Consider the following 82,845-nt stretch of genomic DNA (forward strand, 5'->3'; position numbering starts at 1 on the left):
GTGTGGGCACCGCCGCCATCCAACTTGCCCAATTGCTAGGAGCCCACGTTATTGCCACTGCCAGCTCTGAATCAAAAATCACCCATTTACAGGATTTAGGCGTTGACCATGCCCTCAACCACCGCACGCAAAATGTCGTTACAGAGGTACAACGTATTACAGAAAATAAAGGTATACAGGTAGCTCTAGACGGCGGCGGACAGGTCACCTTGCCCCAATGCTTAACAGCTGTTGCCAATGAAGGTCGCATTATCTCCTATGGATATACAACAGGTGTGGAAGCAACGCTGCCGCTGGTCAAACTCATCGGTCGTAATGTACAGCTATTTGGCATTGCCCTCTGGTATAACCAGCATTATCGAACCACCTTAACCACCCTGCGTGATTTGGTGGTTCCCGCTATTGTTAACGGTCAAGTACAGCCTGCCATCACTGTAGTTCAGGGCCTGGAGTGTGTGCCACAAATATTATTACAAATGGAACAGAATCATCTTATGGGAAAAGTTGTTATCGTTCCATAATTTTAGGCTGTTTAGTAAAATTAGGAGCTAGTCAAATGTCTGCAATCAAAGAAGGAATGCCCGTTCTCACTCGCCATGAAGGCCAATGGACCGGAACTTACACAGTGGTTGATAATGATGGCAAAATTCTCGATCAACACCAATGTCTGATTACCTGCGAGTTTCCAGACGACCAGCCCCATCCTTATTTTCAAACCAATCGCTACACCTGGGCCGACGGCAAAGTAGAAGAATATCAGTTCCCTGGTATGTATCGAGATAACAAGCTCTGGTTTGACACCGAACGCATCGAAGGCAAAGCCTGGGACGCAGACGATTCCATTGTAATCCTTTGGTTTGCCTACAAAGGAATCCCAGATGCCTTTGTCTACGAAATGATCCACCTGAGTAAGTGCAACAACCATCGCGCCCGCACCTGGCACTGGTTTAAAAATGGAGAAATCTATCAACGAACACTAATCAAAGAAGCACGAATTCAGTAAGAAAAGAAGATTTACACGTGTTTGATTCCTGGAGACACCCCATGCAACCCATCAAACGAGCCTTTCTAGATACCGCCGATGGCCAAATTCACTATCGCATCGGCGGCGAAGGCGAACCACTTCTACTACTCCACATGAACCCCCGAAGCAGCGACGAATACCGAGAACTGATGCCAATTTTGGGGCAACACTATCAGGTAATTGCCATGGACGCCATGGGCTTTGGCGATTCCGATAAACCCCCCAGAATGTACACGATTTACGACTATGCCAAAACCGTAATGGCATTACTGGACGAATTAGACATTCAAGAAACCAACATTCTCGGCAACCATACCGGTGCCTTTATCGCCGGAGAAGTCACCGCCGCCCACCCTGAGCGGGTCAACAAACTGATCTTAGGTAATGTCCCTGGCTTTGGAGAACAGGGCAAAGCCAGACTCATGGAACTATTTGAACAGGGCTTTAAGATCCAAGACGATGGCTCCCATCTCATGCAACGATGGCAGGCCCGTTCCCGTTATATCGGCACGTCTGAGCTCAACCATCGCTGGGTATTGGACGACCTCAAATGTTTTGGTCACCCCCTGTACGCTGTTTGGGCAGTTGCACAATATTGTCTAGAAGCTGAGGAAAGATTAAAACAGGTCAAATGCCCCACCCTGATCTTCTGGGGCTTAGACGATGTCAAAGAATTCGAAAGACTGGGTCTCTCCAAACCAGAAGACAGATTTTTTGTTAGCCAGGTAATCCCCCATGGTAAGGTGATCGACATTCCCGAGGGAACTATCTGCATGATGAATCAGATGGCCGAAGAGATTGCGAATATGGTACTTGATTTTTTGAAAGGTGCAGTCTAATGAGGGGTGATAGAGTGATGGGGTGATGGAACACTCCCCTACTCCATCACCAATCTTCCCTCACCGCCAACAACTAACTCCCCAACACCGCCGTACACTTAATCTCAACAATCAGCCCTGGTGTAGATAGGGCCACAATCCCCATACCAGTCCATGTAGGGAAGTTCTTTGTGAAATAACGATCTTTTACCTGAATAAACAACAACAAGTGAGGAATTTTTAAATCCTGTGGATTCTCTATCGGAGTATCAACAACATGATACGTAATCATCTCCACCACATCATCAAACGTGGCTCCTGCTGATGATAGAACCTTTTCCACATTCTTAAATGCCTGGTCAAATTGAGCTTCTGTGCCCTCCACCACCTGCATATTTTCATCTCTTCCCACTTGCCCTGAAATATATAAGGTATCTCCCACTTTTATCCCAGGACAATAGCGATATTTTTCATACAAAATTTCCATTCCTTCAGGAATTATAATCTCGCGCTTAGTACCCATAGCAAAATCCTCACAGCGGTCTCTAGTGGCTGAATTGTAATGATTGAATTGATTATAAACGGTGCCCTGGGAAACAATTTAATCCGAGTATCATCCTATGCCTGAAGAAGAATTTGTTCTCCAAGGAAGCCTGACTACCCAGGTTAGACAGATGACCCCAGGCTGTGTTTTTGGCAGCCAGCCTTTATACCCCATGCTCCCGCTTATACAGAAACAAGATACTTTGCCCTAGTACATGGCGGTAATCCCCACATTTCCTATCGTCCGTGGATACCGCCCTTTCATAGCCACTATCCTTGGGAATGGAATCAGAAAGAAAAGACTGCCTACCCAACCAATTGACTGGCATCTTAGTACATTAAAAATCATGAAAATTAATGTGCTAGATGAGTTATGGGAGGTCATAGCCAATGAATCAAAGCTAGTATCTGAACAATTTTGTTGCCCAGTTGGGCGTCAAGGTATGGGGAGCTAGGATTGCTATGGATGATCGTAAACGCGAGCGACTGGTTTTAGTAATTGACGATCAGCCAGAGCATTTACAAATTATTGAACAGGTCCTCACCAATGGCACTGTTCCTTGTCACATCGTTTCTATCGCTGACAGCCATCGGGCCATCGATTTTCTGCGGCATAAAGGAGATTATCCTCAGGTGCCGCGCCCTGATTTAATTTTACTGGACCCACAATTAGCAGATGGCAAAGGCCAGGCTGTTCTTTCAGAGGTGAAAACAGACGTGTCTCTCCGTCGTATTCCTACGATTGTTCTCAGCCCTGTAGCTGATCAGACTAACGTCATCAGTAACTATCAACTGCAGTGTAATAGCTATGTGATTAAACCTCAGGATTTAACAAGTTTGACCGATGTCATACAGGTGATTGAATCATTCTGGCTTAACATTGTAACGCTGCCACTGGAGTAAACACTTCAGCCAAAATGAACTAAGCCAATTAAGCATCTATTTATGTGTAAAAAGTCATGATAATTGTTGCGACTGAGAGAGTAGTTTAGTCGCCTCAACACATGACTACGACAGCATTTCAAGAACTCCCTATTTATTTAACAATTCAAACAAGGCACAGAGAGAGACCTGGGATATTCTGCAAGGTAGCTGTCAATAATTGATGGCGTTGCGCCTAGCGAACAGTGCCGTGCTGATCGTTCGTTTGGTGTTCACTTCACTGATCATCTACGGAGGACAGTATGATACATACAAATCTAACTCAATCAAGTCCCAACCTGGCAGCCTTAAAACAGCCATCAATCACCAGTCTGACAAAGATTCAGCCCCATGGGGTTGTGTTGGTGCTAGACCCCAATGACCTGACCGTATTGCAGGCGAGTACCAACACAATTGATGAATTTGCCTTGGACGTCAGGGACGTCATCGGCAGGCCTTTAGATGAAATTCTCGATCCTTTCCAAGTTGATCAATTTAAGGTAGGGCTGACAGAAGAGAAGTTAGATTTTATTAATCCGGTCAAGATATGGGTACGCAGAGAAGGGGATGATTATCAGGTATTTGATGCTGTCTTTCATCGCAGTAAAGATGGCTTTTTAGTGCTTGAACTTGAGCCTGCCCTTACCCAAGAAAATATTCCTTTTTTAAGCTTTTATCACCTGGCTAGGGCCTCAATTAATCAGCTGGAATCTACAGCGGAGCTATATGCGTTTTGCCAGGTCATTGTCCGAGAAGTGCGCAAGGTGACCGGGTTTGATCGGGTTATGCTCTACCAGTTTGATGATGATGGTCACGGTGAGGTGGTAGCAGAAGAAAAATGTGAGGACATGGAGCCGTATTTGGGGCTGCATTATCCCGAATCGGACATCCCCAAAACAGCTCGCCAGATGTTTCTCTCCAACTGGATTCGGGTAATTCCCGACGCAGCGGCTACTGCGGTGGATCTCTATCCTGCTAAAAATCCGGTGACGCAACAGCCTACGGATTTAACGCACTCGATCCTGCGTAGCGCCTATTCTTGTCACTTGGAATATCTCCATAATATGGGTGTAGGGGCTTCATTAACAATTTCGTTGATGAAGGATAACAAGCTATGGGGATTGATTGCCTGCCATCATCGAACCGCTAAATATGTTCCCTACGAACTCCGTAAAGCTTGTGAGTTTTTAGGACGGGTGATCTTTTCCGAGATTGCCACCCGAGAGGAAGTTGCCGATCATGCCCACCGTATTCGGATCGCCAATGTCCAATCCAGCCTGATTGAGGCTATGTCCCAGGCGGATTATTTTGTTGAGGGCTTAACAGGCGATCAAGCCAGCCTGCTGGAGCTGGTTGGCGCTAGTGGGACAGCCGTTTACTTTGGTAATCGATGGACTTTAGTGGGAGCCACCCCGTCAGAAAATGAGCTGAACTATTTAACCCAATGGTTAGGGAAACAGCTAGATGATGATATTTTCTACACCGATGCTTTACCCCTAATCTATTCAGATGCCCAGCGTTTTAAGCATTTAGCCAGTGGGTTATTGGCTATTCCCATTTCTAAGCGCAGCTATGTGCTCTGGTTCCGTCCAGAGGTGATTCAAACGGTCAATTGGGGCGGTGACCCTAACAATGCCTATGCTGTAGAAGAATCTGAACAGGGTCTAAAGCTCTCGCCACGGCAGTCGTTTGCCCTGTGGAAAGAGACTGTGCGATGCAAGTCACTCCATTGGAAACCAATCGAAATTAAAGCAGCGTTAGAACTGCGCAAGGCTGTTGTCAATGTAGTTCTACGCCAGGCCGAAGAACTTGCCCTATTGGCTCAAGATCTAGAGCGATCTAATGCGGAATTAAAAAAGTTTGCCTACATCGCCTCCCATGATCTACAGGAGCCTTTGAACCAGGTAGCCAATTTTGTGCAGCTATTGGAAATGCGCTATAGCGAAGAACTGGACCAGGACGCCAAGGAATTTATCAACTATGCGGTGGGGGGTGTGCACCAAATGCAAACCCTGATCGATGACGTATTGCTATACTCCAAGGTGGATATCCAAGGGATAGACTGTGCCCTAACAGAAGTTGATGTAGCTTTAGAGAAAGCTTTAAAGAATCTACAGGGACGAATTCATGAAACGGGGGCAGTTGTCACCTACGACACAATGCCGACGTTAGTGGCTGACGGCACCCAACTGATGCAGCTATTCCAGAATCTGATTGGTAACGCCATTAAGTTTCGACGTTCTGAAGTGTCTCCCACAATTCATGTGGGTGTAGACCGTGAGGAAGATAGCTGGCTGTTCTCAGTACGGGATAATGGCATTGGTATCGATCCTGAATTTTTTGAACGTATTTTTGTCATTTTCCAACGGTTACATACCCGTGATGAGTATCCTGGCTCAGGTATGGGCTTAGCCATTTGCAAGAAGATTGCTGACTGTCACCGAGGTCGTATCTGGGTGGACTCTGCAGTAGGTCAAGGCGCGACATTCTATTTCACATTGCCAGTCGGAGGTCGAGATCGTACCAGTGGACGCAGGACGCAAAGTTATTTTCTTGATCGAGGATAATCGGGGCGATATTCGCCTAATTCAAGAAGCCCTCAAACACGCGGGTACCGCCTGTGATATTGCTGTCGCTAGAGACGGTGTAGAAGCTATGGCCTACCTGCGTCGCGAGGGCGACTTTCAGCAAGTCAAGATGCCTGATTTAATCCTTCTTGATCTCAATTTACCTAAAAAAGATGGTCGAGAGGTCTTAGCCGAAATCAAAGCTGATCCCAAGCTTAAACATATTCCAGTGGTCGTATTAACGACATCGCGCAATGAAGATGACATTCTTAATAGCTATGACTTACATGTCAACTGCTACATTTCCAAATCTCGTAATTTAGCTCAGCTATTTACCATCATCCAAGGAATTGAAGAGTTTTGGCTGAAAACCGCTACGCTACCCAAACTTTGACCGATCCTAGACTAGGGACTAGCACCCGAGTGTTATTGATTGAAGATAGCGCTGCCGATGCTCGACTTCTACAAGAGTTTCTCAGGGAAACCTTATATGATGAGTTTCTCTTGACCCATGTGGAACGTCTTGGTAAGGCACTACAGCAGCTACAGGACAACACCTATGATGTTGTTTTGTTGGATTTGACGTTGCCCGATAGCGATGGTCTGAGCTCACTGAATGCCCTCCTCCACCAGGCACCCAGCGTTCCGATTGTGGTTTTAACCAATACCAACAATCCTGAGCTTGCGGTTGAAGCTGTGCGCCAAGGGGCGCAAGACTATTTGATTAAACGACAAATGCACCATGAGGTGTTGGTGCGATCGCTCCGCTATGCCATTGAGCGCAAGCAGCAGGCCGAGGCACTACGGGCAGCCAATGAAGCCTTAGAACATCGGGTGCAGGCACGGACGCGGGAGTTAGAGCTGGCCAATCAGCGACTACGCCAGGAGGTCAACTATCGTCAAACGGTGCAGGAGCGGCTAGCCCTGGCCCAAAAGGCGGGTAAAACCGGCATTTTTGAATGGAATATTCGCTCTAACGAGGTTACCTGGAGTGCAGAATTAGAGGCACTTTATGGGGTATCTCGGGGTGACTTTGATGGGTCCTATGATAATTGGATCAAGGCAATTCACAGTGAAGACCGGTCTCGGGTCGAGCAAGATTTATGGCGCTCTGTCACCGTGGGCAAGGGTCTCAACAGTGAGTTTAGAATCTCCCACCCCAGCGGTATTCGATGGATTAGTGTCAGCAGTCGCATTTTCAACGGGGAGGATGGTAAACCCCTGAGAATGTTAGGCATCCATTTGGATATTACTGAAAAGAAACAGCTGGAATCCCAATTTTTGCAGGCCCAGCGACTGGAAAGTCTAGGGGCATTAGCCAGTGGCATTGCCCATGATCTTAACAATATTTTGACTCCTATTTTGGCCGCTGGGCAATTATTACCGATTACCCTGGAGACCATCGACGAACGGTCGCAGCAGCTGATTGAAACCTTAAACTGTAGTGCTCAGCGGGGGATCAAACTCGTCCAGCAAATTCTCTCATTTGCCCAAGATGGCAAGAGTGTTAGCAGTGTCCTATCCATCGGCGATTTGTTAGCAGAGACAAATCAGATTGTAAAACAAACCTTGCCTCAGTCTATAAATGTTCATGTTGAGGTGCCTGCCGATCTATGGTTGGTCAAAGGTAATGAGACACAGCTGCACCAGGTATTCATGAATCTCTGTGTCAATGCCCGAGATGCCATGTCCGAGGGGGGCATCTTGCGGGTCTCTGCAAAAAACTTGGTGATTGATGAGCCCTATTTACAAATGCATGGTGATGCTACGCCGGGTCCACATGTGATGGTGACCGTGACAGATACGGGCACAGGGATTGCACCAGAAATTCAAGAACATATTTTTGATCCGTTTTTTACGACCAAATCCACCGGTCAGGGTACGGGGCTGGGGTTAGCCGCTGTGCTCAATATTGTGAAAAGCCACAATGGTTTTATCACCATGCAAACAGCGGTGGGGGAGGGCAGTCAGTTTCATGTTTATCTGCCCGCTGATCCCAATTCTGTTTCGGTACCAACACCACCGTTAGAGTTGTTGTGCGGTCACCAAGAGGTGATTCTGGTGGTGGATGATGATCCGGCAATTTGTAAGGTAATGCGGCTGTCGTTGGAGACCTATGGGTATCAGGTGCTGATTGCTAATGATGGATTGGGTGCGATCGCAATGCTAGCCGAACACCGCGCTTTAGTACGCTGCATTTTGATCGACCTGATGATGCCAGATATGGATGGTCAAACTGCTATTCCGCTGTTGCAACGGCTTCAGCCTGAGGTGAAGGTGGTGGCCATGACTGGAGCGATTATCCCAACGCAGGCAGATTCGGTAGCGAACGAATTAAGGTTAGATGGCACCCTAAATAAACCGTTTACTACCCGAGATCTACTCATGCTGCTGCAAAAAGTCCTCGTCTCCCAGGGATGAGTTCATCCCAAGAACAACCACTAGTGGCTGCAAAATATGCAGGTAACATAGGGCATCAAGGCATACATTCAAAACGTCGAATGCAGCGTCAAAGCCGCCATCGACTGTAAACTCACCCCACCAAAAACTAAAGAGCAGCATGCTCCTTTGACTGCCAATCATAGCTAGCAGCAAAATGGCAAAACTGTTGCACCAGCTCAGACTGCTGATGTGGCCGCCATTTTAGTCCAATGGTGCGCTCAAAGTCCAAATCTGAAACCGGTAGATACACCATACCCGGTATCCCCTGCCAGTAAGGCATAATACACAGCCCCAATCCTGCCTGAATCAACGAAAACACCCATTCCTCATGGCTCGCCCGATAAACAACCTTAGGACGAATATGAGCAGCATCCAACATCTGACATTCCTGGGGAAAAAACTCACAATTAATCCGGTCAATAAACGGTTGCCCCTCCAGCTCCGCCAGACGCACTGACGTCCGCTGAGAAAACGGATGGCTGAGCGGCACCGCTAACCGCAACGGCTGCCGAAAGAGCACAGTAGACGTCTGAGAATCAGCATGAACCACCGGTTGAGATACCCCACGCAAACTCAACACCGTTAAAACAACATCCACATCCCCTCGCTCTAACCCATCCTGCAACGTCTCCAGCGTGCCATCGTGTAACTCAACCGTGATATGGGGGTAATGCTGCTGAAAGGAACTGACTAAATTAGCCAAAACCGCAACGCGCATCGTACTCAAAACACCCAGACGCAGCGTAGTCTCATCATTAAATCCCTTCAGCTCATGCAAAGCCGCCTGGTACTGATCCATAATCACCTGGGCTTTCTCCATAAAAGATCGCCCTGCCGCCGTCAGCACCGTGCGCCTCCCCCCGCGCTCAAACAAAGATACCCCCAACTCCTGCTCCAATTTCTTAATCCCGGTGGAGAGAGAGGGCTGGGACAGATAAAGCCGCTCAGCCGCCCGTGAAAATGTACCTGTTTCAGCAATTGCCAGGAAATAACGCACTTGATATAAATCCATCTATAGGTACCTTCTATAGGTTTTATACTCAGAATAGCCTTGTTGAATAGTTTAACCTGGGACACCATTAAGGAGACAAGGGCAAACGATAACTTCTCAAAGCCCTTATCCCTTAACAACGCGAACATTAAACTCAAACAACAATCATGACAGCCACTGTAAATGGAACCTCTGCCAAACTGGTCATGGGGCATCCAGCTCCCGCTTTGGAAGTGAACACATTGAGCCATGGCCTTTGGAATCTGGCTGACCAGACGCCTGAAAACTACACGATGATAGTTTTCTACCGAGGTCTGCATTGTCCTGTTTGCGTCCAATACATCAGCGAACTAGAACAAAAACTCAATGCCTTTAGTCAGCTCGGTGTCACCGTTATTGCCATTAGTGGCGATGATCAGGAGAAGGCGGCTCAATTGCAAGCAAAAACTAACTCACAACAGCTAACGCTGGGATATGGCCTAACCTATGACGATATGCGCCGTTGGGGGCTATACCTAAGCAAGGGACATTTTGATAATGAGCCCACTCTGTTTAGTGAACCCGCCCTTTTTCTGATCAAACCCAACGGTCATATCTACCTAGCTAACTTGGGCACCCATCCCTTTTCCCGCATCAGCTTTGACTTCCTAATTCAGGGATTGGAATACGTCATTCCCAACAACTATCCCTTCCGTGGCACTGAATAGCCATAGAAATCTTATTGATCGATGATCAGCTGATCGGACAATCCCCTTCTCTGAATTAATTCAACAGAAGACTGTGATCCTCTGTATGTGAGAGGATCACAGTCTGATAACTCATCAGGAGAAAATCATGAACTCATCCTTGTTTTATCTCGCTGCCAGCGGCATGCTCTGCGTCCTCCTTTGGACCCCCTATATCCTCAATCGAGTCTTTGTATGGGGCATTCCAGCATTTGCCAGCAACTATCCCAGTAAAAAGTTCCCAGCCGAAGCCCCGGCAATTCCAGTATGGGCAGAACGGGCCCAACGCACCCACCTCAACATGGTTGAGACCTTACCTGCCTTTGCCGCTGTCGTGCTTGCAGCTTATCTAACCGATGCTAACAACGACATTGTTAACATTTGGGCCGCTGTCTTTTTCTGGGCCAGAATATTCCACGCTAGTGTTTACATTCTGGGTGTCCCTTACCTGAGAACCCCCACCTACCTAGTCTCTTGGGCTGCAGTACTGATTATTGGCGCTCAAGTTGTCTTCTAAATATCAATGGGCAAGTGGTTTGTCTATTATACATGTCACACTCAAACCCCTTGCCTCGTCTTCTTTATGCCCCCTACAAGGAGATGAATACCCAGTTGCCACCCACAAAGTTCCTGACAACCATGAGTCAGCCACTTGACTTTTTAAAACGACCGGTCATATAATAAGCCCATGGCTAGACCAAAACGCAACGACAATACTCGAGAAAAGTTACTGGACCAAGGCATTAAGCTGTTTATGGATCAGGGCTATCATGGCACTGGCATCAAGGAAGTTGTGGATTTAGTCAAGGTTCCCAAGGGGTCTTTCTACAACTACTTTGACAGCAAAGAACAGTTTGGGGCTGATGTCATTCGGCACTATGCCAGGTGGGTTGTGACAAACATGGCCGCTTGGCTCAATGGTTCAGAGGACAACGCACTGATTGCCCTTGAACAGTTTTTTGAGCAAGAAATGCAGCGACATCAGGAGGTGAAAGCAGGCTGCATTATCGGTAATTTAGGAGCAGAGTTGGGGGCAAGCAGTGAGCGATGCCAACAGGCCATGATTGAGGGATTTGCCGCCATGAAAAACCAGTTTCTCCAAACCCTGAAGCGGGGCCAGACCCAAGGTTCAATTCGGCATGATATTTCTGCCGAAGACCTTGCAGATTTTTTGATCAATGCCTATGAAGGCGCTTTACTGCGCATGCAGGTCGAACAATCGGTAGAACCCATCCGGAAATTATGGCAGTTGCTCAACAGTTATTTGGTGGCTCCCTAAACCTCTCCACAATCCATGCAAGAACGCACCTGCGTGTGTCCAAATTTAGATAAATAGCGAATATCCTGCATTGGCCGCACAGCTGTGCGGCCCTACATTGAGAAATTATCGTTATTTTAAGACGACTGGTCGTATTTTAATCATGCAACAATCATGAAAAACACACTGCAATGGAAAATTCCAGGTCAAGAATTTGAAGACGGCAGTCTGGTTACTGACTGGAAAAAGATCGAGGGGAACCCCTGGCATCTTCAAATAGAGAGTCAGTATGAGATGACATTTGATATTTACGAACATGACGGTCAGTTCTGGAAGCTGTATCAGGCTCGTTGGGTGATAGAAGGGACCACTGGATACCTCTATCGCTATGGTGGCCAAGCCTGCCGCATGACTCAGGTGCAGTACAGGCAAACGGTGCGATCGCCCCATTCTGGGTTATTAAAACAGGCTGGAGATCTAGAGTGGGTTCGAGTCTACGAAGTGGATAAGCGGATTCATCAGGTGATGCGGATTGGGAGGATAAATCCGAAAGATGACAACAGCGTTGTTGCTGAAAAATTGGCGTAATGAGGGGAGCAATTTAAGGTGTTAGCGGTTAACCCACCTCGTTTCCCGTCCCAGAAAGGGATTAGGTTTTGGCTTCATATTTAGGCCCAGGGCTTAGTTCAGCTCAAATGAGAAAATTTATTAACCCAAAGGAGTTACATCATGAGTTCTACAGTACCAAATTTTGATGCTTACATCTTCTCAAAACAACCTAACTACCATGAACCAACGGTACGTCAGGAATTTGCCAAGGCCGTACCGAATCTGAGAACAATTGTGGTCTATTGTTATGATCCTAGGGTGATTGAAATTCCCATCGCTGTGGCAGAAGAATTTGACGAGGTGTATCCGGGCACTATTGTCACCGATGTCCAGGGAAATAAAGTTGCTTCGTCGGCCACTCTCTTTGAAGTTGTTGTGGCCGGGGGGCGAGCCGTGGATGCACTGCGCTCAATTACGGTGGCACAACATTTATTTGGCATTGAGAATATTGTCATCGTCCATCATACCTATTGCGGGGCTACCTCATTTACGCCAGATGGGTTGATCGAGGCCTATAAACGTGAACATCATCAGGACATTGCGGCTCTTTATGAACGGGCCAGCATCTCCATTGGTGACTTTGCCACATCCCTGAAGTATGACACTCGCTTAGTCAGGGAATCGAAAGGTACACCCAAACATGTCAACATCTACGGCTATGTCTACAACACTGACACCCATGGGCTGACAAAGCTTGTAGAAGACAAAGGATTGGTCACAGCCAACCCCTAAAGCTATGAAACAGACAGATCGAGAAGTTGTTGTTATTACTGCGATCTCACTCACCCTCGCTGTCATCATTCAACTCTTTTCCATAGTCTAAATTTCACCCCACTATACCAATTAGTCATCCTGATTAAGGAGACAGTCATGAAGTCCTCCTCATTTTTAAATCGGTTGGCGGATTCTGCTAAAAGCAGATCCCATCAGAAGACTCCGACAACCTCAACTAAACACAGAATTCAAGCAGCCTTGATGGCAATGGCTCAGACCTTGGCGCAGCTTTTACACGATCACGTGAGCACTGAACCCGTGGTTTCAGAACACCAGGATAGAAACGGTGAGCGCTATTACCGAATCTACGATCCGCTGGATGAGAAAATGTACTACTTCAGCTCAGAAAACGAGGTTCGTATCTGGTTAGATCAACGACATTATCGATAAAATTGTCCAGGAATCTCGCTTTCTTGGCTCCTCTGCTCAACAAACAATCCTTACCTACTGGAGTGCTCTATGCGTTACCGTTTTTACACCGTTGATGTTTTTACCAAACATATTTTTGGCGGTAATCCCCTGGCTGTTTTTCCAGAAGCAGACGGGTTAAAACCAGAGCAAATGCAGCGGATTGCCAGTGAGTTTAATTTATCTGAGACTGCATTTGTTCTGCCGCCAGAGACCACAGAGGGAACCTATCGCCTGAGGATTTTCACCCCAGGCACTGAGTTACCCTTTGCCGGACATCCCACCATTGGTACGGCTTATGTGCTGGCAGCCATCGGCAAGGTGCCTTTAAGTGAAGATAGGACAACGATTATTTTCGAAGAAGGCGTTGGCGATATTCCAGTTGTTATTCATAGCACCAATGATCAACCCACCTTTGCACAGTTCTCAGCGGCTCAACTGCCAGAGTTTGGCCCAGAGCCTCCACCTCTGGCTAAGCTAGCTTCTATGCTGTCTCTCCAACCGTCAGATTTACACGCAGATAACTGGACACCTCAGGCGTTATCCTGCGGGGTACCATTTTTGTTTATTCCGATTTGCGATCGCACCACCCTAGCCAAAGCGCAACTCAATCTCACCACATGGGAAGCAACATTAGCCTCCTATTGGGCTCCCCACATTTATCTGTTCACCCCTGATCCAGAATTAGAAGGCTCCGATTTTCGAGCCAGGATGTTTGCACCCGCCATGGGTATCCAAGAAGATCCGGCCACTGGAGCCGCTGCCACAGCTTTTGCAGGCTATCTGGGCCAAACTGCAAAAGCTGGAAAATTACGCTGGGTGATTGAACAGGGATTTGACATGGGACGGCCCAGCTTTCTAGACATTGAGGCAGATAAAGACGGTAACAAAATATCTGCCATTCGCGTTGGTGGAAATTCAGTTCAAGTCAGCCAGGGAGAGATAACCATTCCATCAGGAGATAACCCATGACTCAGCCAATTTGTTTAATCACAGGGGTGGGAGAGGGGACAGGAGCCGCAATTGCCCGCCGATTTGCTAAAAGTGGCTATCGGTTGGCCATGCTTGCCCGCAACCGCGAGCGACTCCGGAAACTTGAGCAGGAAATCCCTCAGGCTCACGCCTATGGTTGTGATGTGAGTAATTTAGATGAATTACTCACCACCGTAAAACATATCCAAGCAGAGATGGGACACCCTTCTGTGCTAATTCACAATGCCGTTAGCGCTACGTTTGGAACGTTTCTAAACGCTGATCCGGAGACATTAGAACATAATTTTCGAGTCAATACGACCTCTCTGCTTTACCTGGTGCGTCAGCTGGCACCGCCGATGGTGCAAACAGGTAGTGGCACCATTATTGTGACTGGCAACACAGCCGCCCATAGAGGAATTCCCACCTATGCTCTCTTTGCCCCCACAAAAGCGGCACAGCGGATTTTAGCGCAGTCCCTGGCCCGCGAGTTGGGACCCAAAGGCATTCATGTAGCCTATCTGACCATTGATGCTGCGATCGCAACCCCCTGGTCAAAAGACCTACCTGTTCAAGGCCTCAACACTCACCCTTTGAACCAACAAATAACAATTTCTAAAGAGTTCTTCTGCCAACCAGTTGATATTGCCGAAGAAACATTTCACATCGCCCATCAACCCCGATCAGCCTGGTCCTTTGATGTAGAAATTCGTCCTTCCACTGAAAAGTGGTGAGTAGAATTAAGTAGTGTATGCAGGAAACTACAGGCCATGAAAATTTCTGTCATTGGCATCGGTAAAGTCGGTTCAACCATTAGCTTTGTTTTAGCAAAAGGCGGTTTAGCATCCGAATTAGTGCTATATAACCGCACCAGAGAAATTGCCCATGCTGAAGCCATCGATATTCAGCAAGCTGTAGCTCTCACCCCCTATCGACTTGTGGTCCGAGATGGTGAATTAGAAGACACTGCTAATTCAGACATCATTGTCATTGCAGTCAGTGCCCCGATGCCTAAAAACATGAGAAACCGCAATGAGCTATGCTTGCAAAACACTCAAATCATGCAAACGTTGATCCCGCCTCTGGCGCGCTATAGCCCGAACGCTATTTTTGTGAATGTCAGCAATCCCGTTGACGCATTAACTTACCAAATCTTACAGATTGCTCGACAACAGTCTGAGGAAATCAACTGGCAACGGGTAATTGGCACTGGCACACTTATTGATTCAGCCCGATTTCGTGATCTGTTATCCACTCAACTAGGCATCCACCCTGCCGATATCAACGCCTATATTTTAGGAGAACACGGAGACAGCCAATTTGCCGCTCTCAGTTCGGCTACAAGCGGTGGTGCATTAATTGATGCCAATCCTTTACGCCAACAGATGGTGGAAAAGGCGAAACAATCAGCATGGACTATTTTCAAAGCTAAGGGGTATACCAATTACACGGTATCTTTAGCCATGGAGATGATTGTACGCAGTATCGTAGAGGATTCGCGATATACCCTACCAGTGACGGTATTAATCGATGGGTACTGTGATGTATTTAACTGTTGCCTCAGTGTGCCTTGTGTTGTTGGCCGCCAGGGTGTTCATTATCGTTTGGAAACTCGACTGAATGAGGCGGAGGTATCGGCTTTCCAGAATTGTGCGCGAGTGGTTCAACAACAAATCCAGTGTGTGAACTTATAAACTGGTAAAGACATCTCTTAAAGATTTCACGTTCAGGTCAGTTAATGGAAACCACGATATTCTGGAGAGGATATAGAGCCAGAGATTCAATCCAATATCCTATTCGCTTTGATCAAAGGTGGCCATCTTAGACAACCTGCAAAGAGTTTTATCTATTCTTACTATCTATATATGGGCGCAATCAGCTAGCTCCAACTTTAGAACGTGGCCTATATAATGGCTTCAATGCCCCCATATTGATCTGGTCAGCCATGCATAATCACCACAGCAAGATGTTCTTGTATGACAGAGCTGATTATTCAACCAGCAGCCCTGTTGTGGATAATGTGCTGCTCAACCAGTCGATTAAGACTCTGGTGGCGATGATTGAACAAGAACTGCGTCCTCAGGTTAGCCTCAAAAGTATTAGGCCCCATGACCCCATTGAGGTCAAGCATATTCCGGCTCCGTGGCAGTTGTTAGGTACGGGCAACTATGCGGCGGTATTTACCCATCCCGACTATGCCGATTTAGCCGTCAAGATCTATGCCCCAGATCGTCCTGGTTTTGAAGATGAAGCCGAAGTTTATCGCAGAATAGGCATTCATCCCGCTTTCTCTCAATGTTTCTACGCCCGAGATAATTTTTTAGTCCTTAAGTGCCTAGAGGGCGTCACCTTATATAACTGTCTACACCAGGGTCGACGCATTCCTAAACAGGTGATTTTAGATATTGATCAAGCTTTAGACTATGCTCGCAGTCGAGGACTACGCCCCCACGATGTCCATGGTAAAAATGTCATGATACAACAAGGCCGGGGCCTTGTTGTTGATATTTCAGACTTTCTGCGAGCAGGTTCTGGTTTAGCCTGGGACGATCTAAAGACATTTTACTATTGGGTTTATAGACCTTTTCTCTCGCCTCTAAGGGTTCGTATCCCTCTCGCCTTACTGGACATCAGTCGGGGGGTTTATCGATTTCTACGCGTTTTGCTAAAGCGCAAAGCTTAGGGGCCGTTTATTAATCGGCCTACACCACAGCTATGAATTTATACCTTTTGTCTTGGTCTTAGTTAACTTAAAGGCATTGAGATGCATGGCCAATCATCCAAGGACGCCCCCCTTTGGAGCTTTGATTAGTGGGCGACGGTGGTACATCTTGGCGCTTAACAAACCGAGGTTCAGCGGAGTGACTCACTCGACTTAAACTGCCTGTATTGAGACTGATGTTAGGTGCTGTAAAAACTCGGGTGGCAATCACACCACAGCCAGGGCAGGGCAGGGGTATTTTCACCTCAGCCATCTTTCGCCACACATCAAAGGGGCCACAGTCGGCACACTTATAATCGTAAAGTGGCATATATTTTTCTCCTTGCTAAACTGGCAAAATAGGTTGGTCAAAGATTTCCGTCGGAATCGCTAACGTACAACAGGCATTAGGAATATCAACAATGCCACTGACTCGACCTTCTACAGGGGCGCAACTTAACAATAAATAGGCCTGCTCACCTGTAAAACCAAACTTTTTCAGATATTCAATCGCATTCAAACAAGCACGGCGATAGGCAATATGCACATCCATGTAATATTGTTTACCTGAATACTCATCGACAGAAATACCTTCAAACACCAGGTATTCTGAATAGTGAGGTTCGACTGGACCTGGCTTAAAAATGGGGTTAACCATGCCATACTTGTCCATGCCACCCTTGATAATATCCACATGTAGGTCGATAAACCCAGACATCTCAATGGCTCCACAGAAAGAAATCTCTCCATCCCCTTGGGAAAAGTGAATATCTCCCATGGAGAGTTTGGCACCCTCCACATATACCGGGAAGTATATGCGGGTGCCTCTAGAGAGATTCTTAATATCGCAGTTTCCCCCATGTTCTCGGGGTGGAACCGTACGAGCTGCTTCTGCAGCAATTCGATCAAACTCTGCGGCTGATACAGTGCCTAAAATGGCATTGTTTGGATTCGGCAAGGCTGCCAACACTGGCTGATCGCCCGATAGCCCAGTACCGTAGGTACGTAAATCGGGGGCAGTATTAACCAATTCTGCCTCTCGCTTATTCCATGTAGCCAACAACTCATGGGATGGCGCACAACCAATCAAACCTGGGTGGGTAATCCCGGCAAATTTTACCCCTGGAATATGGCGAGATGTGGTGTAAATCCCCTGGAAGTCCCAAATCGCTTTAGCAGCTTCAGGATAATGGTCCGTTAGAAAACCACCGCCATTGTTCTTGGCAAAAATGCCAGTAAATCCCCACTCATCTCCTTGCAGTGCCCCAATGTCGACCAAATCTACCACCAGGATATCCCCTGGCTCTGCGCCATTGACCCAAATAGGACCACTGAGCACATGTACGACTGTTAAATCAACATCTCGAATATCGTCAGGGCTATCATTATCTTTGATTTGCCCATCTGTCCAGTCTTTACACTCAATCCGAAACACATCCCCAGGATTGACAGAAACAACGGCTGGAATGTCTGGATGCCAGCGATTATGGCCCGGCAATTCTTGTTCTGACATGGATTTTGTCAGATCCACCTTAAACAATGTTTGAGGCATATTGTTGACTTCCCTGATAAACGAGGTAGACGTAAATTTTGGATCAGTTAGTTAGCGGACTCATGGATCCACTCAACATTTAGTATTGGGTATTCGATATTTCGTTCTGGCGTAATTACGTACTCTGACACTAGCTTTTATCACTTTACTCAGTATGTAACAATCGCTACTCTAGACAAGATTTTTCTGTTACGTTTCTGATGTAAAAATTGAGCTGCTTTAAGAAGCATATGGCAACTACCAACGGATCTGTAGCGGTTGATCTGTTGTTAAAATTGAGCCGGCCATCGCTCAACGTTAGAAATTATAAGGGCTTTAGATTACTGAGCCCATTGTTTATTGAAGACCGTGATGTTTTATACGGCTAGTTGTTCAAGCCTTGATGAGCCTCACTATCCGGAGTTCTATGCTGTGATCTGAGACACAACCCAAGAAAAATTGATGGTTATATTAAAACAGAGTTGGGACTGCTCCTCACATGTGTCTGTATTAACCATGCTGGCATAGAGTGGCTCCAAACGGCTAACATGCTTTATTGCAAACTCTCTATGTCTAACCCAATATCTGGTCGATAGAACACTCTATCAACTAACCCCCTATCTCTAAACCGAAGTCCTCCATAAGTCTTATTGATTATGGGGGACTTCTTATTTGTAATGACGCAGGTACAAGTGATTATCCTCAGACTCTTTTAGTGCTGTTACCTGGGAATAAATTTGGCAGATTGTCATCAATCAAGGTGAATAAAACCTTCATCGTCTATATCTCCAAATTCAGTAGAATTACTCTCGATATCTTCTTATTTCATAGTCTGGGCAACTTTTTTTTCAGCCAGTCAGCTATCTCTCCTTAACCTGACGTCCAGCTTCAAGTTCCTCACTGGGATGTAGCACCACCTGTTCTCCATCCCTTAATCCCTCCGTCACCTCAGCCGCCATAGTGCTGCGGTGGTCAATGTTAATCTCACGGGGCTGGGCCTGATTATCTTCCACAACAAACACACACCAGCTCTCACCGCAGCGATAAAGTGCGCTAACTGGCACTTGTAAGATATTTTTGTCTGCCCATGTGACAATCTGGGCTTCAATGCGATACCGATCCCCCAAAGGATTGGCTGTAGGTTCAGTCAACGTGCCAATAACATTGACCCGTTGTTCTTCTACGCCCAGGGCAGACACTTCGGTAAAGGCCGCAGGTTCAATATAGCTGACGGTAGCTGCCAGTGGCTTGGGGCCACCCCATTGATCAACAATAATCTGATCGCCAGGTTCAATCTGCACTGCGTCTGTAGACAGCACATCAATCTCCAACTCCAAATCACCTGGGTTTCCTAACTCTAGTAAGGGGTCTCCGGCTTGAACAAAACGAGCACTCTCATCGGGTACCCGTAGCACCGAGCCACTAATGGGGGCCGAGATTGTTGTGCGTTGTGCCTCATCCACCAGGTTGGCTAGCTCTGCCTCCACCCCAGCTATTTGGGCGCGGTAGGCATCTTCTAAATAATCAGGGTCGCGTTGTTCTTCTCGCAGCAACGCTAGGGCTTCCTGGGCAGCTGTCACATTTGCGATCGCACTGCCCAACCGTTTCTCATCGGCTGCCAGTTCCTGTGTCAGACGATCTTCTTCTAGTTCAGCCGTCTCTCTGGCCTGACGAGAGATGGCACCCCGTGTTTCTAAATCTTGGGCCCGGTTGCGATCGCGACGTGCCTGCTCCAGCTCCACCCGAGTCTCTTCCACCTCTGCGGCGGCAGCCTGTTGTGTTGCCTGGGCCGCCTGTAGTCGAGCAGACGCCTGGGCCAAAGCTTCTGCCTTAGGTCGCTGGGTATCCACCCCCACCAGCTCAGCCTGCAACTCCTGCAATCGTGCTTGGGCCGTCTGTACTTTACTATCTAGGGGCAATGGATCAAGCTGTGCAACAACAGCATTGGCCTCCACCAGATCCCCTGCTTCTAGATCGATTCGCCGTAAGCGTCCATCCACAGGTGCTGAGACCACATATCGATCTTTAACCCGCGTTTCTCCCTCAGCATCAATAGTCACCTGCAACGGACCAGTTGTCACGGTTCCTATATCCACGGGAATGGGGGTAGGTCGAAAGGCGAGACCCACCAGAACAGTAATACCTACACCAGCTAGACCATAGGGCAACCAGCGAGGCAAACGAAGTTGCCGTCGGGTCGCAGGAGTCGACGGATCCTTGGGCTTCCGTCGAAACAAGTTTTTGACCGTTTGTTTCTGGGCCTGAGTCATAGTGAGATCTCCTTAGGCAGAGGAACTTGATGAGTGGTTTTGAGGAGTGTTAGTGGACAACCGACCCCGTTGCCATCCCAGGAGGGAAGCAAGTTTTAGCTTTTATATAAGAGTACTGCATTGATTTTTGCTCCAAGAATTAGTGGTTAATAATAAACCTTTCCCCCCGGTATCCTCTGCTGCCCCTATCTCCTGTGCGCTCTTTTCATAACTTCTATTACTCTCTTGTTTTTAAAACAGCAATCAAATCCAGTCGATTCAGCTGCCGTCGAATCAGTAAGCCAGAAGCCAACGCTGCCGCCATAATCACGACAAAAGCAAAGGCATAGGTGGCTGGAGTAATCACCAAAGGAAAGCGAAACAGCTCCCAGTCATAAATCTCAGTCATCAGTGCCGCCATACCAAAGCCCAGAGCAAACCCGATGGGAATTGATAGCGTTAATAGCACCGCCTGTTCTCCTAATAAGATGAACGCAATTTCACCTTTGGTAAATCCAATGATCCGCAGGGTGGCCAGTTCCCGTTCTCGTTCTGATAAAGCAATGCGGGCGGCATTGTACACCACCCCAAAGGCAATGACCGACGCGAACCCTACCAATACCATGGTAAATCCTGCCATGCTCCTGGTGAGAATGTCGTTGAACTGATCAATGGTGGTTTGACGCATGGCGACGCTGGCCACGGCAGGAGTTTGTTTAAGCTCGGCATAAAGCTGCTGTTGTTCGTGTTCATCCACCTGTAAATAGGCACCGGAAAGGGTAAATCCTTCTCGCATTAAGCGATTGAGGGCATGGATATCCATGTAGGCGGAAATGCCCACCAGCTCGTCAAAGATGCCGGTGACTGGCACGGTGCGCGTGGGACGCTCTCCTTCTAACACCTCCACTGTGATTTGGTCTCCCAGGTGGGCCTGTAAAATGTCCGCCAGCTTTGTGGATAAAACAACTCCCTCAGGCGGTAATGTTACTGGCCGCTGCTCGCGGTCCAGCAGGCGACGGAGTTCGCTACCGGGCTCCACACCATTGATGCCGCTGAGTTTTTGATAGTGACCAAAGCGCAGCCGAGCGGGCACCGTGCGAAAGGGTTCGGCCCGTAATACCCCTGGCAAGCTGTAAAGGTCAAACTGGGCGCGGCTCGATAGGGGATTGTTAAAGACCAGGGTAATGTCTTCTCGCTGAATGGTGCGAAACTGGATATCCACAAGGGCATCCATGGCGTCGGTGAAAAAACGGCCCAGTACCAGGATTGCGATCGCAACCGCAATGCCCACCACCGACAACAATCCCTGCACCGGACGTCGCTCCAAATTCCGGAGAATAATGCGGCTAGGTGCAGAAAACCACCGCTGTAGGCCCAGTTTCTCCACTAATGTAGGCCGATACGTGGCCGGAGGTTCAGGCCGCATGGCTTCAGCTGGTGGAAGCGACACCGCGCGCTGCACCGCCAGAAACGCCCCTAATATTGCTGCACCACCACTGACCAATAGCGCCGTCACCAGTACCGATGGTCGCACCTCATATTGCAGCACCGGAAAGTGATAAAAATCCGCATACAAGCGGGTCATACCTTGCCCCATCCACCAACCCAGACCGCTGCCTAGAACGACACCTAGCAACACCACGATCAGTACGAGTTTTAGATAGTGCAGCCCCACCGCAAAGTTGTCATAGCCAAACGCTTTCATCACTGCAATTTGGTCTCGCTGGGTGCTCACTAACCGACTGAGCAACAGATTTAACAAAAAAGCGGCAATTCCTAGAAAAATGCTAGGTATAAAGACAGCATGGGCCGACAGCTGACGAATCTCATCGGAAATAAAGGTATGGGAAATTTGATCTTCTCGACCAAAGGCCCCTAATCCACCATAGGTTTCCAACTGCTGGTCTAGCTGAAAGATCACCTCGGCTTCACTGGCACCTGGCATCAGCCTTAAGCTGACATCGTTAAAGGCCCCATCCATGTCAAACGCTGTTGCCAGGGCCTCCTGCTGCATCCAGAGAATGCCAAAGCGTTGGTTATCAGGAACAATTTCCGTGCCCCGAATCTCATAGATATACTCCGGCGATAGGGCAACACCAACGATCCGTAGGGTTTGCCAGCGCCCATTGAGAATTGCCCCAACCGTGTCGTTGAGTTCCAGGTGATTGGCCTCAGCAAAGACTTCACTGGCCAGCACCTCATCCCCTCGTTCTGGATAGCGCCCTTTGCGAATAAACAGATCGTTGAGCATTGGGGTGGGGTGCTCAGGAATCGAGATTAATCGTCCGGTAGCCGGTTCCGCCAGGCCCTCCACGGACAGGGTGACATCCTGGACCACGCGCGTTTGCACAACCCCCACCCCCGGAATTTGCTCAAACCGGGCGGTCAGGCTTTTGGGGGCACGCTTTAGCTGGACAAATACATCGGCAAACCGGTACTGGTCGTAGTAGGTATCCTGGGTGAGCTGTAGTGACCCGTGGGTGCTCATCATGGTGATCAGATTGGCCATGCCACAGGTGACAATCAGGACAATTGCCAGCACCTGCCCTTGCATACGCAGGAGATCTCGAAATAGTTTACGGTCTAAGGCTTTCAGTGCCATATCCCCTCACCACTCCAACTCCGCCGGAGACGCTTTCTGTTCATTTCGTTTAATATCGGCAATGTTGCCACTGCGCATGTGGACGATGCGATCTGCCATGGCGGCAATGCCCGCATTGTGGGTGATTACAGCCGTTGTGGTGCCAAATTCTTGGTTGACTCGTTCCAGGGTCTCTAATACTCGCTTGCCAGTCTTGAAATCTAAGGCTCCGGTGGGTTCATCGCAGAGGAGAACTTCGGGACGTTTGGCAATGGCACGGGCGATCGCAACCCGCTGTTGTTCTCCCCCCGACAGCTGCGCCGGAAAGTGATCCAACCGATCGGCTAAACCGACTAGCTCTAGGGCATCTTCCGGTTTCATGGGATGGCGAGCAATATCTGTCACCAGGGCCACATTCTCCCTGGCTGTCAGGCTGGGAATCAGGTTATAAAACTGAAACACAAACCCCACCGACTGGCGGCGAAATCGAGTCAGAGACTGTTCATTAGCTTTATTCATGGCCTGGTTGCGAAAATAAACCTGGCCACCGGAGGGGACATCTAAACCGCCCAAAATATTTAACAGTGTCGACTTGCCGCTACCTGATGGTCCCAGTAGTACGACAAACTCTCCCTCGTAAAGGTCTAAATCCACTGACTCCAGTGCATGCACCTTGACCTCGCCCATTACATAGACCTTACTGACCTGCTCCATATGAAAGACGGCAGGAGGCATCATGGATGCTGGATTTGACGTTGAATTTGCCACCATACTGGCTATTAGTAAACAAGGAATTATTTCTATCGGCAGTTACTCAAATTAAATAAACGTAAAAATGCGTCACTGTTACTCTTGTGGTGATCTTAGACAAAAAACTTGAGGAATTTGTGAGGGGTGTAACAACACGTTAATGAGATCGCACCGGACATGATTGCCGTCAGCTCGATGCTTAGTTGCGATCGCACACCCTAGGGCAGCCTCAATCCTCACAATATCCTCAGAATGCTTGATTAACCTATCCATGGCTTAATTACAGTTAAAAACCACCATGAATATTGAACAGGAAACTAGAGCCGCTAACACTCAAAAGCGTCAGCATGCAGAGCAGTTAGACGAAAAGATGTTAAATCGAGCAGTAGAAAGTTTGGATACTGAGGATTCAGTGGCTGCTGAAGAACGTGAACATGTTACACAACAACGCCAGACAACCGAGCATTTAAAGGAAACAATGCTGAGTCGTGCAGAAGAGACCCTAGAAAAGTCAGATAGTGATGCAGGGAGATTTGAGTTAGGTGGGTAATTAGGGCTCAGGAGATAGTAATTCAGTAATGGGCGATAACTGCACGAGGAGACAGGCCTGTCTCGCCACGGGGATCATACTCATAAGTTCCTCAAATCAGCTGTTTACACTCAAAGTATGTGGCATTAGGCCCTGAACGATATGGCTGCAAATGCTTCGGGATCAAGCCTGTAAACATCATCACTTATCCGTGCAATGCTATGCAAAACCGTACCCCTCCTCGTTCATCTCCACCCAAAGACAATCCAACCGGTTGGAGGCCTGCGCTAATTAATCTCAGCTGGCTTATGGTCTGGCTGCTAATTATGGTATTTACGATGACTCGTATGCCAGAACGCCCTGAGGCAGTTCCCTACAGTGAATTCCTCACCCAGGTTGAAAGCGGTCAGGTCGCCACCGTAAAAATCAGCGAACATGAAATTGAATATACGCTCATACCCGTTGATACATCTCTCAACGATGAAGCGGCTACTCAACCAGAGGTGGCAACGACAACGCCCTTACCCGCCGACCCAGATTTATCTCGCATCCTACGACAACATGACGTTGAGATTACGGCCTTACCAACCAATGGTCGCTGGGTAGGGGGTCTCTGGAGCCTATTATTTCCACTATTGATAGTGTGGATACTATGGGGAAGCTTTGCCAATAGAATGCAAGCAGGCCCCGCAGCCCTCAGTGTTGGTAAAAGCAAAGCACGCATATATTCCCAAAGTGGGAATAGCGTTACCTTTGACGATGTGGCTGGCGTAGACGAGGCTAAGGCCGAACTCCAAGAAATTGTTGATTTTCTAAAGGATTCAAAAAAATATACTCGCCTGGGGGCCAAAATTCCCAAGGGAGTTTTATTAGTAGGCCCGCCAGGAACCGGTAAAACGTTGCTGGCACGAGCCATTGCTGGAGAAGCCGGAGTGCCCTTTTTCAGTATTTCAGCATCAGAATTTATTGAAATGTTCGTGGGTGTCGGGGCCTCACGGGTAAGAGATTTGTTTGAGCAGGCTAAACAACAAGCCCCTTGTATTGTATTTATCGACGAACTAGATGCTTTAGGTAAATCGCGGACTGCCAATGGCCCTTTCGCTAGCAATGATGAACGGGAACAAACATTAAATCAGCTTTTGGCGGAGATGGATGGCTTTGAACCCAATGCGGGTGTGATTCTGCTGGCAGCCACTAACCGCCCTGAGGTGTTAGATCCAGCGCTGTTAAGGGCAGGTCGATTTGATCGTCGTATTGTCGTGGATCGCCCTGATCGCCAGGGACGAAAAGCCATTCTAGATGTTCATGCTAAGACGGTGCAGCTGTCAGATGATGTTGTGTTATCTAAGCTAGCAGCCCGTACCCCCGGTTTTGCTGGGGCGGATTTAGCCAACTTAATCAATGAAGCAGCCTTATTAGCTGCTCGCAAAAACCGTGAAGCTGTAACAATGGCTGATTTTAATGAAGCCATTGAGCGAATGTTAACCGGGCTTGAGAAAAAGTCACGGATCCTTAGCGAGCTAGAGAAGCAAACAGTGGCCTACCATGAAGCTGGACACGCGATCATCGGTGCCCTAATGCCCGGCACTGGGAGCATTGAGAAGATTTCAATTGTACCTAGAGGTGTGGCTGCTCTGGGGTATACACTCCAGCTACCAGAGGACGATCGGTTCTTAATGATGGAAGATGAGATTCGAGGCCAATTGATGATGCTATTGGGGGGACGTGCCGCCGAAGAATTGATTTTCAACAAGGTTTCCACTGGGGCCAGTGATGATATCCAAAAGGCAACAGACTTAGCCGAACGCTGTATCACGCTTTATGGCATGAGCAAAACCCTAGGTCCCATGGCTGTAGAACGTAACCAAGCACAATTTTTAGACGGATTTGGACAGCCTCGTCGCCCCATTAGTCCTCATCTGGCGGAGACTATTGATGGTGAAATCAAAGAGCTAATTGATCATGCTTATCAAATGGCCACTGCGCTCTTAGCGAGGAACCAAGCAGTCTTAGAACGAATTGCCCAAAAACTGCTGACGGCGGAGAGCCTTGAAGGTGACACTCTGAAAACATTATTGGCTGATATTCAACCATTGACCGATGTGCACGCTTGGCTAAATCCAGGCCATCAGGGGTTGCAGCCATATCTACAAAAAGAACGACACTATGAAACGACCTATTAGCTCGGAGTCACACCCTAGTTTTTCTCAACGCAGTTATTCATATGAATAGCCTTGATACCCCGTAACCAGGCGACTGCCATCCTTGAAGACATGGACTTCTATTTGATCACTGGCCCATGTAATGCGATTGGCTAGGTCCGGATTAAAGATCCGTACTTGTTGATTGCGAGATGAGACCGGTGAAGTGGGTTCATTGATGGCTAGGGATTCAACATATGGACCATCAATGAGAATATCCAACTGTTTTAACAGTGCCTGGGAACCTTCAGGGGCATCAGTTTTCTGTAATTCGTCTAATGTAAACCCGCTAAACGACATGACGTTTAACCCATGTTTTTTAACCTGTCGGGCTACTTCTGCCAGGGCGGTTGCTTGCCAAAAGGGTTCACCCCCTGAGAACGTCACCCCTTCGTTTTCAGGATCATTCAGGATACGGCTGACCAGTTCATCAATGGATACTATCTGGTTAGGTTCAAAAGACCAGGAGGCCGGATTAAAACATCCTGGACATTCTCGTAAGCAGCCCTGGACCCATACCACGGCCCGACGACCTGGACCGTTGACTTCAGAGCGATTTACATACCCCATAATATTGAGGTGATTGGGCGGTATAGTTGTATCTTTCTCGGCTAGTGGCATCGTATTTCTCCTAGTTACTGGATATGGTCAATCGAGCAGTTATGAAAAAATCCCCCTTGCGGGGGATATGGAGGTTCATAGAAGAGGAGGTAGCCGATGAACAAGTCAATGATTAGACAGTTACTGAAGACACGAGTTCAGTAGATACTGTCGGTGACCGATGATGGTATTCTGTACGGCCAAGTGTATCCTGGCGAGTAATCAAGTCAAAGACATGTTCGCCAATGGCTGCTTTCACCAGAGGCTCTAGCTCATTAACAATATTACAATCCAGTCGAAATGCTACATTTGCTTCGTCAACAATTTTTCGTACTAGACTCATCTCAATGGGCAATGAGTTTAAAGCATCTCTGTATTGCCCCTTAAAAGCCCGTCGAGCTTCCACAGTAGAGATATCGTCAAAGATATCGTCAAATTCATAAAAGGCTGTTCCATAGCCTTCCGGTAGTTGTAGCGCAGAACGGATAATGGCCTTTAGAGCTTGCCCACCGGAGAGATCACCCATATAGCGCACATAGGCATGGGCAACCAATAAGGATGGATTCTGGTTAGCCACCTGATGAATGCGTTCTATGTAATGGAGACCGGCTGAGGATGCCATAATCCCACCACGCCAATTTTTGCCATAGTAAAAAGCAAGGTCTTTTTCTAATTGTGGCACTCGCTCTAAGGAAGGGAAATACAGGGTACCCACGACAGAATGATGGGCATGCCGTCGCATTTCCTCTTCTAGAGCACTGTAAATAAAGTATAGGTTAGCGATTAGATGACGGAAGGGGTCCCTTTCAACAACACCTTTGAGAAAGCATTTCATAAATGCTGTGTTTTCTGCCAGTGCATGAGACTTCTGTGTCCCTTCCCGCAACTGCATAGCTAAGTTGTGGTTCATGGTATACCCTCAATGATTGCTGCATCGAGCTGGCTGTGGAGCCTAAAAGAAGAAAAAAGGCAAGAAATAATGCTGATTGGAGCATAGGCACGAATTAGGAGCCCTCCTTGTGACGTGCATACCTCTAAGTAGTTGGAGATACTCATTGATATTTCTTGCCAGAAAACTTGTCAGATAACTTAGAAAATATCAAGATGTTGAGGCCCAGCCCACCCAGTCTTGGGATTTGAGAAGGAGGCCCGATAGCTCTGCTTCTGGCGTCTCAGGTGTGGGCCCATAACCATATTGCCAATGTGTGAAGGGGAGAAGCGACATCTGCATTTGCCTGCGGTAGATTGGCTTAAAAACTCATGGCTAAAAACATTAGGCTTAGCTTTAATTACTATATAGCGATTAAACGATTACTGGATCCCTATTTTCAAAACTTTACGCTTTATGGTAAGTCTTAAATTCTAGAAAAACGGCATGGAATCTTTAGTATTGCTTCGTTTTGCTGAGTTGCAGCTCTAACCTATGGATGAGTCTGCCGTATATCCCTTTGGGCTGACCGGCTGATGGCTTACAAAATATGATGCCTGTGGCGGCATGGATGCACTATATAATGGTATTTATACCTAGAAAGTTATTAATAGATGTTTGCGGGAGAGCGGCGGCGGCTGTCCTTGCTCTCTCCCATAGCCTCAGTGTCTATGGGAGAGAGCGTACGTTAAAAAGTCCTTGGTTAGCCATGGGGCTGACCATCGGGCATGATGGCATGGTAGAGATTTGCCTGATGCAGTATTGCACCCGTTAGGTCAGCCCCTTTTAGATTGGCCTCTTTCAAGTTCACGCCTGTCAAATCAGCATAGCTAAGATCAGCCCCTTGCAGGTTGGCCTCACTGAGATCGGAGGGAAATCCTCCAGGGCGATAGTCTTTGCCTAATTTAGCGCGACACAGCTTCGCTTGGGCTAAATTGGCCCCCCGTAAAATGGCACCGCTTAAAAATGCATAGCTTAAATCAGCCCCACTCAAATTAGACTGTCCTAGATCCGTTCTCTGGTCAGAATTAGAGCGCAAATCGGCATCCAACAGACAAGCATTAGCAAGATTTGCATCGCTGAGATTAGCTCCACAAAGGCTGGCTTTGATAAGATTTGCCTTTTCTAAGTTGGCCTGCGTTAATAGGGCACTGCTTAAGTCACTTTCTCGTAGCTGTGCCTGCTTTAAATTAGCACTGCGAAGATCGCTACCCCAAAGAATCGATTCGCTTAAGTTACAATTTTCAAAATTTACACGACAGAAGTGCGTTCGACCTAAGCGAGACTGCCGTAAATCAGATTGACTAAAGTTTGCATCACTTAAATCAAGCTGAAGTAGCTCTAACTCTAAGAGTGTTAACCCAGAAAAATCACGCTCGCCAGCCTCATAGGCCTTTAGCAGTTCTTTATTATTCATTAAACCTGTAAGGGGACTCTGATAGATTTATATCTATTCTATGCCTTTAAATGAAGATTAGATTGTTTTTGGGGTATCAATTCAGATTTATCGATATTTTCGATGGATGGGGCCAAGAATTTGATTAAGTCGCCGCAGTTCATCGGATGAGCCCATGACAATTACCAAATCTCCAGAACAAAGTAAAGTATCACCATTGGGGCCAACAATGAGTGAGCTATCCGCACGACGAATTGCCAGGATCAAAGCTCCAGATTTTACTCTTAACTGGGCCTCTTCTAGGGTTCTGCCAATTTGAGGACAGTGTTTTGGAGAAATCAGAAACTCTTCTATATAAACAGTGCGATCTGCTCCGGTGAGAATACCATCTAAAAAGTCAACCACCTGGGGACGAATAGCCGCAGCCGCCATTCGTTTGCCTCCTGTAATATAAGGAGAAACCACCACATCTGCGCCACCGCGCTGGAGTTTTTGGACAGCTTCTTCAGTACTGGCCCTAGCAATGGTGCGAATGCCGGGGGCCAGAGTTTTGGCTGAGAGGACGGCATATAGATTCTCGGCATCGGATGGGAGCGCGGCCACCAAACCATGGGCTCGGTCGATACCCACATGAAAGAGAACCTGGTCTAGGGTAGCATCCCCTTGAAAGGTGATGAATCCCATCTGCTGAGCGGCTTGTACAGATGCTTCATGGGAATCAACCACAATGAAGGGGATAGCCTCGAACGCAAATTCTGTTGCGACTTGCCGACCTGTGCGGCCAAACCCACAGATAATATAATGACCTGCCAAAGATTTCATAAGTTTACGCCGTTGTCTCAAACGAATACCGGCTTGTAGGTGACCTTGAATTAGAGCCTCTGTAAAACAATTTAAGATATAGGCGATGACAACAACGCCCATTAAAATTAAGATAATAGTAAATAGTCTACCTCTGGCCCCTAACGGTTGAATTTCTGCAAACCCTACCGTTGCCAGGGTAATGACAGACATATAGGTCGCATCTAGCCAGGTCCAGCCCTCAATCACCCGGTACCAAAGCACGCCTGATAAGACAACACAGCCTAGTGCGATCGCACCTCCCAATAAATGTCGCCGTGTCCGTTGATAGGTTTCTTCAATAAATGCATCCGACAGGGATGAGCGGGGTAAACGCGCTGGCATAAAGCTTTTTTTACTTAATTTAACCAGCCTAAACTAAGAGCTGCAACCCATAAGGTCCTAACAATCCACGCACATTTCTATCATCACGATGCATTTTTTCTATCAAATTTGGGACGACCTTAGCTTGATGAAGATTCTCTCATAAATCAAGAGAGAATCTAGTCTATTAACTTGTTGTCTTGAAAAGATGCTCAACAATCAAAAAAAGTTGTTCCACCCCACTATCCCGCACTAAACATTTTTCAGATCTTTGACAATTTAGGCCCCCAGATTTTGCGAGAGTACCAGGTCAATTCTGTTGAAACATTCAAACTCATTGGCAGTTTGACCATCGTACTGCTGCTCAAGAGTAAAGAACACTTCGGGAGCAACTGAATACAGTCTGGTTGTGTAAGTGAGTGGTGAGTAGGAATAATCTAGTACGTTGGGTCATACATGGGGCGGTGGAACGATCCTACCCATAGGCGTCATTAGTTACACGCTGCGCTTAACTAATCACCCAATTCCCCCATCACCCAATTCCCCCATCACTCATCCACAACCCAAAGCTGGGGCTCTATTTTTGTGCAATCCCCATTACGGCAACTCCTTAACCCATTGCCCTGTTGATGGTTTTGAACTAAACCACTGATGTTCACGCTCAACATATAAAATATGCTAGCGAGATACACAAATATCACTTTTCCAGGAGAATAAATGAAATACCACTCCACCCGTGGTCAAGCCCCCGTTCTTGATTTCGCCGATGTAGTCCTCACCGGTCTAGCCAGAGACGGTGGTCTATATGTGCCAGAGAGCTATCCACAGTTCTCCGTAGAGCAATGGCGACAACTACGCGGCAAGCCCTACCAAGTGGTGGCGTACGAAGTAATGAAGCCCTTTGTCGGCGATGCCATCCAGCCAGATGCACTCAAAACGCTGATTGATGAAGCCTATGCAGGCTTCCACCACAAAGCAATTGCCCCCATCAAGCAACTAGACACCAACCATTTTCTACTGGAACTATTCCACGGCCCAACGCTAGCATTCAAAGACTACGCACTACAGTTTCTCGGTAAGCTATTCGACCACCTGTTACAAGAACGAGGCGAACGCGTTACCATCCTTGGTGCAACCTCTGGAGACACTGGCTCCGCTGCCATTGAAGCCTGCCGCGACAAAGATACCATTGACATCTTTATTCTCCATCCCCACAATCGCACCTCCGAGATTCAGCGTAAGCAAATGACGACGGTGCTCTCGACAAACGTCCATAACATTGCACTAAACGCACCATTTGATGATTGCCAGACAATTGTCAAGGAGCTATTTAACGATTTAGACTTTCGCGACAAATATAAACTGTCAGCAGTAAACTCCATCAATTGGGCGCGCATCATGGCGCAGGTCGTCTACTACGTGTATGCCGCACTGAATCTAGGTGCCCCTGAGCGCACCCTATCCTTTGCCGTACCCACCGGTAACTTTGGCAATGTATTCGCTGCCTATGTCGCAAAGCGTATGGGATTGCCCATTAGTAAACTAGCCATAGGGACCAACAAAAACGATATTCTGGCCCGCTTCTTCGATTCTGGCAAAATGAGCACCGATGCCGTTTCCCCATCCATCGCACCCAGTATGGATATCCAAATATCCAGCAATTTTGAGCGGCTACTGTTTCATACCTATGGAAATGACGCAGACCATGTCATGAAAACCATGGCTGAGTTTAAGAAAACCGGCATTTTTAGCGTATCGCCCGATGTGCTGACAGAATTGCGCAAAACCTTTGCCGGTAGACGATTTGATGATGACAGTATCGCTCAAATCATTCAGAAAATCTACCACGCCACGGGTGAGCTGATTGATCCCCACACGGCCATTGCCTGCGCCCCCGACTTATTGCAGGAGTTACCCAATGATGCCGTCCATGTTTCCCTCGCCTGCGCCCACCCAGCTAAATTCCCCGATGCCATTAAGGGGGCCGTAGATGTTTTCCCCCATCTGCCCGACTTCCTCAGTGATTTGTTTGAGCGAGAAGAGCAATTTACGGTGCTAGACAATGACCGGGCAACCGTCAAAGCGTTTGTAGAAGAAACGTTGGGAGCAAGATAAGGGGTAACAGTTTAAATCGGGACGTTTTCCAAAAAGAGGAATCAGGGGTTAGAATCTAGCCCCTTACTGACTTCTGATACGCAATCAGGATTGATAGCCTTCGGTATCGAAGGGCATCCACAAGGGAATGCTCCTACAGGATTGTCCATTTTTAATCGGATTTTGGGTGCGACCTGACAGGTCAGCGTTGGCGCGATCGCACCCAAAATCCCAGCAGGCAAATTCCGCTGTACAGGCCTACTCAAAGCCGGGCTCGCACCCCGACATCGAGCCGCTAGGATCATCCCATTGCCATGCGGCAAACCAAATACAACCTCTGGAGCCGAGACCCCGAAACCCGATGGCGGCCCGTCGCTGTAAGCTAGGCACCAACTTGCTCACCTATCCCCCCCTGGAGCATGGCTTTAACCGATAGTTACGCTATCGTTGAGCCTTAGCCGAAGCTTACTTAATAAGCTCTATGGAATACAACGAACAAGAGCACCTTTTAGGATATGTCTCACAGCATTGTACATCCGTAATGACAACAGCTGAATTGGCGGCACTGTCACACTTCCGCCTTAGGAAAAAAGCCCAACTCTATGGTGGAAAAATAGCCACTACTCTAGAACAAAAAAGTCAAGTAACTGCACCCAACGCTTTAGCATTGATTGAGCTGGGCGAGCAAGCTTTTTCAGAATTATTGCGCGATCGCATTGTCAGAGAATATCCTACCTTGTTAAATCGATGCCCCAATTGCGCAAAAGTACCCCGTACCCCCACAGCCAAGCAATGCCCATGGTGTTTTCATAGTTGGCGTCACCTAGAGCCCTACGGAGGTTAAGTTGATGCAGATTCCGTCCAATAGCGTCCTCATTATTATTGATGTGCAAAAGGCTATTGATCATTCCAGTTGGGGACGACGCAATAATCAACAAGCTGAGGCAAATATTGCAAAACTGCTAAGTGCCTGGCGGGCTACTCAGCGTCCAATTGTTCATGTTCGTCATCTTTCAACTGATCCTAACTCCACCTACCGTCCAGGACAGCAAGGGTGCGATTTTAAAGATATTGTGATTCCTAACCGTGGTGAAAAGATTGTTAGCAAACACGTAAATTGTGCCTTTATTGGTACCGATTTAGAACAGTGGCTAAGACAAAATAACTATCAGACCCTAATAGTCACAGGGGTCATCACAAACAATTCCGTTGAGGCAACTGTTAGAGTTGCAGGTAACCTTAATTTTGATACCTATGTTGTTTCAGATGCCACAGCGACGTTTGACAAGCTCGATTTAGAGCAAAATCTGCACCCAGCTGAGCGAGTACACGCCCTTGCCTTAGCCAATATGCATCAAGAGTACGCAACAGTAGTCGACACCCCCACCATACTAGATAGCATATAGTGCTTGTTGTTTGAAATCTTCCATACAATCAATCGCTAAAAGTTTCGTTATAATCAAATAAATGTTATTAGCAATAGCTAGTGAGTATTATCGAAAATTAAAATCGATAATATCAGGAGGATGTCATGGCGGGAGCAGCTATCAATGAATCTCAGAAGGGCTTTTTAGAGCAGATAATGCAAAAGGCTAATTTCCCCGACATCTATGATGCTCGTGACACCACTGTTGTTGTGTTTCGAACCATGCGTGACATGATGACGACTGAAGCATCTGATCGTATTGAGGCGGCCTTTAGCAATCAAGAGATTGCTAAGCTCTGGCGAGACGACAATCCGATTGTGAGATTGATTAGTCGATTGCGCCCCCCACTTAAAATTGACTCCGAAATCTTTATGCGTCGCATTACCCAAGAAGGCAGTGTGCCCAAAGATGTTACTCCGCAGGGTGTGACTATCGCTGTTTTTTCAACCGTAAGAAATGAACTGCCCGCAGACATTGTGCAAGAAATTTCCGGTTACCTCCCAGACGGAGTTAAGGTTTTGTGGGAACAGCTGTAGGCCCCTAAAATCGGGCCTCGCCGCCTGCCCTTTGTCTTGCACTAGTTCTCTCCTTTTACAAAAGAACAAAACCATGGTTTAACATCTCTGTAGATTTTATCAGAGCAACCCTTTAGCCAGATACTTTTGATGTAGAAACACCTTCTGAATCTGCATGGGAACTGATAATTTGATTGCATATATCAATACACTCATTGCAAATGTAAGCAGGTATTGCATCTAATGCTGACCCCGCAATCAGTAAATTAACTTCAGTCTGACTCTTGCCACAAAAGGAGCAGCAAAATTTTGTGGGTATCTGAGCAGCATGATTAGTAGACATTATTTTATTCTCCAGATTTAAAACAGATTGGGGCTGTAGCAGTGATAATTTTTCTTTGAGTTGATGACGTGATTTATGCAACCGTCCTTTGACAGCACCCACTGAAATATTTAAGTGCTCCGCCACTTCTTTTAAGCTGAGTTGCTCTTCATAGAACAGCAGCGTGGCTAATCGATTTTTTTCAGATAGTTGATCAACTGCACTCAGAACACTAATACGCAACTCCTCTTGTTCGACAATTTTCTGAGGAGAGGCTGAACTACCAATCAATGGCTCATACATTAGCTTTTGAACCATGGTTTCAAGGGAAAAACAGATAACTTTATGGCGTTTGAGGTGATTGCGGCAGATGTTTAACACAATGCCGTAAAGCCAGCTCTTAAAACGGGTTGGCTCCCGCAGCTTCTCTAGAGACAGATAGGCCTGTAACATGGCCTCTTGCACTAACTCTTGAGCTAAATCATCATTGCCCACTAAACGTTTTGCCAGACGTTGGGCCATCGGTTGGTAACGCAATACCAACTGACCGAATGCGGCCTTATTTCCCTGCCGTACTAGAAAAATTAATTCCTGATCGTTTTCCTCAGGCATGTCTGTTCTATAACACTAACTGGCTAATAAATAGTGGCAGGGTAGTCCAAAAAGGTTACTTCGCCATGGCCAGTGAGTTGCCAAATCGAATGAAATATTTAGTTAGGAGGATAAGGCAGTTAGTGGTAAGTTTTTATGGATTTTGATGTGTTTGAATCAAAGCTCTAGTCAGCACGTCGAGAGTAGCAGCCCATTTGTTGATAGCCCAATGACTGTTCTGAATCAGCCTAATCCCAAAAGTCATGGACTAAAGCTAGGATGCTTGGGGTGTGCTGGCATGCTTGCAATTATCATCGGCCTCGGCAGTCTATGGCTCTTGGCTCCTAACTGGGTCGAAAACCATAACCCGTTCATGCAGCAACATATGATCGATGTGGCCTGGGAATGGGGAAATTTTGCGCCTATCCCACCCGAGGCGACGGATTTGCAGATTATGACGTCGGGTAGCTCATTTTCTAGAACCTTTAGGGGCTCATTTTCCGCTGAGCGTTCGATTCTAGAAAAGTGGATTCAAGACTCGCCAGGATTGAATTTAGACGAAGGGACCCGATTGGAGTCGGGCAAATTTCGCTATACCATTAGCCCCAACGGTGGAGCTGGCTTTGGCTCAGTCGATCTTGATCCCCAAGGCAATATGATTTATTTCACGGTCTCATGGAGTTAATCGAGGGCTCTAGCATCCAGTGATGGAGATGGTGCGCTTTTGTAACAGTCGTCAACCCAGTCTGGGCGATAGGCGATGGCCTGGCCAAGTACCCAGGAGCTGATCCACTTTGCCAAGGTTATCCCAATGATTACTCTACGTCCTGCCACATCTGACGATTTAGCTGTACTGCGTCACTGGGACGAACAGCCCCATGTAATCGCCTCCGATCCTGATGATGACTGGCAGTGGGAGATAGAACTCAGCCGCTCACCGACCTGGCGTGAGCAGTTGATTGCTGAACTAGATGGGCGACCCATTGGCTGTATTCAGATTATTGATCCAGCCCTGGAAGAGAGTCACTATTGGGGCGATGTGCCTGCCAATTTGAGGGCTATCGACCTTTGGATTGGTGCGGCTTCTGACCTGGGCAAAGGCTATGGAACGCAGATGATGCGTCTGGCACTGACCCGCTGTTTTACCGACTCAGCTGTGGTGGCTGTGCTGATTGATCCATTGGTTAGCAATACCCGAGCCCACCGTTTTTATGAACGGCTAGGCTTTCAGCAAATTGAGCGTCGTCAGTTTGGAGGCAGTGACTGTTTTGTTTATCGCCTCAATCGAGAGGGTTGGGACAGTTTGAATCGGGATTAGTGTTCGAGTTATGTTAGCCTCACTAACGCTGCCATCAGAAAGGATAGATAAGCAAGAATTATGCAATTGGTAATAGCTATCGTATCGGGGCTAATTACATTGTTGGCATCGTCCTTAATCGCGGTTTATCAATCCCGTACTGAATTCCGCAAGCTGACGAAACAATTAGAACAGACCTACACAACGTCACTCTTTGACAAACGCTTAGAGGTCTATCCTGTTCTGTTTAAGGCCCTGAATCAGCTCAACCATAAAATTGAATATAGTTCGCCCGACAAACAACAGCTCATCGAATTTCAACGCCAATATGATGAGTGGATTTCTGCCCATGCCATTTTGCTAACACCCACGACAGCTAAGGTGATTTGGGGATATCACAACTATCTTATTGAGCTACTAGAAGAAAATTACGAAGGTTCCATCCCTCTGGAACAATGGATCGAAATACGAAATATTCAGATTGTTATTGGTAAATTTTTACGGGCAGAAATTGGCGTGTTTGATACCACAGCAGCCGGCATTCCTGAACTGGAGAGACCCCATGTTAAAGCCATTATCGATCAGCTACAGCGGAGTTCTCAAAAGATTCGTAATCGCTTTGGCTATTGAGCCATTGGTGAGCACAGTGTACCTGGGGGATATATCAGAATTCAAACTGATTTGAATCAGATCTAAGATGCTTGTATCACAGTTCTGTTTCACTCGAACCCACCATGATGAAATCCTGGCTCCGCCCCCCTCGCCTCTGGGTAGGTGAGACCGCAGACGAACAGCACCGCGACGAACAGCACCGCCATGCTACTTGGCTAGAGCTATTTTACGATCTGGTGTTTGTGGTAGCCATTTCTCAGCTGGCACACAAACTCAGTGTAGATGTTTCAGTCTATGGATTTCTAAGTTTTGCAGCCCTGTTTGTGCCCCTATGGTGGGTCTGGATTGGCACAACTTTCTATGCCAACCGGTTTGATAATGACGATGTGGTCCGGCGTATTTTAATGGGGCTGCAAATGCTGGCGGTGGCGGCCCTGGCCGTCAATGTGCACCATGGCCTGGATGACAGTTCCAGTAGCTTTGCCCTGGCCTATGTTGCGTCTAGACTGATGTTGGTGCTGGAATACCTCTGGGCTGGCTGGCATATTCCGCAAGCGCGAGGTTTAACGAATCGCTACGCTGTGGGGTTTAGTGTAGGCGCACTGCTATGGCTAATTTCGGCCTTTGTACCGCTGTCGCTTCGCTTCGTTCTATGGACAGTTGGCCTGGCGGTGGATTTTATCACACCCATGTTAGCGAGGACCATGGTGCAACAGCTGCCGCCACATCCGGAGCACCTGCCTGAGCGTTTTGGTTTGTTTACCATCATTGTGTTGGGCGAGGCTATTATTGCGGTGGTCAACGGCGTGTCTGAGATGCATTGGGAGTTTGCCAGTACGCTATGTGCGATCGCAGGTTTCACCATCGCCTTTTCTCTCTGGTGGCTATACTTTGAAAATGTGTCCGGCTCTGCCCTAGAAACTGCCCGCACCTCTGGCCGCGTCCAGATTTTACAGCTGTGGCTTTATATCCATTTACCCCTGGTGATTGGATTAGCAGCAACCGGGATCGGTGTGGAAATCGGCTGGCCATGCTGGAGTTTTAGCCACTCCAGAACGATGGCTGTTGTGTGGTTCAGTAGCACTTTGTTATGGCTCATTGGCCGTACTACATCGCATGGGGGTGATTTTCATGTGTAAGGCCCGAACCCGCCATCGATTAGTGGGTATGGCCGCTATGCTAGGTGTAGGACTAGTGGGGACTGAGCTCTCCGCCATGGGGGTAATGAGTTTTGTTGCCCTGATGGGAATTGTGCAAGTGGGGCTTGATCTCTATCAGGGTAAACCTGCGTCCTTAAAGGCAGCGTAGGATGTTGGGGCACACAGAATGCAGGGATGCCTCGCCGTGCATCCCGACGGGGTATTTGTTATTAGGGCATACATGTCGTGAACACAGACAAGGTTATGGTCATTACTGGAGGCAGCCGTGGCATTGGGGCGGCAACGGCGTCTTTAGCCGCAGAACGTGGCTATGCGGTGTGTGTAAACTATCGTCGGAACCATCAGGCGGCAAATGCGGTTGTTGAGAAGATTCGACAACAAGGGGGTAAGGGAGTTGCGATCGCAGCTGACATCGCAATAGAAGCCGAGGTGATCGCCCTCTTCAATGCAGTAGATCATCAGCTAGGTACAATCACAGCCCTGGTCAACAATGCAGGAATTTTAGAACAACAAACCCGCGTAGAGAATCTAGATGCCGCCCGCCTCAATCGAGTTTTGGCAACCAATGTCACCGGGGCATTTCTATGTGCCCGAGAAGCCATCAAACGCATGTCTACCAAGCGCGGTGGCCCAGGAGGGGCCATTGTCAATATCTCTTCAGTCGCCGCCCGTCTAGGGGCGGCAGGTGAATATGTAGATTACGCTGCATCTAAAGGGGCGATAGATGCTATGACCCTAGGGTTGGCTAAAGAAGTAGCCGCAGAAGGGATTCGAGTCAATGCCGTGCGTCCAGGATTTATTTATACGGACATTCATGGCGATGGTGGCGAGCCAGGACGTGTGGATCGAGTGAAAGAATTTTTACCCATGAAACGGGGTGGGAAAGCGGTGGAAGTGGCCCAGGCTATCCTGTGGCTGTTATCAAACGAAGCATCCTATACAACCGGTACGTTTATTGAAGTTGCTGGGGGAAGATAGCTCTGCCCCCTTGTAAACCTAATTTTGCTTGCTAGCAGCGGCTAAAAAGTAGCGCTTGCCATTCTGTTCCAGCACAATACCATTGTTGTCAGAATCAAGAACGTTGTGGTCAGTTAATGCTGAAAAAGGGATAAAATCGCCTTGCTCTGTCAAAATGCCCATGATTTTGCCGGAGGACGTTTTCTCTTTCTTTGGAGTTTCTGAATTAGCACCGGCTCCCTTGGCCATCAGAAGCAGTAATGCAAACGGTAGAAAAACAAGAACTGCAGGTGACATTGGCTTTTCCTCGTAAGGGTGGCAGAAAAATAACCGACGTTTATTGAAGTCTCTGTATGCTTCAATGTCCTCACTTTAAATTCCTACAAATATTTTTGAAATGATCAAATGCACCAACTTTCTGACTAAAAAGCGCGATGTAGCTTTGTAGTTTTCTGCAAAGCAATGCCGAAATTTAATACCATTGCTGGAGCCCTTTAGAATGGGTTAGCATGCTTTAGCTTTTTTCCGTTCCCTTTGTTTCTTATGCCTGCCCCATCTCCCAATGCTGATTTTCTACACACATGGCGATATGCGCTGGCACCTTACAACTTAGGCTATAAGGTCAAACTGGTCTCACAGCTAATGTATCGGGATTTTCTAGAGCGCTTAGACCCCCATGGATTGACCCCGTTTCACTATCTCGTCCTATGCTGCCTTTGGGAGGAGGATGGACTCTCAACGTCCGGCATTGCCAGCAAGCTGAAGCAATTGGGAGCCACACTTACGGGCGTTGTTGACCGCATGGAAGATCGCAATCTGGTCTATCGAGAACGCGCTGCTAACGATCGCCGGATTATTCGTATTTGGCTGACTGACGAAGGCAAAAAGTTAATGACCATTCTCCCACCCCTTGGCGCTGAAACCCTGAACAAAGCAACCCAGGGCATGTCCAAAACAGAACAGGACACCGCCTTGAGATTACTCGATCAAATCACCCAAAATTTACTCTAATCATTTATCACTCAAACCTATTGAGATCTCCAAGGTTGCTTTTTTGAAAATTACTTAATATATTGACTATTAATACATTGATCTTTTTAAAGATCGAGCGAACGCTAGTTATTTCAAAGTTTGATCGCCGCCGTTGGAGAGAACGTATGTCAAAGCTTAGTCCTAATCAAAAGAAGTGGTTACTGTCAGGCCATATCGGCTTCGCTGCCCTATGGACCGGCACTGTTTTAAGTATGTTTCTGCTGTCGCTGCAGAATACATCCAGCGTGAATGCAGATGCTATGTATAGCCTTAATGCTGCCATCAATCTATTGGATGATTGGATTGTGATTCCTGCAGCAATGGGTTCAGTGGTTACAGCTACAGCACTTTGTTGGGGAACGAACTACGGATTTACTAAATTTTATTGGGTGCTGGCAAAATGGTTGCTGACAACAGGTTTAATCCTGTTTGGAACATTTTGGCTATTTCCCTGGGGACAAGCTTCTGAAGCAATTTCCAGGCAAGAAGGATTACAAGCTTTCTCAAATGCCACCTATACATTTGACGCCATGGGAGTGCTATTGGGAACCGCAACACAAGTATTATTCCTGCTCATTATTATTGGCATCTCAGTTTTGAAACCGTGGGGTAGACGCCCTGCTGGAGAAAAAGATTAACTGTTTCTGCTTTAAAAGAAAACTCAAACCACCCAATCAAGACGCTAACTGTGCCACCATCTCAGCTCGAGATGAAACCTTTAACTTTCGAAACATCCGCTTTAATGCCTGTTTCACTGAGTTCTCCGTAATCCACAGTTCAGTACCAATTTCTTTATTAGTCATCCCTCGGGCAACCAGCTCTGCGATTTGAGCTTCCCGTGGGGTGAGGCAGTTGTTGTGAAACACAATAGGTGCGGGCTTAGCCTGTAAAACAGCCAATCGTGTAGACACATGTAAACACAGAGCACTTAAATCCGCTAGATTTTCAGTCGTAAACTTGGGGTCCTGGCGATGGCGAGTCACAGCGATGCCGCCCACCAGCTGCCCCTGGCTGACAATGGGGCCAACCATAACATGACCATGATCGGCGCGAGGGCAAATCGTTTGCCATACACCAGGGGGCAAAATCACTTCATCATGAACCGCTGCATGATTTTGCATCAAGTAGCGCAGCACAGGATTATGATCCAAGGATAAAGCCTTTTTTAGCAATGGTGGCGTACGGTCATCAAGGGTTGGCAATTGGTCTAGAAAATACAGGTTCCATCGCTTAGCTGCAAAATACTGCCCAACCTCTGCCATAAACACCTGGCTCAGCTCAGCTTCCGTCTGTGCCTGGACAATTGTCTGAAACAAGCTTTGTAGAGGAGCTTTGATGAGGGGTTCCATGGCACTCACTTTTTGCCGCTAGACAAAAGTGTACCCGATCGAGGTCTAGGCGTCAGAAAATAGCCGCCTTAGGGTAGGAGGGTAGCAAGCAAAAGAATTATGCCTTCATCCTCTTTATCTAAGACGATAGATGCGCTGCCAATGGCTGTTGACACAACTCCGAATCCAAGATTTAGTGTTGTTGGGTTTTATGTCGTAACTGTTGTGTTTAACCTCCTTTTTGGGGTGCAACTGTTGACAGCGGGTGTAGCCTATTTTGAGAATCCTAGCTGGTGGCAAGCCCATGTATGGCTGGTGAGGGGATACAGTGGTTTATCTCTGGTGCTAGTCATGTGGGCCTATGGGGCTGCTTTTTCGCGGCGTATTCGTATCCTGACAGTGAGTATGCCTATTTTATTAGGAGTTCAGTTTTTGACAATTCATTGGCATCCACCATTTTTGCCAGTGTCATTAGCCATTGTGCATCCCTTAGTTGGGTTCTTTTTGGTTTCTGTTTCCTCTACGCTGGTGCATCGGGCATGGCGAATTGTCTCACCGAGAAAAGTAGCTGAAATTTAGGCTAGATAGAAAATTGTCAGATAGTTTCTAGGAGAAAACCATGACTGATTACGCCTGTCCTGATACTCTTGTCGATACCCAATGGCTAGCCGATCACCTGGATGATCCCAACGTGCGCATTGTTGAACTTGCCATGGGCCCAGATCTGCTGGAAAACGCCCATATTCCAGGAGCTGTATTTTGGAGTATTTTTCCTGATTTAAGCCAGCCAGACATGAGTATCCAGCTGGATCAAGAAACCATTGAAAACGTACTCTCACGCTCTGGCATTAGCCCTGAGACAACAGTTGTTGCCTATGGCAGTGACATCGCCATAGGTGGCGTTGTTTTCTGGTTACTGACCCTATTCGGCCATGAAAATGTCAAGGTTTTAAACGGTGGTCATCAGAAATGGACAGCAGAATCTCGCCCAGTTACGACTGAGTTCTCTACGTTTGCACCTACTCGGTATCAGGCTAAACCCCTGAATTCTAAATTGCGTGTTTTACAAGCCGAAGTAGAAACCTCTTTAAAGGAGCCCGATCAAGTCTTGTTGGATGTGCGCACACCTGAAGAGTATCGCGGTGAGATCTTTATAATGAAGCCTCCGGAGGGGCAGGAACGGGCAGGGCATATTCCTGGGGCTGTGCATGTGGAACATACCGATACGGTTAATGATGACGGCACATTTAAATCATTTAATGATCTCAAGCATCTCTATAGCCAACGGGGCATTACACCGGATAAAGAGGTTTTTCCCTACTGTGCCATTGGTGGGCGTTCGGCGTTTATCTGGTTTGTGTTGACATACTTGTTGGGGTATCCAAATGTACGTAATTACGATGGCTCATGGAATCAGTGGAGCCGCTTGCCGGGTATGCCAACAGAGCCATAGACCCTTATGTAGACCTCTATATATCTATACTTGAGTTTGGAGATCCGATCAACGATGATCTTGCTGCCCACCGATTCGGCTGGATTCGGTGGGCAAGAGGGATGGTTCTGCACAATGGCCATGGGCTACGGTAAGGTGGCAGTATTCAGCTACCAGGCAGTTAGCCTCTAACCATGGAAGCTGGAGCTGGAGCTGAGCTGTTGCTGGTTGACTGAGCTTGATAATCGGCAATTTAGCCTAAATCCCAGAGATTGATGGAGATTTTTAAGCGATGGCCAACTACGTCTATATTGCAACCAGCCTCGACGGATTTATCGCGACACCCGACGGTGGTGTTGATTGGCTTGACGACATCCCCAATCCTGATCAGAGTGACTTTGGCTACGGTGAGTTTATCAAGCGTGTCGATGCCATTTTAATGGGACGAAACAGTTTTGAGAAGGTTCTCTCATTTGGTACTTGGCCCTATGAAAAGCTGGTTTTTGTTTTGAGTAATCGCTTAAAGCATGTTCCTGATAACTTAGTAGACAGTGTGGAAATTGTCAGTGGCAACGATCTCAAAACACTGGTTGGACAGTTGGATAAACGTGGGTACCACAATTTGTATATTGATGGCGGTCGCACCATCCAAAGTTTCCTGGCGGAGGACATGATTGATGAAATGATTATCACCAGAGTCCCTGTCTTACTAGGCGATGGCATTCCACTATTTGACAAACTTATAAATAAACTGCAATTTAGGCATAACAAGACTGAGCTATTTAACAATATGCTGGTGAAGAGTGCTTACAGTCGCATTAGAGCATGATTTTTGTAGTAAGGAGCAAGCCATAAATAACATCCAAACGTAACTGTTGAAGAGACGTTCCAGGGAACGTCTGTACATTCAAAATTTGGAAGTTAATTGATTTTGCTTTCCAAGCATATATTCGTTTTGTAAACTTGCCATCTTTTCGGGTTGAGACGAGTATTTAGGAGCGTTTCCACAAATATCTCTATTTCTGTCGAGATCGATATTTTACAACCTTTAAATTTAGAAAAAGATCCGTATAACAAACACATACACAAATTAGGTGTTGTTAGCTTGAGTGCAAATCAACAGTTTATAGCTATGGTTTTCAACCATAAAACGCTTGTCAATAGATAACTCCTTTACTTGTCAATAGATCATTCCCTTACTAAATACCTTATTATGTCAACTCTTTTTTTGAAATCGCTCTTGAGTAGTGGCATTGCTTCCATTGCTTTGCTTTCGTCTGGCCACTCTGCCCTGGCACAATCGACCGATTTTAGCCAGGCTAAACAGCTGGCAGATATTGCATTTGGCTATGCGATCGCAAACCAACCCAACAAAGCTATTCCACTGCTGGAGCAAGCCGCTACATACGCAGGAGGAGACTGCTTTGAAAGCAACGCATGGTTAAAAATCGGAGTGGGTTATCGAGCCGTAAACCAGTCCAGTAAAGCCGAAACATTTCTAACTCGGGCAGTGGAGACTGCTATCGATCACACCGAAGGAAAATGCGCCTCTAGTGGTACATCGCCCAGTGAATCACTGCTTAATCGGGCGGTTGAATATGCTGAAGCGGGCCATTTAGATCTGGCTGTGCACCTGGTTCAACAGGTGCAGGCTTGGTCACACCCCCTGGCGATGGCAGAGATTGCGGCAGAGTATGAGCGAGCCGGTCAACCGCGACAAGCGCAACAAATGATTGCCCAGGCTGTTGCTGAGATGAAGAAGTATGAAAATGAAGACTTGGTGGATGTCGTCACTGCTAACCAACTATTTTTGGCAGCAACAGGTCTGTTGATCCTTGAAGAGCAGAAAGATCTGGCAAAATTTGTCATAGAGAAAAGTGAAATACTCTCTTTCCTCGAAGATGAGGGTACCGATGTTCTTGAAGATAACTTTGAAACCTACCAGGTGCTAGATTTCGTAAGACTGTTAATCGAAATTGACAAGACGCAACAAGCACTCGCTGTTTTAGACGCAACGAGACCGACTATTCAGCCTTCGCCAAGGTTTCCTTTAGATGAGGCCCATAGCTGGATCGATTTAGCACAGTTATATAGCAGGCTGGGCAGTGATCAGGCCGAGAGTACCTGGGAAAAAGCCAGAGCAATTGTAGAGCAAATGCCTAATGCCTCTACTAAGTCATCGGCGCAGCGTGCGCTGGTACAAGCATACTCAGAGTCAGAAGACTTTGAGCGAGCCCTGGCTTTGGCAGAGACCATAGAGAATGTTAGTGCACGACAACGGGCCTATGGGGCAATTGCGGTGGCCTATGCTAAAGCTGGATTGGTGGAGGATGCCAATAGCCTTGTGGAGTCCATAGGGACGCCTGACTTTGCTAAACGAGAGGTGATCCGTACCTATTTGGAAACTGAACAGTATGCTGAGGCTGAACGCCTGGCCAAGCAATCTGACATATTAGATTTCCTGCCCCAGGTTGGCAGCGCCTATTGTAGGATGGAACTACCGGAGCGTGTGGTGCCTTTGTTTGAGTACTTGAGCGAAACAAACTCTCACCCTGTAACTTGGCTCCGTCAGTGTACGGCCACTGCATTTGCAAGACAAGGACAGTTTGATCAGGCCATGGAAGTGGCGCAGACCGTGACCGGACCGGAGACTAAGGCTGCTGTGCTGGTTGCGATCGCAGCCCAACATACCAACCCATCCAACCATTCAGCCTGGGGCCGGTTTGTACAACGGTTGCCCTATCCCCTGCGCGCCTGGTTAAGCCCTGCTGAAACCCAGGAAGCCGTTGACATACTTGACCAAGCCCTGGCTCTAATTCAAACAGATTCCTAGCTCGTAGCCAGTATGCCGACGATGACAGGTCTTTGACCGTGACAACCTTTGTCGCGTCGCTGTTCTAGCTGTACCGTAACAGTTCTTGCCCAGGTCCCCTCTAATATTATTGTCAGTCTGAAATGTTTTGAGATGTTTTGTGATTAACTGCAGTCAGGTCGTAAAGAATCCACCGACGACTTTCATGGGATTATCTTGCCTGAGCTAGAATTTCATGACGATTTATCACTGTAAAGAGGGTTTTTCATGAGTGCAGAACACGGATTGGGGACAAAGTGTCTACATGCAGGTCAAGAGCCTGATCCCACCACCATGGCTCGCGCTGTGCCCGTCTATCGCACTACCGCCTATGCCTTTCGGGATACTGAACACGCAGCTAACTTGTTTGCCCTGAAAGAACTGGGCAATATCTATACGCGGTTGATGAATCCTACCCAGGATGTTTTAGAAAAGCGGGTTGCTGCCATTGAAGGTGGAGCTGCAGCCCTGGCCGTGGCGTCTGGAACCAGCGCTATTTTTTATAGCATTATTAACATTTGCCAGGCTGGGGATGAAATTGTTTCCGCTAATACGCTGTATGGCGGGACCTACACCATGTTCAAGGACATCCTGCCCCAGTTTGGCATCAAGGTGAACTTTGTCGATCCCCGCAATCCAGAGAATTTCCGGTCCGCGATTACGGATAAGACCCAGCTGGTGTTCTGTGAAACGGTCAGTAACCCAGGGTTAGAAGTATCGGATTTAGATGCGATCGCTGCGATCGCCCATGAAAATGGCCTGCCCCTTGTTGTTGACAGTACCTTTACAACACCCTATTTAATTCGCCCCATAGAACATGGTGCCGATATTGTGATCCATTCCCTAACCAAGTGGTTAGGAGGCCACGGCACAGGCATCGGCGGCATCATGGTAGACTCCGGCAAATTTGACTGGACCTCCGGCAAGTTTCCCCTCATGAGTGAGCCAGACCCCAGCTACCACGGTTTGCGATATGCCCATGACCTGGGCCCCTTGACCCCGATCGCCTATACCCTGCGTATGCGGCTTGTGCCCCTACGTAACCTAGGAGCCTGCATTTCCCCAGATAATTCCTGGATATTCCTCCAAGGTATAGAAACCCTGCATTTACGCATGCAGCGCCATTGTGAAAATGCCATGGCCGTGGCCGAGTTTCTGCAACAGCATCCCTCTGTAGAGTGGGTGCGTTACCCTGGCCTAGAAACCGATAAAGCCCACTCCACTGCCAAACGGTATCTGAAAAATGGATTTGGAGCCATGGTTGTCTTTGGCATAAAAGGGGGAGCTGACGCAGGCAAGAAGTTCATTGAGCAGCTGACGTTATTCTCTCACCTGGCAAATGTAGGGGATGCGAAAAGTCTGGCCATTCACCCATCCACAACAACCCACTCGCAGCTGTCAGAGTCTGACCTGCAAAGTGCCGGCATCGCTCCCGAACTGATCCGTCTAGCCATTGGCATTGAAGACATCGATGACATTATTGATGACCTCAAACAAGCCCTAGCCGCATAGAGTACATGCGCCTTGATTACGAAGGTGCCATCGGACTATCCTCTCCTTCATAAGGGGAGGTGTACACACAAGTGCTCGTCAATAGCCTTTAGATTGCCTCACCCCCTCTAACTCCCCCTAAAGCCCTCCAGGCATGGGCTAAAGCCTAAGGTAAGGGGGAGGACTGGAGCTTCCCCCCTTGGTAAGGGGGGATTGAGGGGGGTAGTGCAGGAGATTGAGGTTCAACATGAGATGTGTATACACCGTAGCCCCTTACCAAGGGGGAATTAAGGGGGGTAATGCAGGAGTCTGAACTCTCTGCCGAGATATGTGTACACCGTGGCTCTTGAAGGGGGGATTAAAGGGATTAAAGGTAGGGCTGATTCATTTTTCCGTTTGCAGGAAAGCATGTAAATAAAGTAGTTTTATAAGAATGTCTTGTTTCTTCTGCGCAATCTAAACATTAGTCCCATGGCTTAACACATCAACTCTTCAAGCCTCCACCATCCCCTTTCAACTCTTCTCTCCCATCGCTTACCTAATGAGTATTGGCTCAGTCCAGACCAAGTTTTTCCACCTAGACGAACCTTTTCCTTTAGATTCAGGAGAATCTTTTGACGCCATCACCCTGGCCTATGAAACCTATGGCACCCTCAACAGCGATGCCAGTAATGCCATCCTGGTTCTACATGCCCTAACCGGTAGTCAGCATGCAGCTGGTATCAACAAAACATTACCAGGGGCGGAGTCCCTGTGGACAGATGACTGTGTTGTTGGCTGGTGGGACACCTTTATTGGCCCAGGTAAGGCCCTGGATACAAATCGTTATTTTGTTATCTGTGCTAACTATTTGGGGGGGTGCTATGGGTCAACAGGGCCACGCTCTCTTAATCCACGCACGGGTAAGCCCTACGGCAGCCAGTTTCCCCAGGTGAGTGCCTGGGATGTGATCCGCAGTCAGCTACAGTTGCTGGATTTTCTGGGTATTGACTGTTTGCATGCTGTGATTGGTGGGTCAATGGGCGGTATGCTTTCGATTTTGTTAGCCACCCGCTGCCCCCACCGGGTCAAGAATGTTTTGCCCATCGCAACCGGGTTAGAAACCACTGTGCTCCATCGGGTCCATAATTTTGAGCAGATTCTATCAATTCGTAATGATCCCAAATTTCAAGGCGGCGACTACTACGATACAGAGCCACCCAAAGAAGGGTTGTTATTAGCTCGGATTATTTCCCATAAAACCTTTGTGTCACTGGCCATAATGGAAAAACGGGCACGGCAAGAAATTACCATAGACCAGCCCATCGGGCAGTTTTACGAACTATCTAACCCGATTGAGTCCTATATGTTCCATCAGGGCAAAAAATTTGCAGAGCGATTTGATGCCAATAGCTATCTGCGCATTATGGATATGTGGCAGCGGTTTAGCCTCAATGCACAACAGCCAGCCTTATTTGAAAAATGTGCCCACCAGCAGTATCTGATTTTTAGCGTCGATTCTGATGTGTGTTTTTACCCAGAAGAACAAAAGGTCATTGTCAGGGCATTGAAAGCAGCTCAGATGAATGTAAAACACATTACAGTGCATTCTGATAAAGGCCATGATTCCTTTTTGCTAGAGCCAGATCTCTATGCACCGTATATCCGGTTTGTTTTGGATTGAGACCATGCCACATTTTTAGGGCAATAGGCTGCGAGAACCTGATCAGCTCCGTGGTCTGTACTTATAAAAATGCGTTTTCTCTAATTTGCCATAGTTGGGATCAGATGGATTATTAAAGTAATCCCAAACCCATCGTTGCACTTCAAATGCAGTAATCCTATTTTCTCCCTGGGCTTTCTGATTATGAACATCGCCAAATGCCTGGAGTAGGCTGTCGCACTTTTTAACCTTGGCAGTAACCTCCTGATGACAGTCTCTAAAGGTTAAACGATAGCGAGTATTCATGGGTGCATAGATAAATTTATGAGTCGGCTCATGCACCTTTTCCCCAGAATCATAATGGGCAATCAGCTTATTGTAGCCAACCATACCTGAGTCGTCATAGCCAGAGAACATTTGGAGAGATGTTAGTGGGTAATACTCCCGATGCTTCACCCAGATAAATGACATGGTAACAATCAGCACCGAAACTAAAATCGGATAGAAAAATATCCGCTTGGGACGTAAGGTCTCTCCTTTAGGGGAGTTACTCTGGGCAAACTTAAACCAGCCACGCCTATTCAACCAACGACGGATCGCCGTGTAATCATAAAAGATTAGCTGCACCAGAATTAAATCAAAGAAGACAATATTTTGCAGAAAGATAATGCCCACATGCATGGCAGCCATGGCAGCTGGCATGATCCAGCGGGCCCAGCGGGAGAAGAGAACTAAACCATAGGCCAGCTCACCATATATCCCCACAAAGCCCAAAAAGCCAAACACAATGTCAGGGGCATGAACCAAATGTAGGGAAATAGTCCAGTCAGTTTGCAGTGGCTCTAACGTGGTAGAGAGTAGTTTGGCCTTGAGATTCTGGGGGGCCCACCAGTAGAATCCAGAGAAGTAAATCTTACTCAGCCCAGCCTGAATATACGAAACCCCCAAAATTAGCCAACAAGCATAGCGTGCCCAAGCATAAATGGGCGCGGGTTCATCGGCGACGGGCACGGGCTCACCGCGCCGCTGTTTTAACCAGCGATCAACCGATAGCGCATCATTACACGGTGCAAAGGAGAGGACGGCCAGCAGGTAAACGGGGAGCAGCCCAGTGTGGTAAAACCAGGTGTACTGTCGTAAAATACCGCCCAAAACCAGATAGAAAAGGGCTCCCAATGGCAGTACCCAGCGAGTCTTCAAGCCAATGGTACCTAAGATCAGTACCAGGGCCGTTATCCACTCAAAAAGCTGGAGGCTGGGCTGATGGCGAGAGAACGCCTCAAATCCAGGAATATTGTAGAAATAATCCATCACCCCCATGGAATGACGAATCTCAATTGGCAGGAGGGCGCTGCTAGGCAGATCCTCCATCCACAGGGTCATGAGTACTAGCGTGCCGCAGCTAACAATGCGAATTGCGGCCAAGGATTCGGCAGTGGTTTCGGGAACAAAACGTCGGACAAACCAGGGACTGGTGACCAGCCAGGAAACGGCGGCAAATCCCAGGCAGATAAAGAAGCCATTTTCTGCCGACTGTTGCGGTGCAAACAGCCGTTCAAAGGCAACCCAGCCAACTGCACCCACCACACCTGCTAGACAAATGATTAAGCGAATGTTACGTGTGGAGATGCGCTCAAACGAAATCCGCTTGAACAGGGCAATGCCGCTGGCTGCCAAGATTGCCAGTACCCCAAAACCGGTTAGCTTACGTTTGTTCAGACGCAGATACATGCCCACGGTTTCCGGCGTACTGGGGGCCGCAATTTGAGCGATCTTGAGCCGAGGCACAGACAATACATCCCAGTTCTCACCGCCGTCAGTGGATCGATAGATGGCGGTGTCAACGGCCCCAAAACCAAAGATGGTGTTATCTTCTGCATAGTTTGGAGAAAACTGAAGCGCCCGACCCGCACAGGGAACATGGGTATATCGTGAGAACGCCAGATTGGGATCGCCGATGGCCTTAAATGAATTGCCGCCATCTTCACTTTTGAAGAGACCCCGTCCGCGAACGCTAGCGATCACAGTTTTATCGTTGACGTAATTGGGGGAGATATCCACCGCTTCGATAAAGGGATTGGCTCCATAGCCTTTACCGTCTAGATGTTCCCAAGTTTTGCCTCCGTCTTCAGTGCGATATAGGCCCTTGCCTGAGGCCACAAATAGGGTCTGATCGCTAGCAACGTTAGGAGAAACAGCTATCTGTGCAAACGGTAGCTCTTCTAAATCAGTATTCTCTGTTAACAGCGACCACTTCTGACCGGCATTCTCACTTTTATAAACACCGCGAATTCCCGTGTTAAAAAGGGTCTGATCATTGGCAAAGTCAGGTGAGATCACCAGGGATGGGGAATCATTGCCCAGTTGCTTGTCTAGCTGGCCGACACGTTCATAGGTTTTACCGGCATCTTGAGACCGAAAAACAAGTCCCTTCTGGTTGGTACTAAAGACCGTTTGATCCGCCTTAAAGTTGGGGGAAACGCCCAAACTGACACCTCGGACTTCCTGACTTAATGGATGCACAGACCAGTTCTGACCACCGTTGGCTGACCGTAGAATTTTAGTGTAGAGAATCGATGAAAAGAGGGTTTGATCGTCGGCGTAGTTACTAGAAAGGGCAATGTCAAAAAAGCGGCGGGGATCTTGCTCACTAGTGGCTGCATCCAAGGGCTTAAAGCTATTGGTAAATAGAGGCAGGTGTAGTCCCTCGTTAATGCTTTGCCAGGTGTTACCGGCATCATTACTGATGTAAAGTTCACCCACGTAGGTTGCGATCGCAACCGTCTGATCCTCAGCAAATGTGGGTGATACCGCCATACTGACTACAGTGCCCAAGGACAGCACCTCTAGCTGCTCCCAATGCTGGCCATTATCTTGACTGCGAAATAGTCCATCAAACCCGCCCAAAAACAACGTGCTGTCTTTGGCATAGCCAGGGGAAACAGCCAACTCCTCAAAATGAGGCACCTCCATGTCGTCGGCTTGCTGATCCCGAGTCAATCCCTGGGCCAGGGTAATCCACACCTTCTCTGTAGGATCCCACTGCCACGTACCCGCTTCCCATGTGGATAGCCATAGGTTGCCGTCAGGAGTAAACGCCAGATCCTGAGTGCGCAGATCCAAGAGGCCATCACTTACAGGAGAAAAAGACTTGGCATTATCAGTGGATTGATAAACACCGTCTGACTCAGTACCAACGTAAATGACTGATGGGCTAGCGGCAATTGCTTCAACAATACCGGTGTCTGGTATTTGAGTGAGCGTTGTCCAGGTAACGCCATTGTCTTCCGAGCGCCAAATCTGCCCCTGATCATCCCCAAGCAGCAGGAATTGATTCTCTGGATCAAACGCCAATTCAGTGGCTGCAACATTGGCCAATACCATCGACCACTGCTCTCCACCATTGTCTGTGCGGTAGAGACGACCATCATGACTTTGAGTAAAAGCTAGCTGGGCATTCACAGGAGACGCCTCAACCCACTGTAAATCCAGATCATCTAGACCTGCATTAAAGGGTTTCCACGTATTACCACCATCCTTGGAACCATAGATGCCATCTCCAGCTGTTGTCAGGTAGAGAGTTGACTGGTCGCCAGGGGCAATGGCCAGGGCCACTAAAGCCTCATGATTATCCAGACCATTATTCAAACGAAACCAGGTCTCACCCTGATCTTTGGACCGCAGTAGATTTTTACGAACCAGCGCATAGACCGTACTGTCTTGCTCATAGTTGGGCGAAACAACGACCTGTGGAACAACATCATGGGGCCGATGGGCATACGCTGGTGGCACCCCCATGTTCCACGCCACCAGAATTATCAGGAGGCAGAATATCCAAGAAAACAGAGCTTTTGAAAGCGTAGAGGACCAGCGAGTAATCATCTCTTTCATTACAAACCTCGTTATCGAGAACCCCATCACATTCAAGTCAGAATCTATATCAAGCAACTACGAGAAACCTCAAACGGTTAAATAACTGTCAAGACCCAAAAGTATGACCTTCTAACCAGGAGGTCGATACTAGCTATAAAACTTTATCTAACAGCTTTACTCAACTCTGTAGAGGCTCAGCACCATAGATTCACCGCTAAACGACCAGTCAGGACTTCTACGTCAGATATCTGTGGACTATCTGCGAGTAATATCCAGAACAGAGTAAACTTTATAAAGATGTAAAAGTACTCATAAAGTACTTACGATGAAGGATACTGCCTACTGAGATGATGGAAACTAATGAGTGGGTGTATTCACGTAAAATTCATATTACACACAAGATCTACGTAAATTCTCTACCCCCACCTCACAAGTTGAATAAGATTTAAACATTTGTAACGATGTAGTACAACAGGAATATCAGTAAACAGGGTGAAGCAGGAAAGGGTCATCATGATGGAACATGTCACAATCTAGTCAAAGTGACTAACAATCTGACATAACCTTGTTCTCGGTATATTTCAACTCCAGTGTTAATTGCAGCAAGATAATGGTGAGGTATTGCCACGCAGATTGATAGTGGGAGACTTCATTGAGACAAGATTAATCGAATGCATTTTCCAGTTTGTTGATCCTCCGAGCGCACTTGACATGCTAAAAATTGATCGGTTGTGAGGCAAAGGCTACCCGCGCTGCGGATGATGGGCAACGTTAGCTACGAAGGGACTTGTGGTGCACATGCATAGTGCAGGAAATCACACCTAGGGTTTCAGTATTTTTGCTTGGTTGTAGAGATGGTTTATCAGGAACTCACAATTGCTGATGGTTGTTATTCAGTCAAAGTACGAATTCCGATTATGATTCTAACCTATATTGTAGGTATAACCCAGAAAATATCTAAATATTAGGCATATAACAACCTGTCATGAGATGTAAGATTCAATCGTTTCTAGCCCTTGGCTTTGAGGAAGTTTCTGTTTCAGAAAAAAAAACACGAGAACTCCGAGAAGACATTGGATTTTACAGCACCATTATCCATACTCTACCTGATCTCATATGGTTGAAAGATTCTGATGGCAGGTATCTAGCCTGCAATCATCGTTTCGAAGATTTTTTCGGAGCCTCTGAACAAGAGATACTTGATAAAACCGATTACGATTTTGTGAATACTAAGTTGGCAGACTTATTGCGAGAGTACGACAAAGAAGTATTGCTGACAGGCTCCTCATCCATAAACGAAGAATGGATGACCTTTGCCAATGATGGACACCGCGAGCTTCTGGAAATAAGAAGGCTTCCCATGTATGACAACAATGGGGACCTGATCGGCGTACTAGGTATTGGACGCAATATTACTGCCCGTAGAGAATCAGAGGAAAAACTTCAGAAAAGTGAGGAGCGGTTTGCCCTGGCTATGCGCGGAGCCAACGATGGGCTTTGGGATTGGAACTTAGAAACAAATGAAGTCTATTATTCACCACGCTGGAAAAGCATGCTGGGTTATCAAAATGATGAACTGACCAATGATTTAAATGCTTGGCAAAACCTGGTTCATCCAGATGATAAAGACAGGGTTTTGACAATGGTTCAAGATTACTTAGTCGGTAAAGTTGATTCATTTGATGTTGAAATGCGTATGCAGCATAAAGCAGGGCATGAAATTTTTGTGCTATCCCGTGCATTTCTGGTACATCGTAGTTCTGATGGAAAAGCAGTTCGCCTGGTGGGCACCCACGTTGATATAACAACCCGAAAGAAAACAGAAGTATTTGATGACAAAAATGCCGAAATTCTGGAGATGATCGCCACCGGAAAACCCGCATCAGAGATCTATCCAGAAATCGCATTAATGTATGAAGCACGTCATCCTGGATTACGCTGCTCAATGCTTGAATTACAAGATGGTCGACTCATGCATGGAGGAGCCCCAAGTCTGCCAAAGGAATACTGCGACGCAGTTCACGGTCTAAAAAACGGTCCTAATGTAGGCTCGTGTGGCACATCGACCTATACCGGCAAGCGTGTTCTTGTTGAGAATATTGAAACAGATCCAAAATGGGCTGAAATCAAACATGTGGCTCTTCCCCATGGCATGCGTTGCTGTTGGTCTGAACCGATTAAAAATTCCTCAGGCATGGTATTAGGAGCATTTGGCATGTATTATGACTATCCCGCGCTGCCCAATGAAGAGGAGTCAAACGATCTTAAGTCTGCAGCAAGGCTAGCTGGGATTGTTATGGAGCGGGACCAAGCTCAGAAGCGTATACGAGAATTAGCGTATACTGATGAACTCACAGGGCTTGCCAGTCGTGCTAGCTTCTATCAAAATCTTGAAGCATCGATCCAACGTTCTGATAGAAATATCTCTCGTCTGGGTCTTCTATATATCGACTTAGATAATTTTAAGAGTGTGAATGACAGTTTAGGGCATGATGCTGGCGACCTACTGCTGCAGGAAATTGCCAAACGACTGCAAGCGGTCATCCGTGAAATTGATTTTGTTGCACGCCTTGGTGGTGATGAATTCTGTATTCTTGTGCATGATGTAGATGATGATTATGCTGCTGCCCATATGGCTCAACGTTGCCTTGAAGTGATCTCAAAGCCAGTCGAGCTATCGGCTAGGAAATTCACTCCGGCTTGCAGTATTGGAATTGCTCACTACCCTAATGATGGAAAAGACCTCTCAACCTTAATAAAAGCAGCTGATACTTCACTTTATGCTGCAAAGGAACGTGGAAAAAATCAGTATGCGTTCTATAAGTCTAAGCTGACTCAAAAAGCAGAGTATCAGTTTCGCGTGGAACAAAATTTAAGGGAGGCAGTCGAAAAACAGCAGTTGTCACTGGTTTATCAACCTCAGATTCAGATACTCACTGGCAACATTATTGGTGTTGAAGCATTATCACGCTGGAATCATCCACAATTAGGTCAGATTTCGCCCATCGAATTTATTGCCACAGCCGAAAGAATAGGCATGATTAAGCCCCTGACCGAATGGGTTTTGACAACAGCTTGCAATCAAGCAGTTGCCTGGAAGAAGGCAGGTTTGCCAGCCATTCGCATGGCAGTTAATATTTCTCCCATCCATTTTCTTGATAAGGATTTTGTGTCATTAATTAAGCGTGTTATTGATGAGACAGGAATGGTACCATCGGAACTAGAACTGGAGGTTACTGAGAGTGTTGTGCAGACGGATCAGCAGAATCTCTCAATTTTTCGAGAGTTGAAAGATCTAGGTGTACTACTGGCAATCGATGATTTTGGGACGGGGTATTCATCCTTTGCCTCTCTCAAACACCTGACGGTTGATTGTCTGAAAATTGATAAATATTTCATTAATGATATGCTGATCAATAATAAATCAAGGGTCTTGATTGGCTCTATGATAGAAATGTGCCGCAACCTAGAACATAAGATTATTGTCGAAGGTGTGGAGACTGCGGAGCAATATTATACACTTCAAAAATTTGGTTGTGAGACTGCACAAGGTTATCTGTTTAGCAAACCCGTCAGTTCCGCTGAAATATCAAAACTTCTGAATCGTAATATTCTTAATGGAAGTAGTATGTGGCCTGATGCCATCACCCCTTGACGACTTAGCAATGACTGCAAAGAAATAATTGGCAATGCTCCCGACTGTAATGGTCTAACTCCTTTTCCAGAGTTCTATAGAAAATATAGTGTTGCTGATCTTCGGAAGGATTTAATTTGGAAAATACCAGTGTAGGACAATCTTGTTAGATCGATCTTGTTAGATCGATTCATCCCCTAAATCAACAACGGCAACAATACAAAGACACCTTGATAGTCCATGGCAAGACGTTCTAAGCAGGTCATGGATAATAACTCAATGCATAAACTTTTTGTATTATGCATACTACACAATGTATCTGAAATGGATTTGTGTATTTTTGTAATTGCCTTTCTTTTCTAATACTCCAATGCTGTGGGTCGACGACAAGGGCTTCCCGGAATTTGAAAGGTATGAATCATGACTGAATAAAGCATTGCACTTTGCGGCGATTGCTTACCTGAAGCATCTACCTTTCAATGGCATGCTAAGTTTCAAAGTAGCACGGTTGTGAGTACGGTCTTGTATGGTTATTCGGCTTTCTTTAAAGAAGGCCGAACAATTTCAACGTGTACTATATATAGTACATTTACGTACACAGGCCCCATGAGATTCATCCTTTCCGCATTAATCGCCTCGCAGTTGCTTCCGGGGATTGCGATCGCGCAGAACCAGCCCCAACTCCAGCCGGATCAACAGCAACCAGAATGCGATCCGCACTACTCCGGTGCCTGCATCCCGGTTTACGAGACGAGGGCGGATGACGTTGATTGCGGGGAGATCGAAGACAGAAACTTTACCGTGGTGACCATCGGCGAGGACCCGCATCGATTGGACGGCGATAAGGATGGGGTGGCGTGTGAGGGGTAGAAGGTTAGATGCGAAAACGAGGATGAAGGGCCGCATTAGCCATGCAATGTAGGCGCAAATCCTGAGCAATAGTACCCTCTTGGGTACTACACAACCCAATCAGGTCTGGGAAAATGGTTCCACTGCAGGGTAATGAATCATGGGGCCTCTATCAAAATACTGGGTAATTTTGAGAATCGATCCTGGTGGTGAAGGACGTGGATATAAGGAACAGGTGCTGCCTCTAGCGTCTGAGTTCTTCCAAGCGGAGCTTGCTGACCTGTTCGAATCGGCGGTGCCAGCTGACCGATCCGTGCGAACGAGTGCGTCAGTTCAGGTGCTGGCTGATGCGCCAGTGCAGGTGAGAGCGCAACCCCTGGTTCAAAAACATCGCACTATTCAGACGTTACTCCATCGCCAATTTACAACCCAGTCCTCTGCCGTATCCCTACAGAATCGAGCCAAAGCTGGCCTGTGCCTGCGGGGATATGTCTCCTATGCCATTGTGGCGGAGTGCAAAATTCTAGCCAGCAAGTTTGCTGCCACAGGACAACTCTCCCATAAGGATCTGCTGCCCTACGTTCTCGATGATGATGGGGAGATCCAAATTGTGCTAGACCAAGACCCGAAACATCAACTGGTGCTCAACGGTAGCGGTAAGCCCCAGCCCTCTGCTTATCAGAGATTTTCAGTCGAAGCCCTGCGCAAGTTTAATCCCAATGGTCAACGGGTCGCTAGCTTAGACAACTGGATTCACCTGCAAGTTCGTCAAAATCAAGACCTGAAGACTGTGTTGTCAGAGCGAGGATTTTACAAATTAACTGACTGGGCATTACTCAATCGAGCCCGCCAACCCCAGTTAGAGAGTTTTTCCCCACACCAACGCCACATTATCAATGCTTTTCATGCTGTCTACCGTCGCGATCGACGCCAGCAACGACACAATCATAAATCTTGCCCAGCCCCAACCCCGACCCAACTCAACGAAATGCAACAACAGTTGCAAGCCCAGGGAATCACCATTAACCTATCGAAGCTGATTACAGAACTTAGGCAGATTGCCCAGACCCTGCGTCAGTATGCCATCTGGAGTAAAAACGGTGCACCTCAATCAGAATCGTTAGAGGCCGCCGATCCGTATTCTGGTCTGCAAAGAGAGTTTCGTGATCCTCATTCAACAAACGATCTTGACCATATCGCTCAGCAAGAACTGAGGGAATTCTGTGCTCAGCAACTGATCGAATGTTTGGACTGGGCCATCAATCAAGGCATTCGTGAGCATATTCAAAGTTTGCATCAGCGGCCAAGGTACACCATATTTGCATCCAAGGTGACTGCCATCTTAAAGCTGGTTTACTGTCAGGGACAATCTCAAAGTAAAGTTGCAGATCTATTAGGCATGAAAAATCAATCACAAGTAAGCCGTGTTCTCAATCCCACCACACTGCTCAATCGCGTGCGTTATTGGACTGTGGATCATTTCTTTAAAGTACTTTCGACAAAGGTCAGTAGTCTAAATCTGGCAGCCCTATCGACAGATCCAGACTACTTGCAGAATTTAATGCAGCACATCGAAGCCTTTGTCGATGCAGAAGCGTTCCAAGTAGCGATTGCAGAAATCAAAACGGCCAAAAACCGTTCAATGAATAGTCTGTACGCTCAACGGTTGCGTCACTACCTAGAAAACTAGCAAGGAGTTCAGAAGATGCCGTGTTCTTCGATTGATTTTAATGACTTGAGGCTGGTAGCACCGGAAGTCATTGACCTGGAGCCAGATTATTTTAATCGGGCCGTTCATGTGAGCGACCAGGTCCTTGGAGAAAGCTGTCAGTGGCAAACCTATTTGAATGCTCTAGGACTCCAAGGATTTATCCAATGGATTGCTGAGCAAGAGTCAAGTATTGTTGTCAATCAGGAAAACTGTTCTCTTTTACAACCCGAGTATGCTGGTGCGATCGCAGCTGTTTGTAATCTGAGGATCGGTGGCTTCAAACTGTGCTTACTTGCCGCTGAGAATTTATTGAACGAGACGATCTCAATACCTGCAGCAGCGATCGATTTGCCTGAATTCTCAGCCCATTTCTATGTCCTCACTGAGGTTCAAGAAGAGCAAAAACAAGTTGTTGTGCGAGGCTATGGTCGTTATGATCAACTTGTGAGCTACCGACACCTTATTAATTTATCGGCTGACAAGCGCTGGAATTATGCCTTTCCCTTATTTCTGTTTGATACAGAACCCAATCACCTGTTGTTTAATGTACGCCTTCTAGATCCTACGGCGATGGCATTGTCAGGTGTGCTCCCCAAGCCCCCCTTACCCACCATCACCCAGATCGATCTCAACACTATTCTGTCCCAACCCCATTCATCTCAACAATGCCTCTGGCAACTCCTCCCCTGGGCAAAAGGCGCTTCACTTCTACAAAGACCTGAGTTGCTAAGAATGCTCCACCAATGGCAACAATCTCCAGAACAACCAACATCCCAACGTATCCACATCACCGAAATCTTTACCCTTTTGACCCAGCAGACGATTAACACGGCCCAATGGCTGAGTGCAGAGTTTGACGAATTATCCCAGAGCCTGGGTTGGTTCTCTAACCAAGTGTTAGCAGCAGCACCTGAGTTTCGCTCAGCCGATAGATTTAAGGTGGCCATAGATGAACTCAGATATCAAGGTATGGAGATGCCGTCTGAGTTGCGGCCTATGTTCCAAACGGTTGAATGTGACGGTGATCTCTTGCAGCTGTGTGCAGCGACTTGGGCATCAGTCACCCCCGATCCAAGTCCACACTGGACCTTATTATTAATTTTGCGAAACCAAATGGGGGATTTTTTGCCCGATGGCCTCAAGCTCCGCGTTGCCGATCTGACAGGGACCCTGGGTGAAGAAGAAGATGCCCTAGATACTGAGTTTGTCTACGTTCGGGTGAATGCTACCCAAAACACAAAACTTGTGGCAACGATTGTTTCACCGACCGGGCAAATATTGCCAGCAGAGTCCTATAGTTTTGATACCACTGCCATTGCCATAGAATAATAAGTAAAAACGATAAGTGACTTATTTTAAGAAGCTTACTGTTTTGCGACTCTTTCCTGGATTGACCCTTGATAGAGCATGCTGGCAGATTGATAACGTCTATGTTTATTCCTGGTTTATTCCTGAATTTCTCACCTAAAGTGAAATGCGTACAGCGTTTGAATTAAAGATCTGGCATCGGCAAGATAAACAATCTTGTACTTTTCTATTGCTGTGGGATAATCGCAAAAAACACCTCAACGCTAGTCTGCCCTCCTCTAAAGATATCGAAAAATGTTATCAGCGATGGCGACGCTGGTACTACAGATTTTATCAGTTAACGTCCCCACCCCACCCCAGCAATAGTGGTCGCATTAATCCAGGTTCAGGTGATCTAGCCCATGACCTGATGGCAGCAGAAAAAGAATTAGTTCAAGCGCTTCAACGCTGGTTAGGCGCGGTGGAATTACGCGCTATTCAGCAGCAGATTCGAGATGAGGTAATACGACTGACGCCCGCCCATCCAAAATCCGAAAAAGCAGTCTTGGAACAGTCGGGCGTGGATATTTTCCTGGCCTGTGAATCTGATGAGATGGCTAGGCTGCCTTGGGAGGCATGGGCATGGGCATTGGGTTCTGAGATTATTCGCCCTGGCTCACTGCGCATCATCCGTACAGTCATGGATGAGCCTGGCGGCAGTTGGGTGAAACCATCACGATTGGGTAAGCCTCGTATCCTCACTGTTTTAGGCGATGATCCTGGGTTGCCATTGCAGGAGGACTGGAAGGCAGTGCGATCGCTTGCACCCATTGCCACTATCGAACGATTTCTCTGGCAACCCAAGGATAGTGCTACCAAAATTAAAGAAAACTTTGCCGCTAAAATCTGTGAGAACCGCGGCTGGGATATCTTATTCTTTGCTGGTCACAGTCATGAAACCACTGTGACTGGGGGACGTATAGCCATTGCTCCCAATATTTCTTTATCCATTAGTGAAATTGAAGAATACTTGACTCAAGCAAGGGAAAATGGGCTACAGCTAGCGATTTTTAACTCTTGTAGCGGTCTGAGCATTGCTGATTCCTTGGTTGCATTGGGACTGCAAGTCGTCGTGATGCGCGAACCCATCCGTAACGATGTAGCCCAAAGTTTCCTCAAACCTCTCTGTCAAGAGTTAGCAGCCCACAGTGATATTCATAGGGCGCTGCTAACCGCTAGTCATCATCTTCAATCAGCTGAAAAATTTGCCTATCCTTCTACTTATCTGATTCCATCATTATTTGGTGTTTCTGGAGTAGAGGCCTATCGCATTGAGCCGTTTGGTTGGAAACGTCAACTTCAGCAATGGTTACCCACAAAGCAAGAAGCTCTCCTAATTGCAACCGCCATATTTCTGAGTTCCGTATCTTCTATTCAGTCAGACCTTCTGGATAGACGGCTGTGGATGCAGTCGATGTACCGAGAGCGCACCAGTCAAACTGAAAAGAATGACGCTCCGCCTATACTCCTGATTGCCATTGATCAAGAATCTATTAATAGGGCTGATAAAGAAATAGACGGTTTTCAACTTCATCCAATGGATCGTGAATACCTTGCTCAATTAATTCAGCAGTTATCAGGCTCATCTATCCAAGTAATTGGTATCGATTATCTTCTAGATACACAGGAACCCAGAGAAGACAAATTGGTGGATAGTATCCATCAAGCAATAGTGCACCATAATACTTGGTTTGTATTTGCAACTAGAGAACGAGATTCCCTGCGGCCACGTGACAGTATCGCAGACCCTCGGTGGAGCTTACATGGTGATGCCTATGCTCGATACTGGCAAGTTAAGCTGCCTGATGATGAAACCTGCGCTCAAACATGCCCTTTTGCCTATACGTTGGCACTCGTCGATACGTTAAGTGAAAACTCTCAACTTAATCCTCCCCAACCTAATTTAGAGAATAAAGCTGATTTGCAGCAACAAATACATGATTTTCTTGATACAGCCAAGAACGATGAACCTAGTGACATCAGTGCTTTTTTAAAAATAGTTCGTTCACCCTTCAATTTACCGCTGATTATTGACTACTCCATTTCACCAGATCAGATTTACCAGTTGATTCCGGCTTGGAAGTTTTTGACCTATTCAGAAAACCCAAAAACGTTCAACCCAAAAATTGCAATTATCGCGTCTGGTGGATATGTGGATGCTAGCGATAACCATCCTCCATTACCGGCTCTGACCTACTGGTGTAACTCAAAATATCGAGAAGCAGATATCCAGAGTGATTGCCCTAAATCATTTACTGGTGGCGAACTTCATGCCTACACAACTCACCATTTATTGTCATCCTATCAAGTAGCTCGTATCCCAGACTTATGGATGATTCTTATGGCATCACTACTAGGAAAATGGGCAACCCTAACGTTAACTCAACAGCAAGCCCATCAACGTCAAAAATGGCTATTTGCATTATCAATCACGACAGGGCTTTATGGATTTTGGGGATTACAGGCTTATATCTGGGCTAATGTTTTGATTCCTCTATTATTTCCATCAAGTGTATTTTGGATTTATGTCGTTGGGATTACTCAGAAAAAGTAACCTAAGTCCCCTTAACAATATGCTACTTTTTACTACTTTCTAGGGGGCAAACTGCATAAGCATTATCTGCCCACACTTATATGATTGTAGTAGTATTCCGGCTATTCCTTATTCTCAATCATCAATCTATTCTGTGAGTTCCTTGGGAGGGAATTAGAAAATGTCTCAGTCCTTAATGAATCAAAGATCTCAAGATGATGATCATGATGGTGAAAAGCCATGGGTCACTCGAAACACAAAACCCAATGACTCTGTTGATGGCTCAGAGGGGAAGCGAAGATCCCATGACAATGATCGTGATGGGGAGAAGCCATGGGTCCCTCGAAACAGAAAGTCCAATGACCCTGTTGATGGATCAAAGGATAAGCAAAGGATGTTTAAACTACCAATCTTTAAAGACGACGAAGATGTATGGGTTACTCGATTAGTTGCTGAACAGTTTGTGGATGACTTAGGCAAAGGTAATTACACGAGAGCCTGGAAAAACTTAGTGTCCTCTAAAGAAAGTGAGTTCTCTTCAGACATACTTAAGGAACAATGGGAAGAGCACACTAAAAACAAAGGTCGGTTCAAACAGAGAATTGGGTCAAAACTCGTGGGTCAAACTGTTAACGGAAAAATTGTGCATGTTACCATTAAGTTTGAAAATCCTGATAATGAGATGGATTTCATCGTAACGATTAGCAAGAACATGGATGAAGGATACAATAGAGTCTTCGAATGGGATTTCAAAATGTAGTCTTCTTAGAATGTTCTGCTGGAGAAATGTAGCCTTAAACTCTGTAGCTGGAATCTTGCCAACCATTACTCTTTAAGGCTTATTTACTTTAAAAAAGTATACACAAGACTTCTCTTAAGTTAGTTGGGGGATAAACGGTTGTGTATGCTTTTTTGATCGTTTATTCAATCCCTCCTTATGGGAGGGACTATACCTATGGGAGGGAGCTTGAAACCGAAGAAATATAGCTTGACGCACATAGTTCAGGCCTGGCTAACTGCATAACCTCAAAATCCGTACATCTACTGATATATGGAGCTGTGATGTAGCAGCTGTGCGGATATAAACAGAGGGTCTGCTAGATGGATACTTTCATAGAAGCACTTAAAAATCTGAAAGCTCACGGTGGCCATTTCAATAGTATTTTGGTGAAGGGAGTGCTTGAAGGGCTTATGGATGGCGTTTTGATTTTGACTCAGCAGAGCAAATTTCTCCATGTCAACAGCAATGCTCAAAAAATTATCGAGAGGTTGACTCAGACTCAAAATCAATTTCAAATCCTGGGGCAAGAACTGCGACGGATCTATCAGGCTATCGTTGATGGTTATGAGTTATATCCTGACAACCCTGTGGTAATTGAATCTGAAATTAGGGATGGGGATGACAATATTCTACGGATTCGAGCGCGACTCTTGCAGTTAGATGCCTATGAACAACCTCTGGTTTTGATTGTCTTAGAAGACCAAAATCATTCTATCCATAGTCTGGCAACTACTGAGTCAAAAAAGTATGGTTTAACACCTCGCGAAACTGAGATTTGGTTGCTTAGGCGCGCCAACCGTAGCTATAAAGAGATTGCAGCTGAGCTATACATTAGTCTCAACACGGTTAAAAAGCATGTGAAAAGCATCCGCAGCAAACTCAAGTTTTATCAATTTCAACAAGATTCAATAGCGAGCTAGTAGTACGATGTTGACACCAGTCAGTTGTTGAGGAGATTTATCAGTAATTGGTTAGCATTTAGATATCTAGCATTTAGATAATAGTTTTGCCTCCGTCTGCCACAATGGCAGCACCATGAACAAAGTCGGCATCGCTGGTGGCTAAAAATAAGGCGACACGGGCAATATCGCTGGGTTTACCCAATCGTCCGGCAGGAATTGTAGCGATGGTGGCTTTCTCTTCGGCAGCAGGATCGTGACCCAAATTAAACTCCGTATGGATCATGGGTGTGTCAATGGGACCAGGACAAATAGCATTAACGCGAATATTCTGAGCTGCCCACTCGGTGGATAGTGCTCGGGTTAAGGCGAGCACACCACCTTTGGTGGCACAGTAGCCGCTATAGAGAGGTTGACCCACTAAACTTAGCTCTGATGCTATGTTAATGATGATTCCTCCATCTTGAGTCAACATTTGAGTGATGGCATGTTTGCAGCCAAAGAAGACACCTTTGAGGTTGACCCCCAAGAGTTTGTCTAGGTCGTCTTCGGTGGTTTCTGTAATGGGTTTTAGCATAGAGATGCCTGCATTATTGAAGAGAATGTCGAGACGACCAAAATTCTGAACTGTTGCTGCGATCGCACCCATCACCTGCTCTTCGTCACTGACGTCTACCCCCAGCCCCAGGCATTTACCCCCAGCTGTTTCAATCACTTCCTGCGTTGTCTGGGCTGCATCTGCATTCACATCAACCGCCACAACAGTGGCACCTTCACGAGCAAAACATTCAGCAGTGGCACGACCAATCCCAGACCCAGCACCGGTAATCAAACTTACCTTTTTATACAGTCGCATGTACTCGCCCCTTCTTATGCTCTGTCCAGGTAAATTTTAAGACAGATGCGGTACGTAGGCTGGCAAGCTTAAACATCAGTGATTACTCACTGATGTTTTGACGATGATCTAACGTTAGGGCGTTGCTGAGTCTCAGTCGGGTGTGGTCTTGAAGAGGGGCGGATTAAATCTCATGCTTCGATTGAGTCATGGGGTAAATCAGCAATGGCAACAATGGAAAACTTAACATTTGGGATATGAAATGTCCTACGGCGAGGCATGGCAGACGCCGTGTGGTGAGTCGCCACCCACCCCATCAAGGCTCAAATGTCTGTTGTTCAGGAGACGAGCGAATACCTAAGCTTGTTTGTCGGATTCCACCAGTGCATCTGGACAATAGTCGGCTAAGAAGGGAGTGCGATAGCCATCCTGAGACCACAATATGGGGTAATGGCTTTCGTCAAGGTCTAAACTTCCTTGCTGACGGTAGCGTTCAAAAATATAGCCATCTCCCATGCCAGGTAGTTGAAACCGGGCATGACCGGCTAGAGAACTGATGGCCAGACTGCGGCGTGTTTTGCTGCCGCTACGGTTTTGACCCGATCCACGCCACAGATTGCCGTGGAGAAAGAGGGCACTGCCAGGGGGTAAAACAATGGGAACAATCTGGGGGGATTCTACACCTGCTTGTTTTGCAGCTTGCCAAAGGGGCTCGCGATAATCCTCACGGGGAGCGTGGAGAACGCGGATCTTATCGGTGCAGTTCCAAAAATGGGAACCAGGCACAATTTCTAACGAGCCGGTTTCCATGGCAACATCGCTTAAGGCGATCCAACAGGTAACGGTAGCTGGTGGAGCAATGGCTGTGGTGTAGGTATTATTGCGATGGAAATAAACTTCGGGAGCATTGGGAGGCTTGATCCAGCAGGTATCAAGGCCATAGCGGGCCGAGGTCCAACCCATGAGGGAGGCGTTGAGTTGGGCAATTTTGGCAGATAGGGTAAAGCTGGCAAGGGTGCGATCGCAACGCCATAAGCCAGTCATCTGCTGGGTCGCATTGGGCTGGCTTACTCCCGGACGACCATACCATTCGTCAGGAGAAGCTCCGGTCTCAAACTGAGTGTTAAAAAGAGAATCGAACCGTTCAACAATTGTTGCAATTTGTTTAGCAGTCAATAGATTATCTAAGATAAAATATCCCTGCTGATGAAATTGTTTGATCTGAGTAGGCGTAATTTCTAATGGAGAGAGTAATTGCCCTAGGGCATCTGGATTTAGGGTTGCAGACTGCATAGCTAATAATTCTCTAAAAACGGAGTGTGATAACCATCCTCATACCAATTAATTGAGAGAACTGAAAAGACGTTGCATGCAACGTCTGTGCATCCAATAGTGGAGCCTAACTAATTTTGGTTCCTTAGTAGTTCAGGGACCTTTGGTCAGTGAGGTCTTTCCCTAAAAGTAGGGATTACCTATGCTATCGACGTATGATGTCCAGAGTATGCAACGCAAGGTCTGGGGAAGCTGTATTCATTATTACTGAAATAATACTGAAATGCTCAAAGATGAATAACGTTCAAAGATTCAATGGTAACAACAGATACAGATCTCTCTGGTACGACCAAACTCCCCTACAGGTAAATGCTGAGTGTATGGATACCTGTAGGAGGTGCATTATTGTTTAGGATGGTGCAGCAAACGGCTGTTGGTGCAGTCTCTCCTTTGGAGATAGACATTAGTGGCTTGCTATATATCGCTTATGATGGCTGACGGTAGTCTGCTCAGAGGTTTGATGGGGTTGGATCAAGCCATAGCCACCATGATTTCGTTCATAGAGCACGTTAATCTCTCCAGTGCTTAAATTGTGGAACATATAAAAGTCATGATCAATGAGTTCTAGCTGTTCCAAAGCCGCCTGAATTGACATGGGGGGCATGGCAAAGAATTTATTTCGCACAACCATGGGAGGCAGCGTGGGGCTTTGTTCGTTGATAATGGTTGTAGGGTTGATAGATGGCTCAAGACCATCATCTTGAACAGTGGAAACGGGAATTCGCTGCTGTTGCTTCTCCTTATATTTTTTCAATTGTCGAGTGATTTTATCGGTTACTAAATCAATAGCGGTGTAAAGATCGCTATGTTTTTTAACGGCCCGTATAACTGTCCCCTTTGCAAAAAGGGTGACCTCGGCTGTCTGTTGATCTTGCTTTCGGGCACTATTGTGAACAGATAAAGTGATATCAATCTTGGTCAACAACCCCTCAAAATGATGCACAGCCTTGTTGATTTTTTGATGGGCATAGTCATGGATGGCATTAGTAATATCAACGTTTTTACCTTGGATAACTGTTTGCATTTGATAAGTCTCCTTTGCAGTGATTGTTGGAGATGGAGATGTTATACCAGTTCTCAGTTTTGAGCTTTAAATTCTGAGGTATGGAAACCGCCTGTGCAAAGGCGTTTTGGCTTGAGATTTGTAGCTACAGTTTCAGGAATTGGTATTAGTTACTCATTGTACTATTAGGATGACTGAAGAATATTGTTCTAGTTGATAAAAAGATTGTTTCACTTTTGGAGCCATGTCTGGCTCACAAAAGTCCTCTGGCGCTGCTAAAGCAGTATCGACAATGCGATGCCAGTATTGTCCCTCAAGCAGAGGGGGTAGTTCAAAAATCAGTGGTTGATGAAAGGCGTTTAACATCACGTGTAGCGATTCACCATATTCTTGATGAGATAGGGTAAACGCCAGACTGTGGGAAGTATAGCTCCAGTCTGGTGCCCCCAACTTCACTCCATGCCAAATGATAGCTGGCTCTGAGATTGACTGGGGTGTGACAATGAGCGGATGGTCGTGCTTGAAGACCTGTAGGGATTGAATAAAGCCAATTAACCCTTTTACAAAGCGTAGAAAATCCCCTTGGGTGATGACGGCATTCCAATCAAACCAGCTGAGTTCATTGTTTTGACAGTAGGCATTGTTATTTCCCTGTTGCGATCGCAACACTTCATCCCCCATCAGCATCATGGGTGTCCCCTGGGACATGGTCCACAGCGTAAAGAAGTTCTTTGCCTGTTTTAATCGCAATGATTGAATGGTTGGATCTTGGGTTGGGCCTTCCACGCCACAGTTCCAGCTCCAGTTAGCATCGGTTCCATCCCGATTATTTTCCCCATTAGCCCAGTTATGTTTGCTGTCGTAGCTGAGCAAATCGTAGAGTGTAAACCCATCGTGGCAGGTGACAAAGTGAACGCTGTAGTTGGGATCTCGCTGTGACTGCACATAGAGATCGGGGCTACCAACAATACGATCTGCCAGGGCACGAACAACCCCATTATCCCCCCGTACAAAACGACGGACATCATCACGGTAAGGGCCATTCCATTCAGCAAAGCGCTCCCCGGCAAAATGTCCTACCTGGTATAGTCCGGCTGCATCCCAGGCCTCCGCAATGATTTTGGTCCCTGCTAAGGCTGGATCGGTGTTGATCATCCATAAAATCGGTGGATTATGTAAGGGCTCTCCCGTGGTATCACGGGAGAGGACTGAGGCCAGATCAAAGCGAAAGCCGTCCACGTGCATCTCGGAGACCCAGTATCGCAGACAGTCTAGGATGAGATATCCGCTGATGGCGCTGGTCTTCAGGGTATTGCCACAGCCGCTGTAGTTTTTATAGTAGGCCTTGTCGTTTTCAAGAATGTAGTATGACTCATTGCTTAACCCCCGCAGCGATAGGGTAGGTCCCTCGTGATTGCCTTCGGTGGTGTGGTTAAATACCACATCTAATATCACCTCAATGCCAGCCCGATGGAGAGCTTTAACCAAATCTCTAAATTCATCCACTGGCCCTAAGTTATCTTGGCGATAACTGTACTGCCGGTGTGGGGCAAAAAAGGCTACCGGGCTATACCCCCAATAGTTTACTTTTCCAGATGGTGCATCGCTGGGGTCAAATTGTTGCACGGGCATCAACTCTACAGCCGTAATCCCCAGGGACTGTAAATATGGAATTTTTTCCATCAGCCCGGCATAGGTCCCCCGTTTCTCTGGCACAAGACCAGAGCTGGCATGCTGGGTAAACCCGTCTACGTGTAGTTCATAAATGATTGTCTCAGCGTAGGGAGTTTTAGGATGGCGATCGCCCTCCCAGTCATAGGGGAGTGGGTCTACCACAACCCCCCTAAGGGCCTGGGCACAGTTATCAGAGCCATCAATGGCAGCTTGACGAGAATAGTTTTGCCACCCGACAACCGAACGTGCATAGGGGTCGAGTAGCACCTTGTTGCGGTTAAAACGAAGACCGGTTTCTGGATAGTAGGGGCCGTCAACTCGATAGGCGTATACTTGCCCCGCTTTTAGCCCTACGACAAAGACATGCCAAAAGTGGAAGGTGTGATGGATTTTTGGATCTAGGCGAATTGTTGTCTGGGGCTGAGGATCTTCGGGTGTGGCAAATAACAACAGCTCCACCGTTCTTGCTTCGCGGGCATAGAGACAAAAGTTAATCCCCCCATCACGTACCCTGGCACCCAGTGGATAACTATTTCCTGGCTGAACAGCTAGGCCAAATTGAGGGTGCTCATTTAACAATATTTTGAAGGTCATGTCATTGTGCTCGGTCCTAACACCACTCGCAGCTAACTAATGATGGCTGGTGGCACCGTTACGTGCCACCAGCCAAGGATCTAATGGGCTACCTCCTGCATGGGGGGTGATGATAGGGAGCTGTCTTCTGATAACGACAGTGGGAGATCGTCCCGATAAGCGGCTATGTACAACGCTTTGAGGTCTTGAATGAGGGGATATCGAGGATTGGCTCCCGTACACTGGTCATCAAACGCTTGTTCTGCCATCAGATCAAGATGCTCGAAGAACGTATGTTCATCATCGCTCAGCACTGCTCGCAGACTCCCAGGTATATCTACTTGTTGTTTGAGCGATTCGATCGCTGCGATGAGGCGATTAACTTTGTCGTCATCACTGTCACCACCCAGCTTCAGTACATCTGCGATCGCAGCATATCTCGCCTTTGCCTGGGGATACTCATACTGTGGAAAAATCGCCTGTTTAAATGGGGCATCCGTAGCGTTGTAGCGGATCACGTGGGAAATCATTAACGCATTGGCGAGACCGTGGGGAACGTGGAAGGTGGACCCTAGCTTATGGGCCAAAGAATGACAAATGCCCAGAAATGCATTGGCAAAAGCCATACCAGCAATGGTGGCCGCATAGTGAACTTTTTCGCGGGCTTCTGGATCGTTGGGGCCATTGTGATAGGCACGGGGGAGATACTTGATCAACAGTGCGATCGCTTCTAGAGCTAAACCGTCGGTAAACTCAGTGGCCAACACAGAAACATAGGCTTCTAAGGCATGGGTGAGGGCATCAATGCCACCGTAGGCGGTGAGTTTTTTGGGCATATGGCGCACCAGTTCCGGGTCAATGATGGCCATGGTGGGCGTCAAGGCATAGTCTGCCAGGGGATATTTAATCCCAACGCGATCGTCGGTGACCACGGCAAAGGGGGTGACTTCAGAACCGGTGCCCGATGTGGTGGGAATGGCCACAAGAACAGCTTTTTCACCTAGGGGCGGCAGCTCATAGACCCGTTTGCGAATGTCCATAAACCGCATTGCCAGACCTTCAAACTTCACTTCGGGATGCTCATACATCAGCCACATCACCTTGGCGGCATCCATGGGTGAACCACCGCCCAGGGCAATAATCACATCGGGTTGGAAGTTGTTAATGATCGCCAGACCCCGCTGCACTGTGGAGAGGGAGGGATCGGGTTCAACATCAAAGAAGGTGTGATGCTCAATTTTGAGACTGTCGAGGGTGTCCGTAATCTCTTTGGTGAACCCCATGTCAAATAAGGGCTTGTCGGTGATGATAAAGGCTCGTTTCTTATGGGCGAGATCCCCAAGGGCTACGGGAATGCAGCCCGCCTTAAAGTAAACCTTGGGAGGAACCCGAAACCATAGCATATTTTCTCGCCGTTCGGTCACTGTTTTGATGTTGAGGAGATGCTGTACCCCAACATTCTCGGAAACAGAGTTGCCACCCCAGGTGCCGCAGCCTAAAGTCAGTGAGGGATCAAGTTTGAAGTTGTACAAATCACCAATGGCCCCCTGGGAGGATGGGGTGTTGATCAACACACGAGCTGTGGCAAGTTCATCTTCAAACTGGGTGATGCGATCGCGATTATCTGGGTGGGTATACAGCACTGAGGTATGGCCCCGTCCCGCAAAATTCACCAATCGTTTTGCCTGGTCTAAACCGTCGGCAAAATCTGAGGCCCGATAGAGCGCCAAAATCAGTGAGAGTTTTTCATAGGAGAAGGGTTCCTCAGTGCCAATGGTGCTAACTTCACCAATTAGCAGCTTAGTGCCTTCGGGGACGGTCAGGTTTGCCAGCTGAGCGAGTTGAGTAATGGACTGACCCACAATCTCAGCATTGAGTCGTCCATTTTTCAGTAACAGCTGACCCACCCTTGCCTGTTCTTCAGGGTTGAGGAAATAGGCCCCCCGTTTGATAAATTCCTGTTTAACATCTTCATAGAGGTCGTCGACCACCACGGCGGATTGTTCCGACGCACAGATCATGCCGTTGTCAAACGTCTTACTCAATAAAATAGAGCTGACCGCCATCTGAATATCGGCGGTCTCGTCAATTAAAGCGGGGGTATTACCAGCCCCCACCCCCAGTGAAGGATGACCGGAGGAATAGGCGGCTTTGACCATGCCGGGTCCGCCCGTGGCTAAAATTAGCTTAATGTCAGGGTGCTGCATCAATGCCTGGGAGAGTTCCAGGGTAGGTTCATCAATCCAGCTAATTAAGTCTGCGGGTGCCCCAGCCTGCACCGCAGCATTGCGAATAATTTTAGCCGCAGCAATTGTGCAGGCTTTAGCGCGGGGGTGGGGAGAGAAAATAATAGCGTTGCGAGTTTTGAGACTGAGCAACGCTTTAAAGATGGCTGTGGATGTGGGGTTCGTGGTGGGCACAATGCCAGCAATCACCCCGATGGGCTCGGCCACTTTTTGAATGCCGTAGTGAACATCGGAGTAAATGACGCCACAGGTTTTGGCATGCTTATATTTGTTGAAGATATATTCCGAAGCAAAGTGATTTTTGATCACCTTGTCTTCAATCACACCCATGCTTGTTTCTGCCACCGCTTGTTTAGCTAGGGGGAGACGGGCATTGTTGGCTGCGATCGCAGCTTGCTTGAAAATAAAATCAACCTGAGCCTGATTAAAATTGGCATAAATCTCTTGAGCGTTTTTCACCCGCAGTGCCAATTCTTCGAGGCTCTGTAGCGTATCTACCCGAACATTAGCAGGAGAAGATGGTGAAGTCATAATAGAGCAGTCCTCTAGCGAATGTTTAAACCGTGGCGTTGAAACTGTGCTTTAACGCGTTCAATGTTTTCCTGACTGGGGGGCAGAGTGTCTTTTAATTGATAGTCATAACCCAGGGCTTCCCACTTGTAGGCCCCCATTTGATGAAATGGTAAAACCTCTACCCACTCAACATTTGTAAGGGTTGCAACAAATATAGCAAGTCCCTCAACATTTTCAGGTGGATCGGTCAATCCTGGCACTAAAACAAACCGCACCCAGGTGAGTTTATGAATATCATTGAGATAGCGAGCCAGACGCAGGGTCGGTTCTTGAGAAACGTGGGTGACGCGACGATATAGATCGGGATCAAAGGATTTAATGTCAAGCAGTACGAGATTGGTATGGGGTAAAACCTGTTGAGCCGCTGTTAAGTCAGAAAAGCCTGACGTATCCAAAGCTGTATGTAATCCTTCAGCCTGACAGCGACGTAACAGTTCAGCCACAAATTCAGGCTGTAGCAATGGTTCTCCACCCGTGACCGTAACCCCTCCTCCGGATAGTTCCAGGTAGGTACGGTAGCGCAGAATTTCTGTCACCAGCTCATCGACAGTCACTTCACGGCCCCCTTCTACCGTTCGACAGTCGGGGTTATGGCAATACAGACACCGTAGCGGGCACCCTTGGGTAAAGACAACAAACCGGATCCCCGGCCCGTCGACGGTACCACAGGTTTCAACAGAGTGAATCCGACCTGTGGATGTGGATGTGGATGTAACTGTAGCTGGTTGAGGAATTAACATAGCAGGCAATATCGGCTTTAAAGAGTTGTCAGCCCTCCTCTCCGAGCGAAGGCTACCGTGTATCCAGCAAGTCGGAGAGTAGTCCCAGGTTTCGAGCCCTTAATCCCCCCTTCTCCCATTAAGGAGAAGGGGGGATTAAAATCCTTCTCCATTAGAGAGAAGGAGAGACATCCGACTCATTAGAACCGACTATGGAATGTCCGATTAACAACATCCATCTGTTGATCACGGGTGAGTTTGATAAAGTTCACCGCATAGCCAGAGACCCGAATGGTTAGCTGAGGATATTTTTCAGGATGATCCATGGCATCCAACAACGTTTCACGGTTGAGCACATTGACATTAATATGCTGTCCTGTGTTGTGGAAATAGCCATCCAGTAAACCGACTAGATTGTTAATCTGATCAGTCTCGGTTTTACCCAGGGCAGCAGGCACAATGGAGAAGGTGTAGGAAATACCGTCCTGAGCATGCTGGTAAGGTAGCTGAGCCACTGATTCGCAAGCTGCGATCGCACCTTTGGTGTCGCGACCGTGCATGGGGTTAGCACCAGGGGCAAAGGGTTCACCAGCTTTACGACCGTCGGGGGTACTGCCAGTCTTTTTCCCGTAGACCACGTTGGACGTAATGGTCAAAATAGACTGGGTGGGAACAGCGTTGCGATACGTCTTGTGCTGACGAATGTGATCCATAAAGCGCTGCACCAGCTCGGAGGCAATATCGTCTGCCCGCTCATCATTGTTGCCAAAGGCAGGATAATTAGCCTGGACATCATAGTCAACGGCTAAGCCAGCCTCATTACGAATCACTTTCACCTGACCATATTTGATGGCGGAGAGCGAATCTGCTACGACGGATAGGCCAGCAATGCCACAAGCCATGGTGCGATAGACATTTCTGTCGTGCAGGGCCATCTCCAGCCTTTCATAGCAGTACTTGTCGTGCATATAGTGAATCACATTGAGGGTGTTCACATAGAGTTTTGCCAGCCAGGCCATCAGCACATCAAACTTGGCGTTGACCTCGTCATAGTCCAGAATATCGCCGGTCACAGGGGCATAGGCAGGCGTAATCTGTTCTCCAGACTTCTCGTCTTTACCGCCGTTGATGGCATATAGGAGGGCTTTGGCTAAATTCACCCGGGCACCAAAGAATTGCATCTGTTTGCCAATGGGCATGGCTGATACACAGCAGGCGATGCCGTAGTCATCTCCATAGTCGGCCCGCATCAGGTCGTCGTTTTCATACTGGATGGAGCTGGTATCTTTCGAGACTTTGGCACAGAACTGCTTAAATTCCAGAGGCAGCCGTTCTGACCACAGCACGGTCAGGTTTGGCTCTGGAGCGGGTCCCAGGTTATACAGGGTTTGCAGACACCGGAAACTGGTCTTTGTTACCAAAGGACGACCGTCTAACCCAATGCCACCAATGGATTCAGTTACCCACACCGGATCTCCGGAGAACAGCTGGTTATACTCCGGCGTGCGCAAGAATCGCACCATTCGCAGTTTCATTACAAACTGATCGATCAGTTCCTGGGCCTCGGGCTCTGTTAACTCGCCATTGGCCAGATCCCGTTGAATATAAATGTCTAAGAACGTTGAGATCCGCCCCAGGGACATGGCCGCACCGTTTTGTTCTTTAATCGCCCCCAGATAGCCAAAGTAAGTCCACTGTACGGCTTCTTTGGCATTGACAGCTGGCTGGCTAATGTCAAAGCCATAGGATGCAGCCATTCGGCGCAATTCTTGTAGGGCACGAATCTGCTCAGAGATCTCTTCCCGTTGCGTAATAATCGATTCATCCAGGGTATCTACCTCTAAGGATTGAAGCTGCTGGTGCTTATCGAGAATAATGCGATCGCAACCATACAAGGCAACCCGCCGATAGTCTCCAATGATTCTCCCCCGTCCATAGGCATCGGGCAATCCCGTGATGATGCCTGAATGCCGGGCCCTTTTCATCTCTGTGGTGTAGGCATCAAACACACCGTCATTATGGGTCTTGCGATACTTGGTAAAGATCTCGTGGGTTTGGGGATCAAGCTGATATCCATAGGCTTCTAAAGACTTTTTCACCACCCGAATGCCACCCAGGGGCATAATGGCCCGCTTCAGGGGTTTATCGGTTTGTAGCCCAACAATCTGTTCCAGGGATTGATCAATATATCCCGGTGCATGGGCCGTAATTCCGGTGGGTAATTGGTTATCGGCCTCTAAAATACCGCGCTCACGCTCCAGCTGCATTAGCACGGTAACTTTCTCCCACAGCTGCCGGGTGCGATCGCTAATTCCAGCTAGAAACTCTCCACCCCCACCATAGGGAGAATAGTTCTTCTGGATAAAATCTCGAACATTAATCTCATCGCCCCATGGCCCCATGGAAAACTGACGCCATGGCTGTTTAGGTTCAGTCGAAGAAGGAATAGCTTCAACACCCGATGTCGCCTGTTTTTTAGGGTTGACTGTGCTTGCTACACTCATGATTTACGATCTCCTCGCAACAGTACTGTTTTGAACCATAACTGATGTTAGTTATGGAATGATGAAATGCTTGATTTTGTGAACAATAATCAGAAATGACAACCCTGGCCATATCATGGCCTTATTCCTCCATAACGCTTTGTTATCCTTACGCTAAGGAAAAAACTAAATTCACAAAGTTAAAAAATCAGAATTTCAGTAATTTACGTACGATAGACAATCTCCACCTTTGACCACGCAAGAATTCCCAATGGTTGATTGATTGATTCTGATAGCTAGATTCTAATGATTAGTTATAAATCCTCAATGCTACTTACGTACTACGTATGCCTACATACCTAAGACTGTCTAAAACAACTGAAAAGAAATTAGCTATCTACAACCTGTAAAATCTGAAAAAGCCCCCAGACGACACTTAATGAGTAATCTTGCTTACTCGTTCATCATAGCAAAAAAAATAGAGGCTAAAGGTATTTCTGATACGGTTATGTTACGTTTCTAAAAAACATCATGATGTATTGAAACATTCTTAATAAACAACCTGCCTGTTTCCAAACTTCTTGCCGGAGAATAATGTTGTCGGGGTTACCAATTTCGAAAGAATTTTGTGTTGAGAAACACCTTTAACAAGAACAAGAATATTTATATATCTGCTTAATATAATCCATAGAAAAAAAAGATACACTTTATAAGTTCAAATGTCACGGGACATTATCTTCATAAAGTTTTCAGAGTTGAGAACTTTGAAAACTTTGAGCTATTGATAGTCCAAGAAGACCATTCGGGATTACTACTAGAAATAGGCTACTAGCATGCCTCGCTCGTGAAATCAGCTAAACCTTTAGATGTATTTGGGGCATTATCGATTTATGACTAGCTTCAATGTCAGTGGTTATATGGGTGAAACAGAAACGATACCCCATAAAACAGATCAAAATTCTCTTCAGTTAGATCAGCTTCTTTGTCCAGATCCTGCCCACGATATTCTCCGCTACGATTATCAGCCACTCTCACCTTTTTTTGCGCCGCAAACTGTCGCCGTTATCGGTGCTACTGAACGTCCCGGTAGTGTAGGGCGCACCGTGCTCTGGAACCTCATTAGTAGTTCTTTTGGAGGCACTGTTTTTCCCGTTCACCCAACCCGGACCAATGTCCTTGGCATTAAGGCCTATCCCACCATTGGTCATGTACCTGAGCAAGTCGATCTAGCCATTATAGCCATCCCTGCTCAAGGTGTACCTGCGGTTATTGAACAATGTGGGATCGCAGGTGTTGCAGGCGTAATTATTCTTTCTGCAGGTTTTAGAGAAGTGGGTGAAGCAGGTGCTGCTTTAGAAGCGGCTGTTTTAGCTACAGCTCGACGTCACCAACTCAGAGTGCTAGGACCTAATTGTTTAGGTCTAATGTGTCCCATCAGCGGTCTCAATGCCACGTTTGCGGGCACCATGGCCAATCCAGGCAGCGTTGGTTTTATTAGTCAAAGTGGCGCTCTGTGTACCTCAATCTTGGATTGGAGTCTCCGGGAAAATGTTGGCTTTAGTGCCTTTGTTTCCATCGGATCAATGTTGGATATCGACTGGGGAGATTTAATCTACTATCTGGGTGACGATCCGGCTACCCACAGCATTGTTATCTATATGGAAACCATAGGTAATGCCCGATCGTTTCTCTCGGCAGCTCGAGAAGTGGCCCTGAGTAAACCGATTATTGTGATCAAGTCAGGGCGTACCCAGTTGGCAGCCCAGGCCGCTGCTTCCCATACAGGCGCTATGGCCGGTAGCGATGAGGTGTTGGACGCGGCATTTCGGCGCTGTGGGGTGTTGCGGGTTAACACCATTGACGAGCTGTTTAATTTAGCAGAAGTCTTAGGCAAACAACCCCGTCCTCGGGGTAAACGGCTAACAATTCTCACCAATGCTGGAGGACCGGGGGTGTTGGCTACAGATGCCCTGATTCGCAGTGGAGGAGAACTAGCTTCCCTGAGTGCTGAAACCGTAGAGACCCTCGATACATTGTTGCCCGACCATTGGAGCCGTCAGAATCCCATCGATATTTTAGGGGATGCTACCCCAGAAAGGTATGGTGCGGCCCTCGATGTGTTGGCACAAGACCGCAACAGTGATGGTCTTTTGGTTATTCTAACGCCCCAGGCCATGACCCAGCCCGCTGAAACAGCGGCCCAGCTACAGTCAAGGGTAGGTCATTGGAAAGATAGACCCTTGTTGGCTAGCTGGATGGGCACAGATGTGGTGGCTACAGGTGAAGCTCGACTCAATCAGAGTAGTATCTTTACCTTGCCGTATCCTGATGCTGCGGCCCAGGTCTTTACGTTAATGGCCCGCTACAGTGATAATCTCCATGCTCTCTATGAAACGCCTAGCCTCACAACAACGCCAACTTTTGATACCACCCCCATCGGTGAGTTATTGACCCGTGCGAGGGCAGAGCACCGTTTGCTGTTAAGTGAGTGGGAGTCTAAAGCGTTACTGAATGCCTACGGAATTCCCACTGTTACCACTAAACTGGCTACCTCAGTAGATGAGGCGGTAACCCTGGCTGAACACATTGGCTATCCAGTGGTGCTGAAGCTGCACTCCCATACCATCACTCACAAAACCGATGTGGGCGGTGTACAGCTTAATTTGCCAGACGCAATGGCAGTACGGGCAGCCTATCGGTCGATTATGGCCATTGGCCAACCGGGAGATTGTTTGGGTGTGACGGTACAGCCCATGGTGCTGCGCAATGGCTATGAACTGATTTTGGGCAGTAGCGTTGATGAACAGCTAGGCCCCGTTTTGCTATTTGGCAGTGGTGGACAGCTGGTGGAAGTCTATTGCGATCGCGCCCTCGGTTTGCCACCGCTCAATACCACCCTGGCTCGGCGTCTAATGGAAAAAACTCAGATCTATAAAGCGCTTAAGGGGGTACGTGGTCAGCCAAGTATTGATCTTGCTGCCCTTGAACAGCTGTTGGTGAGATTTAGCCAGCTGGTGGTGGCCTATCCTGAAATTAAAGAGATTGAAATCAATCCGCTGTTGGCATCTGCAGAGCAGCTACTGGCTTTGGATGCACGCGTGGTGCTCCATGAGTCCGATATACCAGAAGATCAGTTGCCCAAGCCTGCAATTCGCCCATATCCCAAACAATACATTAAGCCTTGGGCACTACCTGATGGCATGGGAGTGACAATTCGACCCATTTCGCCTGAAGATGAGCCATTAATTGTCGATTTCCATAAAACCCTGTCAGAAGAGAGTATTTACTTTCGATATTTTCATTTGATCAACCTAAAGGCCCGGGTTGCCCATGAACGTCTGACCCGTATCTGTTTTATTGACTATGACCGGGAAATGGCGCTAGTGGCTGAATATCATGCTCCAGCTACGCAGCAAAGAACCATCTTGGGAGTAGCTCGCCTCAGCCGACTTCATGGTCTCAATGAAGCAGAATTTGGCATGTTGATCAATGACCAATATCAAGGACGAGGATTGGGGACAGAGCTCTTGCGATCGCTAATCAATATCGGTCAAGCTGAAGAACTCACTCGTATTTCAGCCGATATCTTGCCAGAGAACCAGGCAATGCAGCATCTTTGTAAAAAGCTGGGATTTACCCTTCAGCGAGATCAAGGTGAATTGCGAGCCTATCTAGATCTTTAGATGTGCAGGAGTCAGGAGTTAAGCGTCAGAGAGGGCCTGATCCCCTCCTGACTTTTGATTCTTGACTTCTCATAACTCTCGTTAGAACAACGTCCCGCCTGGAATTGACACCCGATCCAGGTGAATTTATTTAGATTTTTTTAAGGATCAACCAGGCCCGTATCCTTCCAGAAGAACTGTTGTTTATGAGAGAAATCTCATATTTGTTGTTCCGTGCCTAAGCCGTTTTTCATAAAACCATGGGTCTTTTGGTAGCAATTGACCAAGATATAAAAATGAGTTGAAAGTTCAGCCTCAATTGACGAATTGTGCGCCCTAATGGATAAGAGGATATTCCTCAATAGACAATTCTAATTTGAAGTAGAGAGTATTCTCTATACAGAAAGAGCTGACTTCGTTTCTTCACATAGAGGCAACCAGTGTTCCAAAATCTATTACCCCCTCTCAATAATCACAATCTGCCCTATCCCGATACTATTCACCCCATCGTGGTGCATTTTGTTATCGCCATGGTGTTATTCGCTGTTCTTTGTGATGTGATTGGGTATTTCACCAAAAATACTCGCCTGTATGAGGTCAGCTGGTGGAATATGATGTTTGCGACGATTTCTATTTTTATTGCCGTTATTTTTGGCCAAATTGAAGCTGGTTTGGCTACGCCCTACACAGTGGCTACTGGAGATCTAAATCTGCACACCCTGCTGGGTTGGTCCCTTTCTGGTATTTTGGCAGCCATTACGGGTTGGCGCTATATCATTCGACTACGTACCCCAGATACATTACCGATGGCCTACATGGGGATGAATGTTGTCCTGACAGGAATTGTCTTATTTCAAACCTATCTGGGGGACAAATTGGTGTGGATCTATGGGCTCCATACTGAAGCTGTGGTTGAGGCGGCACGGGGAGGTCTGTTGCAATGACCCTTGAACTGTTCAACGGTGAGCTTGTAACGCCAGTGTTCGCTATGGGAGTCAATGGTTTACCCTATAGTTTGCCAATCCATCCTAATCTGGTACATCTGACGTTGGGGTTGTTTATTGCTGCGATCGCATTTGATATTGTGGCTGCCCTATTTCCCCTTGAAAAGGCAATCTTTAAATTTCTCGCCATTCCAGCCACCAGCTCAAACCTTTACGACGTTGGCTGGTACAACATGCTGGCAGCGGCGATCATTACCTTTTTTACGGTAGCGGCTGGGTTTTACGAAATTCTGTTAGCTGATCCTCCCCAGGACATGGTCAGTCCTTGGGGATTGGGCGCAATGGATACCATGGTGTGGCACGGTGTTGGCGGCGTACTTTTGTTAGGTCTGATTGTTGCCATGACTGTCTGGCGTGGATTTCAGCGGTATGTGTGGCGACAGGATCGAGCACGTCAGGTGCAGTGGAGCTATTTAATTGCTGGTCTTGGCATCTTTGTACTGATGTTTGTTCATGGCACCTTAGGAGCACATCTTGGAGCCGATTTTGGTCTTCACATCAGTGCAGATCGGGTGATTCGAGCCGGACTTGATCCCAATACCCAACTGAATCTCTCCATCAAATAGTAGGAACCCTGACACCGATGAATCGACGCACGATTTTAATTTTAATGGGATTAGCCATTGCCGATCTCTTTATTAGCCTTTGGGTGGGTCAACAAGCCTATCACTGGATGCCGCCCCAAGCCTCGGCGGAGTCCGTACTAGTGGACAATCTGTTTAGCTTTATGACCACCATTGGTAGCTTCATCTTTTTAGGTGTAGTGGGGGCACTGCTATACGCAATTTTGTTTCAGCGAGCGGCTAAATATGATGCCAGTGACGGCCCCCCCATTGAAGGCAACATTCCCCTAGAGGTGGTTTGGACGGCGATTCCGATCCTGTTGGTGATCTGGATTGGTACATTTAGCTATCAAACCTATGACCGTATGAGTATTCTTGGCCCCATGGAGCATAAGGCCATGGGGATGTCGATGGCAGAGGCTGCACCTATTGCATCCCCCGAGGCTGAACAGTCTCCCATTAATGTCTATGCGCGGCAATGGGCCTGGGAATTTCACTATCCAGCACACAATATTCGCAGTACCGAGCTGCATTTACCTGTGAATCAGCGGGCTAAGCTACTGCTGTCCTCAGAGGATGTTCTCCATGGCTTTTTTGTCCCCGCTTTTCGAGTCAAACAGGATGTGGTCCCAGGCCAGGAGATCGGATTTGAATTTACCCCCATTCGAGAAGGGCGCTATCGGTTGCGAGATTCAGAATATAGTGGCACTTATTTTGCAGCCAATCAAACCAACGTCGTTGTGGAGTCTGCTGAAGACTACGAACAATGGCTGACAGCAGTGGCCTCTCTGCCCCCCACGCCAGCCCAGAATGTGGCCTATGAAGAGTTCAACCGCACCACCACCCAAAACCCCATTGGTTTAGGGTGGAAGACGGTTAAGCCAGCCCCTGCTCCGATTGTAAATTACGCCAGTTCAGAGGACGATTTCCATGAGTAATGCATCTTTGGAGGTGACGCCCCCCAATCTCCAACCCCAACCGGGAGCCCCGGATAACTGGCGCAGATTTTTTAGTTTTAGTACCGATCACAAAGTCATCGGGATTCAATATATTGTCACTGCGTTTGTCTTCTTTTTATTTGGTGGCTTGTTGGCCATGATCATGCGGGGAGAGCTGAT

Annotated in this window: 72 protein-coding genes and 1 pseudogene; 50 read left to right on the forward strand and 23 right to left on the reverse strand. The window is 47.3% G+C overall.

Annotated features, from left to right (window positions below):
• The 3 genes from DXZ20_RS25690 to DXZ20_RS25700 all read left to right on the forward strand — a co-directional run.
• Positions 1 to 521, forward strand: a 521-nt coding sequence (locus DXZ20_RS25690) for a quinone oxidoreductase family protein (protein WP_163701923.1), incomplete at its 5' end; no start/stop codon positions are given.
• Between the two features lie 35 nt (positions 522 to 556).
• A complete protein-coding gene (locus tag DXZ20_RS25695) occupies positions 557 to 1,003 on the forward strand; it encodes a DUF3598 family protein (protein ID WP_163659175.1) in 447 nt (148 codons plus the stop codon).
• 41 nt (positions 1,004 to 1,044) lie between these two features.
• Positions 1,045 to 1,863 (forward strand): alpha/beta fold hydrolase, encoded by an 819-nt coding sequence (locus tag DXZ20_RS25700; protein ID WP_163701925.1) that lies wholly within the window; start codon positions 1,045 to 1,047, stop codon positions 1,861 to 1,863.
• A 73-nt stretch (positions 1,864 to 1,936) separates the two neighbouring features.
• Here the strand turns inward: DXZ20_RS25700 and DXZ20_RS25705 are convergent, their stop codons facing one another.
• Positions 1,937 to 2,365 (reverse strand): RidA family protein, encoded by a 429-nt coding sequence (locus DXZ20_RS25705; RefSeq protein WP_163659177.1) that lies wholly within the window; start codon positions 2,363 to 2,365, stop codon positions 1,937 to 1,939.
• A 482-nt stretch (positions 2,366 to 2,847) separates the two neighbouring features.
• Here DXZ20_RS25705 and DXZ20_RS25710 point away from each other — a divergent pair, with 482 nt between their 5' ends.
• The 4 genes from DXZ20_RS25710 to DXZ20_RS25725 all read left to right on the forward strand — a co-directional run bounded on the left by DXZ20_RS25710 (position 2,848) and on the right by DXZ20_RS25725 (position 8,294).
• Positions 2,848 to 3,288 carry a response regulator gene (locus DXZ20_RS25710; RefSeq protein WP_163659178.1) on the forward strand — a complete coding sequence of 147 codons (441 nt, stop codon included), beginning with the start codon at positions 2,848 to 2,850 and terminating at the stop codon, positions 3,286 to 3,288.
• A 281-nt stretch (positions 3,289 to 3,569) separates the two neighbouring features.
• A complete protein-coding gene (locus tag DXZ20_RS25715) occupies positions 3,570 to 5,873 on the forward strand; it encodes an ATP-binding protein (protein ID WP_163701927.1) in 2,304 nt (767 codons plus the stop codon).
• Positions 5,833 to 6,267: a response regulator gene (locus DXZ20_RS25720; protein ID WP_006514402.1), complete on the forward strand. Its 435-nt coding sequence runs from the start codon at positions 5,833 to 5,835 to the stop codon at positions 6,265 to 6,267. Before DXZ20_RS25715 ends, DXZ20_RS25720 begins: the two co-directional genes overlap by 41 nt.
• Positions 6,264 to 8,294, forward strand: coding sequence for an ATP-binding response regulator (locus tag DXZ20_RS25725; RefSeq protein WP_250565928.1), 2,031 nt, complete (start codon positions 6,264 to 6,266; stop codon positions 8,292 to 8,294). The genes DXZ20_RS25720 and DXZ20_RS25725 overlap by 4 nt, the downstream gene beginning before the upstream one ends.
• A 127-nt stretch (positions 8,295 to 8,421) precedes the next feature.
• Here the strand turns inward: DXZ20_RS25725 and DXZ20_RS25730 are convergent, their stop codons facing one another.
• Entirely contained in the window at positions 8,422 to 9,327 is a 906-nt protein-coding gene (locus DXZ20_RS25730; RefSeq protein WP_163701930.1) for a LysR family transcriptional regulator, read from the reverse strand.
• Between the two features lie 146 nt (positions 9,328 to 9,473).
• Here DXZ20_RS25730 and DXZ20_RS25735 point away from each other — a divergent pair, with 146 nt between their 5' ends.
• The 10 genes from DXZ20_RS25735 (at position 9,474) to DXZ20_RS25780 (ending at position 16,735) form a co-directional block, all read left to right on the forward strand.
• A complete protein-coding gene (locus DXZ20_RS25735) occupies positions 9,474 to 10,013 on the forward strand; it encodes a redoxin domain-containing protein (RefSeq protein WP_163701932.1) in 540 nt (179 codons plus the stop codon).
• Between the two features lie 127 nt (positions 10,014 to 10,140).
• Positions 10,141 to 10,548 (forward strand): MAPEG family protein, encoded by a 408-nt coding sequence (locus DXZ20_RS25740; RefSeq protein WP_163701933.1) that lies wholly within the window; start codon positions 10,141 to 10,143, stop codon positions 10,546 to 10,548.
• A 171-nt stretch (positions 10,549 to 10,719) separates the two neighbouring features.
• Positions 10,720 to 11,310, forward strand: coding sequence for a TetR/AcrR family transcriptional regulator (locus DXZ20_RS25745; protein ID WP_163701935.1), 591 nt, complete (start codon positions 10,720 to 10,722; stop codon positions 11,308 to 11,310).
• A gap of 153 nt (positions 11,311 to 11,463) precedes the next feature.
• Complete coding sequence (locus DXZ20_RS25750; protein ID WP_163701937.1) at positions 11,464 to 11,877, forward strand: hypothetical protein; 414 nt, start codon at positions 11,464 to 11,466, stop codon at positions 11,875 to 11,877.
• Positions 11,878 to 12,018: 141 nt separating this feature from the next.
• On the forward strand, positions 12,019 to 12,630 hold the full coding sequence (locus DXZ20_RS25755) for a carbonic anhydrase (protein WP_163701939.1): 612 nt from the start codon (positions 12,019 to 12,021) through the stop codon (positions 12,628 to 12,630).
• Positions 12,631 to 12,768: 138 nt separating this feature from the next.
• Positions 12,769 to 13,062: a hypothetical protein gene (locus tag DXZ20_RS25760; RefSeq protein ID WP_163701941.1), complete on the forward strand. Its 294-nt coding sequence runs from the start codon at positions 12,769 to 12,771 to the stop codon at positions 13,060 to 13,062.
• Positions 13,063 to 13,131: 69 nt separating this feature from the next.
• Complete coding sequence (locus DXZ20_RS25765) at positions 13,132 to 14,052, forward strand: PhzF family phenazine biosynthesis protein (protein WP_163701944.1); 921 nt, start codon at positions 13,132 to 13,134, stop codon at positions 14,050 to 14,052.
• The gene (locus tag DXZ20_RS25770; RefSeq protein WP_163701946.1) at positions 14,049 to 14,786 is read left to right on the forward strand and encodes an SDR family NAD(P)-dependent oxidoreductase; all 738 of its coding nucleotides are present in this window, start codon (positions 14,049 to 14,051) and stop codon (positions 14,784 to 14,786) included. Before DXZ20_RS25765 ends, DXZ20_RS25770 begins: the two co-directional genes overlap by 4 nt.
• A 36-nt stretch (positions 14,787 to 14,822) precedes the next feature.
• Positions 14,823 to 15,746, forward strand: coding sequence for a malate dehydrogenase (locus tag DXZ20_RS25775; RefSeq protein ID WP_163701947.1), 924 nt, complete (start codon positions 14,823 to 14,825; stop codon positions 15,744 to 15,746).
• A 251-nt stretch (positions 15,747 to 15,997) separates the two neighbouring features.
• Positions 15,998 to 16,735, forward strand: coding sequence for a serine/threonine protein kinase (locus tag DXZ20_RS25780; RefSeq protein WP_250565929.1), 738 nt, complete (start codon positions 15,998 to 16,000; stop codon positions 16,733 to 16,735).
• 67 nt (positions 16,736 to 16,802) lie between these two features.
• Here the strand turns inward: DXZ20_RS25780 and DXZ20_RS25785 are convergent, their stop codons facing one another.
• The 6 genes from DXZ20_RS25785 to DXZ20_RS25810 form a co-directional block, all read right to left on the reverse strand.
• On the reverse strand, positions 16,803 to 17,084 hold the full coding sequence (locus tag DXZ20_RS25785; protein ID WP_163701949.1) for an FmdB family zinc ribbon protein: 282 nt from the start codon (positions 17,082 to 17,084) through the stop codon (positions 16,803 to 16,805).
• Positions 17,085 to 17,099: 15 nt separating this feature from the next.
• Entirely contained in the window at positions 17,100 to 18,305 is a 1,206-nt protein-coding gene (gene fmdA, locus DXZ20_RS25790) for a formamidase (RefSeq protein ID WP_163659192.1), read from the reverse strand.
• Between the two features lie 839 nt (positions 18,306 to 19,144).
• Positions 19,145 to 20,554 (reverse strand): efflux RND transporter periplasmic adaptor subunit, encoded by a 1,410-nt coding sequence (locus DXZ20_RS25795; RefSeq protein ID WP_163701951.1) that lies wholly within the window; start codon positions 20,552 to 20,554, stop codon positions 19,145 to 19,147.
• Positions 20,555 to 20,771: 217 nt separating this feature from the next.
• Positions 20,772 to 23,135: an ABC transporter permease gene (locus tag DXZ20_RS25800; RefSeq protein ID WP_250565930.1), complete on the reverse strand. Its 2,364-nt coding sequence runs from the start codon at positions 23,133 to 23,135 to the stop codon at positions 20,772 to 20,774.
• Between the two features lie 6 nt (positions 23,136 to 23,141).
• On the reverse strand, positions 23,142 to 23,885 hold the full coding sequence (locus DXZ20_RS25805; protein ID WP_163659194.1) for an ABC transporter ATP-binding protein: 744 nt from the start codon (positions 23,883 to 23,885) through the stop codon (positions 23,142 to 23,144).
• A gap of 75 nt (positions 23,886 to 23,960) precedes the next feature.
• A complete protein-coding gene (locus DXZ20_RS25810; protein ID WP_163701953.1) occupies positions 23,961 to 24,137 on the reverse strand; it encodes a hypothetical protein in 177 nt (58 codons plus the stop codon).
• 25 nt (positions 24,138 to 24,162) lie between these two features.
• Here DXZ20_RS25810 and DXZ20_RS25815 point away from each other — a divergent pair, with 25 nt between their 5' ends.
• Together DXZ20_RS25815 and ftsH are read left to right on the forward strand one after the other, a co-directional pair.
• Positions 24,163 to 24,414 carry a hypothetical protein gene (locus DXZ20_RS25815; protein WP_163659196.1) on the forward strand — a complete coding sequence of 84 codons (252 nt, stop codon included), beginning with the start codon at positions 24,163 to 24,165 and terminating at the stop codon, positions 24,412 to 24,414.
• Positions 24,415 to 24,614: 200 nt separating this feature from the next.
• Positions 24,615 to 26,576: an ATP-dependent zinc metalloprotease FtsH gene (gene ftsH, locus DXZ20_RS25820; protein ID WP_163701954.1), complete on the forward strand. Its 1,962-nt coding sequence runs from the start codon at positions 24,615 to 24,617 to the stop codon at positions 26,574 to 26,576.
• Positions 26,577 to 26,609: 33 nt separating this feature from the next.
• Here the strand turns inward: ftsH and DXZ20_RS25825 are convergent, their stop codons facing one another.
• The 4 genes from DXZ20_RS25825 to DXZ20_RS25840 form a co-directional block, all read right to left on the reverse strand.
• Positions 26,610 to 27,215 carry a 4Fe-4S single cluster domain-containing protein gene (locus DXZ20_RS25825; RefSeq protein WP_163701956.1) on the reverse strand — a complete coding sequence of 202 codons (606 nt, stop codon included), beginning with the start codon at positions 27,213 to 27,215 and terminating at the stop codon, positions 26,610 to 26,612.
• Between the two features lie 112 nt (positions 27,216 to 27,327).
• The gene (locus DXZ20_RS25830; RefSeq protein WP_163701958.1) at positions 27,328 to 28,104 is read right to left on the reverse strand and encodes a biliverdin-producing heme oxygenase; all 777 of its coding nucleotides are present in this window, start codon (positions 28,102 to 28,104) and stop codon (positions 27,328 to 27,330) included.
• Positions 28,105 to 28,825: 721 nt separating this feature from the next.
• Positions 28,826 to 29,539 (reverse strand): heterocyst differentiation pentapeptide repeat protein HetL, encoded by a 714-nt coding sequence (gene hetL / locus DXZ20_RS25835; RefSeq protein ID WP_163701960.1) that lies wholly within the window; start codon positions 29,537 to 29,539, stop codon positions 28,826 to 28,828.
• 87 nt (positions 29,540 to 29,626) lie between these two features.
• On the reverse strand, positions 29,627 to 30,703 hold the full coding sequence (locus DXZ20_RS25840) for a potassium channel family protein (RefSeq protein WP_250564632.1): 1,077 nt from the start codon (positions 30,701 to 30,703) through the stop codon (positions 29,627 to 29,629).
• Between the two features lie 696 nt (positions 30,704 to 31,399).
• Here DXZ20_RS25840 and thrC point away from each other — a divergent pair.
• The 5 genes from thrC to DXZ20_RS25865 all read left to right on the forward strand — a co-directional run bounded on the left by thrC (position 31,400) and on the right by DXZ20_RS25865 (position 34,739).
• Positions 31,400 to 32,797 carry a threonine synthase gene (thrC, locus tag DXZ20_RS25845; RefSeq protein WP_163701962.1) on the forward strand — a complete coding sequence of 466 codons (1,398 nt, stop codon included), beginning with the start codon at positions 31,400 to 31,402 and terminating at the stop codon, positions 32,795 to 32,797.
• 127 nt (positions 32,798 to 32,924) lie between these two features.
• Entirely contained in the window at positions 32,925 to 33,212 is a 288-nt protein-coding gene (locus DXZ20_RS25850; RefSeq protein ID WP_163701964.1) for a hypothetical protein, read from the forward strand.
• Positions 33,213 to 33,317: 105 nt separating this feature from the next.
• On the forward strand, positions 33,318 to 33,620 hold the full coding sequence (locus DXZ20_RS25855) for a hypothetical protein (protein ID WP_163701966.1): 303 nt from the start codon (positions 33,318 to 33,320) through the stop codon (positions 33,618 to 33,620).
• Positions 33,621 to 33,624: 4 nt separating this feature from the next.
• Positions 33,625 to 34,182 (forward strand): cysteine hydrolase family protein, encoded by a 558-nt coding sequence (locus DXZ20_RS25860; RefSeq protein ID WP_163701967.1) that lies wholly within the window; start codon positions 33,625 to 33,627, stop codon positions 34,180 to 34,182.
• A gap of 125 nt (positions 34,183 to 34,307) precedes the next feature.
• Positions 34,308 to 34,739: a DUF2267 domain-containing protein gene (locus DXZ20_RS25865; RefSeq protein ID WP_163701970.1), complete on the forward strand. Its 432-nt coding sequence runs from the start codon at positions 34,308 to 34,310 to the stop codon at positions 34,737 to 34,739.
• A gap of 112 nt (positions 34,740 to 34,851) precedes the next feature.
• Here the strand turns inward: DXZ20_RS25865 and DXZ20_RS38340 are convergent, their stop codons facing one another.
• Positions 34,852 to 35,652, reverse strand: a complete 801-nt coding sequence (locus tag DXZ20_RS38340; protein WP_163701972.1) for a sigma-70 family RNA polymerase sigma factor — start codon at positions 35,650 to 35,652, stop codon at positions 34,852 to 34,854.
• Positions 35,653 to 35,860: 208 nt separating this feature from the next.
• Here DXZ20_RS38340 and DXZ20_RS25875 point away from each other — a divergent pair, with 208 nt between their 5' ends.
• The 6 genes from DXZ20_RS25875 (at position 35,861) to DXZ20_RS25900 (ending at position 39,678) form a co-directional block, all read left to right on the forward strand.
• A complete protein-coding gene (locus DXZ20_RS25875) occupies positions 35,861 to 36,316 on the forward strand; it encodes a hypothetical protein (protein ID WP_163701974.1) in 456 nt (151 codons plus the stop codon).
• 126 nt (positions 36,317 to 36,442) lie between these two features.
• Positions 36,443 to 36,949: a GNAT family N-acetyltransferase gene (locus DXZ20_RS25880; protein ID WP_163703619.1), complete on the forward strand. Its 507-nt coding sequence runs from the start codon at positions 36,443 to 36,445 to the stop codon at positions 36,947 to 36,949.
• Positions 36,950 to 37,009: 60 nt separating this feature from the next.
• The gene (locus tag DXZ20_RS25885; protein WP_163659208.1) at positions 37,010 to 37,558 is read left to right on the forward strand and encodes a hypothetical protein; all 549 of its coding nucleotides are present in this window, start codon (positions 37,010 to 37,012) and stop codon (positions 37,556 to 37,558) included.
• 104 nt (positions 37,559 to 37,662) lie between these two features.
• Complete coding sequence (locus tag DXZ20_RS25890) at positions 37,663 to 38,679, forward strand: low temperature requirement protein A (RefSeq protein WP_163701976.1); 1,017 nt, start codon at positions 37,663 to 37,665, stop codon at positions 38,677 to 38,679.
• Positions 38,672 to 38,848 (forward strand): hypothetical protein, encoded by a 177-nt coding sequence (locus tag DXZ20_RS25895; protein WP_163701978.1) that lies wholly within the window; start codon positions 38,672 to 38,674, stop codon positions 38,846 to 38,848. Before DXZ20_RS25890 ends, DXZ20_RS25895 begins: the two co-directional genes overlap by 8 nt.
• 95 nt (positions 38,849 to 38,943) lie before the next feature.
• Entirely contained in the window at positions 38,944 to 39,678 is a 735-nt protein-coding gene (locus DXZ20_RS25900; protein WP_163703620.1) for an SDR family oxidoreductase, read from the forward strand.
• 18 nt (positions 39,679 to 39,696) lie between these two features.
• Here the strand turns inward: DXZ20_RS25900 and DXZ20_RS25905 are convergent, their stop codons facing one another.
• The gene (locus DXZ20_RS25905) at positions 39,697 to 39,954 is read right to left on the reverse strand and encodes a hypothetical protein (protein WP_163659209.1); all 258 of its coding nucleotides are present in this window, start codon (positions 39,952 to 39,954) and stop codon (positions 39,697 to 39,699) included.
• Positions 39,955 to 40,200: 246 nt separating this feature from the next.
• On the opposite strand from DXZ20_RS25905, the gene DXZ20_RS25910 reads away from it, so the two are divergent.
• Positions 40,201 to 40,668, forward strand: a complete 468-nt coding sequence (locus DXZ20_RS25910; RefSeq protein ID WP_163701980.1) for a MarR family winged helix-turn-helix transcriptional regulator — start codon at positions 40,201 to 40,203, stop codon at positions 40,666 to 40,668.
• Positions 40,669 to 40,814: 146 nt separating this feature from the next.
• Entirely contained in the window at positions 40,815 to 41,327 is a 513-nt protein-coding gene (locus DXZ20_RS25915; protein WP_163703621.1) for a hypothetical protein, read from the forward strand.
• A 36-nt stretch (positions 41,328 to 41,363) separates the two neighbouring features.
• Here DXZ20_RS25915 and DXZ20_RS25920 read toward each other — a convergent pair whose 3' ends face one another.
• Entirely contained in the window at positions 41,364 to 42,038 is a 675-nt protein-coding gene (locus tag DXZ20_RS25920; protein ID WP_250565931.1) for a LuxR C-terminal-related transcriptional regulator, read from the reverse strand.
• A 99-nt stretch (positions 42,039 to 42,137) separates the two neighbouring features.
• On the opposite strand from DXZ20_RS25920, the gene DXZ20_RS25925 reads away from it, so the two are divergent.
• The 6 genes from DXZ20_RS25925 to metX all read left to right on the forward strand — a co-directional run bounded on the left by DXZ20_RS25925 (position 42,138) and on the right by metX (position 49,454).
• Positions 42,138 to 42,596, forward strand: coding sequence for a DUF6220 domain-containing protein (locus tag DXZ20_RS25925; RefSeq protein ID WP_431732089.1), 459 nt, complete (start codon positions 42,138 to 42,140; stop codon positions 42,594 to 42,596).
• Positions 42,597 to 42,636: 40 nt separating this feature from the next.
• Positions 42,637 to 43,470, forward strand: coding sequence for a sulfurtransferase (locus tag DXZ20_RS25930; protein WP_163701982.1), 834 nt, complete (start codon positions 42,637 to 42,639; stop codon positions 43,468 to 43,470).
• Between the two features lie 271 nt (positions 43,471 to 43,741).
• Positions 43,742 to 44,278 carry a dihydrofolate reductase family protein gene (locus DXZ20_RS25935; RefSeq protein ID WP_163701984.1) on the forward strand — a complete coding sequence of 179 codons (537 nt, stop codon included), beginning with the start codon at positions 43,742 to 43,744 and terminating at the stop codon, positions 44,276 to 44,278.
• A 384-nt stretch (positions 44,279 to 44,662) separates the two neighbouring features.
• On the forward strand, positions 44,663 to 46,282 hold the full coding sequence (locus DXZ20_RS25940) for a tetratricopeptide repeat protein (protein ID WP_163701986.1): 1,620 nt from the start codon (positions 44,663 to 44,665) through the stop codon (positions 46,280 to 46,282).
• Positions 46,283 to 46,528: 246 nt separating this feature from the next.
• The gene (locus tag DXZ20_RS25945; protein ID WP_163659213.1) at positions 46,529 to 47,812 is read left to right on the forward strand and encodes an O-acetylhomoserine aminocarboxypropyltransferase/cysteine synthase family protein; all 1,284 of its coding nucleotides are present in this window, start codon (positions 46,529 to 46,531) and stop codon (positions 47,810 to 47,812) included.
• 520 nt (positions 47,813 to 48,332) lie between these two features.
• Positions 48,333 to 49,454, forward strand: a complete 1,122-nt coding sequence (gene metX, locus DXZ20_RS25950; protein WP_163659214.1) for a homoserine O-acetyltransferase MetX — start codon at positions 48,333 to 48,335, stop codon at positions 49,452 to 49,454.
• Positions 49,455 to 49,496: 42 nt separating this feature from the next.
• On the opposite strand, the gene DXZ20_RS25955 is transcribed toward metX, so the two are convergent.
• Positions 49,497 to 53,324, reverse strand: a complete 3,828-nt coding sequence (locus tag DXZ20_RS25955) for a VPS10 domain-containing protein (protein WP_163701988.1) — start codon at positions 53,322 to 53,324, stop codon at positions 49,497 to 49,499.
• Positions 53,325 to 54,291: 967 nt separating this feature from the next.
• Between DXZ20_RS25955 and DXZ20_RS25960 the strand changes: the two genes are divergently transcribed.
• The 7 genes from DXZ20_RS25960 (at position 54,292) to DXZ20_RS25990 (ending at position 65,081) form a co-directional block, all read left to right on the forward strand.
• Positions 54,292 to 56,961 carry a bifunctional diguanylate cyclase/phosphodiesterase gene (locus DXZ20_RS25960; RefSeq protein WP_163701990.1) on the forward strand — a complete coding sequence of 890 codons (2,670 nt, stop codon included), beginning with the start codon at positions 54,292 to 54,294 and terminating at the stop codon, positions 56,959 to 56,961.
• Positions 56,962 to 57,546: 585 nt separating this feature from the next.
• Positions 57,547 to 57,810 carry an excalibur calcium-binding domain-containing protein gene (locus tag DXZ20_RS25965; RefSeq protein ID WP_163701992.1) on the forward strand — a complete coding sequence of 88 codons (264 nt, stop codon included), beginning with the start codon at positions 57,547 to 57,549 and terminating at the stop codon, positions 57,808 to 57,810.
• 139 nt (positions 57,811 to 57,949) lie between these two features.
• Positions 57,950 to 59,479, forward strand: coding sequence for a hypothetical protein (locus tag DXZ20_RS25970; protein ID WP_163701994.1), 1,530 nt, complete (start codon positions 57,950 to 57,952; stop codon positions 59,477 to 59,479).
• Positions 59,480 to 59,494: 15 nt separating this feature from the next.
• The gene (locus DXZ20_RS25975; protein ID WP_163659219.1) at positions 59,495 to 60,829 is read left to right on the forward strand and encodes a DUF1822 family protein; all 1,335 of its coding nucleotides are present in this window, start codon (positions 59,495 to 59,497) and stop codon (positions 60,827 to 60,829) included.
• Between the two features lie 145 nt (positions 60,830 to 60,974).
• Complete coding sequence (locus DXZ20_RS25980; RefSeq protein WP_163701996.1) at positions 60,975 to 63,401, forward strand: CHASE2 domain-containing protein; 2,427 nt, start codon at positions 60,975 to 60,977, stop codon at positions 63,399 to 63,401.
• A 160-nt stretch (positions 63,402 to 63,561) separates the two neighbouring features.
• Positions 63,562 to 64,140: a DUF3887 domain-containing protein gene (locus DXZ20_RS25985; RefSeq protein ID WP_163659221.1), complete on the forward strand. Its 579-nt coding sequence runs from the start codon at positions 63,562 to 63,564 to the stop codon at positions 64,138 to 64,140.
• Positions 64,141 to 64,481: 341 nt separating this feature from the next.
• Entirely contained in the window at positions 64,482 to 65,081 is a 600-nt protein-coding gene (locus tag DXZ20_RS25990; RefSeq protein WP_163659222.1) for a helix-turn-helix transcriptional regulator, read from the forward strand.
• 73 nt (positions 65,082 to 65,154) lie between these two features.
• On the opposite strand, the gene DXZ20_RS25995 is transcribed toward DXZ20_RS25990, so the two are convergent.
• The 7 genes from DXZ20_RS25995 to pflB form a co-directional block, all read right to left on the reverse strand.
• Positions 65,155 to 65,916, reverse strand: coding sequence for an SDR family NAD(P)-dependent oxidoreductase (locus DXZ20_RS25995; RefSeq protein ID WP_006514450.1), 762 nt, complete (start codon positions 65,914 to 65,916; stop codon positions 65,155 to 65,157).
• Between the two features lie 336 nt (positions 65,917 to 66,252).
• Positions 66,253 to 67,188, reverse strand: a complete 936-nt coding sequence (locus DXZ20_RS26000; protein WP_163701998.1) for a phytanoyl-CoA dioxygenase family protein — start codon at positions 67,186 to 67,188, stop codon at positions 66,253 to 66,255.
• 442 nt (positions 67,189 to 67,630) lie between these two features.
• Entirely contained in the window at positions 67,631 to 68,251 is a 621-nt protein-coding gene (hpf, locus tag DXZ20_RS26005; protein ID WP_163659225.1) for a ribosome hibernation-promoting factor, HPF/YfiA family, read from the reverse strand.
• 153 nt (positions 68,252 to 68,404) lie between these two features.
• Positions 68,405 to 70,498, reverse strand: a complete 2,094-nt coding sequence (gene glgX, locus DXZ20_RS26010; protein ID WP_163702000.1) for a glycogen debranching protein GlgX — start codon at positions 70,496 to 70,498, stop codon at positions 68,405 to 68,407.
• Positions 70,499 to 70,578: 80 nt separating this feature from the next.
• Complete coding sequence (adhE, locus tag DXZ20_RS26015) at positions 70,579 to 73,254, reverse strand: bifunctional acetaldehyde-CoA/alcohol dehydrogenase (protein WP_163702002.1); 2,676 nt, start codon at positions 73,252 to 73,254, stop codon at positions 70,579 to 70,581.
• 14 nt (positions 73,255 to 73,268) lie between these two features.
• Entirely contained in the window at positions 73,269 to 74,036 is a 768-nt protein-coding gene (gene pflA, locus DXZ20_RS26020; protein WP_163702004.1) for a pyruvate formate-lyase-activating protein, read from the reverse strand.
• A gap of 179 nt (positions 74,037 to 74,215) precedes the next feature.
• Positions 74,216 to 76,519 carry a formate C-acetyltransferase gene (gene pflB / locus DXZ20_RS26025; protein WP_284681694.1) on the reverse strand — a complete coding sequence of 768 codons (2,304 nt, stop codon included), beginning with the start codon at positions 76,517 to 76,519 and terminating at the stop codon, positions 74,216 to 74,218.
• Positions 76,520 to 77,388: 869 nt separating this feature from the next.
• Between pflB and DXZ20_RS26030 the strand changes: the two genes are divergently transcribed.
• From DXZ20_RS26030 to DXZ20_RS37825, 5 genes and pseudogenes are all read left to right on the forward strand, one after another.
• A complete protein-coding gene (locus DXZ20_RS26030; RefSeq protein ID WP_163702006.1) occupies positions 77,389 to 80,181 on the forward strand; it encodes a bifunctional acetate--CoA ligase family protein/GNAT family N-acetyltransferase in 2,793 nt (930 codons plus the stop codon).
• Positions 80,182 to 80,600: 419 nt separating this feature from the next.
• Positions 80,601 to 81,104 (forward strand): DUF2231 domain-containing protein, encoded by a 504-nt coding sequence (locus tag DXZ20_RS26035; protein ID WP_006514458.1) that lies wholly within the window; start codon positions 80,601 to 80,603, stop codon positions 81,102 to 81,104.
• Positions 81,101 to 81,730 (forward strand): DUF2231 domain-containing protein, encoded by a 630-nt coding sequence (locus DXZ20_RS26040; protein WP_163702008.1) that lies wholly within the window; start codon positions 81,101 to 81,103, stop codon positions 81,728 to 81,730. Before DXZ20_RS26035 ends, DXZ20_RS26040 begins: the two co-directional genes overlap by 4 nt.
• A 17-nt stretch (positions 81,731 to 81,747) precedes the next feature.
• Positions 81,748 to 82,665, forward strand: a complete 918-nt coding sequence (locus DXZ20_RS26045; protein WP_163702010.1) for a cytochrome c oxidase subunit II — start codon at positions 81,748 to 81,750, stop codon at positions 82,663 to 82,665.
• A pseudogene (locus DXZ20_RS37825) lies at positions 82,658 to 82,845 on the forward strand (cytochrome c oxidase subunit I); the annotation flags it as partial. The gene DXZ20_RS26045 and the pseudogene DXZ20_RS37825, both read left to right, overlap by 8 nt.

Origin of the sequence: Adonisia turfae CCMR0081 (genome assembly GCF_011009555.1) — a bacterium.
In the GTDB taxonomy this organism is placed as follows: Bacteria; Cyanobacteriota; Cyanobacteriia; order Phormidesmidales; family Phormidesmidaceae; genus Leptothoe; species Leptothoe turfae.

Excerpts from the sequence above, each read along its gene's own strand:
- DXZ20_RS25695 (WP_163659175.1), top strand. The coding sequence starts at position 557 with ATGTCTGCAATCAAAGAAGGAATGCCCGTTCTCACTCGCCATGAAGGC.
- DXZ20_RS25700 (WP_163701925.1), top strand. The coding sequence starts at position 1,045 with ATGCAACCCATCAAACGAGCCTTTCTAGATACCGCCGATGGCCAAATT.
- DXZ20_RS25705 (WP_163659177.1), bottom strand. The coding sequence starts at position 2,365 with ATGGGTACTAAGCGCGAGATTATAATTCCTGAAGGAATGGAAATTTTG.
- DXZ20_RS25710 (WP_163659178.1), top strand. The coding sequence starts at position 2,848 with ATGGATGATCGTAAACGCGAGCGACTGGTTTTAGTAATTGACGATCAG.
- DXZ20_RS25715 (WP_163701927.1), top strand. The coding sequence starts at position 3,570 with ATGATACATACAAATCTAACTCAATCAAGTCCCAACCTGGCAGCCTTA.
- DXZ20_RS25730 (WP_163701930.1), bottom strand. The coding sequence starts at position 9,327 with ATGGATTTATATCAAGTGCGTTATTTCCTGGCAATTGCTGAAACAGGT.
- DXZ20_RS25735 (WP_163701932.1), top strand. The coding sequence starts at position 9,474 with ATGACAGCCACTGTAAATGGAACCTCTGCCAAACTGGTCATGGGGCAT.
- DXZ20_RS25740 (WP_163701933.1), top strand. The coding sequence starts at position 10,141 with ATGAACTCATCCTTGTTTTATCTCGCTGCCAGCGGCATGCTCTGCGTC.
- DXZ20_RS25745 (WP_163701935.1), top strand. The coding sequence starts at position 10,720 with ATGGCTAGACCAAAACGCAACGACAATACTCGAGAAAAGTTACTGGAC.
- DXZ20_RS25750 (WP_163701937.1), top strand. The coding sequence starts at position 11,464 with ATGAAAAACACACTGCAATGGAAAATTCCAGGTCAAGAATTTGAAGAC.
- DXZ20_RS25755 (WP_163701939.1), top strand. The coding sequence starts at position 12,019 with ATGAGTTCTACAGTACCAAATTTTGATGCTTACATCTTCTCAAAACAA.
- DXZ20_RS25760 (WP_163701941.1), top strand. The coding sequence starts at position 12,769 with ATGAAGTCCTCCTCATTTTTAAATCGGTTGGCGGATTCTGCTAAAAGC.
- DXZ20_RS25765 (WP_163701944.1), top strand. The coding sequence starts at position 13,132 with ATGCGTTACCGTTTTTACACCGTTGATGTTTTTACCAAACATATTTTT.
- DXZ20_RS25770 (WP_163701946.1), top strand. The coding sequence starts at position 14,049 with ATGACTCAGCCAATTTGTTTAATCACAGGGGTGGGAGAGGGGACAGGA.
- DXZ20_RS25775 (WP_163701947.1), top strand. The coding sequence starts at position 14,823 with ATGAAAATTTCTGTCATTGGCATCGGTAAAGTCGGTTCAACCATTAGC.
- DXZ20_RS25780 (WP_250565929.1), top strand. The coding sequence starts at position 15,998 with ATGCATAATCACCACAGCAAGATGTTCTTGTATGACAGAGCTGATTAT.
- DXZ20_RS25785 (WP_163701949.1), bottom strand. The coding sequence starts at position 17,084 with ATGCCACTTTACGATTATAAGTGTGCCGACTGTGGCCCCTTTGATGTG.
- fmdA (WP_163659192.1), bottom strand. The coding sequence starts at position 18,305 with ATGCCTCAAACATTGTTTAAGGTGGATCTGACAAAATCCATGTCAGAA.
- DXZ20_RS25795 (WP_163701951.1), bottom strand. The coding sequence starts at position 20,554 with ATGACTCAGGCCCAGAAACAAACGGTCAAAAACTTGTTTCGACGGAAG.
- DXZ20_RS25800 (WP_250565930.1), bottom strand. The coding sequence starts at position 23,135 with ATGGCACTGAAAGCCTTAGACCGTAAACTATTTCGAGATCTCCTGCGT.
- DXZ20_RS25805 (WP_163659194.1), bottom strand. The coding sequence starts at position 23,885 with ATGGTGGCAAATTCAACGTCAAATCCAGCATCCATGATGCCTCCTGCC.
- DXZ20_RS25810 (WP_163701953.1), bottom strand. The coding sequence starts at position 24,137 with ATGGATAGGTTAATCAAGCATTCTGAGGATATTGTGAGGATTGAGGCT.
- DXZ20_RS25815 (WP_163659196.1), top strand. The coding sequence starts at position 24,163 with ATGAATATTGAACAGGAAACTAGAGCCGCTAACACTCAAAAGCGTCAG.
- ftsH (WP_163701954.1), top strand. The coding sequence starts at position 24,615 with ATGCAAAACCGTACCCCTCCTCGTTCATCTCCACCCAAAGACAATCCA.
- DXZ20_RS25825 (WP_163701956.1), bottom strand. The coding sequence starts at position 27,215 with ATGCCACTAGCCGAGAAAGATACAACTATACCGCCCAATCACCTCAAT.
- DXZ20_RS25830 (WP_163701958.1), bottom strand. The coding sequence starts at position 28,104 with ATGAACCACAACTTAGCTATGCAGTTGCGGGAAGGGACACAGAAGTCT.
- hetL (WP_163701960.1), bottom strand. The coding sequence starts at position 29,539 with ATGAATAATAAAGAACTGCTAAAGGCCTATGAGGCTGGCGAGCGTGAT.
- DXZ20_RS25840 (WP_250564632.1), bottom strand. The coding sequence starts at position 30,703 with ATGCCAGCGCGTTTACCCCGCTCATCCCTGTCGGATGCATTTATTGAA.
- thrC (WP_163701962.1), top strand. The coding sequence starts at position 31,400 with ATGAAATACCACTCCACCCGTGGTCAAGCCCCCGTTCTTGATTTCGCC.
- DXZ20_RS25850 (WP_163701964.1), top strand. The coding sequence starts at position 32,925 with ATGCTCCTACAGGATTGTCCATTTTTAATCGGATTTTGGGTGCGACCT.
- DXZ20_RS25855 (WP_163701966.1), top strand. The coding sequence starts at position 33,318 with ATGACAACAGCTGAATTGGCGGCACTGTCACACTTCCGCCTTAGGAAA.
- DXZ20_RS25860 (WP_163701967.1), top strand. The coding sequence starts at position 33,625 with ATGCAGATTCCGTCCAATAGCGTCCTCATTATTATTGATGTGCAAAAG.
- DXZ20_RS25865 (WP_163701970.1), top strand. The coding sequence starts at position 34,308 with ATGGCGGGAGCAGCTATCAATGAATCTCAGAAGGGCTTTTTAGAGCAG.
- DXZ20_RS38340 (WP_163701972.1), bottom strand. The coding sequence starts at position 35,652 with ATGCCTGAGGAAAACGATCAGGAATTAATTTTTCTAGTACGGCAGGGA.
- DXZ20_RS25875 (WP_163701974.1), top strand. The coding sequence starts at position 35,861 with ATGACTGTTCTGAATCAGCCTAATCCCAAAAGTCATGGACTAAAGCTA.
- DXZ20_RS25880 (WP_163703619.1), top strand. The coding sequence starts at position 36,443 with ATGATTACTCTACGTCCTGCCACATCTGACGATTTAGCTGTACTGCGT.
- DXZ20_RS25885 (WP_163659208.1), top strand. The coding sequence starts at position 37,010 with ATGCAATTGGTAATAGCTATCGTATCGGGGCTAATTACATTGTTGGCA.
- DXZ20_RS25890 (WP_163701976.1), top strand. The coding sequence starts at position 37,663 with ATGATGAAATCCTGGCTCCGCCCCCCTCGCCTCTGGGTAGGTGAGACC.
- DXZ20_RS25895 (WP_163701978.1), top strand. The coding sequence starts at position 38,672 with ATGTGTAAGGCCCGAACCCGCCATCGATTAGTGGGTATGGCCGCTATG.
- DXZ20_RS25900 (WP_163703620.1), top strand. The coding sequence starts at position 38,944 with ATGGTCATTACTGGAGGCAGCCGTGGCATTGGGGCGGCAACGGCGTCT.
- DXZ20_RS25905 (WP_163659209.1), bottom strand. The coding sequence starts at position 39,954 with ATGTCACCTGCAGTTCTTGTTTTTCTACCGTTTGCATTACTGCTTCTG.
- DXZ20_RS25910 (WP_163701980.1), top strand. The coding sequence starts at position 40,201 with ATGCCTGCCCCATCTCCCAATGCTGATTTTCTACACACATGGCGATAT.
- DXZ20_RS25915 (WP_163703621.1), top strand. The coding sequence starts at position 40,815 with ATGTCAAAGCTTAGTCCTAATCAAAAGAAGTGGTTACTGTCAGGCCAT.
- DXZ20_RS25920 (WP_250565931.1), bottom strand. The coding sequence starts at position 42,038 with ATGGAACCCCTCATCAAAGCTCCTCTACAAAGCTTGTTTCAGACAATT.
- DXZ20_RS25925 (WP_431732089.1), top strand. The coding sequence starts at position 42,138 with ATGCCTTCATCCTCTTTATCTAAGACGATAGATGCGCTGCCAATGGCT.
- DXZ20_RS25930 (WP_163701982.1), top strand. The coding sequence starts at position 42,637 with ATGACTGATTACGCCTGTCCTGATACTCTTGTCGATACCCAATGGCTA.
- DXZ20_RS25935 (WP_163701984.1), top strand. The coding sequence starts at position 43,742 with ATGGCCAACTACGTCTATATTGCAACCAGCCTCGACGGATTTATCGCG.
- DXZ20_RS25940 (WP_163701986.1), top strand. The coding sequence starts at position 44,663 with ATGTCAACTCTTTTTTTGAAATCGCTCTTGAGTAGTGGCATTGCTTCC.
- DXZ20_RS25945 (WP_163659213.1), top strand. The coding sequence starts at position 46,529 with ATGAGTGCAGAACACGGATTGGGGACAAAGTGTCTACATGCAGGTCAA.
- metX (WP_163659214.1), top strand. The coding sequence starts at position 48,333 with ATGAGTATTGGCTCAGTCCAGACCAAGTTTTTCCACCTAGACGAACCT.
- DXZ20_RS25955 (WP_163701988.1), bottom strand. The coding sequence starts at position 53,324 with ATGAAAGAGATGATTACTCGCTGGTCCTCTACGCTTTCAAAAGCTCTG.
- DXZ20_RS25960 (WP_163701990.1), top strand. The coding sequence starts at position 54,292 with ATGAGATGTAAGATTCAATCGTTTCTAGCCCTTGGCTTTGAGGAAGTT.
- DXZ20_RS25965 (WP_163701992.1), top strand. The coding sequence starts at position 57,547 with ATGAGATTCATCCTTTCCGCATTAATCGCCTCGCAGTTGCTTCCGGGG.
- DXZ20_RS25970 (WP_163701994.1), top strand. The coding sequence starts at position 57,950 with ATGGGGCCTCTATCAAAATACTGGGTAATTTTGAGAATCGATCCTGGT.
- DXZ20_RS25975 (WP_163659219.1), top strand. The coding sequence starts at position 59,495 with ATGCCGTGTTCTTCGATTGATTTTAATGACTTGAGGCTGGTAGCACCG.
- DXZ20_RS25980 (WP_163701996.1), top strand. The coding sequence starts at position 60,975 with ATGCGTACAGCGTTTGAATTAAAGATCTGGCATCGGCAAGATAAACAA.
- DXZ20_RS25985 (WP_163659221.1), top strand. The coding sequence starts at position 63,562 with ATGTCTCAGTCCTTAATGAATCAAAGATCTCAAGATGATGATCATGAT.
- DXZ20_RS25990 (WP_163659222.1), top strand. The coding sequence starts at position 64,482 with ATGGATACTTTCATAGAAGCACTTAAAAATCTGAAAGCTCACGGTGGC.
- DXZ20_RS25995 (WP_006514450.1), bottom strand. The coding sequence starts at position 65,916 with ATGCGACTGTATAAAAAGGTAAGTTTGATTACCGGTGCTGGGTCTGGG.
- DXZ20_RS26000 (WP_163701998.1), bottom strand. The coding sequence starts at position 67,188 with ATGCAGTCTGCAACCCTAAATCCAGATGCCCTAGGGCAATTACTCTCT.
- hpf (WP_163659225.1), bottom strand. The coding sequence starts at position 68,251 with ATGCAAACAGTTATCCAAGGTAAAAACGTTGATATTACTAATGCCATC.
- glgX (WP_163702000.1), bottom strand. The coding sequence starts at position 70,498 with ATGACCTTCAAAATATTGTTAAATGAGCACCCTCAATTTGGCCTAGCT.
- adhE (WP_163702002.1), bottom strand. The coding sequence starts at position 73,254 with ATGACTTCACCATCTTCTCCTGCTAATGTTCGGGTAGATACGCTACAG.
- pflA (WP_163702004.1), bottom strand. The coding sequence starts at position 74,036 with ATGTTAATTCCTCAACCAGCTACAGTTACATCCACATCCACATCCACA.
- pflB (WP_284681694.1), bottom strand. The coding sequence starts at position 76,519 with ATGAGTGTAGCAAGCACAGTCAACCCTAAAAAACAGGCGACATCGGGT.
- DXZ20_RS26030 (WP_163702006.1), top strand. The coding sequence starts at position 77,389 with ATGACTAGCTTCAATGTCAGTGGTTATATGGGTGAAACAGAAACGATA.
- DXZ20_RS26040 (WP_163702008.1), top strand. The coding sequence starts at position 81,101 with ATGACCCTTGAACTGTTCAACGGTGAGCTTGTAACGCCAGTGTTCGCT.
- DXZ20_RS26045 (WP_163702010.1), top strand. The coding sequence starts at position 81,748 with ATGAATCGACGCACGATTTTAATTTTAATGGGATTAGCCATTGCCGAT.